Source organism: Pseudomonas sp. SR18, assembly GCF_023701505.1.
GTDB classification, from domain to species: Bacteria; Pseudomonadota; Gammaproteobacteria; order Pseudomonadales; family Pseudomonadaceae; genus Aquipseudomonas; species Aquipseudomonas cyclaminis.
Genome location: NZ_JAMQAU010000005.1, coordinates 228130 through 339811, shown reverse-complemented (window position 1 = coordinate 339811; position 111682 = coordinate 228130). Strand labels below are relative to the sequence as shown.

Here is a 111682-nt window from a genome sequence, read left to right as displayed (position 1 = left end):
ATTATTTGCCCTCCGCAGCTTTGACAACTTGTTGAGCAGCGTCGGTCAGGCTGGTAGCCGCGATGATGTTCAAACCGCTTTCTGCCAGTACTTTAGCGCCCAGTTCAGCGTTGTTACCTTCAAGGCGAACAACAACCGGGATTTTCACGCCGACTTCTTTCACTGCACCGATGATGCCTTCGGCAATCATGTCGCAACGAACGATGCCGCCGAAGATGTTGACCAGTACTGCAGCGACGTTGGAGTCGGACAGGATGATCTTGAACGCTTCGGTAACGCGTTCTTTGGTAGCACCGCCGCCTACGTCGAGGAAGTTGGCTGGTTTGCCGCCATGCAGGTTGACGATGTCCATGGTACCCATGGCCAGGCCAGCACCGTTGACCATGCAACCGATGTTACCTTCCAGGGCTACGTAGTTCAGTTCGAACTTGGCAGCGTGCGCTTCGCGCGGATCGTCTTGCGACGGATCGTGGAAAGTCTTCAGCTTAGGCTGACGGTACATGGCGTTGGCGTCGATGTTGATCTTGGCGTCGAGGCAGTGCAGATCGCCATCAGCCTTGATCACCAGCGGGTTCACTTCCAGCAGGGCCAGATCGTGATCCTGGAACAGTTTGGCCAGACCTACGAAGATCTTGGCGAACTGAGCAACTTGCTTGCCTTCCAGACCCAGCTGGAAAGCCAGCTCGCGACCCTGGAATGGCTGAGCGCCAACCAGTGGATCGATAGTGGCTTTCAGAATTTTTTCTGGGGTTTCTTCGGCGATCTTCTCAATGTCCACGCCACCTTCGGTGGAAGCCATGAACACGATGCGACGGCTCGAACGGTCAACGACAGCGCCCAGGTACAGCTCTTTAGCGATATCAGTGCACGATTCAACCAGGATCTTGGTGACTGGCTGGCCATTGGCATCAGTCTGGTAAGTCACCAGACGCTTGCCCAGCCACTGCTGTGCGAAGGCCTTGGCGTCTTCTTTGCTGCGAACCAGCTTAACGCCGCCCGCTTTACCGCGACCACCTGCGTGGACCTGGGCTTTGACAACCCACTCGGTACCACCGATTTTGTCGCAGGCTTCTGCTGCTGCTTCCGGGGTGTCTACTGCGTAGCCCTTGGAAACTGGCAGGCCGTATTCAGCGAACAGCTGCTTACCCTGATACTCGTGAAGATTCATGCTTTTTACCGTCTTCGTTAGGTACTGCGCATTCGGCGCTGCGCTCATTATGAGTGCCGCGCCACCTGTGACTGCTGCTTGCGCAACTTGCTGGGCTTATGGCCCGTAAAGCTGCGCAAGACTGCGTCCAGCGGATATTCCGCGGTGAGTCTTGCGCGCAAGGCTCACGACGGGCAACTCCGCCGTGGTTTCTTATTATCTCGCTTAGCGCTTCTTACGGTTGGCGATGTGGATGGCGCCGCCATTCACCGCCAACGCTGCTTCGTGCAACGCTTCGGACAGGGTCGGATGGGAGAAGACCATCATGCCCAAGTCCTCGGCACTGGTGCCGAATTCCATACCGATCGCGCCTTGCTGAACCAGTTCTGCAGCGCTCGGGCCAATCACGTGGACGCCCAATACGCGGTCAGTCTTGGCATCAGCGATGACTTTGACAAAACCACCGGTGTCGTTGGCTGCCATGGCACGGCCAGACGCAGCAAACGGGAAGGTGCCGACGTTAACTTCAACGCCTTCAGCTTTCAACTGCTGTTCGTTCTTGCCGACCCATGCAATTTCCGGGTGGGTGTAGATAACCGATGGGATCAGGTCGTAGTTCATCTGGGTTTTGTGGCCCTTGATGCGCTCGACAACCATGATGCCTTCTTCGGACGCCTTGTGCGCCAGCATCATGCCGCGAACCACGTCGCCGATGGCGTAGACGCCAGGAACGGTAGTCGCGCAGTGATCGTCAACGTGGATGAAACCGCGCTCGTCCATGTTCACGCCGCTGTCGGAAGCCAGCAGGTCGGTGGTCACCGGACGGCGACCCACGGCTACGATCAGCTTGTCGAACGTGATGGTCTGCTCGCCGTCTTTGTCGGTGTAGGTCACAACGACTTCTTCGCCGTTGACCTTGGAACCGGTAACGCGGGCGCCCAGCTTGATGTCCAGACCTTGTTTGGTCAGGGTTTTCAGCGCTTCCTTGGACACTGCGGTGTCGGCAGCCAGCAGGAACGTGTCCAGGGCTTCCAGCACAGTGACTTCGGAACCCAGACGGGACCAGACCGAACCCAGTTCCAGGCCGATTACGCCAGCGCCGATCACGCCCAGACGCTTAGGAACCGCTTGGAATTCCAGGGCGCCGGTCGAATCAACGATCACGTTCTGGTCAACTGGAGCCGGTGGAATGTCGATTGGGCGCGAACCTGGAGCCAGGATCACGTTCTCGGCTTCGATGACTTCTACGGAACCGTCAGGCTTGGTGATTTCAACTTTCTTGCCGGCCAGCAGTTTGCCGTGGCCTTGCAGGGAAGTGACGCCGTTGGCCTTGAACAAGGTCGCAACGCCGGAAGTCAGGCCTTTAACGATGTTGGCTTTACGGCCGACCATTGCTGGCACGTCCATGGTCACGCCAGCATGGTTGATACCGTGGATCGCGAAGCCGTCTTGGGCTTCGTGGAATTTCCAGGAGCTGTCCAACAGCGCCTTGGAAGGAATGCAACCAACGTTCAGGCAGGTACCGCCCAGTGCCAGTTTGCCTTCCTTGTCGGTGTATTTTTCGATGCAAGCAGTCGAGAGGCCCAGTTGTGCGGCCTTGATGGCGGCAACATAGCCGCCAGGACCTGCACCAATCACTACAACGTCAAATTTCTGCGACATGAAAATAGTTCCTCTATTTAGCAGCAAGCTTTCAAGCCACACGCCCCAGGTCAAGCCGCCCTATTCTGGCGGCCAGCCCGGAGCCTGCAGCTGCTTCTATCAGATATCCAGCAGCAGACGAGCCGGGTCTTCCAGCAGGTTCTTGATGGTCACCAGGAAAGTCACGGCTTCTTTACCATCGATCAGGCGGTGATCGTAAGACAGTGCCAGGTACATCATTGGGCGGATCACGACTTGGCCGTTGATGGCCATCGGACGCTGGATGATGTTGTGCATGCCCAGGATCGCGGCTTGCGGCGGGTTGACGATCGGGGTCGACATCATCGAACCGAAGGTACCACCGTTGGTGATGGTGAAGGTACCACCGGTCATCTCGTCGATGGTCAGCTTGCCGTCACGGGCTTTCTTGCCGAAGCCGGCGATGCCGCCTTCGATTTCAGCCAGGCTCATCAGCTCGGCGTTACGCAGAACCGGTACCACCAGGCCACGGTCGCTGGACACGGCAACGCCGACGTCTGCATAGCCATGGTAAACGATGTCGCCGCCGTCGATGGAAGCGTTGACTGCCGGGAAGCGCTTCAGCGCTTCAGTGGCCGCTTTCACGAAGAACGACATGAAGCCCAGGCGCACGCCGTTATGAGACTTCTCGAACAGATCCTTGTACTTCGAACGCAGGGCCATGACTTCGGTCATGTCGACTTCGTTGAAAGTGGTCAGCATCGCCATGTTCGACTGTGCTTCAACCAGGCGCTTGGCCACGGTTGCACGTACGCGGGTCATCGGCACGCGCTTCTCGGTGCGGTCGCCAGCAGCGAACACAGGAGCGGCGGCAGCTGGAGCAGCAGCCTTGGCAGGCGCGGCAGCCGGAGCGTTTTTCTTGGCTTCAACAGCAGCAACCACGTCTTCCTTGGTCACGCGGCCGTCTTTGCCGGTGCCTTTGATGGAAGCCAGGTTGACGCCATTTTCTTCAGCCAGCTGACGTGCAGCCGGTGCAGCGATTGGATCTTCGCCACCCGCAGCCGGAGCAGCCGCTGGAGCCGAAGCAGCAGCCGGTGCAGCGGCGGCAGGAGCAGCAGCGCTGCCCGCTTCGATCGAGCCCAGTACCTGGTTGGACAGGACGGTGGCGCCCTCTTCAGCAACGATTGCGCCCAGTACGCCGTCAGCCTCGGCCAACACTTCCAGAACGACTTTGTCGGTCTCGATGTCGACGATCAGGTCATCACGCTTTACAGCGTCGCCTGGTTTCTTGTGCCAAGTGGCAACGGTGCCATCGGCAACCGATTCCGGGAATGACGGGGCTTTGATTTCGATAGCCATTATCTGTGGGTCCTTAAAATTCGGTTTCAGTCAGCGCGAAGGCGTTAAACAGTGAAAGCATCTTGCAGCAGTTTTTCCTGCTGCTCGGCGTGCATCGACGCATAACCACAAGCAGGTGCAGCAGACGCATCACGACCGGCGTACTCCAGGCCCAGGGCCTTGTTGTGGTTGCCGATGCTGCGACGCAGGTGATGCTGGCTGCTGTACCACGCGCCCTGGTTCATCGGTTCTTCCTGACACCACACCACATTGGTGAGGTTGGTGTAAGGCGCGATGATCTCCATGAGGTCATCTTCCGGGAACGGGTAAAGCTGCTCGATACGCACGATGGCGATGTCTTCGCGGCCTTCGGCACGACGTTTTTCCAGCAGGTCGTAGTAGACCTTGCCGCTGCACAGGATCAGGCGAGTGACCTTGGCCGCATCCAGCGTGTCGATTTCTGGAATCACGGTCTGGAACGAACCTTCGGCCAGATCTTCCAGGGTCGAGATGGCCAATTTGTGACGCAGCAGCGATTTCGGAGTCAGCACTACCAGCGGCTTGCGCAGCGGGCGGATCACCTGACGACGCAGCAAGTGGTAGATCTGGGCCGGGGTAGTCGGCACGCACACCTGGATGTTGTGCTCGGCGCACAGCTGCAGGTAACGCTCCAGACGGGCCGAGGAGTGCTCCGGACCCTGACCTTCATAACCGTGCGGCAACAGCATGGTCAGACCGCACAGACGGCCCCACTTGTGCTCGCCGCTGGTGATGAACTGGTCGATAACCACTTGGGCACCGTTGGCGAAGTCGCCGAACTGGGCTTCCCAGATCACCAGCGCCTGCGGCGTGGTGGTCGAGTAACCGTATTCGAACGCCAGTACGGCTTCTTCGGACAGGAACGAATCGTACAGGTCGAAACGCGGCTGGCCTTCGTACAGGTTCTGCAACGGGATGTAGGTGCCCGCGTCTTTCTGGTTGTGCAGCACAGCATGACGGTGCGAGAACGTACCGCGGCCGATGTCCTGGCCGGTCATGCGGATCGGGTGACCTTCGAACGCCAGGGTCGCGTACGCCATGGTTTCGGCATAACCCCAGTTGATCGGCAGGCCGCCGGCTTGCATCTTCTGACGGTCTTCGTAGATCTTCGCAACCTGGCGCTGCACCACGAAGCCATCCGGAATTTCCAGCAGCTTGGCGGAGAGTTCCTGCAGGGTCTTCAGATCGAACGAGGTGTCGTGACGCGCCGTCCAGGTGTGACCCAGGTACGGACGCCAGTCAACGAACAGCTCTTTGTTCGGTTCCTTGACCAGGCTTTTTACTACATGCAGACCATTGTCCAGCGCGTTGCGGTATTCATCGATCTTCGCCTGAACACGCGCATCGTCAACAATACCGGCCTTGGTCAGGCTTTCGGCATACAGCTCACGGGTGGTGCGCTGCTTGGTGATCTGCTGGTACATCAACGGCTGGGTGCCGCTTGGTTCGTCAGCTTCGTTGTGACCACGGCGGCGGTAGCACACCAGGTCGATCACCACGTCACGCTTGAACTGCATGCGGTAGTCGACAGCCAGTTGGGTCACGAACAGCACGGCTTCCGGATCATCACCATTCACATGGAGGATCGGCGCCTGGATCATCTTGGCAACGTCGGTAGCGTACTCGGTGGAGCGCGCGTCCAGTGGGTTGCTGATGGTGAAGCCAACCTGGTTGTTGATGACGATGTGAACCGTACCGCCGGTCTTGAAGCCGCGAGTCTGCGACATCTGGAACGTTTCCAGGACCACGCCTTGACCGGCGAATGCCGCGTCACCGTGGATGGAAATCGGCAGGACCTTTTCACCAGTGGTGTCGTTACGACGATCCTGGCGCGCACGGACCGAACCCTCGACCACTGGAGAAACGATTTCCAGGTGGGATGGGTTGAAGGCCATGGCCAGGTGAACTTCACCGCCGGTGGTCATGACGTTGGAGGAGAAGCCCTGGTGATATTTAACGTCACCGGAACCCAGCTCGACCTTCTTCTTGCCTTCGAACTCGTCGAACAGCTCACGCGGGTTCTTGCCGAAGGTGTTGACCAACACGTTCAAGCGACCACGGTGGGCCATGCCGATCACGATTTCCTTGGTGCCGTAGGAACCGGAACGCTGGATCAGCTCGTCGAGCATCGGGATCAGGCTTTCGCCGCCTTCCAGGCCGAAACGCTTGGTACCCGGGTATTTGGTACCCAGGTATTTTTCCAGGCCTTCCGCTGCGGTCACGCGCTCAAGCAGGTGGCTGCGTACGTCGGCGGACAGCACCGGACGGCCACGCACGCCTTCCAGGCGATGCTGGAACCAGTGGCGTTGCTCGGAATCGGTGATGTGCGTGAACTCAGCGCCAATGGTGCGGCAATATGTCTGCTGCAACGCTTCGTGAATTTCGCGTAGGCTCGCTTCCTCTTTGCCGATGAACAGGTCGCCGGCACGGAAGGTCGTATCAAGATCGGCATTGGTCAAGCCGTAATGATTGATCGACAGGTCAGCAGGTGCAGGACGCTGCCAGAGCCCCAGCGGGTCAAGCTGGGCCGCCTGGTGGCCACGCATCCGGTAGGCCTGGATCAGTCGCAGTACTTCAACTTGCTTCTTCTCGTGCTCACTGCTCACGCTGCCGGCGGAAACCGGTTGGGCGCGGCGCTGGTTCTTTGCCAGCAGCACAAATTGATCGCGAATCGTTGCGTGCGATACATCGGTGGCAGCGTTGCCGTCTGAAGACAACGTCTGAAATTTGGTGCGCCATTCTTCTGGCACAGCGTTAGGGTCGTGCAGGTAGAGCTCATAAAGCTCTTCCACATAGGCAGCGTTACCACCTGAAAGATAGCCGCTGTTCCACATGCGCTGCATCACGCTTTCTTGCATGCTTGGTCACCCTCGATTTGGGGACACCACCGGCGAAAACACCGAGTTTGCTTGCAAAAGGCCAAGTGCAGCGACCAAAACAAGCCACTTAGGATCACGCTGATAGTTCGGGTACCAACCCGAATGCCCCTGCTTGTCTCATTTCTTCAAAATAAGAGCCGCGGCTTTGTAAGTCGCTGCTCAAGTTAAAACTACGGCGCCGGTTGAAGCCTGCGCCGCAGCATTTACGGGCACAACGGTCCTGCTTTGTTACAACGTCGGTTACACGCCGCTGTGCAGCAGCATGTTACGGATGTGACCAATGGCCTTAGTCGGGTTCAGGCCTTTGGGACATACGTTGACGCAGTTCATGATCCCGCGGCAGCGGAATACGCTGAACGGGTCATCCAGCGAAGCCAGACGCTCGGACGTCTTGGTATCACGGCTGTCTGCCAGGAAGCGGTACGCTTGCAGCAGGGCAGCTGGACCCAGGAACTTGTCCGGGTTCCACCAGAAGGACGGGCACGAGGTCGAGCAGCAGGCGCACAGGATGCACTCGTACAGACCGTCGAGCTTTTCACGCTCTTCAGGGGACTGCAGACGCTCGATGGCCGGAGCCGGCGTGTCGTTCTGCAGGAACGGCTTAACTTTTTCGTATTGCTTGTAGAAGATGCTCATATCGACGACCAGGTCACGGATAACCGGCAAACCTGGCAGAGGACGAACGATCAGCTTGTTGCCTTTCACCACGGCGGACAGCGGCGTGATGCACGCCAGGCCGTTTTTGCCGTTGATGTTCATGCCGTCGGAGCCGCAAACGCCCTCACGGCAAGAGCGACGGTAGGAGAAACCTTCATCCTGCTCTTTGATCAGTGCCAATACATCCAGCACCATCAGGTCTTTACCACCGGTATCGACCTGGAACTCCTGCATGAACGGCGCAGCGTCCTGATCAGGGTTGTAGCGATAAACACTGACTTTCAACATGGCAGCCACCCTTAGTAAGTCCGAATCTTCGGTTCAAACGTCGGAACCGTCTTCGGCGAGAAGTTCACGGCACGCTTGGTTACGCGCTTGTCACCCGGGAAGTACAGGGTGTGGCACAACCAGTTTTCGTCATCGCGGTCTTCAAAGTCTTCACGAGCGTGGGCGCCACGGGATTCTTTACGAACCTCGGCGGCGATCGCCGTCGCTTCAGCCACTTCCAGCAGGTTTTGCAGCTCAAGGGCTTCGATACGAGCGGTGTTGAACGCCTGGCTCTTATCGTTGATCTTGACGTTGGCGATGCGCGTACGCAGGTCAGCCAGCTGGGCAATACCCTTCTGCATGTATTCGCCGGTACGGAACACACCGAAGTAGTTCTGCATGCAGCTTTGCAGCTCGCGACGCAGGGTTGCCACGTCTTCGCCATCAGTGCGCTCGTTCAGGGCGTTCAGGCGGGCCAGGGCAGTTTCGATGTTGGCGTCGGTGGCGTCATCGTATTCGATGCCGTCAGTCAGCGCTTTTTCCAGGTGCAGGCCGGCCGCACGGCCGAATACCACCAGGTCGAGCAGCGAGTTGCCGCCCAGACGGTTGGCACCGTGTACCGATACGCAGGCGACTTCGCCTACTGCGAACAGGCCATGGATGATCTCATCCACACCTTCAGCGTTCTGGGTGATCGCCTGGCCATGAATGTTGGTCGGCACGCCGCCCATCATATAGTGGCAAGTTGGAACAACCGGAACCGGAGCCAGTACCGGGTCAACGTGAGCAAAGGTCTTGGACAGCTCACAGATACCTGGCAGGCGGCTGTGCAGCACTTCCTCGCCCAGGTGATCGAGCTTGAGCATCACGTGGTCGCCGTTCGGGCCACAGCCGTTACCGGCGATGATCTCTTTAACCATGGAACGGGCTACAACGTCACGACCTGCAAGGTCCTTGGCGTTCGGAGCATAACGCTCCATGAAACGCTCGCCGTGCTTGTTGATCAGGTAACCACCTTCACCACGGCAACCTTCAGTCACCAGTACACCAGCGCCGGCGATGCCGGTCGGGTGGAACTGCCACATTTCGATGTCTTGCACCGGCACGCCAGCACGCAGTGCCATGCCGACGCCGTCACCGGTGTTGATCAGGGCATTGGTGGTCGACGCGTAGATACGACCTGCACCGCCAGTCGCCAGAACAGTCGCCTTGGCGCGGATGTAGGTGGTTTCACCGGTTTCGATGCAGATGGCGATCACGCCGACGAACTCGCCCTTGCCGTTCTTCACCAGATCGACGGCGTAGTACTCGTTCAGGAACGTGGTACCGGCTTTCAGGTTGCCCTGATAAAGGGTGTGCAGCAGCGCGTGACCGGTACGGTCGGAAGCCGCGCAAGTACGGGCAGCCTGGCCGCCTTTACCGTAATCCTTCGACTGGCCGCCGAATGGACGCTGGTAGATACGACCTTGCTCGGTACGGGAGAACGGCAGACCCATGTGGTCCAGCTCGAACACCGCCGCAGGGCCTTCCTGACACATGTATTCGATAGCGTCCTGGTCACCGATGTAGTCGGAACCCTTGACGGTATCGTACATGTGCCAGCGCCAGTCATCGTTCGGGTCCGCAGACGCGATAGCGCAGGTGATGCCACCCTGGGCCGATACGGTGTGGGAACGGGTCGGGAACACCTTGGTGATCACGGCAGTCTTGTGACCACCCTGGGCCAGCTGCAGCGCTGCGCGCATGCCAGCACCGCCGCCGCCAATAATGATGGCGTCGAAGGAAATAGTTGGAATGTTAGCCATGAATCAGATACCCCAAAGAATCTGCACACCCCAGACGAAGTAAGCGAACATCGCAATGCCGCAGACTGCCTGGAAGAGAAAACGGACTGCAGTCGCGGACTTGCCCAGCGCCATCGGCGTCAGGTAGTCAGTCGCGATGGTCCACATGCCGACCCAGGCGTGAGCGCCCAGGGCTACAAGGGCCAGCAGACTGAAGATTCGCATCGCATTGTGGGCAAACAGGCCGTGCCATTGCTCATAGCCGATGCCCGGGTTTGCGACGAGGTATCCGATCAGGAAAATGAAATAAGCCGCGAGAACGACCGCAGACACACGTTGTGCCATCCAGTCATAGAGGCCCGAACGCGAAAGGTTCGTAACGCTGGTTACCATATCCAAACTCCTGCCAGAACGATCAGCACCACGGAAATGGCGATGATGATTTTCGAGCCCAGGCGGCCGCCTTCCAGCGTCTCACCGATACCCGCATCCATGATCAAGTGGCGCACACCGGCTACCAGGTGATACAGCAGAGCGGACAGGAGGCCCCATGCTACGAACTTGGCCAGCGGGCTGGTCAAGCATGCCTTCACCTCGGCGTAACCTTCCTCGGAACCCAGGGATTTGCTCAATGCATAAAGCATGATGCCCAAGCCCAGGAACAGGATGATGCCGGAAACACGGTGCAGGAACGACGTAACGCCGGTGATGGGGAGTTTGATGGTCCTTAGGTCTAGGTTTACAGGTCGTTGGCTATTCACGGCTTTTTTTCACACTGAAGAGCCCCTAACAATCAGGGCAAAGTTGTTGGGGAGTGCACTGGTCAGGTAAGCACCACCCAGGGAGTGCGACCCCCAATGAAAGCAAGCCCAAAAGCCCTTGGCGGTCGGTGGCCGAGTATAGACAGTTAGGTTACTAATGACAACGCGCGCACCTCACCCTAATAGCGGATTGCGCTGGCGGGATAAAAGGCGTAAATGGCAGCCAATTTCGAGGAAAAAGTACGGTTAAAGCCTTCTGGGGCAAGACTTTAGGCAAATTGACATCTGAATTTATCTCACTATAGTGGTGCGGGCCCTGCGTGGGGGGTCTGTCTGATGATTTGAAGCATAAATAGGAGGCCACATGGCTGACAAAAAAGCGCAGTTGATCATCGAGGGCGCAGCCCCCGTCGAGCTGCCCATTTTAACCGGCACCGTTGGTCCCGATGTTATCGACGTACGGGGCCTGACGGCCACGGGCCGTTTCACTTTCGACCCAGGCTTCATGTCGACCGCCTCTTGCGAGTCGAAGATCACCTATATCGACGGCGATAATGGCATCCTGCTACATCGGGGCTACCCGATCGAGCAACTGGCTGAAAAGTCGGACTACCTGGAAACCTGCTACCTGCTGCTAAATGGCGAACTGCCAACAGCCGAGCAAAAAGCCCAGTTCGTCAGCACCGTGAAGAACCACACCATGGTTCACGAGCAGTTGAAGACCTTCTTCAACGGCTTCCGTCGCGACGCCCACCCGATGGCCGTCATGTGCGGCGTGGTTGGCGCCCTGTCGGCCTTCTATCACGACTCCCTCGACATCAATAACCCGCAGCATCGCGAAATCTCCGCGATCCGCCTGGTTGCGAAGATGCCGACGCTGGCCGCAATGGTTTACAAGTACTCCATGGGTCAACCCATGATGTACCCGCGCAACGACCTGACGTACGCGGAAAACTTCCTGCACATGATGTTCAACACGCCGTGCGAGATCAAACCGATCAGCCCGGTGCTGGCCGCTGCGATGGACAAGATCTTCATCCTCCACGCCGACCACGAACAGAACGCCTCGACGTCCACCGTACGCCTGGCAGGCTCTTCGGGCGCCAACCCGTTCGCCTGTATCGCCGCCGGTATCGCCGCACTGTGGGGCCCTGCCCACGGCGGTGCGAACGAAGCCGTATTGACCATGCTCGATGAAATCGGCGATGTCTCGAACATCGACAAATTCATCGCCAAGGCCAAGGACAAGAACGATCCGTTCAAGCTGATGGGCTTCGGTCACCGGGTCTACAAGAACCGCGACCCGCGCGCCACCGTGATGAAGAAGACCTGCGACGAAGTGTTGAAGGAACTGGGCATCAAAAACGATCCGCAACTCGAACTGGCCATGCGCCTGGAAGAGATCGCCCTGACCGACCCGTACTTCATCGAACGCTCGCTGTACCCGAACGTCGACTTCTACTCGGGGATCATCCTCAAGGCGATCGGCATTCCTACCAGCATGTTCACCGTGATCTTCGCCCTGGCGCGGACCGTGGGCTGGATCTCCCACTGGAAAGAAATGCTCTCCAGCCCGTACAAGATTGGCCGCCCGCGCCAGCTGTACACCGGCTACGAGTCGCGTGATATCTCCAAGTTGGAAGATCGCAAGTAAGCAATCCGCTTAGTTGTACTGAAAACGGCCTCCCTTAGTGGAGGCCGTTTTTGTTGGTGTTGCCTGGTCTACCGCTATCGGGGGGCAAGCCCCCTCCCACATTGAGCTGCATTCCAAAAGATGGGCTCGGTTAACTGTGGGAGGGGGCTTGCCCCCGATGGCATTGGCACAAACACCACAAAACCCAAGGCAAAAAAATACCCCGGCCTTTCGACCGGGGTATTTCTTATCCAGCTAAATCTTAGTGATTAACCGCCCCGCTCGCCCCAAGGCCAGTCTGCGAACGCACAAACTGCGGGAAGTACAGCGCACGCTCTTTCTCTGCCGCCGCCGACTTGTCGGTGATGGAGAAGAACCAGATACCCACGAACGCGATGATCATTGAGAACAGCGCCGGGTATTCGTACGGGAAGATGGCTTTTTCATGGTGCAGGATCGAGACCCAAATGGTCGGGCCAAGGATCATCAGGCCAACGGCGCTGATCAAGCCCAGCCAGCCGCCGATCATGGCGCCACGGGTGGTGAGGTTTTTCCAGTACATGGAAAGCAGCAGTACCGGGAAGTTACAGCTCGCGGCAATGGAAAACGCCAGGCCAACCATGAACGCGATGTTCTGGCTTTCGAACAGGATACCCAGGCCGATTGCCAATACACCCAAGGCCACGGTGGTGATCTTCGACACGCGAATCTCATCCTTGTCGTTGGTTTTGCCTTTCTTGATCACGCTGGCGTACAGGTCGTGGGACACCGCCGAAGCGCCGGCCAGGGTCAAACCTGCAACCACGGCCAGGATGGTGGCGAAGGCCACGGCCGAGATGAAGCCCAGGAAGATACTGCCACCCACCGCGTTGGCCAGATGCACCGCTGCCATGTTGTTACCGCCCAGCAAGGCGCCAGCTGCATCCTTGAACGCCGGATTGGTGCTGACCAGCAGGATCGCGCCAAAGCCGATGATAAAGGTCAGGATATAGAAGTAGCCGATAAAGCCAGTGGCATACAGCACGCTCTTACGCGCTTCCTTGGCGTCGCTTACGGTGAAGAAGCGCATCAGGATGTGCGGCAGGCCGGCGGTACCAAACATCAAGGCCAGGCCCAGGGAGAATGCGGAGATCGGATCTTTCACCAGACCGCCGGGACTCATGATCGCCTCACCTTTAGGGTGAACCTTGATCGCCTCGGAGAACAGCATGTTGAAGTCGAAGTTGACGTGCTTCATCACCATCAGCGCCATGAACGAAGCACCCGACAGCAACAGCACCGCCTTGATGATCTGCACCCAGGTGGTCGCCAGCATGCCGCCGAAGAGCACATACATGCACATCAGGATGCCCACCAGGATCACTGCAACGTGGTAATCCAGGCCGAACAGCAGTTGGATCAATTTGCCCGCGCCCACCATCTGCGCGATCAAGTAGAACGCCACTACCACCAGCGACCCACACGCCGACAGGGTGCGGATCTGGGTTTGCCCCAAACGGTACGACGCCACGTCGGCAAACGTGTATTTGCCCAGGTTGCGCAGGCGCTCGGCGATCAGGAACAGAATGATCGGCCAGCCCACCAGAAAACCGATCGAGTAGATCAGGCCATCGTAGCCAGAGGTGTACACCAGCGCGGAAATACCCAGGAACGACGCCGCCGACATATAGTCGCCAGCAATCGCCAGGCCGTTCTGGAAACCCGTGATCTTGCCGCCAGCCGCATAGTAGTCGGCTGCGGACTTGTTACGCTTGGAAGCCCAGTAAGTGATGCACAAGGTGGCACCGACGAACGCGACGAACATCACGATGGCCGAGACGTTCAACGGTTGCTTTTGCACTGCACCGGTCAATGCGTCCGCCGCCCAAACGGCCGGAGCAAACAGTGAAGCGCCGAATATTGCCAATAGACGCCGAATCATTGCGCAGCCTCCTTGAGAATCGCATTGTTCAGGTCGTCAAACTCGCCGTTGGCCCGGCGCACATAGATGCCGGTCAGGATGAAGGCGGACACAATCAGCCCGACGCCCAGGGGAATGCCCCAGGTAATCGACGAACCGGGGCTGAGCTTGGCCCCCAGCACTTGTGGCCCGTAGGCGATCAACAGGATGAAAGCGGAGTAAAGCCCTAGCATGATTGCCGAGAGAATCCAGGCGAATCGTTCCCTTTTTCTCACCAGCTCCTTGAAACGCGGGCTGTTTTGAATCGAGAGGTAAATGCTGTCGTTCATTGTTTTTATCCTCGCAGCACAGCTTTTTTATTATTGGAACATAGCTACTGTATGCGGCTGCGGAACAGGTTCCAGACGACCTTAGTAGTAGATCGAGTGTAGCGAGGGTTTGTGAGAACACAGGAAGATTTGCGGGGGACAAATATTAATGTGGGAGGGGGCGTGCCCCCTCCCACAAAGGTGCATCGGGGAATTTACTTAGCGAGCCATTCGGCTACACGTTCAGGGTGCTTGGCGACCCAATCCTTGGCCGCTGCGTCAGGCTTGGCGCCTTCCTGGATAGCGAGCATGACTTCGCCGATTTCATCCTTGGAGGCCCACTGGAATTTCTTCAGGAAGGCCGCGACTTCCGGCGCTTTCTTCTCCAGGCCCTTGCTGCCGATGCTGTTGACGGTTTCAGCAGCACCGTAGATCCCTTTTGGATCGTCCAGGAAGCGCAGTTTCCACTTGGCGAACATCCAGTGTGGCACCCAACCGGTAACCGCAATGGATTCCTGCTTGTCTTCGGCACGGGTCAGTTCGGCGATCATGGCTGCGCCCGAACTGGCCTGCAGCTTGTAGTCCAGGCCGTAGGCCTTGATCGCTTCGTCGGTCTTGAGCATCACGCCTGAACCGGCGTCGATACCGACGATTTTGTTCTTGAAGGTGGTGTCGGTCTTGAGGTCCTCGATGGACTTTGCCTTGACGTACTCCGGCACGATCAGACCGATCTTCGCATCCTTGAAGTTGGGGCCGTAGTCGACCACCTTGTCCTTGTTCTTGGTCCAGTACTCACCGTGGGTCACGGGCAGCCAGGCGGACAGCATGGCGTCGAGTTTGCCGGTGGCCACGCCTTGCCACATGATCCCAGTGGCGACCGCTTGCAGTTTCACGTCATAACCGAGCTTTTGCTTGATCACTTCTGCCGCCACATGAGTGGTGGCAACGCTGTCCGACCAACCATCCACGTAGCCGATGCTCAGGGTTTTGCTGTCGGCGCTGGCCAGTGTGGAGCTCATCGCAACTACCAGAGTGGCAGCTGCGCCCAAGAGTCGTCGCATCTTCATCGTACTTCCCCGAAAGTGCTGCGCCCGACGGATGCCGAGCGACGTCAACCTGTTGTTATGTGGTGCACCGCGCCGCCTTCACGCGCATCGATCCGGTGGCTGCGACATCAGTGGAATGCTGACACCCTGATCATCAACCTGCCGACGCCGTCGACCTGCTCTGTCAGCGACCTTATGCAAGCAAGAAACGACATCACATCGCCAGCAGGACGTTTCCTGGAACATGGCGTCAATATTCCGCCCGAACTTTGCATGTCAAAATCATGCAGCCCCACTGGGAAGGGACAAATCCGGGTAAGATGCGCGCCTTTGCTCCCCCAGATAAGCCGACCATGCCCGCGACTGCCCGCTTCCCTGCCCTGCCCTATTGCTTCGCCCTGATCCTCGGCCTGCTGGCCCTGGTCGGCTATTGGTATGGCCTCGGCCGTCCAGTGGTGCTGCCGGATGTCGCCAGTGCCAGCCATAAACTGCAATGCGCGTCCTACACGCCGTTCGATAAAGACCAATCCCCCTTCGACCAGCCGTTCAAGCTGCGCCCCGAGCGCATGGACGCCGACCTGGCCCTGCTGGCCACCCGCTTCGAATGCATCCGCACCTACTCGATGACCGGCCTGGAAGCCCTGCCCGACATGGCGCGCAAACATGGCTTGAAGGTGATGGCCGGCGCGTGGGTCAGCAGTGATCCGGTGGCCACCGAAAAAGAGATCGATGAGCTGATCGCGGCGGCCAACGCCAACCCGGACGTCGTGACCTCGGTGATCGTCGGCAACGAAGCCCTGCTGCGCAAGGAAGTCACCGCCGCGCAACTGGTGAAGCTGATCCAGACCGTCAAAAGCCAGATCAAACAACCCGTCACCTACGCCGACGTCTGGGAGTTCTGGCTGCAACACCCGGAAATCGCCCCGGCGGTGGACTTCCTGACCATTCACCTGCTGCCCTACTGGGAAGATGATCCGTCGAGCATCGACCAGGCCCTCAAGCACGTGGGCGATGTGCGCCAGACCTTCGGCAACAAGTTCGCGCCCAAGGACGTGCTGATCGGCGAAACCGGCTGGCCCAGCGAAGGTCGCCAGCGTGAAACGGCCGTGCCGAGCCGGGTCAATGAAGCCAAGTTCATGCGCGGCTTTGTGGCCATGGCTGAAGCCAATGGCTGGCGCTATAACCTGATCGAAGCGTTCGACCAGCCGTGGAAGCGCGCCAGCGAAGGTGCGGTAGGCGGCTACTGGGGCCTGTTCGATGCTGATCGCCAGGAAAAGGGCATTCTCGCCGGGCCTGTGACCAATGTGCCGTACTGGCCGCTGTGGTTGGGGGTGGGTGGCCTCATCCTGCTGGGGACGCTGGCGCTCGGCGGCCGGGTTCGCAGGACACGTGCCGCGATCCTGCTGCCGTTGCTCGGCGCAGTGGCAGCCTGTTCCATCGGCTCCTGGGCCGAACTGACCCGTGTGACTGCACGCTTTACTGATGAGTGGGTGTGGGCCGGCTTACTCGTGGCGCTGAACCTGCTGGTGCTGGCTCACGCGGCCCTGGCCTTGAGTGCCCGTGAAGGCTGGCGCGAACGGGCGTTCATCTGGCTGGAACAACGTGCAGGCTGGCTGGTGGCAATCGCTGGGTTCGCGGGTGCGGTGATGATGCTCGCACTGGTGTTTGACCCACGCTACCGCAGCTTCCCGAGTGCGGCACTGCTGCTGCCGGCCCTGGTGTACATGGTTCGCCCGGTGACCGGGCCGCGTCGGGAAATCGCGCTGCTGACCTTCATTATCGGCGCCGGTATCGCGCCGCAGCTGTACCGAGAAGGCCTGTTGAACCAGCAGGCATGGGGTTGGGCGCTGGTCAGCGGGTTGATGGTGGTGGCTTTGTGGCGGTGCTTGCGGGTGCGCAGGGCCTAAGACCGCTATCGGGGGGGCAAGCCCCCTCCCACACGAGAACGTATTCCAAAGGTGGGAGGGAGTTTGCCCCCGATTGGCCCTATCAGGCGCCCCGAGGCTGCCTGACCAACCGCAACCCCGCAATCACCACCGCAAACACCGCAAATGTGGTGTTGTACAACGCCAGCGCCGGCAACCCGAACACCAGCCCCAACACCGCCAAACCCCAGCCTGCGCGGCCCGGCACGAAAAACGCCAGCACCGAGGTGATCAGCGCCGCCCAGCCCAGCACCTTGAAGTGAATCATCAACCCCAGGTTCCCACGCAGCTGGCATTCCCAGCGGCTGGCCTCGTCAGCGCAAATCCCCACCCAGCGGCCATCTTCCATAAAACCGTAGCGCGCACCATAACTGGCGGCCAGCCATAATGGCAGGGCAATAAGCAGCAAAATCAGCGGCAAACGACGGGACATGGGGCACTCCGATAGGCAAAAACGGCGCCCAGCTTAATCCCCCCGCAGCCGTTATCAAGGGACATACACACAATTAGTGTTCACCAATGCGTGGCAAAGTGTATCGTCTGGCTACTATTACCCCGATTCCGACGTTTATTTCCGACTTTTCGTGCCGAAGGCTGGCACTTCGGAGATAGCACGGTGGTCATAGCCTGCGAACTTCATTCAGCACGTTTCCTCTTAGGGATTTAGTCATGCTCCGTTCCTTGCGCTGTGCCGCCCTGTTGGGCAGCCTTTTTTTGAGTGCGTCAGCACTGGCGGTCGACATTGACCAAGCCAGCTATGGCTACCCTTTGACCAACCCGTTCGAAGCGACCATCGCCACCACCCCGCCTGACCTTCGGCCGACATTGCCCAGCGATGACGAGATCAATCAGTCCGACTACACCCTGAACATGCGCCCCGAGCGCGAGTTCAGCCTGCCGGACAACTTCTGGGCGGTGAAGAAACTCACCTACCGCATCGCCAAGCAGGACCGCGCCGCGCCGCTGATCTTCCTGATCGCGGGCACCGGCGCGCGGTTCGATAGCAGCATCAACGAATACCTGAAAAAACTGTATTACCAGGCCGGCTACCACGTGGTGCAACTGTCGTCGCCCACCAGCTTTGACTTCATCAGTGCCGCCTCCCGCTTCGCCACTCCGGGGATCACCCAGGAAGACGCCGAAGACATGTACCGCGTGATGCAGGCCGTACGTGCACAGAACGCTTCGCTGCCGGTGACTGATTTCTACCTCTCCGGCTACAGCCTTGGTGCCCTGGATGCGGCATTTGTTGCCAAGCTGGACGAGACCCGCCGCAGCTTCAACTTCAAGAAAGTGTTGCTGCTCAACCCGCCGGTCAACCTCTACACCTCGATTACCAACCTCGACAAGCTGGTACAGACCGAGGTCAAGGGCATCAACAACACCACCACCTTCTATGAACTGGTGCTGAACAAGCTGACCCGCTACTTCCAGCAAAAGGGCTATATCGACCTCAACGACGCCCTGCTCTACGACTTCCAGCAATCCAAGCAGCACCTGACCAACGAACAGATGGCCATGCTGATCGGCACCTCGTTCCGCTTTTCGGCGGCCGACATTGCCTTTACCTCGGACCTGATCAACCGTCGCGGCCTGATCATCCCACCGAAGTACCCGATCACCGAAGGCACCAGCCTTACGCCGTTCCTCAAGCGTGCGCTGCAATGCGATTTCGACTGCTACCTCACCGAACAAGTGATCCCGATGTGGCGCGCCCGTTCCGACGGCGGCAGCCTGTTGCAACTGGTTGACCAGGTCAGCCTGTACGCCCTCAAGGATTACCTGCACGCCAGCCCGAAAATCGCCGTCATGCACAACGCCGACGATGTGATCCTCGGCCCCGGCGACCTGGGTTTCCTGCGTAAAACCTTCGGCGATCGCTTGACCGTCTACCCACTGGGCGGCCACTGCGGCAACCTCAATTACCGCGTCAACGCCGACGCCATGCTGGAGTTCTTCCGTGGCTAAATACTTTCTGCTGCTCGCCGCCCTGATGTGTGCGGGCGTAGCCAATGCCGACAACAGCAAGGCTAACGCGCCGATCGTGGTGGATTCCGACGGTTTCAAAGAGCCGTTGAGCAAACTCAAATTCAACCCGGGCCTGGACCAGCGCGAATTCGAACGCTCATCTGTCAACGCGCTCAACGTGTATGACCCGCTCGAATCGTGGAACCGGCGCGTGTACCACTTCAACTACCGCTTCGACCAATGGGTGTTCCTGCCCGTGGTCGACGGCTACAAGTACGTGACCCCGAGTTTCCTGCGCACCGGCGTGAGCAACTTCTTCAACAACCTGGGCGACGTGCCCAACCTGTTGAACAGCCTGCTGCAGCTCAAAGGCCACCGCTCCCTGGAAACCACCGGGCGCCTGCTGCTCAACACCACCGTCGGCATCGCGGGCCTGTGGGACCCGGCCACCGCCATGGGCCTGCCGCGCCAGAGCGAAGACTTCGGCCAGACCCTGGGCTTCTACGGTGTTCCTGGCGGGGCCTATCTGGTGCTGCCGGTCTTCGGCCCATCGAACCTGCGCGATACCGGCGGCTTGCTGGTGGACTACACCGCAGAATCCCAGATCAACTTCCTCAACGTTTCCGAAGTCAGCTCCAACCACCCGGAAGTCTGGGCCCTGCGCGCGGTGGACAAGCGCTACCAGACCAGCTTCCGTTATGGTCAGATGAACTCGCCGTTTGAGTATGAGAAGGTGCGCTATATCTACACGGAATCGCGCAAGTTGCAGATTGCCGAGTAAATAGCACCGACAAAAGGCCATTCGAATGAATGGCCTTTTTTATGTCTGCGATTTAAGCCCTGATTGCTTTCCAGGCCTTGCCGACCACACTGACCAGCGCCAACACCACCGCCCCCGCAATAATCCCCGCCACCGCATTGAGCAACGTCGGCATCAACCACGCCACGGCACCCGCGCCCTGGCTCACCGATTCTATCCAGTGATGCACCACCGGCACGCCGTGGGTGAGGATGCCGCCACCGACCATGAACATCGCCGCCGTGCCGATCACCGACAGGCTTTTCATCATGTACGGCGCTGCACTCAGGATCGCGCCGCCGATGCTGCGCGCCACCTGCCCGGGCTTCTGGGTGAGCCACAGGCCCAGGTCGTCCAGCTTGACGATACCGGCCACCAGCCCGTAAACGCCCACGGTCATGACAATGGCGATGCCCGACAGCACGATGACCTGCTGGGTCAACTGCGCGTCGGCAACGATGCCCAGGGTGATGGCGATGATTTCCGCGGAGAGGATGAAGTCGGTGCGGATCGCGCCTTTGATCTTGTCCTTCTCGAACGCCACCAGATCGGTCGCCGGGTCCGCAACGGCGTCGGCCAATTGCGCGTGTTGGGCCTGGTCTTCGGCTTTGCTGTGGAGGAATTTGTGGGCGAGTTTCTCGAAGCCTTCGAAACACAGGTAGGCGCCGCCGAGCATCAACAGCGGCGTCACCGCCCAGGGCGCAAAAGCGCTGATCAGGAGTGCGGTGGGCACCAGGATCAGCTTATTGACGAACGAGCCCTTGGCCACCGCCCACACCACGGGAATTTCACGCTCGGCACGCACGCCGGAGACCTGTTGGGCGTTGAGCGCCAGGTCGTCGCCCAGCACGCCGGAGGTCTTCTTCGCGGCCATTTTTGTCATCAAGGCAACGTCATCGAGTACCGCGGCGATGTCGTCGATCAATACCAACAAGCTGCTTCCTGCCATGAATCGGACTTCCTTAGAGGGGGATGGCGCGAGCATAACGCGGCGCAGGGCTTTACGGGCACATTGTTGAGGCACGCGGATGGCCGGTGCTACCATGCGCAACCGCCGGTATTGGCAAGGAAACTCCTGGTTTATGAGCAGCATTCGCGAGCGCAACAAAGAAAAAATCCTGCGGGCGGCGAGCGAGGAGTTTGCCGACAAGGGCTTCGCCGCGACCAAAACCAGCGATATTGCCGCCAAGGCCGGGCTGCCCAAGCCCAACGTCTATTACTACTTCAAGTCCAAGGACAACCTCTACCGCGAGGTGCTCGAAAGCATTATCGAGCCGATCCTGGCGGCTTCCACGCCGTTCAATCCGGACGGCGAGCCTTCGGTGGTGCTGAGCAACTACATCCGCTCGAAAATCCGCATCTCCCGCGACCTGCCGTTTGCCTCCAAGGTGTTCGCCAGCGAAATCATGCACGGCGCGCCGCACCTGAGCGCCGAGCAGGTCGAACAGCTCAATGCCCAGGCCAAGCACAATATCCAATGCATCCAGAGCTGGGTGGACCGGGGCTTGATCGCGGCCATCGACCCCAATCACTTGATGTTCAGCATCTGGGCGGCGACCCAGACGTACGCGGACTTTGACTGGCAGATTTCGGCGGTGACCGGCAAGGCCAAGCTGGATGAAGCGGATTATGAAGCGGCGGCGCAGACGATTATTCGGTTGGTGCTCAAGGGCTGTGAGCCGGACTGATACACCGAGGAGCCTGTGCCAATCGGGGGCAAGCCCCCTCCCACAATTTATGTGGGAGGGGGCTTGCCCCCGATGAGGCCTTTTCAGTCAGCAAAAAATCAAGCTGACACCCCCGCATCCGCCAACAACCCCACCCCCTCAATCGCCGTAATCGCACACTGCTCGTCAATATCCGACGTATCCCCGCTGATCCCGATCGCCCCCAGCACCACACCGTCCTGATCCCGTATCAACACGCCACCCGGTGCCGGCACCACGCTGCCCTGCCCCAGGCTGTTCAACGCCGCGATAAACGCCGGTCGTTGCTGCGCATCCAGCGCCAGCAAGCGTGAGCCCTTGCCCAGGGCAATCGCGCCCCAGGCTTTGCCGATGGCGATTTGCGGGCGCAGCAGGCTGGCGCCGTCTTCGCGCTGCAGGGCGATCAAGTGACCACCGCTGTCGAGTACCGCGATGGTCAACGGTGCCGCAGCAATGGTGCGGCCTGCGGCAAGGGCCTGGCCGGCCAGTTGGGTGGCGAGTTTCAAGGTTAAAGCGCTCATGGTGCCGTCCTTCTTTTGTTATTGGGAAAGCGGTTTGGATCTGTTTGATCAGATGCACGATCAAACAAATAGAACACAATGGCATTTGTTTTTGTATACAATATTTTCGCACAAAGTCTCCATACGTCGAAAAAGTCCGCTGAAAATGCCTTCCGACGAACGCCAAGGCCCAGGGAGAAAATCCATTGACCTCTGACGCTCGCCGTGAATACACTTTGACCGGACACCACTTGTATACAATTACAAAACGCAAGAGGCACCAAAACATGAGCAAAATGAGAGCAATCGAAGCCGCCGTCCTCGTCATGCGCCGTGAAGGCGTGGACACCGCCTTCGGCATCCCAGGCGCGGCGATCAACCCGCTGTACTCAGCCTTGCAGAAGGTGGGTGGCATCGATCACGTCCTTGCTCGCCACGTTGAAGGCGCCTCGCACATGGCCGAGGGTTACACCCGCACCAAGGCCGGCAATATCGGCGTGTGCATCGGCACTTCGGGCCCGGCGGGCACAGACATGGTCACCGGCCTTTACAGTGCTTCGGCCGACTCGATCCCAATCCTGTGCATCACAGGCCAAGCCCCGCGCGCACGGATGCACAAGGAAGACTTCCAGGCCGTGGACATCACCAGCATCGTCAAGCCGGTGACCAAGTGGGCAACCACCGTTCTGGAACCCGGCCAGGTGCCCTACGCGTTCCAGAAAGCCTTTTATGAAATGCGCTCCGGTCGCCCAGGCCCAGTGTTGATCGACCTGCCGTTCGACGTGCAGATGGCCGAGATCGAATTCGACATCGACGCCTACCAGCCGCTGCCCCTGGCCAAGCCATTGGCGACACGCATCCAGGTCGAAAAAGCCCTGGCCCTGCTTGACGCCGCCGAACGCCCGCTGCTGGTCAGCGGCGGCGGCGTGATCAACGCCGACGCCAGTGAACTGCTGGTGGAATTCGCTGAACTCACCGGTATCCCGGTGATCCCGACCCTCATGGGCTGGGGCACCATCGCCGACGATCACCCGTTGATGGTGGGCATGGTTGGCCTGCAAACCTCCCACCGTTATGGCAACGCGACGATGCTCAAGTCGGACGTGGTGCTGGGCATCGGCAACCGTTGGGCCAACCGCCACACGGGTTCGGTGGAGGTCTACACCGAAGGCCGCAAGTTCATCCACGTGGACATCGAGCCGACCCAGATCGGCCGCGTGTTCACGCCGGACCTGGGCATCGTTTCCGACGCTGGTGCGGCACTGACGATGTTTATCGAAGTGGCCCGCGAGTGGAAAGCCGCCGGCAAGCTCAAGGACCGCAGCGCCTGGCTGCATGACTGCCAGCAGCGCAAAGCCACCCTGCACCGCAAGACTCACTTCGACAACGTGCCGGTCAAGCCACAGCGCGTGTACGAAGAGATGAACCAGGTGTTCGGCAAAGACACTTGCTACGTCAGCACCATCGGCCTGTCGCAGATTGCCGGTGCGCAGTTCCTGCATGTGTACAAGCCACGCCACTGGATCAACTGCGGCCAGGCCGGCCCGCTGGGCTGGACCATTCCGGCTGCACTGGGCGTGGTGAAGGCCGACCCGAGCCGCAAGGTGGTGGCGTTGTCCGGCGACTATGACTTCCAGTTCATGATAGAAGAACTGGCCGTGGGCGCGCAGTTCAAGCTGCCGTACATCCACGTGGTGGTGAACAATTCCTACCTGGGTTTGATCCGTCAGGCACAGCGCGGGTTTGAAATGGACTACTGCGTGCAGTTGTCTTTCGACAACCTCAACGCCCCGGAACTGAATGGCTATGGCGTCGACCACGTGGCCGTCGCCGAAGGCCTGGGTTGCAAGGCCCTGCGCGTATTCGAGCCAGGCCAGATCCAGCCCGCGCTGCGCAAGGCCCAGGAGATGATCGAAGAATTCAAGGTGCCGGTGATCGTCGAGATCATTCTGGAGCGCGTGACCAATATTTCCATGGGCACCGAGATCAACGCCGTCAACGAATTCGAAGACCTGGCCCTGGTCGGCAACGATGCGCCGACTGCCATTTCCCTGCTCGATTAAGGAGAACCCTATGCCGCGTTTTGCCGCCAACCTGTCCATGCTGTTTACCGAACAGGACTTTCTTGCCCGTTTCAAAGCGGCCGCCGAAGCCGGTTTCGAAGGAGTGGAATACCTGTTCCCGTATGAATTCAGCTCGGCTGAGATCAAGGCACACCTGGACGCCAACGGCCTGACCCAGGTGCTGTTCAACCTGCCGGCCGGTGACTGGGCCAAGGGCGAACGCGGCCTGGCGTGCCACCCGGACCGGGTCGAGGAGTTCCGCGCCGGGGTCAAGCTGGCCATCGCCTACGCCCAGGTGCTGGGCAATACCCAGATCAACTGCCTGGCAGGGATTCGTCCGACCGGCGTGGATGATGAAACCCTGGAAAAGACCTTCGTCGCCAACCTCAAGTACGCCGCCGACAAGCTGCAGGCAGCGGGCATCAAGCTGGTGATGGAGATGATCAACACCCGCGACATCCCCGGCTTCTACCTGAACAACACGGCGCAGGCCCTGTCGATTCGCGAGCAGGTGGGCAGTGCCAACCTGTTCCTGCAATACGACATCTACCACATGCAAATCATGGAAGGCGACCTGGCCCGGACCATGACCACGCACCTGGATGCGATCAACCACATCCAACTGGCGGACAACCCTGGGCGCAATGAGCCGGGCACGGGCGAGATCAACTATCGCTTTCTGTTCGAGCATTTGGACCGCATCGGTTACCAGGGTTGGGTCGGCTGTGAGTACAAGCCGTTGACCACCACCGAAGCGGGTTTGGGTTGGCTCAAAACTCACAACGCGATCTAACAAACACCACCGAGTCAATGTGGGAGGGGGCTTGCCCCCGATAGCGGTGGGTCTGTCAGTCCTGTTTTATCTGACGCACCGTCATCGGGGGCAAGCCCCCTCCCACATAGGACCTGCTGTGTAATAACAAGAGGATTTCATCATGGCTAAAATCGGATTTATCGGCACCGGCATCATGGGCCACCCCATGGCCGCGAACCTGCAGAAAGCCGGTCACCAACTGTTTCTTTCCGAACACCACGGCAAGGCACCGGCTGAACTGATCAGCGCCGGCGCCGTGGCCCTGGCCAACCCGCAGCAAGTCGCCCAGGAAGCCGAGTTCATCATCGTCATGGTGCCCGACACACCGCAGGTCGATGACGTGCTGTTCCGTGCCGACGGCGTGGCGGCTGGCCTCTCGCCGAACAAGGTGGTGATCGACATGAGTTCGATCTCGCCCACCGCCACCAAGGCATTCGCGGCGAAGATCAACGAGACCGGCGCGCAGTACCTCGACGCTCCGGTGTCCGGCGGTGAAGTCGGCGCCAAGGCCGGCACCCTGAGCATCATGGTCGGCGGCGAGTCGCAGACCTTCGAACGCGCCCTGCCGCTGTTCCAGAGCATGGGCAAGAACATCACGCTGGTCGGCGGCAATGGCGATGGCCAGACCGCCAAAGTGGCCAACCAGATCATCGTTGCGCTGAACATCCAGGCGGTGGCCGAAGCGCTGCTGTTCGCCTCGAAAAACGGCGCCGACCCGGCCAAGGTGCGTGAAGCGCTGATGGGCGGGTTTGCCTCCTCGAAGATCCTGGAAGTGCACGGCGAACGCATGATCAAGGGCACCTTCGATCCGGGTTTCCGCATCAACCTGCATCAGAAAGACCTGAACCTGGCCCTGGCCGGTGCCAAGGAGCTGGGGATCAACCTGCCGAACACCGCCGGCACCCAGCAGGTGTTCAGCACATGCACCGCGATTGGCGGCGGGAATTGGGACCACTCGGCGCTGATCAAGGGCCTGGAGCACATGGCGAATTTCTCGATTCGCGACAAGTAACTCCCCACAGATCTCACTCTGAAATGCAGTCAATGTGGAAGGGGGCCTGCCCCCTCCCACATTTGTTCCCATTCCAAGTCTGAAATTGCTGCATCTCTAAAAACAAGAATCCCCCCGGGAGCCCGCTTATGTCGGTCGATCCGCAACACCTGCTTCGCGAGCTATTTGCCACAGCCATCGACGCCGCCCATCCCCGGCTAGTCCTTGAACCTTATCTGCCCGCCGACCGCAGCGGCCGTGTGATCGTGATCGGCGCCGGCAAAGCCGCGGCGGCCATGGCGCTGGTCGTCGAACACTGTTGGCAGGGCGAAGTCAGCGGCCTGGTGGTCACCCGCTACGGCCATGGCGCACCGTGCCAGAAAATCGAAGTGGTCGAAGCCGCTCACCCGGTGCCCGACGCCGCCGGCCTGGCCGTGGCCGAGCGCGTGCTGGCATTGATCAGCAACCTCGGCGAAGACGACCGTGTGATCTTCCTGCTTTCCGGCGGCGGCTCTGCCTTGCTGGCCCTGCCCGCCGAAGGCATCACCCTGGCCGACAAACAAACCATCAACAAGGCCCTGCTCAAGTCCGGCGCGACCATTGGCGAGATGAACTGCGTGCGCAAGCACCTCTCGGCGATCAAGGGCGGTCGGTTGGCCAAGGCCGCGTGGCCGGCGACGGTGTACACCTACGCCATCTCCGATGTGCCGGGCGACCAGGCCACGGTAATTGCCTCCGGCCCGACCGTCGGCGACCCGAGCACCTCGCAACAAGCCCTGGCGATCCTCAAGCGTTACGGGATCGACGCCCCAGCGTCCGTGCGCAGTTGGCTGCAAAACCCGGCCTCCGAAACCGTCAAGCCCGGCGACCCGATCCTCGCCCGCAGCCACTTCCAATTAATCGCCCGCCCCCAGCAATCCCTGGAAGCCGTGGCCGTGAAAGTACGCCAGGCCGGCTTCAGCCCGCTGATCCTCGGCGACCTGGAAGGCGAAGCGCGGGACGTGGCCAAAGTGCACGCGGGCATTGCCCGCCAGATCGTGCAGCACGGCCAGCCGTTGGCGGCGCCCTGCGTGATCCTGTCCGGCGGTGAAACCACCGTCACCGTGCGCGGCAATGGCCGTGGCGGGCGTAACGCGGAGTTCCTGCTGAGCCTGACCGACAGCCTCAAAGGCCTGCCCGGCGTGTATGCCCTGGCGGGCGACACCGACGGCATCGACGGCTCGGAAGACAACGCCGGCGCAATCATGACGCCGTGCAGTTACCGCCGCGCCGAAGCCCTGGGCCTGAGTGCCAGTGATGAGTTGGATAACAACAACGGCTACGGCTATTTCGCGGCGCTCGACGACCTGATCGTCACCGAGCCGACGCGCACCAACGTCAACGACTTCCGCGCCATTCTGATTCTTGAGACTGCCAAACATGACGCCTGACAAAAAAGTCAAAATCCTCGCCACCCTGGGCCCGGCCACCGACGGGATCGATGACATCCGTGAGTTGGTGGAGGCGGGGGTGAATATCTTCCGCCTCAACTTCAGCCACGGTGAGCACGCCGATCACGCCCAGCGCTACCAATGGATTCGCCAGGTGGAGCGCCAGCTCAACTACCCGTTGGGCATCCTGATGGACCTGCAAGGGCCGAAGCTGCGGGTCGGGCGGTTTGCCGAGGGCAAGGTGCAACTGGTGCGCGGCCAGGCACTGCGCCTGGACTTGGATGAGACGCCGGGCGACCAACGCCGGGTCAACCTGCCCCACCCGGAAATCATCGCAGCCCTGGAACCGGGCATGGACTTGCTGCTGGATGACGGCAAGCTGCGCCTGCGGGTGATCACCAAGCATGCCGATGCCATCGACACCACCGTGCTCAATGGCGGTGAGTTGTCCGATCGCAAAGGTGTGAACGTGCCCCAAGCGTTGCTGGAGCTGAGCCCACTGACCGCCAAGGACCGGCGTGACCTGAGCTTCGGCCTGGAACTGGGCGTGGACTGGGTGGCGCTGTCGTTCGTGCAACGCCCGGAAGATATCCGCGAAGCCCGTGAGCTGATCGGCGACAAGGCCTTTCTGATGGCCAAGATCGAGAAGCCCTCCGCCGTGCAGCGGCTGCAGGAAATCGCCGAGCTGAGCGACGCCATCATGGTGGCCCGGGGCGACCTGGGTGTGGAAGTGCCCGCCGAAAGCGTGCCGCAGATCCAGAAGGACATCATCAGCACCTGCCGCCAAATGGGTAAACCGGTGGTGGTGGCCACGCAGATGCTTGAATCCATGCGCTTCTCACCGGCGCCGACCCGTGCCGAAGTCACCGACGTGGCCAACGCCGTGGCCGAAGGCGCGGATGCGGTGATGCTGTCAGCCGAAACTGCATCGGGCGAGTACCCGCTGGAAGCCGTGCAGATGATGAGCAAGATCATCCGCCAAGTGGAAAACGGCCCGGATTACCAGGCGCAGTTGGACGTCAGCCGGCCCAAAGCCGATGCCACCGTGTCGGACGCCATCAGCTGCGCGATCCGTCGTATCAGCAGCATCCTGCCGGTGGCGGTGCTGGTGAACTACAGCGAATCCGGCAGCTCCAGCCTGCGCGCGGCGCGGGAACGGCCAGTGGCGCCGATCCTCAACCTCACGCCGAACCTGTCCACGGCGCGACGGCTGAGCGTGGCGTGGGGCGTGCACTCGGTGGTCAACGATCGGCTGCGCCAGGTGGATGAGGTGTGTTCTACGGCGCTGGAGATTGCCCAGGCTCAGGGCATGGCGCAGCGTGGGGATACCTTGGTGATAACGGCGGGGGTGCCGTTTGGGCAGCCGGGGTCGACCAACTCGCTGCGTATCGAGATGTTGATCTAGCGCTTATGAAGGCCCCATCGGGGGCAAGCCCCCTCCCACATTGGACTGCATTCACACTTGTCGCTATGTGAACCCAATAAAGGAGGGGGCTTGCCCTCTCCCACATTGGACTGCATTCACACCTGTCGCTATGTGAACCCAATAAAGTGTGGGAGGGGGCTTGCCCCCGATGGGGACAACCCGGTCTCACTGAATACCCACCATGCACAACCAGACCTGCCCCGACTGGGCCGAAGCCCTGCTCAACGGCTTCAGCCAGATCTTCCTCCAACGCCAACCGCTGTGCGGCCTGCTGTGCCTGCTGGCCATCCTGATCGGCGCTCCGGCCTTGCTCGGCGGTGCGCTGCTGGGTGGCGTAGCCGGTTTGCTCACGGCCCAGCGCCGGGGTTATCCCAAGGCTGAACGCCAAGCCGGTTTGTATAGCTATAACGGCGTATTGCTGGGCCTGTTGATCAGCCAGCATTTCGCCTGGTCGGCCCTGTTGCCGCCGCTGATCCTGGCGTGTGGCGGCTTGAGTGCGATCCTCACGCGGCAATGGCTCAAGCGCGCGACGCAACCGGATGACTTGCCCGCCTACACCGCGCCGTTTGTGCTTTTGGGTTGGATGCTGCTGGGCACTGCGGCGCCAAACACTTTCGCCCTGGGCGAGCCCGATGCGCTGGCATTGCTCAGCGCCCCCTTCACTGGCCTGGCGCAAATCATGCTGCTGGACCAGCCCCTGGCCGGCGTGCTGATTGCCCTTGGCCTGTGGCTGGCCAACCGCCGCGCAGCCCTCTGGGCCTTGATCGGCGCCAGCGCCGGCGTGCTGATCGGCGTGCTGCTGGATGACAGCACCGGCGCCCTCCTCGGCCTGCACAGCTACAACCCGGCCCTCGCGGCCCTGGCCCTGAGCCAATTGCATCGCCAAGCCTGGCTGCCGCTGCTCGGCATCCTACTGGCCAGCCTGCTCACGCCGAGCTTTGCCGCCCTGCACCTGCCCGCGCTCACTGCGCCGTTTATCCTCGCCTGCTGGCTGGTGCGCGCCGGTTGCCGCCGGCTTCAGAAACCGCGCATGGACAGCCCCTTCGAATCCCCCTAGGCTTGCTCGATCTTCGATTCGGGCGGGATTTATGGACAGCAACAACGACTGGCGCCAGCGGCTCTACGTCATGATTTTCCAGAGTGACACCCTGGCCGGGCGGCGCTTTGACGGCATCCTGCTACTGATCATCCTCGCCAGCCTGGTGATCGTGATGCTCGACAGCATCGACCAGGTACACCAGAACTACGCCGATATGCTGGCGTATATCGAGTGGGGCTTCACCGTCATCTTCCTGATCGAGTACGGCTTGCGCCTGTATTGCTCGCCCAAGCCCTTGCGCTATGCCTTCAGCTTTTACGGGCTGGTGGATCTGCTCGCCATTGTGCCCGGCATCCTGGCGCTGTATTACAGCGACGCGCAGTACCTGCTGATCATCCGCATCATCCGCATGTTGCGGATCTTCCGGGTGCTCAAGCTCAGCCCGTACCTCAAGCAGGCCAACTACCTGATGGCGGCGCTGCGCGGCAGCAAGCAGAAGATCGTGGTGTTCCTGGTGAGCGTGTGCACGCTGGTGACGGTGTTCGGCACCTTGATGTACGTGATCGAAGGCCCGGAACACGGGTTTACCAGCATTCCCAAGGGCATCTATTGGGCCATCGTGACGCTGACCACCGTGGGCTTTGGCGACATCGTGCCGAAGACGCCACTGGGCCAGGTGATTTCGTCACTGGTGATGATCACCGGTTACTCGATCATCGCCGTGCCCACCGGGATTTTCACCGCCGAGCTGGCCAGTGCCATGCGCGGTGAACAGCTGCAAACCGACTGCCCGGTGTGCAAGAAAAACAGCCATGAGCCCAACGCCGCGTTCTGTTCGCGGTGCGGCAGTAATCTTTTCAAGAAAGTGGAATAAGCAAAGTTCTTTTTAATCTTTAAGCGACTATGGCGCCCCGGCTATAGTCGCTGGCAAATGGCCTTACCCCTTCTTTCGAACAACAAGGAATGAGCAGTGAAAAAACTCGTTAGCGCCTCTCTCCTGGCCGCCGGCCTTGCCCTGGCGGGCGCCGTGCATGCCGCACCGGTCACACTGCTCAACGTCTCCTACGACGTCATGCGCGATTTCTACAAGGACTACAACGCCGCCTTCCAGAAACATTGGGAAGCCGAGCACCCGAACGACAAATTGACCCTGCAAATGTCCTTCGGCGGTTCCAGCAAACAAGCCCGCTCGGTGATCGACGGCCTGCCGGCTGACGTGATCACCATGAACATGGCCACCGACATCAATGCCCTCGCCGACAACGGCAAACTGGTGCCGGACAACTGGGTCACGCGCCTGCCGAACAACAGCGCGCCGTTCACTTCCGCCACCGTGTTCATCGTGCGCAAAGGCAACCCCAAGGCCCTGAAAGATTGGCCGGATCTGCTCAAGGACGGCGTGCAAGTGATCGTGCCCAACCCGAAGACCTCGGGTAATGGCCGCTACACCTACCTGTCGGCCTGGGGTTATGTGCTCAAGAACGGCGGCGATGAAGAGAAAGCCAAGACCTTCGTCGGCAAGCTATTCAAGCAAGCGCCAGTGCTCGATACCGGTGGCCGCGCCGCCACCACCACGTTCATGACCAACCAGATTGGCGACGTGCTGGTGACCTTCGAGAACGAAGCTGAAATGATCGCCCGTGAATTTGGCCGTGATCAGTTCGAAGTCATCTACCCAAGCGTCTCCGCCGAAGCCGAGCCGCCAGTGTCGGTGGTTGACAAAGTGGTCGACAAGAAAGGCACCCGCGTGGCCGCCGAAGACTACTTGAAGTACCTGTGGTCGCCTGAAGGCCAGGAAATTGCTGCCAACAACTACCTACGCCCACGTGATCCGAAAGTGCTTGCCAAGTACACCGACCGCTTCCCGAAAGTCGACTTCCTGTCGGTGGAGAAGACCTTTGGCGACTGGCGCACGGTGCAGAAGACTCACTTCAATGATGGTGGGGTTTTTGACCAGATCTACTCCGGTCAGTAACTGAACAATGTGGGAGGGCCGGTGCGACGATTCGACTTGCCCCCTCCCACATTTGTTTCTAGATGTATCATCAGCCAGCATAAGTGATATCACCCCAAGCGCCCTACCCGCGCTGACGCCTTGCCTTTATTCTCGCTCGCCATCCTCCTTCGCTTTTATGAGACAACCATGAATGCCACCCCCCACGCTGCAAGCACCATGACCCGCGGGATGGTGATGCTGTTTGCGTTCTGCTGTGGCGCCATCGTCGCCAACATTTACTACGCACAACCGATCATCGAACTGATCGCCCCGGACATCGGCCTTACGCCAGCCATGGCCAGCCTGATCGTGTCGCTGACGCAGATCGGTTATGCCTTGGGGCTGTTCTTCCTGGTGCCGTTGGGCGACCTGCTGGAAAACCGCAAGCTGATGATCCTCACCACCGTGGTGGCCATCGCCAGCCTGCTGGGCGCAGCGTTCACCGAACAGCCGAACCTGTTCCTGCTGGTGTCGCTGCTGATCGGTTTCAGTTCGGTGTCGGTGCAGATCCTGATCCCGCTGGCCGCGCACCTGGCGCCCGCTGAGTCCCGTGGCCGCGTGGTCGGCAGCATCATGGGCGGTTTGCTGCTGGGTATCCTGCTGGCACGGCCGGTGTCCAGCGTCGTGGCGGACCACTTCGGCTGGCGTGCGATGTTCATGGCCGCGGCGGGGTTGATGGCGTTTATCAGCGTGGTGTTGATGCTCACGATCCCCAAGCGCCAACCCGATCACAGCGCCAGTTACGGCCAATTGCTGGGCTCGCTGGGCACTTTGTTGCGGCGCCAGCCGGTGCTGCGCCAACGCGCGTTTTATCAAGGCTGCATGTTCGCCGCCTTCAGTCTGTTCTGGACCGCCGTGCCCCTGGAACTCGCACGTAATCATGGCCTGAGCCAGAGCGAAATCGCGCTGTTCGCCCTGGTCGGCGCACTGGGCGCCGTCGCCGCGCCCATCGCCGGGCGCCTGGCGGATGCCGGTCACACTCACCGCGCTTCGTTGCTGGCGATGCTGCTCGCGGTGTTGAGCTTCCTGCCTGCGTTTGTGCATCCGCTGTACAGCGTGATCGGCCTGGCGGTAACCGGTGTGGTCCTGGACTTCTGCGTGCAGATGAACATGGTCCTCGGCCAACGCGCCGTCTACGCCCTCGACGCCCATAGCCGCAGCCGTTTGAACGCGCTGTACATGACCAGCATCTTCATCGGCGGCGCTTTCGGTTCGGCGATTGCCAGCAGCGTCTATGAGCACGGCGGTTGGCTGGGGGTGATGCTGGTGGGGAGTGCATTCCCGCTGGTGGCGTTATTGCGTTTCGTCAGTGCCTCGCGCCAGACGTCGGTGGCCACCGCCTGAGGGGACGGCACACCGGGCGCCGATCAAGAACGCACTAGTTTTTCCAACGCGGCATCCGCCAGAAATGACGAGCGACTTTTGACTTTGTGCTCCCGCACGTAACGGTCGATGCGTTGAATGACATAACCGGGCAAGGTCACATTGACCTTCTCGGTCTTGCCCAGGTAGGGCGAGATGTCCAACTCCAGCATCCCCCAGCCCATCCCCGCGTAGTCCTCATGGGCTTGATGGGTCGCGACTGACGTTGGCATCGGAATCGTCGCACCCTGCGCGGCGATCTCCTGCAGCAGGATGTGCGCCACTTCCACGGCAACGTTGTAAGCCTCTTCAAAACTGTTCCCGGCGGTGACAGCGCCTGGAATATCGGGGATCTGAATACCGGTGGCGGTAAAGTCATCGCCCCATTCGATACAGATTGGGTATTGCATGAATGCTCTCCTTAAAACTGAAACAACCCGGCGCGTTTTCTGATAAAAGCAACCCTAGAGTTATATTCACTCAAGCACAGAATGCGTCAGCCCGACTGACGGGTGTTTTACCGAATGTTGAGCGAGGGCCAGTAACCGAATGAGCCGGCGCCGGAACAGCGTCAGGCGCAGACCGAATGCCCAAGGTCCAGGCAACACAGCAAGCGGTCGACGGTATGCTCCAGGGGGCCGGAGTTATCCAGCACGAATAACCCCGAACCATTGCCGGCGATCAGCGCTTGGGTAAACCGCGCATTGCGCGCCAGGCGTTCCTCGATATCCGCCAGGGATTCACGGCCCCGCGCGATCAAGCGCTGGCGCAGCTCGGCTTGATCCACGGTCAACAGCAGCACCAGCAACTGCGGATAACGTGCGCGAGCCTGCGCCAAGTGCGCACGCGAGCCGTTGACCAGCACGTCCTCCCCCGACGCGAGCCAGGCGTCGATATCCTTGGGAATGCCGTAGGACAACCCATTGGCGTGCCAACTGAGGGCAAACGCGCCTTCGGCGTCCAGCGCGGCAAACTGCTCCGGGCTCACGCCCTGGGCCGCTTCGCCCACCGCTTCGGCCGAACGGGTGATGACCCTTCGCACAATGCGGCAGCCACGCTCGGTCAGGCGCGCACGGGCGGCATCCAGCAGGCTGTCTTTGCCTGAGCCCGATGGACCGATGAGATAGATCAACCTGCCCGCCATCAAAACACCTTCTTCGCCTGTTGCCAGATTTGTTGCAGTACCGGCTGGGCCGGATGGTAGCCACTGGAAAGTATATCCACTAATCCTTCCCATCAACGTGCCGCTTTCACCGGCTGCAAAGGTGAGAAACCGGACTTGGCCTACAGCAGCCGCACGGGCAGGTACTCATACTGCCGGCCGAGCGGCACGCAGCGGGGCTGCCCCGCCGGGTTTCCATCCCCCGGACGCCCCGTCTGCGTGCAGCTCGCCCTCTTGTATATCCGTAAAGCTCCCGCGTCACGGGCACAGTGTTCGCCCTTAGCATCAGGGCAAGCACCACTTCCACATTTGTTCGGTTGTGTTTGGAATAACGGATTTCAATTCAAAAAAAGGCGACCCCCACAGACTGTGTGAAAACCTAGCAATCTGCCGGCCGGTTAAACAAAATGCCCGTATCGCAAGATACGGGCATTTTGCTTATGCGCTATATCCAAGGTGATGGGCGCCCATCAGTTGATGGCATTGATGGGCTGAAAGGCCCTTTTTTCGTGCCGCCTGTTAGAAAAACCAATGCCCCGACAAGTCGGGGCATTGGTTTTTGACCTTGGCAGGCTGTGTTTTCACACAGTCTGCAACGCCTCCGGTATTCCTTTGAGGCCATCCGTGACGGCGATCAGAACATCTTCAACGCCACGAGTCTTGAGGTCGTTGAACACCTTCATCCACGCTCGACCAGGCGTGGGCGCGCGGCGTCCAGCAGGCTGTCCTTGCCCGAACCCGATGGCCCGATGAGATAGATCAACCTGCCCGCCATTCAAAACACCCTCTTCGCTTGTCTTCAGACCTGTAACGGCGCCTCGGTGTCAGTTCCCCACGCGTCGAGCGTCGTAGACGCTGGAAAGTATTTCCAGCCAAAAGACCCTTGCAGGCCGGCGCCGGCCACATTACCCGAGTGTGACCCACCGCGCACCACGCGCGGCACCTGCACCCAGGCTTTCCGGGCTTGTTCGAGTAAATATGTGAATTTGTAACAACGATACAACATGAAACAAATGCTCGATGGTCGCCCCTTCTCACAATCTATAAAAAGCTCAGCACGTTCCTACATGGGAATGTTTTTCATCCTACAGCTGACAGTTTAAACAAGGATCTAGAACATGGAGTTCGACGTAATTGTAGTAGGCGCAGGCGCCATTGGCGGTTCTATCGCGTATGAACTGAGTGCACGGGGCTTGAAGGTTTGCCGGGTCGGTGAAACCGCCCGCACCAACGCTGCATCCAAGGCAGCCGGTGCCATGAATGGCTGTTTTGGCGAAGTCACCAGCGGCCTGTTGGCCAGCGAGCATGGCCGCCTCAAACTCAATATGGATCGTCAGGCACAAGACCTCTGGCCCGCCTGGGCCGAACGCCTGGCCGCCGACTCCGGCATCAGCACCCCGCTGTTCAGTGCCAGCGGCACTCATGTGTTGCTCAACAGTGCCGGCATGGACGAAGTCGATACGGTCAACTACGAAGCCATCGAGCACACACTGCAAGCCTATGGGGAACAGTACGAAACCATTGATCCAAGAGCCATGGAATGGCTGGCACCGGATCATCTGGTACGTCCGCTGCGCGGGCTGTTTATCCCCAATGAACACGCCGTTGATTCGCACTTGCTACTGGAAAAGCTCGACGCCGCGCTGCTCGCCAACCATGGCACCTTGATCAATGAGAACGCCCGCCGGGTGATCGCCGAAGGCGCAATCGCCACAGGGGTGGAGCTGCTCAGCGGTGAGGTGCTGTGGGGGAAAAAGGTGGTAGTGGCTGCCGGTGTTCAGTCTCTGGACCTGCTCAGCGAGTTCGACACGCTCGTCAACAAAATCCCACCGTTGTTCAGCGGATATGGCGTGTCCATTCTGGTCAAGCTGCCTGAGGGCATGGCGTTACCCCAATCGGTGATCCGCACCCCCAATCGCGCGTTTGCCTGTGGCCTGCATTGCGTGCCACGTGGTGACGGCGTGCTGTACCTGGGCGCGACCAATATCCTGTCCGAGCGCCCCAAGCACCGTGCGCTGATTTCGGATGTACAGTTTTTGCTCGATTGCGCCGTCGACCAATTGAACCTTGACCTGCACAGTGCCGAAATTATTTCGATCCAAGTGGGCAACCGTCCCATTCCAGCCGACGGCTTCCCTCTGATCGGCGAATGCGGCATGCAAGGGCTGTGGCTGGCAACCGGGACATACCGTGATGGCCTGCACCAATCGCCGCTGCTGGCAGCCTACATCGCCGACTGTTTGACCGGCGTCAAGAGCACCGGCCTGGACTTGAGCACCTTCAATCCTGTGCGCGCCCCACTGACCGGGCTTGCTCGCGAGCTGACGGTTGGCGAAACCGTCAAGCAGATGTTTGCCACCGGTTATGAATATCGCTGGGACGTAAAACCTTACTGGCTGCCCATTCTCGATAAAGGACTGTCGAGCAATTACCAGCAACTGATCGATGAACTGCACCCCTCGTTCACTCCCCCTCCGGAGCTGGTCGCATTCTCCTACCTCTATGAGTCCATGCGCGTGAAGCTGGCGCAGTACTACAAGGAGTGGTCATGAGTCTGGGCAAACAGGAGCAGGAGGCGATCGCCCTGGCCCGCGTGCAGCTGGAAGCGGCCGGCGTGTGGGACCCGGACAATGACCTGGATAGCCTGGTCGATCGCTTTATCGTGCGTGCCGACAAACAGCGCGCACTGGATGAGTTCAGGCTGGCGGTCAGCGAGCGCTGCAATCGGATTCCGTTGGGGCATATTGTCGGCACGGTCGCGTTCGACGACCTGCCCCTGGTTGTGGGCAGCGGCGTATTTATCCCGCGCCCGCACAGCACGGTGATTCATAAGTGGCTGGACGATGCCCGACTGGCGACGGGAACCTGCGTGCTGGACCTTTGCGCCGGCAGCGGCGCCATTGGCCTGGCCATCGCCCGGCGCCGGCCAGACCTGCGGGTGACCTGCGTGGAGTTTGAAGACGTGGCTGTCCACTACCTCAAACGCAATATCGCCCGGTTGGCCACCCACGACGTGCATGTCAACGCGATGCAGGCGGATATCCGTGAAACCCCTGCATTCGCTGGCTTCAAGCACCAGGTCGGGCTGATTGTCGCCAACCCGCCGTACGTTCCTAGGCAAACGCAGTTACAGCCCGAATGGGGCAGCCATCATCCCTCGGCGGCCGTCTATTCAGGTGCCGATGGCCTGGACCTGACACGGCACATCATCGCCCTGGCGACCACTTTGCTGACACCTGAGGGATGGCTGGTGATCGAACACGGCGAGGATCAAGCATTCGCCGTTCGTGAATTGTTCCAACAGCACCACTTGCTTGACGTCAGCACTGTGATTGACCGTGAGTCATCAGACACCACAGGCACGTCCGTCATGACCGTGGGCCGCTTATCGAACGCTGTTCAAGCATAGGAGTTTTTGAGCCATGGATGCACACACCAAACCAGACTGGATGACCATTCGCCGTGACAACACCACCAGCGCCCTGGAGAGCGCCTATGCGGAGGGCCTCACGGGCCTCACCGTCGCGAGCCGTGAAGGCAAGCGTATCACCCTGGCGCAGGGCGGCACGTTCACCGAGTTCGTTTCCTGTTCTTATCTGGGCCTGGAAACCCATCCTGCACTGATCGACGCGGCGCACCAGGCACTGGGCACCTTTGGCCTGCACCTGTCCTCGTCACGCAGTGCCATGCGCCCGGTCTATTTGCCAGAACTGGAGTCGCTGCTCAGCCGCGTCTATAAAGGCTGCGGTGTCAGCGTGTTCACCTCCACCAGCAGCGTGCACCTTGGCGTACTGCCACTGTTGGGCAGCAATTCGCTCAAGGGCTATCCGATCAAAAAGCGCGCCCACTGGTTGATCGATAAAACCGCTCACGCCTCGATGCAGGTGCTGCGCGGCATTCTGCAGCAGTTTGGTGAAGTGACCCGTGTCGAGGCCACCGATCCGGAGTCGATGCGCGTGGCCTTGAAACACTGCGCTGATCGCCAGGAAACGCCGATTCTGTTGATCGACGGTATCGGCTCGATGAGCGGCCTGGTGCCCATCGCGCACCTCGCGCGCCAACTGGCGGACGCCGCAGGCTACCTGTATGTGGATGATGCCCACGGCATCTCGATCGCAGGGCGTCATGGTGCTGGCTACGCCCTGGCGGCGGTAGATAACCAGTTGCCGCACAACATGATCCTGGCCGGTTCTTTGTCCAAGGCCTTTGGCGGAGCGGGCGGGTTTGTGGTGGTGAGTGACCCGCGGGACATCCCGTCGATACACACACTGGCCAACCCCCTGGTGTTCGGTCACTCGATCATGGTGCCAATGCTGGCCGCCAACGTGGCGGCCGCGAAGATTCACCTGAGCGACGAGATAGACAGCCTGCAAGACCGCCTGTGGAGCAACGTGCGCCTGTTTGATTCGCTGACCCACAATCGCCTGCTCAACGCCGGGGTTCAATCCCCGGTCAGAGGCGCATTCTTCGAAACCGAAGAAGACGGCCTGCAAGCCTGCCGGATCCTGCGCGACCACGGCATCCTCATGTTCCCGGTGTTCTACCCGATCATCGCCAAGGGAAAAGCCATGCTGCGCTTCGCCTTTTCGGCCAGCCACGGCGATCACGATATCCGGCAACTGGCCCAAGCCTTGAACGAGCTCACCCGTGCAGGCTTATGGAACGCCACTGCGCTACCCGAGGCCACCGCCTGACCCTTCACACACCCGCACTACGTCGTACACATCAAAGGAATGAATATGACACGGCACCAGCAAATTTCACGTGCAACTCCGTCCACCATCCTGCAACCCATGCGGGATCAGTTGGACCGGATCAACACCCACTTGGTCGACCTGCTTGGCGAACGCATGAGCGTGTGCATGGAGATCGCCGAACTCAAGGCGGCCCATGACATCCCCATGATGCAGCCCAAACGTATCGTTCAAGTGATGGATCAGCTCGCAAGCCACGCCTCGAAAGTCGGCTTGAGGCCCGATTACGTTCAGTCGGTGTTCAAGCTGATCATCGAGGAAACCTGCAACCAGGAAGAGCGGTTGATTCAGCAGCGCCTGGGCCAGGGGCAGCGCTCATGAAAATATTGCTGATTGATAATTTTGACTCCTTCACTCAGAACATCGCCCAATACCTGTACGAGGTCACAGGTGTGTGCGTCGATATCGTCACCAACAGCGTGGCGTACGAACACCTGCACATTGAACAATACGATGCCGTAGTGCTTTCACCGGGCCCTGGGCACCCGGGCGAGTACCTGGATTTTGGCGTGTGCGGGCAGGTTATCCTGCGCTCCCCGGTACCCTTGCTCGGCATTTGCCTGGGGCACCAGGGTATCGCCCAATTCCTTGGCGGAACCGTCGGCCACGCGCCCAACCCGGTGCACGGTTACCGCAGTAAAATCCAGCACGCCGGCAGTGGTTTGTTCCGCGACCTGCCAGAGCAGTTTGAAGTGGTGCGCTACCACTCCCTGATGTGTACCCATCTGCCTGAGGAGCTGCGCTGCACGGCGTGGACGGAGGAAGGTGTGGTGATGGCGATCGAGCACCAAAGCCGTCCGATCTGGGGCGTCCAGTTCCATCCTGAGTCCATCGACTCGGAGTATGGGCATGCGCTGCTCAGTAACTTCATCCGCATGGCACTTGAGCACAATGGGCGCCAGCGCGTGCCGACGCGACAGAGCCCGGCCAGTGCTCAATCGGCCAAGGAGCACTACGTCGCGGTAGGCGGTTTGCTCAACCTACAATTGGCCTATCGAGTCCATTCGGCTGCGTGCGATCCATTGGCGCTGTTCACCACGCTTTATGCCAATGATCAGCATGCTTTCTGGCTCGACAGCGAAAAATCCGAACGGCCCAACGCGCGCTATTCAATCATGGGCAGCGGCCAGGCCCAGGGGGCTATTCGTCTAACCTATAACGTCAACAGCGAAACCCTCACACTCGAAGGCCCCAAAGGCAGCAGGCGTGTGGCAGGTGATTTCTTCACCCTGCTCGGCCAGCTCATCGAATCGGTCAACGTGGCAGTCCCGCAATACCTTCCGTTTGAATTCAAGGGTGGTTTTGTCGGGTACCTGGGGTATGAACTCAAGGCCCTGACCGGCGGGAACAAGGTCTATCGCTCCGGGCAACCGGATGCCGGCTTTATGTTGGCGCCGCATTTCTTCGTCTTCGACCACCATGACCAAAAGGTCTACGAATGCCTGTTAAGCGCGACGGGCCAGCCCCAGCAGTGGCCGACGTTGCTGACCTCAATGCCCCCACCTCAGAGCGCCACGAACACACGGCGTTTTGTCCCCGGTGCAGTGAATGAACTTGAGCTGTCACTCGAAGACAGCCCCGACAGTTACATCCGTAAGGTCAAGCAGTCGCTGCAATACATCACCGATGGTGAATCCTATGAAATATGCCTGACCAACCGCGCGCGGATGAGCTACGACGGCGCGCCCCTCGCAGCCTATCGGAGAATGCGCGAAGCAAGCCCAGTACCTTATGGGGCCTATCTTTGCTTCGACAGCTTCAGCGTGCTGAGCGCATCACCCGAGACCTTTTTGAGAATCGATGAAGGCGGCCTGATCGAATCCCGCCCCATCAAGGGCACCCGTGCACGCAGCAAAGACCCTGAGCAAGATCAGCGCCTGCGAGATGACTTGCACGCCTCGACCAAAGATCGCGCCGAGAACCTGATGATTGTCGATCTGGTACGCCATGATCTGAACCGCGTATGCCGTTCAGGGAGTGTGCATGTGCCGAATATTTTCGCCGTGGAGAGTTTTTCCTCGGTACACCAGCTCGTCTCTACGGTACGTGGACATCTACGCAGCGACATCTCGTCAATGGAGGCCATCAGAGCGTGCTTTCCGGGAGGCTCAATGACCGGTGCGCCGAAAAAGCGCACGATGGAAATCATCGATGGGCTGGAGACTTGTGCACGGGGTGTTTATTCCGGAGCGCTGGGCTGGATCTCCTTCAATGGCAGTGCGGAACTGAGCATCGTCATCCGCACAGCGGTATTGCATAAACAACAGGCTGAGTTCGGCATTGGTGGCGCCATCGTCGCCCACTCCGACCCGAAAGAAGAACTTGAAGAGACGCTGGTCAAGGCCAGCGTGCCGTATTACAGCTTTTGCGCAGGGAGCGACACATGAATACCCAAGCAGTAGTCGTATTAGGAGGCGCTGGCCTCATCGGCTCACTGATCAGCCGTATTCTCAAGCAATACGGATACATCGTGCGCGTCGTGGATCGCCGTCCGCCGGATTCCGACTGTGAGTTTCACGAAATGGACGTGACTCAACCGTTCAATCATTCAGGGGCTGTTTTTCGCGACGCCATCGCCGTGGTGTTCGCTCTGCCTGAAAGCGTCGCGGTCAGCGCGATTGCCTGGGTGACCCGGTGCTTGCCTTCAGACGCGGTAATGATCCCCACCTGCTCGGTGCAGGGCCCCTTTTTCAAAGCACTGAAAGCAGCGGCGCCGCAGCAAAGGTTTGTGGGCGTCAACCCCATGTTTTCGCCCAAGTTGTCCGTCCAGGGGCGCACGGTGGCGGTCTGCGTGGAAGACGTGCAAACCCCGCAATCCTTCATCGAACGGCATTTGATGGAGGCCGGGATGAAGGTCCGTCGAATGACGCCCGCCGCGCATGATGAGCTGATGGCCCTGTGTCAGGCCTTGCCCCATGCAGCCATTCTCGGATTCGGCATGGCCCTGGCCCAATCTTCGGTCGACCTGGACATCGTGGCAGAGGTCATGCCGCCGCCCATGCGTACCATGATGGCGCTGCTGTCGCGCATCCTGGTCAACCCGCCCGAGGTGTATTGGGACATACAACTGGAAAACGACCAGGCGACCGCTCAGCGTGAAGCGCTGGTGCAGGGCCTGGAGCGCCTGCAGGAAAACATCGTGGAGCAGGACTATGAGCGCTTCAGAAGCGATTTACAGAGTGTTTCAAAGGTCTTGGGCAAACGCTTGAATGCAGGCGCCGTGGACTGCCAGCATCTGTTTTCATTGCTGAACTGAACGATGACCTCGCCAGGGAATGGCGAGGTGTTTTTTCACAACTCGCCACTTTTCCAAGAAGGAGCCGGTGATGTCTTTAGCGGCTGATGAAGTAACACAACAACCACGCTCACGCCGGTGGTTGGCGCTCGCGATATTGATGCTGCCAGTCTTGCTGGTGACCGTGGATAACACCGTGCTGGGTTTTGCCCTGCCCAAAATCGCCGAGGCCCTGCACCCCAGTGCCAGCCAGCAATTGTGGATGATCGATGCCTACTCACTGGTGCTGGCAGGGTTGCTCATTTCCATGGGTAGCCTGGGTGATCGCAAAGGCCATCGCAAACTCCTGCTGATCGGCTCACTGGGGTTTACCCTGGTGTCGGTGATGACCGCTTATTCCAGCACCGCCACGCAGCTGGTCGCGGGACGGGCGTGCATGGGGATCTTCGGGGCAATGTTGATGCCGTCGACGTTGGCGTTGATTCGCTCAGTGTTCGACGACCGGGAAGAGCGTCGCCTGGCCGTGGCGATCTGGGCAACCACCTTGACCGTCGGTTCTGCGCTTGGGCCATTGGTCGGCGGCATACTGCTGGAGTTCTTCAACTGGGGGTCGATTTTTCTCCTGGCCGTGCCGGTACTGGTGCCTCTGTTGATCCTCGGCCCCTGGCTGCTGCCTGAGTCCGAGCCGGACGCCTCGGGGCCGATGGACGTCATCAGCATTGTGCTCTCGATGGTCGCCCTCAGTGCCCTGGTGTACAGCATCAAGCATGTCGCCAGCGAAGGACCGGATGCCTGGGCACTGGCGACACTGGCCGTCGCAATCGTGAGCGGCTGGCAATTCGTACGCCGTCAGTTGCGCCTCCCTACCCCCTTGATGGACCTGAGCCTGTTTCGCAACAAGACGTTCAGCGGCTCGGTGACCATTAACCTGATGAGCCTGGCCTTCCTGATCGGTTTCGTGTTCTTTGCCACGCAATTGCTGCAAATCGTCCTGGGCATGTCGCCCTTGAACGCCAGCCTGGCGCTGATACCGGGCCAGCTCATGGCGATTGTGGTGGGGATCCTGATAGTCCCGGTCGCCCAGCGCGTATCGGTCAATGTCCTGATTCCCATCCTGCTGGCCTTCACTGCCGGCGCGTTTTTGCTGGTCGCCAGCCTCGGCAGCAGTTTGACGGTGATCGTGGTTGCGTTTGCCTTGTTGAACATTGGCGTGGGTGCCATCGCCACGGTCTCTAACGACGTGATCCTGTCGGCCGCACCGGCCAACAAGGCAGGAGCCGCGTCAGCCATCAGCGAGACGGCCTATGAAGTCGGGGTAGTACTCGGCACCACCGTGCTCGGTGGCCTGGTGACGGCGTACTACCGCGGCACGCTGCACCTACCGGACTTCTTGACCCCGGTGCAAATGCACCTGGCAAGCGAAACCTTGGCAGGCGCCCACGCAATTTCGACCACCCTGGCTCACGACCAGGCCAGTGAAGTCATGGGCAACGCTATACAGGCATTTGTCGCAGGGACTCAACTGATGGCCTGGGCCACCTTCAGCTTGGCGGTGCTGGCCATTGTCATCGCCCGGCGCACATTGAAGGCACAGGAGGCAGCGTCGGTGTGACGTGGGTGCGGGCGGGCGAACCAAGTGCAACTTGAATTCGGGGGTAACCCGGCAGGACGCCTGGTTAGATCCAACATCCCGATCGACTGTCAGGCCGCCTTCGCGAGCAAGCCCGCTCCCACAGTTGATAGCCTTTCAAATCGAACATAAAAAAGGCGACCCGAACACGGTCGCCTTTTGTCATTGCGCGTACTGCTTGCTCAACCCCGGCGGCACGCCTTGCACGTTGGTTTCTTCCCATGGCCCGTTGGGGCTGATAGAGCGGCTCCAGCCGTTGCTCCAGCGGTAGTAGGTGCGCTGGCGGTAGAAGGTGTCGGGCTGGTCATCGAGCACGTAGACCTGCATCTTGCCGTCCCAGTGGCTGGCGGCGCCCGGTGGCGGGGCGAACGTCGGCGATTTGGTCGGCACAGGCTTTGGCGGCGGGGTAACCGGGCCGGAAGGCCTGGTGCTCGGCTGAGTCGAAGGGCCGGACGGCGGGATCGTCGGGCCGGTCGGGCCAGGAGGTGGCCGATGGACCGCACAGGCGCTCAGGCCCACTACCAGGCTGAGCAGGGTGATGCGTGCGAATGCGGTCGTCATGGGCGTTTCCTCAGGATTACTTGTCCGGACTGTCGATGGTCAGCTGTTGCAGTGCAGTAGTGCTGCTGGCCAGGGGTTGACTGCGGCCGATCCACTCGCCAGCGGTCGGAAGACCTGCCCGGGATATGCGCGCAACCAGTTGGACTTCGGCGAAGTTGGACAGTTTCAATTGCGGCATCATTGCGTCGGCGTCACCCAACTCGACGGTGACCGGCAGTTCGGCGACGGTAATGCGTTTGGCCGCCAACGGTGCCGGAGGGCCACTGACGGCGCGGGCGAAGATGAACACAGTGTCGTTCGGCAGCGCCTTGGCCTTCACATCGGCGGACACATCCACCCGCACCTTTATCACGGCTTTTTCGGCGACGGTGCCCCCGCTTTCCTTCAGGCTCTGCGCCGCCCGGTCGATGCCGCCTTGCAGCGCGGCACGGGAATTATCCTCCGGTGGCAGTTGGGCCAGCAGGCGTGTCCAGTAGTCGATGGCCTCTTGATAACGCTTGCCTTCAAACGCCGCGATACCCAACAGGCCGAGGCTGGTGACTTCCTTCGGATCCAGCTTCAGGGCTTCATCGGTCAACGCCTGAACCTTGGGCGACCACTGCTTATCGTCAGCGAAGTATTGCGCCTGGGCCCACTGGCCAAGCAGCTCCGGCTGGCGGCCAGCCAACGCCACGGCACGCTCGAAGACTCTGGCCGCATCGGCCGAACGATCCTGCGCCATATAGGCACGGCCGAGGAAGTACAAGCCTTCGGCTGAGTCCGGTTGGGCCACGGCCGCGCGCTCCAGGCGCTGGGTCATGTCTTCCATGGACACCGGCGGCTGGGAGAACTCGCGCGTCAGTTCGACTTTGTCGCTGGCGCCAAAGTGCAGGTACAGGCCCAAGCCAAGCACGGGCACGAGGACGGCGGCGAGCAACGGCAGCGGTTTGCCCAGACGGGACTCGCGGGGCTTTTCGACGCCTTCGGTATCAGCCAGCAGTTCGCGGGCCGCTTCGGCGCGACCGGTGTCGAGTTGCGCGGCGTTGAGCACGCCTTCGTCCTGCTGCACTTGCAGCTCGGCGACACGCTCTTGGTACAGCGCCACGTTCAGCGCGGTGCGATCCTCTTCGCGCTGGGCACGACGGCCACGCAACACAGGGATCAACAGGAAACTCAGGGCAATCAGAAGCAGCAAGCCGGCTGCGAGCCAGAAATCAATCATCAGTCTTGGTGTCCAGCAATTGGTCGAGGCGTTTACGCTCTTCGGGGGACAGCGCGTCGGAACCATCGGTTGGCGCGGCGCGGCGACGGCGCACGATCACCGCCATGACGACCACGCCCGCCAACAACAACCCGGCGGGGCCGAACCAGAGCAGCGCGGTCTTGCCGGTGAGGGCCGGTTTGTAGCGCACGAAATCACCGTAGCGGTCGACCATGAAGTCGATGATCTGCTGGTTGTCCTTGCCCTCACCCAGCATGCGGAAGATCTCCTTGCGCAGGTCGGCGGCGATGGGCGCGTTGGAGTCGGCGATGTCCTGGTTCTGGCACTTGGGGCAGCGCAGTTCCTTGGTCAGTTCGCGAAAACGCTCGCGATCACCGTCCTTGGCAAATTCGTAGGTGTCGATGGCCGCGTGGGCCACACCGACCAAGCCCAGCGCCAGCACGGCAGCGGCTAACAGACGTTTCATGGTTTGGCCTCATCGACCAGCGCCTGGTACTTGGCGGCCAGTTGCTCACGCCACACGACTTCGTCGATCACACCGACGTACTTGTCGCGGATCACGCCCTTGGCGTCGATAAAGAAGGTTTCCGGGGCGCCGTAGACGCCGAGGTTGAGGCCGAGATTGCCGTCTTCATCACGGATATCCAGCTGGTATGGGTTGTGAAACTCGGCCAGCCATTTCAAGGCTGCTGCGTTGTCGTCCTTGTAGTTGATGCCGTAGATCACCACACCCTTCTCGGCCAATTTGTTGAGCACCGGGTGTTCGACGCGGCAGGAGATACACCAGGTGCCCCACACGTTGACCAGCGCCGGTTTGCCCAGCAGGTCGGCACGGGTCAGCGTCTTGTCGCCTTGCACGTTCGACAGAGAGAACTCGGGGAACGGCTTGCCGATCATTGCCGAAGGCAGCTCGGCCGGGTCCAGGTACAGGCCGCGATACAGGAACACCGCCACCACCAGGAACAACGCCAGCGGCAACACCATCAACCAACGCTTCATACCGCCGCTCCTTGCAGACCGAGGGCTTCACGCACCCGGCTCTTGACCTTGACTCGATACCGCCGATCCAGCGCGGCCAGCAAACCACCAAAGCCGGTGAGCAAACCGCCAAACCAGATCCAGCGCACAAACGGCTTCACATGCACGCGCACGGCCCAGGCGCCCTCGCCCAACGGTTCGCCCAACGCCACATAGAGGTCACGGGTGAAACCGGCGTCGATACCGGCTTCGGTCATCATCGAGCTCTGCACGGTGTAGAGGCGTTTTTCCGGGTGCAGCACGCTGATTTCCTTACCGTCGCGCACTACCCGCACAGTGCCTTTGTCGGACGTAAAATTCGGCCCTTCAAAGTGCTTGGCGCCCTCAAAGATAAACTGATAACCGCCCAGGTCCATGGACTCGCCCGGCGCCAGGCGCAGGTCGCGTTCGGCGCTGTTCTGGCTGGACAGCACCACGCCCAGCGCACACACGGCGATGCCAATGTGGGCGATCTGCATGCCCCAGTAGCTGCGGGTCAGCGTCGGCAGGCCTTTGATCAAGCCTTTGTGGCGGGTCTTGTCGAAGAGGTCGCGCACACCGGCCAGCAGCACCCAGGCGGCGAGCATAAAGGTGGCCAGTACCGCCCAGTTGAAGTCGCCATAGGCAATGCCGGCGATCACGGCCAGCGCGACGCTGCCCAGCAGTACCGGCATCAGCATGCCGGCCAGCCATTTCACGGGTGTGTCTTTCCAGCGCACCAGTACGCCGACCGCCATCACCACCATCAGCAACCCCATCAACGGGATAAACAGCGCGTTGAAATACGGTGGGCCGACGGACAGCTTGGCGCCGCTCAGGGCATCCAGCACCAGCGGGTAAAGAGTGCCGAGCAGGATCATCGACGCAGCGACCACCAGCACCAGGTTGTTGCCCAGCAGCAGGGTTTCCCGCGACCACAGGTTGAAGCCAACGTGGCTCTTGACCACCGGCGCACGCAGGGCGAACAGGGTGAGTGAGCCGCCCACCACAAACAGCAGGAAGATCAGGATGAACACGCCGCGCTCCGGGTCGGACGCAAACGCATGCACCGAAGTCAGTACGCCCGAACGCACGAGGAACGTGCCGAGCAGGCTGAGGGAAAATGCGGCGATGGCGAGCAGCACCGTCCAGCTCTTGAACACGCCGCGCTTTTCAGTGACGGCCAGGGAGTGAATCAGCGCGGTGCCCACCAACCACGGCATGAACGAGGCGTTTTCCACCGGGTCCCAGAACCACCAGCCGCCCCAGCCGAGTTCGTAGTACGCCCACCAGGAGCCCAACGTGATGCCAATCCCCAGGAAGGCCCAGGCGACGATGGTCCACGGCCGCGACCAGCGCGCCCAGGCGGCATCCAGGCGCCCGCCCAACAAGGCGGCGATGGCGAAGGCGAAGGCCACGGAGAAACCGACGTAACCCATGTAAAGCATCGGCGGGTGAACGATCAGGCCGATGTCCTGCAGCAAGGGGTTGAGGTCATGCCCATTCGACGGGATCTGCGGCAGGATGCGGCTGAACGGGTTGGAGGTCATGATCAGGAACAGCAGAAAACCAATGCTGATCATGCCCATCACCGCCAGCACCCGCGCCAGCATCACTTGCGGCAGTTGGCGCGAGAACACCGACACGGCGAAGGTCCAGCCGCCGAGGATCAATGCCCACAGCAGCAACGAACCTTCGTGGGCGCCCCACACGGCGCTGAACTTGTAGTACCAAGGCAGCGCGGTGTTGGAGTTATTGGCGACGTAGGCGACGGAAAAATCGTCGGTCATAAACGCGTAGGTCAGGCAGCCAAACGCGAACAACAGGAAGGCGAACTGACCCCAGGCGGCCGGCTGCGCCAGGCTCATCCACAGGCGGTCACCACGCCAGGCGCCGAGCAACGGCACCACGGCCTGCACGATGGCGAAGCACAGGGCGAGGATCATCGCCAACTGGCCCAACTCGGGGATAAACAGTGCGGACGTCATCACTCAACCCTCCTTAACGGGTGTTGGCGCGGATTGGCCGCTTTCTTTCAAGGCCTTGGTGACTTCCGGCGGCATGTATTTCTCATCGTGCTTGGCCAGCACTTCATCGGCCACCACCACGCCGTCGGCGTTGAGTTTGCCCAGGGCGACGATGCCCTGGCCTTCGCGGAACAGGTCCGGGAGGATGCCGCGGTAGGTGATGGTCACGGCCTTGTTGAAGTCGGTGACCACGAAGGTCACGTCGAGGGAATCGCCGGAGCGTTTCAGCGAGCCCTTCTCCACCATGCCGCCGGCGCGGATGCGCGTATCGACAGGCGCTTCGCCATTGGCGATCTGGGTCGGGGTGTAGAACAGGTTGATGTTCTGTTGCAGGGCGCTCAGGGCCAGGGCCACGGCAATGCCGACGCCGGCCAGGATGGCAAGGATGATCAACAGACGCTTTCTACGCAGCGGATTCACTTTTCGGTCTCCCGGCGCAGACGACGCGCCTCTTGTTGCAGATAACGCTTGCGGGCCAGGATCGGCGCGGCGACGTTGAGGGCCAGCACCGCCAGGCAAATGCCATAGGCCGTCCAGACATACAGGCCGTGGTGGCCCATGGCGAGAAAATCACTGAAAGAAGCAAAGCTCATCCACGCGCTCCCAGGCAGGTTTGCACTTCGGCCTTGACCCAACTGGCGCGGGCTTCACGCTTGAGCACTTCAAGGCGCATGCGCATCAGCAGCACGGCGCCGAAGAAGCAGTAGAACCCCAGCACCATCAGCAGCAACGGCGCCCACATTTCCACGGGCATTGCCGGTTTTTCGGTGAGGGTGAAGGTGGCGCCCTGGTGCAGGGTGTTCCACCACTCCACCGAGTATTTGATGATCGGGATGTTGATCACACCGACAATCGCCAGTACCGCACAGGCCTTGGCGGCGCTGTCACGATTACTGATCGCGTTGCCCAGGGCAATCAGACCGAAGTACAGAAACAGCAGGATCAACATGGACGTTAGTCGCGCATCCCAGACCCACCATGATCCCCAGGTGGGTTTGCCCCAGATCGCACCGGTGACCAGCGCCACGGCGGTCATCCACGCGCCGATGGGCGCAGCACATTGCAGGGCCACGTCGGCCAGTTTCATCTTCCACACCAGGCCAACGGTGCCGCACACCGCCAGCATCACGTAGCAGGACTGGGCCAGCATCGCGGCGGGCACGTGGATATAGATGATGCGAAAGCTGTTGCCTTGCTGGTAGTCCGGCGGCGCGAAAGCCAGGCCCCAGACCAGGCCGATGCCGATCAGCAACACGGCGAAGAGGCTCAACCACGGCAGCAGTTTGCCACTGATGCCATAGAACCATTTGGGCGAGCCAAGCTTGTGAAACCAGGTCCAGTTCATTGCTGTTTCTCACGGTTGCTTCGCGTCATGGCGAGAAGCGTAGGGTCTTTACTGACTCAGCGTGTCACGCTGGGTCAGACCTCATTATTCACCGACGCTGATCTTCAGGCCGGCGGCTATGGCAAAGGGTGTCAGGGTTACCGCCAGGGCGGTCAGGCTACCAAGCCACAGGAGGTAACCGGTCGCCGGCATGCCCATGAGCGCGGCCTGCAAAGCGCCGCTGCCAAGGATCAGTACCGGGATGTACAACGGCAGAATCAACAGGGCCAATAACAGGCCACCGCGCTTCAAACCGACGGTCAACGCTGCGCCCACGGCCCCCAACAGGCTGAGCACTGGCGTGCCGAGTAACAAGGACAGAAGCAAAACCGGCAGGCATTCAACGGGCAAGCCCAGCATCATCGCCAACAGCGGCGAGAGCAAGACTAGCGCGAGGCCGGAAAAAGCCCAGTGTGCCAGCACCTTGGCCAGTACCAGAAGTGGCAAAGGGTGCGACGAAAGGACCCACTGCTCCAGGGAACCGTCTTCGAAATCACTGCGAAACAGCCCGTCCAGCGAGAGCAGAACGGATAAAAGCGCCGCCACCCACACCAGTCCCGGAGACAAGGTTTGCAACAGTTTAGTCTCGGGGCCGACCGCCAGCGGGAACAGCGCAATCACAATGGCAAAGAACACCAGCGGGTTGGCCAATTCAGCCGGGCGACGGCACAACAGCCGCGCTTCACGGGCGACCAGCAGGGCGAAGACACTCATGCCGACCACCGGCCCAGGTCGAGGTCGCGGTAACCGGCGGGCATGCGAGCCAGAGTGTGATGGGTGGTGAGCAACACGGTGCCGCCCTGCTCGCAGTGCCGCGCCAGGTGCTCTTCCAGTTGGGCGACACCTTGTTTATCCAGGGCAGTAAAGGGCTCGTCGAGAATCCACAACGGCGGGCCCGGCAGGTACAGGCGCGCCAGGGCCACGCGGCGCTGTTGGCCGGCGGACAGGGTATGACAAGGAATGTCTTCAAAGCCCTTGAGACCGACAGCGGCCAGGGCCTGCCAGATGGCGTCACGGGGAGCAGGATGATGCAGGGCGCTGAGCCAGCTGAGGTTTTCTTCGGCGGTGAGCACGTCCTTGATGCCGGCGGCGTGGCCGATCCAGATCAGGTTTCGCGCCAGTTCAGTGCGTTGTTCGCTGAGGGGTTTACCGTTGAGCCGCACTTCGCCCGCCGTCGGCTGCATCAGCCCGGCCAGCAGGCGCAGCAGACTGGTCTTGCCACTGCCGTTGGGGCCGCTGACCTGCACCATATCGCCACCCGCCACACGCAGGTCGAGGTGCTCGAACAGCAGGCGCAAGTCGCGTTCACAGGCAAGCGCTACGGCTTCAAGAAGAGGGCTGGTCAAGAGATCGCGGGCCTTTACGGTTCAAGTCGGCGGTGCAGCGGCCGTTAAAGAGAGATGCACAATAACGGCTTTGGCGACCGATTTTAGAGAGCTGGATCAAATAGTTGTGAGGTTTTTAGCGCTCTCTTTGCAGACGGGCGGCATTATACATGTGATGCCCTACGCTAAAGAGGGCAATTTCCCCAGAGACGATGCGCACGATGACCGGCGAGATCAACCTTCCTACGCTCCCTCCCACCCCGACAGCCGGGCAAAGCCCCGCGCCTGCGACGGGTGAATTGCTGAAACTGCTGGAGCCGCAGATCGGGCTGATCGACCCGGGAAAAACCGCGAACGCCGAAGTCATCGCGCTCAAGCAAGGCGGTGAAGCCTTTCAGCTTCTGCTCAAGCTGACCCTTGAAGGCGGCCGCCAGACCCTGGTGCAAGCCAGCAGCGCCCAGCCGTTGCCATTGGGCAGCAATGTGGCGGTGAGCCAGACGCCGGCGGGCAACCTGACCTTGAGCTTGCAACAGGCCTTGAATGCCAATGTGGCGGCCCTGACCCGCATCGACACTGATCAGATGCCCGTGGGCACGCTGTTGCAGGCCAAGGTGCTGACCACCCAGATGTTGCCCCAGGGCACCGCACAACCGGCGATCTACCGCTCGCTGGTGACGGTGCTCAACAACGCCCTGGCCGGTGCGACGCTGACGGTGGAAAGCCCTCAGCCCCTGCGCGTGGGCAGCCTGCTCAGCGCCGTGGTGCAGAACGCGCAGACCCTGAGCTTCGTACCGTTGAGCGGGCTCAAGGATCAATTGGCCGTCACTCAACAACTCTCGACCCAGCAAAGTCGGCAAGGCTCGCTGGATGCGGTGTTCACTGCACTGCAGAACCTGCCGCGCGGCGACAGCACCTCCGCCGACCTGCGCGCCGCCGCCGACCGCTTGCTCGCCGCCCTGCCGGACCTGGCCCAGGTAAGTAATCCCAAAGTGCTGGCCCAGGTGGTCCAGAACAGCGGCGCATTTCTTGAAGCCAAGCTGCTCGCCGGGCAAAACCCGCAAGTGCCGCCCCTGGATATGAAGGGCGCGCTGCTGCGCCTGGTCGCGGATCTGCTGCCTGCCCTGCCCACCAGCACCAACTTGAATGCGATCCTCGCCGCCAACACCCTGGCCCAGGTGATGCCGAATTTCGTGCGCAGCCCGCTGAATACGCTCGGCCAAGTCAGCGCGCGACAGGCACCGGTTGGCTTCCCACTGCCGGAGCGGCTGATGGCCAAACTGGAAGGCGAAGGCGACCTGGAGAACCTGCTGCGCCTGGCTGCCGGGGCCATCTCCCGCTTGCAGAGCCATCAGTTGTCGAGCCTGGAACAAACCGGCACCACCGCCGATGGCCGCCTGCAAACCACCTGGCAGTTGGAAATCCCCATGCGCAGCCTGCAAGACATCGTGCCCTTGCAGGTCAAGTTCCAGCGCGAGGAACCGGCGCAGGACAAGGACCAGCCCGAACGCAAGGACAGGAAAGACCCCAGGCAAATGCTCTGGCGCGTCGAGTTGGCGTTCGATATGGAGCCGCTGGGGCCATTGCAGGTCCAGGCGCAACTGACCCAGGGCAAACTGTCCAGCCAACTGTGGGCAACCCGCCCGTTCACCGCCAGCCTGATCGAAAGCCATTTGGGCAGCCTGCGCGAGCGGCTGGTGACCTCTGGCATCAACGTCGGCGACCTGGATTGCCACCTCGGCACGCCGCCACGTGGGCCGAAAACCGGACTTGAGCAACGCTGGGTGGATGAAACCGCATGAACAACGCAAACCCGCCACGCCAGGCGATTGCCCTCAAGTACGACGGCCAGCAGGCGCCCACGCTCACTGCCAAGGGCGACGATGCCCTGGCCGAAGCCATCCTGAAATTGGCGCGGGAAAATGAAGTGCCGATCTATGAAAACGCCGAGCTGGTGAAGCTGCTGGCACGCATGGAGCTGGGCGACAGCATTCCGGAAGAGCTGTACCGCACGATTGCCGAGATCATTGCGTTTGCCTGGACGCTGAAGGGCAAGTTCCCGGTGGGGTATGACCCGTACGCCGCGCCGGTAGAGCGCGACGTGACCGAACGCGGGGATGACTACTGAATCAGCCCGGCACCACGCTGGCCAATACGCGGGCCGCTACCGAGGTGGTAACCGGCTTGCGCTGAGCGTGCTGTTTCAACGCCTGCTCGAACGTCTGCCCCTCATACCGCCGCAATGCCGCACCAAACGCACTCGCCTGCGCAGGCGGAAGTGGCGCGGTGAAGGCCTCGATGAACGGCGCGTCAATCACGGTGTTGCGAACACTCTCTACCTCTGCCTGTACGGAACGGCTATCCCGGGCAGTGACCTTATCGAACAGGGCTTGATCCTTGATCACAAAATCCTTGGCACCGGGTGCGCGTTGAGCAACGAGCACATTCTGCTGACCGTTCCAGGCCGACAGTGAATATTCCTTAAGCCTGTCCTGACTGTTCTTGACCGACTCGATACTCGGGCCACGATGCTCCAGACCGGCACTGAAAAACTGGCTCAGGACATTGAAGTCCATCACCGCCTCATCGGTGCCGCGCTTGAGAATCCGACAGCACAAGGTCGCGAGGTCCACCTGGATATCGTGGAAATGCAACTTGGGTTCCTGGCTCAAGCGTGCGATATCGGCGATTTTCTGGTTGAAATCGTTTGGCCACAGGTACAACGCATCGCGCGTCAGTGGCTGCCCCAGGCGCTTTTCCATGGGGCTCATGAACTGCTGAACCAACGCCGCGCCCTGGTCATGCACCTGCAACATGCTCGTGCCGGGCATACGGTTTTGGATCATGTTCTTGACAACATCGGTGTTGAGCGCGAACTGGCCGGTGAGAAAGGTAGTTTTACCCGCTGATGGCGCACCCCGAACTATCGAGACATCCTGCGACAAGGCAGGTGCCGGGTCTTGAAGAATGGACTGGAATTGCGTCAGGTATTTTTCTGCCACCTGTGCAGTCAGGTTCTTCAGAATGTTGGCATTGAGGCTGTCCACCTCGGGCAGCCAGACATTTTTCTTGCCCAGGGCCTGCGCCAGTGTCGGCAAGGTTTTGTCAGCCGCAGCCGGGTCAGCCCACCGCAGCCGCTCATTGTCCTGCAATCGTTGCAACTGCCCAGGATCACGCGTCAGCGCCTGCCAGGAGGTAATGCTCGGATCGGCGATCATGCAGGCAAGCCGCTCCCGATAAGTATTCTCGGAAAGCGGCGTGCCGATCAGTTGATTCAAAACCCCACGTGCAGTGCTTGAATTGATCGACGCTGCAGTGGGCAAGCCGGGTTCGGCGAGAGCGGGTGCCGCCACGCCAGGAGCGGAAGTAGCAGGTTGGATAGTCATCGTCAGGCCTCCAGTAACCAAGACTCAGAAAATTAACCTGCCCGTTCTGGATGGCTCATAGGACTTATCTTGACTGTGCCCCCGCCACCGGTGAATTGTGTGTCAGCCAAATACCTCACTCAACGGAATGAAGTTGACCCGATCGCCGATAGCCAGCGTCGTGCCTTCCAACACCTCCACAAACCCTTCCGCCCACGCCGCACTGCGCAGCACACCGGAGCTCTGGTTGCGGTAGATGATCGCTTTGCCTTGCTCGACGCGACCGCGCAGGTATTCGCGGCGGTTGCCTGGCTTGGGCCACTCGAACCCTACCGGCACTTCAAAGCGCAGCGGCTCGACGTCTTGCACCCCTTGGCGGCGCAGCAGATAAGGGCGTGCCAGCAGTGCGAACGTGACCAGCGTCGACGCCGGGTTGCCGGGCAGGCCGATCACCGGCACGCCACGGAAGTGGCCAAAGGTCAGCGGCTTGCCCGGTTTGATCGCGAGTTTCCACAACGCCAGCTCACCCTCTTCACGCAGGGCGATCCCAAGGAAGTCCGCCTCGCCCACCGACACACCGCCCGTGGACAGGATCAAGTCGACACGGCCCAAACCGCCCAGGCGCGCGCGGGTTTGCTCCAGGTCGTCAGGCAGGATGCCAGCGTCAATCACTTCGCACCCCATGCGCGTAAGCCATGAGCACAGCACGCGTCGGTTACTGTTGTAGATCTGCCCCGGCCCGAGCGGTAAGCCGGGCTCGATCAATTCATCGCCGGTCGACAACACCGCCACGCGCGGGCGACGTATCACCGCCAAGCGATCATGGCCGAGGGACGCCGCCAGTCCCAGTTCAATCGGGCCCAGACGCGTGCCGGCCGACAATACCAACTCGCCTACGCTAGTTTCCTGGCCCTGGGGACGGATGTTCTGGTCGAGGTGCAGGGGCTCGGTGAAGCTCACGCGCTCATCGCCGTGGACCACGGCGTTCTCCTGCATTTCCACGCAGTCTGCCCCTTCCGGTACCGGGGCGCCGGTGAAGATGCGGGCGCAGGTGCCGGCGGCCAGGGGTTGTGGCGCCTGGCCTGCAAAAATGCGTTGGCTGACCACCAGCGGTTCGCCGGTCCAATCCGCCAGGCGCACGGCATAACCGTCCATGGCACTGTTTGGCCACGGCGGCAGGTCGAGGGTTGAGATCAAGTCTTGCGCCAGTACACGGCCGTCGCACTCCGCCAGCAGCAGGGCATCCTGCTCACGGATCGGCGCGGCGTCGGCCATGGCCAGCAGTTGGGCCAAAGCGTCCTCTACCGGCAGCAGCGCGCCGGTCTTGCCGGGCTTACCCACGGGATTCACAGGGTTCGGCCTGTTTCAGGTGCGGGACGAAGTTGCATGGGCGGTGACGGTTGTCCAGTTGCTCGGCGAGGATGCCGTCCCAGCCGGTACGCACCGCATTGGTAGAGCCCGGCAGGCAGCACACCAGGGTGCCATTGGCCAGACCGGCCAGGGCACGGGACTGCACAGTGGACGTGCCGATGTCGGCCACGGAAATCTGGCGGAACAGTTCGCCGAAACCGTCGACCTGCTTGTCCAGCAGGCAGCTCACCGCCTCGGGGGTGCTGTCACGGCCGGTGAAGCCGGTGCCGCCGGTGATCAGCACGACTTGCACCACGTCTTCGGCGATCCAGTGGGCGACCTGGGCGCGAATTTTGTAGAGGTCATCCTTGAGCAGCACGCGCTCGGCCAGGTTATGGCCGGCGGCTGTCAGTCGGTCAACGAAGACCTGGCCGGAGGTATCGGTTTCGAGGTTGCGGGTGTCGCTGACGGTCAATACAGCAATGTTCAGGGGTACGAAGGGCGCATCTGCCTTGGCTTTCATGGCACGGTCCGGTTGTCGAAGGAACAGCCCGGTGTTATATCACAGGCCCCTGTTTACCTGCCGTAGCGGAACCCCTATGTCGTTAGATTCTTCGCCCCTGCCCTGCTCGATTCTGCTGTTGTCAGGTGGACGCGGCCAGCGCATGGGCGGCCAGGACAAGGGCCTGCTGGCGTGGCGCGGCCAGCCCTTGATCGCCCATCTGCAAGGCCTGGTGCGGCCACTGACGGATGACCTGATCATCTCGTGCAACCGCAACCAGGACCGCTACGCGCCCTATGCCGATACGCTGGTGAGTGACGACAGCCCGGACTTCCCGGGCCCCCTCGCCGGTATCCGCGCCGGGCTCGCTGTAGCGCGCCATGAGCACCTGCTGATATTGCCGTGCGATGTGCCGAATATCGACACACGACTACTGGCCGACCTGCGCGAGACCGCGCGGCAAAACCCATTGGTGCCCGTGATGGTGCGTCACGGCGCATTCTGGGAACCCTTGATCTGCATCATCCCCACCCACCTCAAAACCGAGGTAGAACGGGCCTGGAACACGGGTGAGCGCAGCCCGCGCAAGATCTTCCTGCAGTTGGGCGGCGTGGGCCTGGCGTGCCCGGCAGATGACCCGCGCTTGGCAAACCTTAATACGCCCGAGCTGTTAAAGCCGAGCGCTGACGTGTCAGAATGAAATTTCGCACAAGGAACTTTGGCGACGTCTTACACGTCTCAAGGTCAGCAATCAAAAAGTATTCTCTCGGAGACAAACCCATGACTCAACGGACCATCGCCGCTCTCATGCTTGCACTGGGCCTCGCCACCCTCGCCGGTTGCGCTTCGCCAACAGTGATCACACTGAATGACGGTCGCGAAATCCAGGCCGTCGACACCCCGAAATACAACGAAGATTCGGGTTTCTACGAATTCGAACAACTTGACGGCAAGCGCACCCGCATCAATAAAGATCAGGTTCGCACCGTAAAAGACCTGTAAATCTTAGCGTTTGCCAACAAGGCCCGCCTCGCGCGGGCCTTGTCGTTTCTGGCGGTTACCAGTCGAGGGTGATCTGGCTGCGGAAACTGCGTTCTTCACCCGTAACCGGGTCGATGAACCGCACCCCCTGGGCGAGCAGTTTGAGGGGGTTGGCGTAGTCGTCTACCGCGTCCTTGATCACGTCGGGGTAGAACGGGTCGTTGCAAATACTCGCGCCGAGGGCGCTCATGTGCACACGCAACTGGTGTTTCTTGCCGGTCACCGGGAACAGGCCGTAGCGCCACAGATCGCCGTTTTTCTCGCGCACCTCCACCGCCGTTTCGGTGTTGGCGGTGCCAGGGCCTTCCTGCATGCGAAAGAACGGCTCGCCATCGACCAGTCGGCTTTTATGCACCCTGGGAAAGCTCAGGTCAGGCAACGCTGGTGCAATGGCTTCGTAGAACTTATCGATCTGGCGTGTGGGAAACAGCTGCTGATAGGCCGAGCGGCTGGCGGGGTTGGCCGAGAACAGTACCAGCCCCGCCGTGTGCCGGTCGATACGGTGCAAGGGCACCAGTGAGGGATTATCCAGGCAGCGAATCAGGCGGCGCAGCAGGGTTTGCTCGACGTACTCGCCGGCCGGGGTCACGGGCAGGAAGTGCGGTTTATCCGCCACCACCAGATGCTCGTCGGCATACAGGATGGTTTCCTGCGCCGGGATCACCTTTTCGTTCGGTACTTCACGGAAGTAGTAAATGCACAGACCTTCCTTGTAGGCCAGGTCCAGCTGGATGGGGCTGCCGTTGATATCCAACACCCGCCCACGGCCGATGCGGTCCAACCAGTGTTCACGGCTGATCGCCGGGAAGTGCCCGCACAGGCAATCGAGCACGGTCGCCCAAGGGCCAGGCGGCAGGTACAGGGTGCTGGCTTGATGTTGGGACGCGGAAAAACCGGAAGTGGACATGCCGATGCTCGAAGCCTTGAAAAACCGGCGGGCATTATCCCGCATGAAGCGGGACTCAGCCTAGGGCGGATCTCAGGCTTTGGCCAATTGCGCCCGCAGGACAGGCGACGCACTGGCCGCGTCGGTGAACTCCTTCAGCCAGCGCAGCACATCCACCGCGTCCCAGCGGCCCGGATCGTACAAGGCGTAAAGCAGCCCCTGATAACCCACCACGTCCAGTTGCTTGTGGTAACCGGCGCGCTGGAACAACGCTTCGATCTCCGCGAAGCAGGTATTGAAATGCACTTTGTTAAAGGGCGTCTTGCCTTCCGTGACCAGGCCATCGAGGCGCAGCTCGTTCACCGCGTCGCGCACGACGTCGGCGGACATGCGATTGACGCTGCTTTTCAGTTGTTCAACATTCACCACGGGCGTTCCCTCTATTCAATCGCTGTACAAACATACAGTAACGTAATAATTGGAAACCCGCCATCGCAGAAGCGTCAGCGCAAGAAGGCGACAACCTGCTCAGTGTCGAAAGGCCAATCCAGTTCGGCACCGGTGTCCACCCTTCTGAGCACCGGAATCCGCAGGCCGTAGGCTTCGGTGAGGTCAGCGGGATCGGTGATATCCACCAGTTCCACCAGCAACCCGTGTTCGACGAGCGGCATGATTTCGGCTTCGGCAATCTCACAAAGATGGCAACCCAGGGTGCCGAACAGCTGGCATTCAGGAAGCATGACGAAAGGACCTGATCAGAAAACAGATCAACATTCTAGGCCTGCTCAGTACCGGTGGCGAGCCGATAAACCCTGATCCAGATCAGCATGGCCTATAACTGATTCAGCGATTCTCGCGGCTTTTTGCCCGCCCCCCCTGCAACGGAGATGCTTGTGTTCGCCAACCTGCTGATCATTCTGGCCTCATCCCTGGTGGTGATTGCGCTGTTTCGCCGGCTGCAACTGCCGCCCGTGCTGGGCTACCTGTGCGTGGGCCTGGCGGTGGGGCCTACGGCGCTGGACTGGGTGAACGACAGCGAAGAGCTGCCCGATCTCGCCGAGCTTGGCGTGGTGTTCCTGCTGTTTTCCCTGGGCCTGGAGTTCTCCCTGACCAAGATGCTCGCCCTGCGCCGCGTGGTGTTTGGCCTGGGCAGTTTGCAGGTGCTGGGGTGCAGTGCGCTGCTGGGGGGCGTGTTGATGGGCTTTGGTGTGGCGCCCGGCATCGCCTTGCTGCTGGGGGCGGGGCTGGCGTTGTCCTCCACGGCGATCGTCAGTAAAGAGCTGGGCAGCCTTGGGGAAATCTTCAGCAGCCATGGGCAGAATGCGATTGGCGTACTGCTGTTCCAGGACGTGGTCGCCGTTTTGCTGCTGACCCTGGTGCCGGTGTTTGCCGGCAGCAGCGACCACGCCTGGTACTGGGCGCTGCCGTTGACCCTGGGCAAAACCGTGGTGCTGTTTGTTGGCCTGCTGCTGGCCAGTCGCTGGTTGTTGCCGCGCCTGTTCCGTGAGGTCGCCGCGTCCCATTCGGCAGAACTGTTTGTGCTGCTGGCGCTGGTGATCGTGTTGCTGACCGCCTGGCTCACCCACTTGCTTGGCCTGTCCCCGGCCCTCGGTGCGTTCCTGGCCGGTATGCTGCTGGGAGAGAGCCATTACCGTCACCAGATCGAAGCGGATATCCGCCCGTTTCGCGACATCCTGCTGGGGCTGTTTTTCGTCAGCATCGGCATGTTGATTGACCTGCAGTTGTTCATCAGCCACAGCCTGCTGATCCTTGGCCTGACGCTTACACTGATGCTGGTTAAAGGTTGCGTGGTGGCGGTGCTGGTCAAGCTGCGCGGCAGCGACAGCGAAACAGCCTGGCGCAGCGGCCTGGCCCTCGCCCAAGGCGGTGAGTTCTGTTTTGCACTGATGGCGCAAATGCAGCAAAGCCGTCTGATCCCGGATCAATTCAATGGCCTGCTGCTCGCCGCCACGTTTTGCTCAATGCTGCTGACGCCACTGCTGTTGCGTGCCGCACCGGCAATTGCCCTGCGCCTGCACCGCAAGCCCAACCAGCAAGTGCAACTGGAAGAAATCACCGCGCTCAATGCCGAGCTGCGCGACCACGCGGTGATCTGTGGCTACGGCCGCGTCGGGCAGTCCATCGGGCGTTTTCTGCGCCACGAACAACAAACGTTTATCGCCCTGGATGACGACCCGGAACGGGTACAGGAAACCGCCACCGAAGACAGCAGCGTGCATTACGGCGACTGCCGTCGCGGCGCCTTGCTCAGTGCAGTGGGGCTGGAACGCGCGCGGTTGGTGGTGATTGCCGTGGACAACAGCGATGTCGCCCTGGTGGTACTGAAGGAGGCGCGCCGCATCAACCCCGTCGTGCCGATCCTGGTGCGTACCCGCGATGACAGCCAGTGGGCCGAGTTGAAAGCTGCGGGCGCCAGCGAAGTGGTGCCCGAGCTATTGGAGTCGAGCCTGATGCTTGCCTCCCACGCCTTGATCCTGCTGGGCCTGCCGGACCAACAGGTGCAGGCGCGGGTCGATGAAGTGCGGCATAACCGCTATCGACTGCTCCACGGCTTTTACACGCCGCCGAACAGCGACGACGCGCCGATCAATCCTGACTGACCGCGCCGATCTTGTGGATCGACAGATCCGCGCCGTAGTACTCCTGCTCCTGGCTCAGGCGCAGGCCGCCGACGCGCTTGATCCCGCCGTACACCAACAGGCCGCCGCCAAATGCAACCGCCACGCCGAGGCCGGTGCCGATCAACTGGCTGATCAGGCTCACGCCGCCCAGGCCGCCCAACGCCGTCTGGCCAAAGATGCCGCAGGCAATCCCGCCCCACACACCGCACAGGCCATGCAGCGGCCACACACCCAGCACGTCGTCAATCTTCCAGCGATCCTGGGCGGCGATGAAGCACCACACAAACAGCCCACCGGCGACTACCCCAGTGACCAGCGCGCCCACCGGGTGCATCAAGTCGGACCCGGCGCAGATCGCCACCAGCCCGGCGAGCGGGCCGTTATGCAGGAAGCCTGGGTCGTTACGCCCGATCACCAACGCAGCCACTGTGCCACCGACCATCGCCATCAACGAGTTGACCGCCACCAGGCCGCTGACGCCGTTGAGGGTTTGCGCGCTCATCACGTTAAAGCCGAACCAGCCGACGATGAGAATCCACGACCCGAGCGCCAGGAACGGAATGCTCGACGGTGCAAATGCAACCAGGCGCCCTTCCCTGTAGCGCCCGTTACGCGGGCCGAGCAGCAACACCGCCGCCAACGCCAGCCAGCCGCCCATGGCGTGTACCACCACGGAACCGGCAAAGTCATGGAAGCTGGCACCAAAGGTCGCAAGCAACCAGGCTTGCAGGCCGAAATTGCCGTTCCAGACCATGCCTTCGAAAAACGGGTAGATAAACGCCACGATCAATGCGGTGGCGCACAACTGCGGAGCGAACTTTGCACGCTCGGCAATGCCGCCGGAGATGATGGCAGGGATTGCCGCCGCGAATGTCAGCAGGAAGAAGAACTTCACCAGGCCATAACCGTGGTCGGCGCTGATCACCGCCGCCGGTTGCATGAAGCTCACGCCGTAGGAGATCCAATAGCCTATAAAGAAATAGGCCAGGGTGGAGATGGCGAAGTCGCTGAGGATCTTCGACAGTGCATTGACCTGGTTTTTCTGGCGTACCGTGCCGACTTCCAGGAACGCGAAGCCGGCGTGCATGGCCAGCACCATGACCGCGCCGATCAGGATAAACAGGGTATTTGAGCTGTGGACCAGGGTGTCCACCGCACTTTGCAAATTTTCCATGGAGGTTGGCAGGCCTGCATTAAAGGCAAAAAGCACCAAAGCGGTTCAAGCCACGATTGCGCGCACTAAATTGGCACCGCCGGCTCCGCCCCTCTTGAGAGGGCGTGAACCGCTTTAGCGCAGCGATCAACACAACAGGCCGTTGCCGACAGGGTTTTTCCGCGAGTTTCAGTTATTTAGGGTAAGGTTTTTGATGGCTTGAGGCCTTACCGCCCAGATTCAGCGCAGGCACTCGTGCATGCGCACCATGGCAAAGCAAAAGCTGTACCACACAATTGCACTGAACCTTCACCGATGCGGGTGACTCGAAACCACACGTACCGATCAGCCAATCACGGAGATAACCATGGCCAGAAAAACAGCACAGACAGCCCAGGAAATACTGATGGCGGATTTTCAAACCCTGGTCAGTGACACCGAAAAACTGCTGGATGACACGGCGATCCTGGCCGGCGACCAGGCCGACGAGCTGCGCAGCAAGATTCATGAAAGCCTGCTCAAGGCCCGCGAAACCCTGCAACTGACCGAAGATTCCTTGCGCGAGCGCGGTCAGGCGGCGGTCACTGCTACGGAAGATTACGTACAAGCCAACCCTTGGCAGTCGGTGGGTATCGCGGCCGGCGTGGGCTTTTTGATCGGCCTGCTGGCTACAAGGCGCTAATCATGTCTATCGGCGAAAGCGGCTCGGCTACGGGCGCAAGTTCTACCTCACGACGCCTGGGCGCGGCCGTTCTAGGCTTGCTGCACAGCCACGTCGAACTGTTCGGCATCGAATTGCAGGAGCAGAAAGCACGCACCGTCAGCCTGCTGCTGTTTGCCGGCTTGGCCTTGGTGTTTGCCCTGTTATTGCTGGTGGGGTTGTCGACACTGGTGATGATCCTCGTCTGGGACACCGGCTACCGTCTGACCGGCATCATCTGCCTCTGCGTGTTCTACAGCCTGGCCGCCGCGTTCTGCGGGGTGCGCTTGAAAGCTGCGGTGTTCGATGAATCCACGCCGTTCCACGCCACGCTTGAAGAGCTGGCCAATGATCGGGAGCGCCTGCTGCCATGAGCCTGACTGAGATCCCGCACAACACTTCCCGTCGGGAAATGCGCAAGGCGCTGATCCGCCTGCGCATGGAAATGCACCGCCAGGAAATCCGTCACGAGTCCCAACAATTGATGGCACCGCTGCACAAAGTGCGCGACATGCGCCACAACTGGCAGGACAGCCTGGGTATCAAGCACGCGCCGCTGTGGGGCGTGGCGGCGGTGACGCTGATGGGTTTCTTTACCGGCAAGGGGGCCAAGGGCGGCAGTATCAGCAGCATCACCCGACTGGTGCGGCTGGGCGCCGGTTTGATCCCTCTGATCAAATTGGCGATGGCGGGGACTTCACGCAAAGGATAAGCCCTGCTGGCTGCATTCTTGCAAACAGAATCGGCCCGGCCTTCGTCATTGAAGGCCGGGCCTCTTTTTTTCGCTATCTCCCATAAGGAGGCCCTGTGATTGACGGGCAACCGCTCGCCTGCTTCCAGCCGTTTATCGACACTGCCACCGGACGCATTGCCGGCGTAGAGGCACTGGGACGCCTGCGCCAGGCCGACGGCAGCTTGCAGTCGGTGGGCCCGTTGTTCGCCGACCCACGTACGCCAGGCACGACCTTGCGCCGCCTCGACCGGCAGCTGCGCGACAATGCCTTGAGCCGCCTGCATGAAGCGCCCCAAGACTGGTTTCTGAGCCTCAACATCTCCCCGCGCTGGATCAACCGATTGCGTCCGGGCCAGGCCCTGCCGAGTCTGAAACAAATCCACGCCCACGGGGTTGACCCGCAGCGCATCGTGTTCGAGATCACTGAACTGGGCGGTGATATCCAGCGCCTGGCCGATGTGGTCGCGCGGTATCGCCAGGCCGGTGCGCGCATCGCGATTGATGACTTCGGCGCGGGCTACTCCCAGCTTGACCGGGTACTGGCGTTGCAGCCGGATATCCTCAAGCTGGACATGCGCCTGTTCCAGGAAGCCGCCAAGGGCGGGCCAAGCAGTGATGTGGTGCGGGCACTGGCTCAGATGGCGGAAAAAACCGGCTGCTGGATCATTGCCGAAGGCGTGGAAACCGAGGCACAACTGAGCTTTGCCCTGGAATGCGGCTCGCGCTATGTACAAGGCTATCTGTTTGCCCAGGCGCAGTTGGACTGGTTTGCCGCCGACGCTTTCGTACCGCGCTTTGCCCAACTGCGCACGACATACGTCCAGCAGAAACTGGCGGAGCGTGGGCGCATCATGCACCTGCGCCAGCAATTGACCGAGTTGATGAAAATCCTGCAAAGCTGGGCCCTGGGCCAGGCGCCGCTTGACCAGTTGCCGCAATTGCCGGATTTCCCCTGGCTGCTGCGTTTTTATCAGTGCGACCGGCATGGCACGCAGCTCACGCCCAACCTGGAATGGCGCCATGACGCCTGGCAAGCCGACAACCGTTACCTGGGCCACAACTGGTCGTGGCGCCCGTATTTCTACCACCTGCTGGCCGAAGGGTGGGACGAGCGGCGCCTGACGTTGTCCTCGACTTATCGCGACGCCACCACCAACCAGTATTGCCTCACCGCCGGACAATTCTTCGATAACGGTCAGCGCTTGCTGTTAATCGATATCGACGCGGCCGGGTTGTAGATTTTCGCTTGCCCCGCCAGGGCGGAACCGGGAAGCTGGGCGGGTCATTCACCGCACGGAGAGTACCCGCCTTGGATTGGCCTACCCTGCTTACCCGCGAACGGCTTGGAAAGCCCCTGCACAGCCCGGAAGAACTCGGCCGCAGCCCCTTTCACAAAGACCATGACCGCATTATTTTCTCCGGCGCGTTTCGCCGCCTGGGCCGCAAGACCCAAGTGCACCCGGTGTCCAGCAACGATCATATCCACACCCGCCTGACCCACTCCCTGGAAGTCAGTTGCGTGGGCCGCTCCCTCGGCATGCGCGTCGGAGAAACCCTGCGCAGCGCCCTGCCCGACTGGTGCGACCCGAGTGATCTGGGCATGGTGGTGCAATCGGCCTGTCTGGCCCACGACATCGGCAATCCGCCATTCGGGCATTCCGGGGAAGACGCTATCCGCCACTGGTTCCAACAGGCAGCCGGGCGCGGCTGGCTGGATGACATGAGTAGCGCCGAGCGCAATGACTTCCTCAATTTCGAAGGCAATGCCCAAGGTTTCCGGGTACTGACCCAGCTTGAATACCACCAGTTCGACGGCGGTACGCGGCTGACGTATGCCACCCTGGGCACTTACCTGAAATACCCCTGGACCGCTCGCCACGCCGACGCTCTGGGCTACAAGAAACACAAGTTCGGTTGCTACCAGAGCGAGCTGCCGATTCTCGAACAGATCGCCCACAAGCTCGGCCTGCCACAACTCGAAGAACAACGCTGGGCCCGTCACCCACTGGTCTATCTGATGGAAGCCGCGGATGACATCTGCTACGCCCTGATCGACCTGGAAGACGGCCTGGAAATGGAGCTGCTGGAATACGCCGAAGTCGAGTCGCTGCTGCTCGATTTGGTGGGCGACGACCTGCCGCAGACCTATCGGCAACTCGGCCCCCAGGACTCGCGCCGACGCAAGCTGGCGATCCTGCGCGGCAAGGCCATCGAGCATTTGACCAACGCGGCGGCCAGAGCCTTCGTCGAACAGCAGGATGCGTTGCTGGCCGGCACCCTGCCCGGCGACCTGGTGGAGCATATGCACGGCCCGGCCAAACGCTGCGTGCTGGATGCCAAAGACATGGCGCGCAAGAAGATCTTCCAGGACAAACGCAAGACTTTGCATGAAATTGGCGCCTACACCACGCTGGAAATACTGCTGAACGCCTTTTGTGGCGCGGCATTGGAGCAGCATGGCGGGCGTACGCCGTCCTTCAAGAACCGGCGCATTCTCGATCTGCTGGGCAACAATGCGCCGAATCCTGCTTGGCCACTGCACGCCTCGTTCCTGCGCATGATCGACTTTATCGCCGGCATGACCGACAGCTATGCCACTGAGATGGCGCGGGAAATGACCGGGCGTTCAAGCCCTCAGTAACGTCATGCATCAAGTTGCCTGTTCCCTGAAGAGAATCGCCCTACGACGGGAACAGAGCGGCCTGATCGAATTCGCACAAACACCCGAGGAATAATCGCGCACGCTCCGGGCGAATCTGGCGAACCGTTCTTGCGTGCCTCCCATCGACGCTTGACTCACCGTGTGCCTTCTATGCCCAAGTACCCCCTTCGGATCCTGTTGGTAGAGGATCACCCCTTTCAATTGCTCGCCACCCAATGCCTGCTCAAAAGCTTCGGCTTTGAGCATCTGACCCCGGCGGAAAACGCCGAACAGGCGATTCGCTTCATGACGCAGGCCGAGGCGCCCTTCGACATTATCCTGTGCGATCAGTGCCTGCCCGATCTGCCTGGGCTTGAACTGATTGAGATCGCCAGCCGCCGTGGCTTTATCAAGGCCGCCATCCTGCTCAGCGGGCTGCCCGTGACAGAACTTTCAACGCTGCAGGCCCTGGCGCTCAAACGGGGCCTGCCGTTGCTCGGCTACTTGCCGAAGCCATTAAACAAAGATGAACTTGCAGGTTTGACCCTGCCATTACTCACACTATAAATGTAGGACTTAAAACATATAAACCCGTCGAAAACTGCACGCATAACGTCCGCAAAATCCCTGGCACCACGATTCAGTTCGCCCCCCTGCGAAATATAGGCTTTTCGCCCTACAACGCCTTATCAGCCGGTAGGCCTTTACCTTTTTTGATGTAGGAATTTTCCTGTTTTATACCTACTCCCCTTCAAGTTCATGCTCCTGCCTTAGCTTCTGAGCTAATGTGCCCGCTTTATTTGCACACGCATGGAATACGATCATGAACACAGTTTTTATTATTGATGACCACCCGGTTATAAGGCTCGCCATACGAATGTTGTTGGAACATGAAGAGAATTTCAAAGTCGTCGGCGAAACGGATAACGGGTGCGACGCCATCCAAATGGTCCGCGAATGCATGCCGGACCTGATCATCCTCGACATCAGCATTCCGAAACTCGATGGACTGGAAGTGCTGTGCCGGTTCAACGCCATGAACACCTCGATGAAAACCCTGGTGCTGACGGCTCAATCGCCCACCCTGTTTGCCACACGCTGCATGCGTTCAGGTGCCGATGGCTATGTGTGCAAGGAAGGCGACCTGAGTGAACTGATGAGCGCCATCCGTGCCGTCTTGTCAGGTTACAACTACTTCCCCAGCCAGGCCTTGAACACCAATGACGAAAGCGGCAAGGAGCTTGAACTGTTCAAGGCCGTTAACGATCGCGAGTTAATGGTATTGCAACTTTTCGCACAAGGTCGCACCAACAAGGAAATCGCCAAAGGCATGTTTCTGAGCAACAAAACAGTAAGCACCTACAAAAAGAGGTTAATGCAAAAACTTCAAGCCAAGTCTTTGGTAGAACTTATCGAGATGGCAAAACGAAACGCGCTAGTGTGAGAAAGCGGATGCCCAGCCGTATAAAGGACTATTTGATTATATTGAGTGCCGGTTTGTGCTTCAGCACTGCCGTGCCTGCAACCCCTCCAGCGAGCCCGGAACATTTCGACCTATTGAGTCGCGCAAACTCCATGCAACTGGAAACCCACCTGAACAAGGCCCAGCGCCAATGGCTCCAAAACAAACGGGAATTGGTGCTGGGAACGGCATACCCGGACTATCCGCCGTTTGACCTGACCTCCAGCGGGCACGACTACGAGGGACTCACCGCGGACTACGCCGGCCTCCTGGCCACGGCATTGGCCTTACCGATAAAGGTATTGCGCTACCCCTCCCGAGAAGCCGCCATTCGAGCCCTTGAAGCTGGGGATATCGATTTACTGGGCTCCTCCAACAGTTTTGAAGCGGCAAACCCCAACCTGACCCTGTCTGAGCCCTATGCCGCAGACCGGCCGGTGCTGGTGACCCGCGAAGGCGAGACCCGCAGCCTGAGCGACGGACTGGCCGGGATGCGTCTGGCACTGGTCTACCACTACCTGCCGCTGGGCGAGGTGGAGAAGCTGTACCCCAAGGCGATCATCCGCGCCTACCCCTCTTATCAAAACGCCTTGAATGCGGTGGCTTTCGACCAGGCTGACGTTTTTCTCGGCGATACCATCTCCACGCACTACATGATCAACAAGGGCTACCTGAAAAACATCCGCATGGCGAACTTCGGCAAACATGAAGCCTATGGGTTCAGCTTTGCGATGCCCCAGGACCAGCAAACCCTGTTGAGCATCGTCGACGCAGCACTGAGGGCCGTGCCTACCACCGAAAGGGAAGCGATCGCCAAGCGCTGGAGTGCCGGCAGCGACATCCTGTTGACCGACCAGAAGCTGCAACTGACGCAGCGCGAGGAACGCTGGCTCAAAGACAATCCGGTGGTCAAGGTGATCGTGAACCCCACCTTTGCGCCGCTGACGTTCTTCGATGCCGATGGCAATTTCCACGGCGTCACCGCCGACCTGCTGGAACTGATTCGCCTGCGCACCGGGCTGCGCTTCGAGATCCAGCGCGGGCGGGATGTGAACGCGATGATCGAAGACGTCGAGACAGGCAAAGCGGACATCATCGGGGCGATCATCCCGAGCGTCGAACGCGAGGCTCAAATCAACTTCAGCCGCCCTTACCTGGAAAACTCCTACGTAATGCTGACGCGCAAGGACGGCCAGGCACCCACAGGTCTGGAGGAAATGGAGGGCAAACGCCTGGCGATCACTCAGGGCAGCCCGCTGAAAAAATTCCTGCGCGAGCAGTTCCCAAAGATTCAACTGGTAGAAGCCGGTGACACCTTCAAGTCAGCCGAGATGCTCGTACAAGGCCATGTGGAGGGCGCCGTGAATACCCTGGTGGTCGCCAATTACTTTCTGACCTCGCAGATGTTCCAGGACAAGGTTCAAATCAGCTTCAGCATTGGCACCATGCCCGCCACCTTTGGATTGGCGACGTCACGCAGCGCCACGGAACTCAGCTCGATCCTCGACAAAGCCCTGCTCAGCATCGCCCCGGATGAGCTGGGGGTGATCAACAGTCGTTGGCGCGGCTATACCGCCGCCTCAGACAGTTACTGGCGTGACTATCACCAACTCATTGCACGCATCATCATCGGCACCGGGTTGCTGCTGCTGATATCCCTGAGCTGGAACGCTTACATGCGCCGCCAGATCAGTCACCGGAAAATGGCCGAGCGCGCCCTCAATGATCAGTTCGAGTTCATGCGCGCACTGGTCAATGAAACCCCGCACCCGATCTATGTACGTGATAGCAGGGGGCTGCTGCAGACCTGCAATGACAGCTACCTGCAGGTGTTCGACGTCAAGCGCGAAGACGTGATAGGCAAAAGTGCGGTCCAGATCAGCACAGCCCTTGCAACGGAAGCGGCGCAATACCATGCCGACTATCAACGCGTGGTGGCCGAAGGCAAACCGATGATCCTGGACCGTCCCCTGCATATTCGCGGAAAAAAACTCACGATCTACCACTGGATCCTGCCGTACCGTGACTCGGTCGGTGAAGTTCAGGGCATCATCGGTGGCTGGATAGACATCAGTGAGCGACGCCAGCTGTTCGACGAACTTCGTACCGCCAAGGAACGAGCCGACGAAGCCAACCGGGCCAAGAGCACGTTCCTCGCGACCATGAGCCATGAAATCCGCACACCGATGAACGCGGTGATCGGCATGCTGGAACTGACCCTCAAGCGGGCGGACCAGGGCCACCTTGATCGCCCGGCCATCGAAGTGGCCTATAACTCAGCCAAGGATCTGCTGGAACTGATCGGCGACATCCTGGACATCGCGCGTATCGAATCCGGGCGTCTGAGCCTGGCACCGGAGCGCGTCAACCTGCGGGAAGTGATCGAGTCGGTGGTGCGTGTCTTCGACGGCCTGGCGCGTCAAAAGAGCCTCAGCCTGATGCTGGAGTTCACGCCAGACCTTGAAGACACTGAAGTCTTGATCGACCCACTGCGCTTCAAGCAGGTGCTGTCGAACCTGGTCAGCAATGCCATCAAGTTCACCGAGCGTGGCCAGGTAAAAATCAAGGTACAAGTCTTACCCACTGAGCTGGCGCAACAGGTCGAGATGAAGCTGGTGGTGGAAGACACCGGCATCGGTATCAGCCGGGACGACCAGAAGCGCCTGTTCGAACCCTTTGCCCAGGCCGACAATTCCGGGCAACTGGCCAGGAGCGGCGCAGGCCTGGGGCTGGTGATCTGTCGCAGCCTGTGCGCCATGATGGGCGGGCAACTGAGCCTGAGCAGCGTGCCCATGGTGGGTACCCAAGTGCATGTGAGCCTGAGGATGACACGCCTGCAACCGGTGACGACGGCGGACGAACTCAAATCCGAGGCGCCTGCAAGCGCGACCGTGCTCAATGTGCTGGTGGTGGACGATCACCCGGCGAACCGTTTGCTGATGTGTCAGCAACTCGGTTTCCTGGGCCACCAGTTCACTGCCGCCCAGAACGGGGCCACCGGTTTCCAGGCGTGGCGCCAGGAGCACTTCGATCTGGTGATCGCCGATTGCAACATGCCCATCATGAACGGCTACGAGTTGAGTCGCTCAATCCGCGAATATGAACAACGCGAACACCTGAAGCCCTGCGTCGTGCTGGGCTTCACCGCCAATGCACAGCCCGAGGAGAAGCATCGCTGCGCAGAAGCAGGCATGAACGACTGCCTGTTCAAACCCATTAGCCTCACGGCGCTGGAACGGCAACTGGCAAAGATCAGTCCGCAACCCACCCACATGATCCTGGACCTCGGCAATTTCGAGAACCTTACCGGTGGCGACCCGCACATGAGCCGTCGCTTGCTGGAAGAGCTACTGAAAAGCAGCCGTCAGGATCGCCAAGAGTTGGTCGCACTGATGGCTGCGCAGGCCCCGGCCCAGAACATCATCGAACAGGCTCACAAGATCAAGGGCGCTGCCCGCATCGTTCAAGCCAGTACGCTGGCCTCGCACTGCGAAGCCCTTGAACAGACCTGTGCCCACGGCGATGAACGACACCTGATCAATGCGGGTGTGAAATCCCTGGAAAAGCTGATGCTGGAGATGGAGAGGATGCTGCAGGTGCAGCTTGACGGGATGGAGGGTCAGTAAGGGGGCGTGCTGCGCCCCCCTGCTTGATCAGCAGTCGGTCAAGCGCAGGAAGATCGCCGCCAGATGTTCGATTCCCGCCTGGTCCTGAGGGGTAAAGCGGGCCAGCAAGGGGCTATCGAGGTCGAGGACGCCAATCAACTTGCCGTCCTTGACCAGTGGCACCACCAGTTCGCTGTTGGACGCGCTGTCACAAGCGATATGCCCGGGGAACGCGTGCACATCTTCCACCCGTTGGGTTTGCCGCGAGGCCGCAGCGGCACCGCAGACCCCTCGGCCAAACGGAATACGCACACACGCGATCTGCCCCTGGAATGGGCCGAGTACCAGCTCTTCATTGCGGTTGAGGTAAAAGCCGGCCCAGTTCAGGTCATCCAACTGGCTAAACAGGAAAGCGGAGAACTGCGCGCTGTTGGCGATGAAATCGCGTTCATCCGCCAGCAGCGACTCCAACTGGGCACACAGCAGGGCATAGCCACCGAGACCGGTGCCGGCTTGTTGTAAATCGATCATGGTTGACGCTCCAATAATTTGAGGCCCACCCAATAACGGGCGAATTGATACGCGCAACGGCCGTTGCGGTTGCCGCGCCCGGTCGCCCAGCGCACGGCCAGAATGTCGAGGGCTTCATCGCGCTGCCACTGCAAACCCGCCTTGTTCGCCAGCTCACCGATCCAGTGCTCGACCACATCCAGAAAATGCTCCTGGGTGAACGGGTAAAACGACAGCCACAAGCCAAAACGGTCGGACAGGGCAATCTTGTCTTCCACCGCCTCACTGGGGTGCAGTTCGCCATCCACGCGCTTCCAATTGTCGTTGTCGCTCTGGTTTTCCGGCACCAAGTGACGGCGGTTGGACGTGGCATACAACAGGACGTTTTCAGGCGCCTGTTCCAGGGAGCCATCCAGTACGCTCTTGAGTACCCGGTAGTCGCCCTCGCCGGCCTCGAACGACAGGTCGTCACAAAACAGGATGAAACGCTGCGGCAGCTTGAGCAGTTGCTCAACCACACGGGGCAAGTCGGCCAGGTGGTCACGCTCGATTTCGATCAGGCGCAAACCGGCCTCGGCATGCTGGGCGAGCAACGCGCGCACCATGGACGATTTACCGGTACCGCGCGAACCCCACAGCAACGCATGGTTGGCGGGCAGCCCATCCAGAAACTGCTGAGTGTTGCGCGCCAGTGTTTCACGTTGCTTGTCCACGCCAATCAGGTCGGACAGGCGCATGTCCAGGCTCACATCCAGGGGCAACAGGAAACCACTGCGGCCTTCACGCTGCCAACGGGCGGCCAGGCAATGGTTCCAGTCGATGGCTTGGCGTGGCGCGGGCAACAAGGGTTCCAGACGAGCGAGCACTGCATCGGCCCGCTCCAGAAAGGCATTCAATCGAGAGTCCACGATTATTCCTCTGGCAAGTTCTTGTAAAAGATGGCGTATTGGCAACCCTGCGACAGACCGCTTGGGGCTGCGTAAAAAACGATTTATGCCGGGCAAGCCTGAGCCTGTGGATGTTCAGCTATGCTTGCCGGGCGAAGGGAAACGTGAAGTGGTTCAACACTCGATGGATATCAAATTCGCCCACCGCTTGTCTTTTAAACAAGCCAGATTGACTGTGCTGGTCGGTTTCGTCTTGGGAACCTTGCTCAGCCTGATCCAAATCGGCATTGATTATGCCAGTGAAGACGCATCCATCAACCGTGAAATACGCTCGCTGATCGAAATCAGCCATAACCCGGCGTCACGTATTGCCTACAACATCGATGCGGAACTGGCCCAGGAGCTGACCCGCGGCCTGTTGCACTCCCCAGCCATCATTCGCGCGCAGTTGATCGACAACAACGGCGTGGTACTCGCCGATGTCGACCGGCCACGCAAGGAAAGCACTTACCGGCCTATCAGTGACTTCATGTTTGGCGCCAACCGCCAGTTCGAAGACCAACTGTTCCTGAGCCACATGCCTAACGAGTCACTGGGCGTACTACGTCTGGATGTCGACACCTACGCTTTTGGCAGCCGGTTCCTACGCCGCGCCGAGATCACCCTGCTCAACGGATTTGCCCGCAGCCTGCTGCTGACCGGGATTCTGCTGGGCCTGTTCTATGTGATGCTGACTCAACCGCTGGTGCGCATTATCCGTGAACTGAGCACCCGCAAGCAGGCCCGCCTGGATTGCCCGCCGGGGCATGAGCACGATGAAATCGGCGTGTTGGTGAATGTCGCCAACCAGCAATTCGAAAACATGGAAACCGAAATCCAGCAACGCCGTCACGCCGAAGACCGATTGACGGAATACCTGGGGCAACTGGAGGACATCGTCTCCGCTCGCACCCTCGAACTCAAGGCCAGCAACCAGCGCCTGACCCAGACCAACAATGAGCTCGAAGCGGCAAAGATGAATGCATTGGCCATGGCTCAGGCCCGGGCGGCTTTCCTCGCAAACATGAGCCACGAAATCCGCACCCCGCTCAACGGCCTGCTGGGCATGATCGCGCTGTCGCTGGACAGCCCGTTGAACGCCGAGCAACGCCAGCAACTGTCTATCGCCCATGACTCGGGCAAAGTGCTGGTGGAGTTGCTCAACGATATTCTCGACCTGTCCAAGTTTGATGCCGGGCAGTTGGAGCTGGAGCGCATCCCGTTCGACCTCGGCGCGCTGGTGGAAGACACCGCGAACCTCTTGTCACAGAACGCAGCGCCGAGCGTGGAACTGACGTGCCTGATCGACCCGCAGTTTCCGGCCCAGGTACTGGGCGACCCGACCCGTGTGCGGCAGATCGTCAGCAACTTACTGTCCAACGCCCTCAAGTTCACACGCTTCGGTCGCGTTGATGTGCGCCTGCACACCCACGACGGCGGCGTGCGTATTGAAGTCTGCGATACCGGCATCGGCATTGCGCAGGATGCCCAGGTGAAGATCTTCCAACCGTTCACCCAGGCCGGTGCCGGTATCACTCGCCAGTTTGGCGGGACGGGCCTGGGTCTGGCGCTGACCCACAACCTCTGTGAAGCCATGAAGGGACGGTTGAGTATCAGCTCGGAGGTGGGCTTTGGCAGCCAATTCTGCGCAGACCTGCCGCTGCCCACCCATTTGCCCGCCGTGCAGCCGCCGCCGCTGAGCGGCCAGGTCATCGCCATCACCAGCGCTGGCGGCGGCCTGACGGAGTTGCTCACCACACTGCTGCCCAGTTGGGGGCTGACACCGCGTTGTTTCACCATGGATGACGATTTGAGCGGGCAAACGCCTGACCTGCTGATTACCGATTGCCCGGAATGCCTGTTCCGCATACGGCCGGGCATTACCGCGCCCATTTTGCTGGTGACGGCCTATGGCAATTTCATGCCAAGCGAGGAAGTGGCAGCGCTGGTACCCCTGCACCAACAGGCGCGTCCTTTGAGCCGCACCGCGCTGTATCAGATCCTGCTGCGCAACATGCACAGAGGCACGCAGTTGATCCTTGATCCGATCCAGCTGGATGCCGCCCCCCTCGCACATCGCGCGCGCATCCTGCTGGTGGAGGACAACCCGGTCAATCAACTGGTGGCCAAGGGCATGCTCAGCAAACTGGGCTGCGAGGTGATTGTGGCGCCCCATGGCGGCGAAGCGCTCAAACTCCTCGAAGAGCAACCCTTCGACCTGGTGCTGATGGACTGCAACATGCCGGTGATGGATGGCTATGAAGCCAGCCGACAGATTCGCCGCAGCGGGCGCTGGCCGGACCTGCCGATTGTCGCGTTGACCGCCAACGCCCTGTCCGAGGAGCGCGAGCGGTGCCGTGCGGCGGGCATGAATGACTACCTGGCCAAACCGTTCCGCCGCGAAGAACTCAATGCCCTGCTGGACCTGTGGGTGCCTCGGACGACAACGCTCTGATCTGCGCCAGCAACTGATCCAGACCGTCACGCAAGGCGTCAGCCTGGTTCAGGTCAACCCCACTGGCGCACAGCAACCGGGTTTTCAGGGCGAGGGTCTGATCACGCAGCTGTACGCCGCTGTCACTCAGGCTCAGGTGAACCTCCCGCTCATCCTGGGCACTGCGCCGGCGCCGCACCAGCGCAAGTTGCTCCAGACGCTTGAGCAAGGGCGTCAACGTACCCGAGTCGAGCATCAGGCGTTCGCCCAGGGCTTTGACTGTTGGTTGCGACGTTGGCGTGTCGTGCCACTCCCACAACACCAGCATCACCACATATTGCGGATAGGTCAGGCCCAATTGGTCGAGCATCGGCTTATAGGCGCGTGTAACAGCCCTGGAAGCAGCGTAGAGCTTGAAACACAGCTGGTTGTCCAGGGCCAGGGACACGGCGGGCGGCTGGATCATTTGAGCAGGGCTTCGATCTCTTGGGTCAGGTCCTGCGGCTTGGTGGTGGGGCCAAAGCGCTTGACTACCTGGCCGTCGCGGCCGATGAGGAACTTGGTGAAGTTCCACTTGATGCCTTTGGAACCCAGCAGGCCCGGCGCCTGTTTTTTCAGTTGCACGAACAGTGGATGGGCATCGCTGCCATTCACGTCGATCTTCTTGAACAACGGGAAGCTGACACCGAAATTCAGCTCGCAGAATTCTGAGATCGCACCTTCGTCACCCGGCTCCTGCTTGCCGAACTGGTTGCAGGGAAAGCCCAGCACCACCAAGCCCTGATCCTTGTATTGCTGCCAAAGCTGTTCCAGCCCCTTGTACTGCGGGGTGAAACCGCACTTGCTGGCAGTGTTGACCACCAGCACGGCCTTGCCGGCGAAATCGGCCAAGGTCTTTTGCTCACCTTTGATGGTGGTGCAAGGGATGCTCAGCAGGTTGTCGCTCATGGCAGTGCCTCAAGAAAAAAAGGGAGAAGAAGGAGAAAGATAGTAGGCGATTCAATTGTGTGCAATTGAATTGATCGGAATGATAGTGCCTTATGGGCACGGGATGAGGGAGCAGGCTCCCTCACCGCGAGGACTCAGCGCGGGACCAGGTCCAGGCACACCGAGTTGATGCAATAACGCAGACCGGTCGGCGGCGGCCCATCCGGGAACACGTGGCCCAGATGCGCATCACACTTGGCGCAGGTGACTTCGGTGCGGATCATGCCGTGGCTGACGTCACGGATCTCGATCATCGCGCTGTCGGCAATCGGCGCGTAAAAGCTCGGCCAGCCGCAGCCGGAATCAAATTTGGTGGCGGAGTCGAACAGCGGCGCATTGCAGCAGATGCAGTGGTACACGCCGTCGGTCTTGGTGTCGTTGTACTTGCCGCTGAACGGGCGCTCGGTACCTTTGAGCCGGCACACGTTGTACTGCTCGGGATCGAGCATGGCTTTCCACTCTTCAACGGTTTTCTGCAACTTATCCATCGGTACACCTCGGCAACTGAAAAAGCCTGATCTGTGTCTTTTCCATGGATCAGGCGGCACGTATGATTGCGCCTCTTCAAAACGCCAGTCTGGCACCCGCGCTATCGGCATTCAAACGTATTTATGGGTGCGGGCCCCGCAGGTTTCACAGTACGGTAGTGTCCACACCGTCTGGATCGTTCATTTTCAGGATCACATCGCCATGCAGGTCAGCAAATCGAACAAGCTCGCCAACGTCTGCTATGACATTCGCGGCCCAGTGCTCAAGCACGCCAAGCGCCTGGAAGAGGAAGGCCATCGCATCCTCAAGCTGAACATTGGCAACCCGGCGCCCTTTGGTTTCGAAGCGCCGGACGAAATCCTCCAGGACGTGATCCGCAACCTGCCTACCGCACAGGGCTACAGCGACTCCAAGGGCCTGTTCAGCGCACGCAAGGCGGTGATGCAGTACTACCAGCAGAAGCAGGTTGAAGGTGTCGGCATCGAAGACATCTACCTGGGCAATGGCGTGTCCGAGCTGATCGTGATGTCCATGCAGGCGCTGCTGAACAACGGCGACGAAGTGCTGGTACCAGCACCGGACTATCCACTGTGGACCGCCGCCGTGACCCTGGCCGGTGGCCACCCGGTGCACTACCTGTGCGACGAGGGCGCCGATTGGTTCCCGGACCTGGCCGACATCAAGGCCAAGATCACCCCGAACACCAAGGCGCTGGTGATCATCAACCCGAACAACCCTACCGGCGCGGTTTACTCTAAAGAAGTGCTGCTGGGCATGCTCGAACTGGCCCGCCAGCACAACCTGGTGGTGTTCTCCGACGAGATCTACGACAAGATTCTCTACGACGATGCGGTCCATATCTGCACGGGCTCCCTGGCGCCGGACCTGCTGTGCCTGACCTTCAACGGCCTGTCCAAGTCCTACCGCGTGGCGGGCTTCCGCTCCGGCTGGATCGCCATCTCCGGTCCCAAGCACAACGCCCAGAGCTACATCGAAGGTATCGACATGCTGGCCAACATGCGCCTGTGTGCCAACGTGCCGAGCCAACACGCAATCCAGACCGCACTGGGCGGCTACCAGAGCATCAATGATCTGGTTCTGCCCCAGGGCCGCCTGCTGGAGCAGCGCAACCGCACGTGGGAACTGCTCAACGCGATCCCGGGCGTGAGCTGCGTGAAACCCATGGGTGCGTTGTACGCGTTCCCACGGATCGACCCGAAGGTGTGCCCGATCCTCAACGACGAGAAGTTCGTGCTCGACTTGCTGCTGTCGGAAAAACTGCTGGTGGTGCAGGGCACCGCGTTCAACTGGCCGTGGCCGGATCACTTCCGCGTGGTTACCTTACCGCGTGTGGATGACCTGGACATGGCGATTGGACGTATCGGCAATTTCCTCAAGTCCTATCGCCAGTAGGGGATATGACGCTGTACGACCGACATTCGGTCGTACAGCGATTATCTGGCAACACTTCTCTGTCTTTACCCCTCCCCTCATACCGCCCGTGCCGCTCTATGGCCTCAAGCCCCCTATAATTGTTGGGCCACAAGACCATGAACGGCTTGTAAGGGGTAGCATTCCCGGTCGGAAAATCCCTTCAAGACTCTACATTCGAGCTGTAGGACACAGTTTGAAATAGTCGCTCGGTTGAATCACCCCATGCCGCACCTTATATACCCCGCAGTAAGCGACATATTAAGCATGAGGAGAACTCTACAACCATGATGCGCATCCTGCTGTTCTTGGCCACCAACCTGGCGGTCGTGCTGATTGCCAGCATCACCCTGAGCCTTTTCGGCTTCAACGGGTTCATGGCGGCCAACGGGGTTGATCTGAACCTCAATCAGCTGCTGATTTTCTGTGCGGTCTTTGGTTTTGCCGGCTCGCTGTTCTCGCTGTTCATCTCCAAGTGGATGGCGAAGATGAGCACCAGCACCCAGGTCATCACCCAACCACGCACTCGCCATGAACAATGGCTGATGCAAACCGTGGAGCAGTTGTCCCAAGAGGCAGGTATCAAAATGCCCGAAGTCGGGATTTTCCCTGCTTATGAGGCCAACGCCTTTGCAACGGGCTGGAACAAGAACGACGCGCTCGTGGCCGTCAGCCAGGGCTTGCTCGAACGTTTCTCACCCGATGAAGTGAAGGCAGTACTCGCGCACGAGATTGGCCACGTTGCCAACGGCGACATGATCACCCTGGCACTGGTGCAAGGCGTGGTGAACACCTTCGTGATGTTCTTTGCGCGGATCATCGGCAATTTTGTCGACAAGGTGATCTTCAAGAACGAAGGCGGTCGCGGTATCGCCTACTTCGTGGCGACCATCTTTGCCGAAGTGGTACTGGGCTTCCTGGCCAGTGCGATCGTGATGTGGTTCTCGCGCAAACGCGAGTTCCGGGCAGACGAAGCCGGCGCACGCCTGGCGGGCACCAACGCAATGATCAGTGCGCTGCAACGCCTGCGCTCCGAACAGGGCCTGCCGGTGCACATGCCTGACAGCCTGACCGCCTTCGGCATCAACGGCGGCATCAAGCAGGGCCTGGCGCGCATGTTCATGAGCCACCCACCGCTGGAAGAGCGGATTGACGCGCTACGTCGTCGGGGCTGATACCCGGTAATGCAAAAAAGGGGCGATCGGATCGCCCCTTTTTTTGTGGGCGCCCCTTTATACCCGCGCCATTTTGCAGACGCGCTCGTCCAAGCCCGTGACGCCGTCCTGCACGAACTTCCAGCTCTCACCAAGAATGTCTTGCTCCTCGATCACCTGCAGGCTCCAGTGCGCTTCCAGCAGCACCTTCACCTCGTCATCCGTCACGGCAAACGGCGGGCCGGCCTTTTGCGTCTGGTCGTAGTCGAGGGTGATGAGCAATCCTTGGCAGCCTGGGCGCAAGCGGCTGTTCAGATGCTCGGCGTACTGCGCGCGCATCAGCGGTGGCAAGGCGATCAGGGCGGCGCGGTCGTAGAGCGCAGTGCAATCAGCCAGCACCTCAGCGTCCAGGGCGAAGAAATCACCGCACCACACTTCGATCAAATCCGCCTGGTACACCTTGAACGCGCCGCGCCGAGTGGTTCGCGGCGTCAGGTTCTGCTCACTGAAGAAGGCTTCAACCGCTTGCTCCGACAGTTCAACGCCGAGCACGCGATAGCCGTGGCTGGCCAGCCACATCAAGTCCAGGCTTTTGCCACACAAAGGCACCAGCACCTTGGCGCCCTCAGCCAACGCCAAAGAAGCCCAATGCCTTTGCAGGTAAGGGTTGACCTCGGGCAGATGGAAGCCGATCTGATTGCGCGCCCAGCGCTCCTGCCAAAACTTAGGTTCCATGGATCCCCCAGAAATCTCGATCAAAAGGCACTAAAACTTATATTAGATTTAGATCAATGATCTGATTGAAGATGGGCCCATGTTAACGCTCAGGACCCCACTTATGCTCCCTAGCCTGTTTATCTCACACGGTTCGCCCATGCTCGCCCTGCAACCTGGCGCCAGCGGCCCGGCGCTGCAACGCCTGGCGGCCGAGCTGCCCCGCCCGAAGGCAATCGTGGTGGTGTCGGCGCATTGGGAAAGCCAGGATTTGCTTGTCAGCGGCAGCGCCGCACCGGAAACCTGGCACGACTTCGGCGGCTTCCCCCGTGAACTGTTTGCCGTGCAATACCCGGCGCCGGGCGACCCGCAACTGGCCCGCGAGATTGTCCAACTGTTGCACGCCGATGGTCTGAATGCGCGCATTGACGACCAGCGCCCTTTCGACCACGGCACTTGGGTGCCGCTGTCGCTGATGTACCCCGCCGCGGATATCCCGGTGGTGCAGGTGTCCCTGCCCAGCCACATGGGCCCTGCCCTGCAGACACAAGTCGGCCATGCCTTGGCCAGCTTGCGCGAGCAAGGTGTTCTGCTGATCGGTTCCGGCAGTATCACTCACAACCTGGGCGAACTGGACTGGCACGCCGGGCCTGAAAGCATCGAGCCTTGGGCGAGGGGTTTCCGCGACTGGGTCGTGGAGAAGCTTGTTGCCAACGACGAAGCCGCACTGCACGACTATCGCCGCCAAGCGCCCTACGCAGTTCGCAGCCATCCAAGCGATGAACACCTGTTGCCGCTCTACTTTGCGCGTGGTGCGGGCGGGGGTTTCAGCATCGCGCACCAAGGTTTCACCATGGGCGCGCTGGGCATGGACATTTACCGCTTCGGCTAACTCGTAATGGTTAAAACAGCGACGCAAAAAAAATCCCCGAACCAGTCGGGGATTTTTTATGTGCGATCAATCAGCCCAAGGGCGGATCAATCTTCGCGGTAGCGACGCAGCTTCAGCTGCTTACCGGCAACGCGAGTGTCTTTCAGTTTGGTCAGCAGCTTTTCCAGACCGTCTTCCGGCAGCTCCACCAGGGAGAAGCTGTCACGGACCTGGATGCGACCGATGGCTTCACGTGCCAGGCCACCCTCGTTGAGGATAGCGCCCAGCAGGTTCTTGGCAGCGATACCGTCACGCGCGCCCAGCGCGGTACGGCAACGAGCACGACCTTCAGCCAATGGAACCGGAGCACGACGCTCACGATCACCACGGTCTGGACGGTCGCCAGTACGCTCTGGACGATCACCGCGTGGCGCGTTGTTCGGTACCAGTGGGCGTTCTTTCTCGATGGCTGCCAGGGTCAGGGCCTGACCGTTGGTTGCCTTGCGCAGCAGAGCTGCAGCCAGGGCACGTGGGGTGCAGCCGATATCGGCGGTCAGGCGGTCCAGCAGGTCGCCGTGGGTCGATTCAGCGTCAGCCACCAGTGGCGACAGGCTGTTGGTCAGTTTCTTGATGCGGGCATCGAGAACAGCCTGGGCATCCGGCAGGCGGACTTCGGCAACTTTCTGACCGGTTACACGCTCGATCACTTGCAGCATGCGGCGCTCACGTGGAGTCACCAGCAACAGTGCACGACCTTCGCGACCTGCACGGCCGGTACGGCCGATACGGTGAACGTAGGACTCTGGATCGTAAGGCATGTCAACGTTGAACACGTGGGTGATACGTGGAACGTCGAGACCACGAGCGGCTACGTCGGTCGCTACAACGATGTCCAGACGGCCATCCTTGAGGGAGTCGATCACGCGCTCGCGTTGGTTCTGGGCGATGTCACCGTTCAGCGCAGCGGCTTTGTAGCCTTTGGCTTCCAGGGCACTTGCCAGGTCCAGGGTCGCTTGCTTGGTACGCACGAACATGATCAGGGCATCGAAGTCTTCGACTTCCAGCAGGCTCAATACAGCCGAGGTCTTCTGGTCAGCGTGAACCAACAGGTGAGCCTGTTCGATCGCGGTAACGGTCTGAGTCTTGGTCTGGATCTTCACGTGTTGCGGATCGCGCAGGTGGCGTTCGGCAATGGCACGGATCGACTGTGGCAGAGTGGCCGAGAACAGTACGGTCTGACGGGTCGGTGGCAGCGCCTTGAAGATGACTTCCAGGTCATCCATGAAGCCCAGCTTCAACATTTCGTCAGCTTCGTCGAGAACCAGGTGGTTCACGGTCGACAGTACTTTTTCGTCGCGACGCAGGTGGTCGCACAGGCGGCCTGGGGTCGCCACAACGATCTGAGCGCCATTACGGATGGCTTTCAGTTGCGGGCCCATCGGCGCGCCGCCGTAAACGGCAACAACGGTAACGCCTGGCATTTGCTTGGCGTAGGTTTCAAAAGCGGTTGCTACTTGCAGCGCCAACTCACGGGTTGGCGCCAGGATCAGGGCTTGCGGCTCGCGCTTGGCAGGATCGATGCAGTGCAGGATAGGCAGGGCGAACGCGGCGGTTTTACCGGTACCGGTTTGCGCCTGGCCAATCATGTCCTGGCCGGCCATGATGATCGGGATCGATTGCTGCTGAATCGCCGAAGGTTCTTCGTAGCCGGTCGCAATGACGGCAGCAAGAATGTTCGGGTTAAGATTAAAAGCGGCGAAGCCGCCGGTTTCCTGGGTCATGGGTCTGCCTCTAAGTGCATCCGCAAAGACCCATGCTCCAAAGCTGCGCATGCCGTGTTGAGACTCAAGAGTCGCCCTGGCTGCTTTGTCGGCGGGGATTTGCGAAAACGAATGAATGAAAAAGATTCGTCAAGGGAGAGTCCGCTGTGCGGACGTGCAGCCGAAGCTGACTTCGGGGAATTGCGCTACCTAAACGCGGCCCGGTTAAAGGCCGGCGCGCACTATACCGGAAATACCTGAAAAAGGGAGCTTTTTTTATCGCAAAGCGCCGATAAACCGCGCTGCGTCACAGTCTTTGCAGATAAGCCGGCCAGGGTCTATTTTTCAAAGGCCCGGCCCTGTTGGTGATAACGCTTAAACGATTCACCCAATGTTCGAGACCTTTGGTCTGAAATCCTTCCCTGCGCCCGAGGGCACACCCGATGAATCAAGCCAGCAGCAGCCGCGTCAGCCGTGAACTCCAGGGCCATGTCCTGCTGTTGGGCCTGGACCGGGTGGCCAAGCGCAATGCCTTTGACCTGGATTTGCTCAATGAGCTGAGCCTGGCGTATGGCGAATTTGATCGAAACGACGCTGCGCGGGTCGCTGTCGTCTTTGCCCACGGCGACCACTTCACCGCCGGGCTGGACCTGGCCAATGTCAGCGCCGTGATGGCCGGCGGCTGGCAACCGCCGCTGGGGGGCTGCGATCCGTGGGGCGTGTTCGCCGGTCCGCGGATAAGCAAACCGGTGATCGTCGCCGCCCAAGGCTACTGCCTGACCATCGGTATCGAATTGATGCTGGCGGCGGATATCAACCTCTGTGCGAGCAACACGCGCTTTGCGCAGATGGAAGTACAGCGTGGGATCTTTCCGTTTGGCGGTGCGACATTGCGCTTCCATCAGATCGCCGGCTGGGGCAACGCCATGCGCTGGCTGCTCACTGGCGATGAGTTCGACGCCCATGAAGCCCTGCGCCTGGGTCTGGTGCAGGAAGTGATGGCCAGCGAAGACTTGCTGCCCCGCGCCATTGAACTGGCCAACCGCATTGCGCGCCAGGCTCCGCTGGGCGTGCAGGCTACCTTGATGTCGGCGCGACTGGCGCGCATGGAGGGTGAGACCGTGGCCGCCGCTGCCTTGCCGCCAATGGTCGACAAGCTGTTCAACAGTGCAGATGCCAAGGAAGGTGTACGAGCGATGATCGAGAAGCGGCCGGGGGTATTCAAAGGCATTTGAGTGGGCAACTCCGGCGCCATCAGGGCAAGCCCCCTCCCACAGGAGAATGCGCTCCAATGTGGGAGGGGGCTTGCCCCCGATGACGTCAGCACAGACAACTAAGTAGCCGTCCGAATCGCCTTGATCAACGGCTGCAACGAATACCCCAGACGCGGCGCCAACACTTCAGCCCGATTAGAAAGCGCAGCCAGATCCAGCACCTGATCCAACTCCGAAGGCACCAGCAAAATTACATTGCCCTCCTTCACCGGCAGCTCCCAGTAATGCCGGTGATACAGCCCACGCAACAACGCCGCGCCCAGTGGTTTACCGTCGTCAGTCGCCCACTGGTTGATCACCAGCCAACCACCGGGGTTGAGCTTTTTCTGGCAGTTTTCCAGGAAGGTCCAGGCCAGGTGCCCGACGCCTGGGCCGACATCGGTATAAAGGTCGACGAAAATCAGGTCGGCCGATTCGGCAGTCTCCAGCAATTCCAGGGCGTCGCCGATGCGGATGTACAGGCGCGGATCATCGTCCAACCCCAGGTACTCGATGGCCAGACGTGGCACGTCCGGGCGCAGCTCGATGGCTTCGACGTCTTCCAGGGGCAAGAACTTCAGGCACGCCTGGGTCAACGTGCCAGCGCCGAGACCGAGGAACAACGCGCTTTCCGGCTGTTCATGGCACAACGCGCCGATCAGCATCGCGCGGGTGTAGTCGTACTCCAGCCAGCTCGGATCGGCGGTGAACACGCAGCTCTGCTCGATGGCGTCGCCGAATTCGAGAAACCGGTAATCGGCCACTTCGAGCACACGGATCATGCCGAAGTCATCATGGACCTCGGCCAGCAGGCGCTCGACACGCTCCTCTGTCATCACTACTCCTAACGGGTTTGCTCTACGCCAAAGGCGCGATTGTCGGCCAACCGGCGGCAGCAGGTCACGCACTAATTGCTGATAACATTGGCGCCCGACCGTCAATCAGCCAATCGAGTTCATGATGAGCCAACCCTGGAGCCCCGACAGCTGGCGCGCCCTGCCGATCCAGCAACAACCCCAGTACCCGGACGCCGCACACCTGTTGCGGGTGGAGCAGAACCTGGCCAGCTACCCGCCGCTGGTGTTTGCCGGGGAAGCCCGTGAGTTGCGCCGCCAGTTTGCCGAAGTGACTCAGGGTCGCGCCTTCCTGTTGCAAGGCGGTGACTGCGCCGAAAGCTTCGTTGAGTTTTCTGCGGCGAAAATCCGCGACACCTTCAAGGTGTTGTTGCAGATGGCGATTGTGATGACCTTCGCCGCCGGCTGCCCGGTGGTAAAAGTCGGGCGCATGGCCGGCCAGTTCGCCAAGCCGCGCTCATCCAACGACGAGACCATCGACGGCATCACCCTGCCCGCCTACCGTGGCGATATCGTCAACGGCATTGGCTTTGACGAAAAAAGCCGCGTACCCGACCCGGACCGCCTGTTGCAGTCGTACCACCAGTCCACCGCCACCCTCAACCTGCTGCGCGCCTTCGCCCAGGGCGGTTTCGCCGACCTGCACCAGGTTCATCAGTGGAACCTGGACTTTATCGCCAACTCCGCGCTGGCCGAGAAGTACAGCCAACTGGCGGACCGCATCGACGAAACCCTGGCCTTCATGCGTGCCTGCGGCATGGACAGCTCGCCGCAACTGCGCGAAACCAGCTTCTTCACCGCCCACGAAGCGCTGCTGCTGAACTACGAACAAGCTTTCGTACGCCGTGACAGCCTGACCAACGACTACTACGACTGTTCGGCCCATATGCTGTGGATCGGCGACCGCACCCGCCAGTTGGATGGCGCCCACGTCGAGTTTCTGCGCGGCGTTAACAACCCGATCGGGGTCAAGGTCGGCCCGAGCATGAACCCCGACGACCTGATCCGCCTGATCGACATCCTCAACCCGGACAACGACCCAGGCCGCTTGAACCTGATCGCCCGCATGGGCGCAGGCAAGGTCGGCGACCACTTGCCCAACCTGATCCGCGCCGTACAGCGCGAGGGCAAGCAGGTGCTGTGGAGCTCGGACCCGATGCATGGCAACACCATCAAGGCCAGCAGCGGCTACAAGACCCGCGACTTTGCGCAGATCCTCGGCGAAGTGAAAGAATTCTTCCAGGTGCACCAGGCCGAGGGCAGCTACGCCGGCGGAATTCATATCGAGATGACCGGGCAGAACGTCACCGAGTGCATCGGCGGCGCGCGGCCAATCACCGAGGATGGCTTGTCGGACCGCTATCACACCCATTGCGACCCACGGATGAATGCCGATCAGTCGCTGGAGTTGGCGTTTCTGATTGCCGAGACCTTGAAACAGGTCAAGCGCTGAGATTTAGGCTGACAGGACTGAGGCCATCGGGGGCAAGCCCCCTCCCACATTTTGACCTGTGAACGCAGTCAAATTGTGGGAGGGGGCTTGCCCCCGATGGAGCCCTAGAGCCCAGCAAGCCGCAGCCGAGCGGCACTTGGCCGTTGGCAATTGAGCTGCACCTGCTCAAGCCCCAACCATTGCGCCATTTGCCGCAGATGCTGCGCCAGCGCCAGCATCCCCTCCTCATCCAGCCCCGGCTCTTCCTCGTGCACCGCATGCACCGCCAAGCGCCCATTGGCGCGTTCGGCCCGCAGGTCGACGCGGGCGGCGATCCGCTCGTTGTGCAAAAACGGCAGCACGTAATAGCCATACACCCGTTTGTCTTGCGGGGTGTAGATCTCCAGTCGGTAACGGAAATCGAACAGGCGCTCAGTGCGGGCGCGTTCCCAGATCAACGAGTCAAAGGGCGACAGCAAGGCGCTGGCCGGTACGTTGCGGGGCGTTTTTGGCTCCGGCAGGCAATATGCCGACCGCTTCCAGCCCTGAACCCGGCAGGTCAGCAATTGGCCGTTCTCCACCAGCTCAGCCAAGCGAGCGCGACTGTCGGCAGGGTCGAGGCGAAAGTAATCACGCAAATCTTTTTCAGTGCTGACCCCCAGGGCGGTGGCACTGTGCAGCAACAACCCGCGCTGGGCCTCGGCTTCAGCCAACGGGGCTTGCTGGAGAATGTCAGCGGGCATGACGCGCTCGGGCAAGTCGTAAAGGCGCTCGAAACCGCGTCGACCGGCCACGGTGACCAGCCCGGCAGCAAACAACCATTCCAGCGCGTGCTTTTCATTACTCCAGTCCCACCAGGGGCCGGCGCGCTCCTCACGGGTGGACAGGCTGCCGGCGCCGAGTGCGCCCTGTTGTTCAACGGTCTTGAGCACACGCTGAATGATGGCCTGCTGCTCGCGCCCAAAACGCGCCATCTGCGCATAAATGCCCTGGCCCTGCTGCGCCCGCACCATGCGCCACCGCATCAATGGGTACAACGCCATGGGCAATAGCGAGGCTTCATGCCCCCAGTATTCGAACAGCGAACGCCGCCGGCCCTGGCTCCAGGCAGCCTCCTCAAGCAGTAAAGGGGAATAGTGACCCAGGCGGGAAAACAGCGGCAGGTAATGAGAACGCACCACGGCGTTGACCGAATCAATCTGCAACACGCCCAAGCGGTCGATCAATCGGTTGAGGTGCGCGGCCTTGATCTGCGCAGGCGGCTGGCGCCCGGAAAAACCCTGAGCCGCCAGCGCCATGCGTCGAGCTTGCTTGAGTGAAAAGGACAGGTCGGCGGGCATGGAAAACTCCTTGAGGGCTCGCGACCTACCCTACTGCATCCCCGGTCATTTTCGCAGCGGGTCTTCCCAGAAATGCCGATGGGTTTCCTGTTCCACATCGGCGCGGCTGAGGCCGATGTCCTTGAGCGCATCATCGCTCATGCTCGCCAGCATCTGGCGTTCGTAGCGCAATGCCTGCCAGCGGGCAATCCTTTGAAACAACCCGGCAAACGGATGCTTCGCCATCAACACATAACCTTTCTGACCTTTCATCTTCTCGCCCTCCCTTGGGGATGACGCCAGTGTGTGCGGGGCACTATGATCAATCCAACGAATGTTTCTTATGCAATACATCTCGGAGATTGATCAATTGTCCGGCTACCCGAGCATCGACACTGAAGTGCTGCGCACCTTCGTTGCCATCGCTGACCAGGGCGGTTTTACCCGCGCTGGCGAGCTGGTCAACCGCACTCAATCAGCGGTAAGCATGCAGATGAAGCGTCTGGAAGAGGACGTGTTGCAGCGCAAGCTGTTCGAGCGCGATGGCCGGCAGGTGCGACTGACACCCGAGGGCCAGGTGCTGCTGGGTTATGCGCGGCGCATCCTGAAACTGCACAGCGAGGTGTTCAACACCCTGCGCGAGCCGCATATGGTGGGGCTGGTGCGGATCGGCACGCCGGACGACTACGTGATGCGCTTCCTGCCGGGGATCCTCAAGCAATTTTCCAAGGCGTACCCGCTGATCCAGATCGAGCTGCATTGCGAGTCGTCAACGGTGCTGATGCAGCGGCGGGACCTGGCGCTGACCGTGATCAGCCGGGAGCCCGGCAAAGAAATCGGCGAACTGTTGCGCACTGAGCGGATGGTCTGGGCAGCAGCGCCGTGCTTCTGCGTGGAGGAACACGACGCCGTGCCCCTGGCGGTTTCCGGCGACGACTGCCTGTATACGCAGTGGACCCGTGCCGCACTGGATGCCTGCGGCCGGGACTATCGCCTGGCGTACCACAGCACCAACGTCGCGGCGATCCAGGCGGTGGTGAGTGCCGGCCTCGCCGCGATGATCTGCATGGAAAGCCTGGTGACCGACGACTTGCGCATACTCGGCAGCGACGAGGGGTTCCCACCGCTGCCGTCGATGAATCTGCACTTGCTGCGCAACCCGCACATTACCTCGCCGATCACCGAATGCCTGGCCGAGTACATTCTGGAAGGCTTCAGAGTTTAAAGGTCAGCATCACCGCGCACACCACCAGGAAGCCGCAGAACAGGCCACGCAACAAACGCTCGGGCAAGGCATGGGCAACTTTCACGCCCCAACTGATACTGAGCAGGCCACCCACTGCCAGGGGTATGCCGATCATCCAATCCACTTCGTGGTGCCAGGCGTAGGTGACCAGGGTCACGCCGGTGCTGGGCAGGGCCAAGGCCAGGGACAAGCCTTGGGCGACCACTTGGGTAGTGCCGAACACGCTGGTCAGCACCGGCGTGGCCACCACGGCCCCGCCTACACCAAACAAGCCGCCCATGGAGCCGGACGCGGCGCCCAGCACGCCCAGCCAGGGCCAGGAATAACGCATCTGCGCGGTCGGCGGTGCGTTGCGGGTGAACATGCGCAACAGGTTGTAGGCCGACAACGCCACCAGAAACGCAATGAAGCCAATCCGCATCGCCCCTGCATCCAGGCCCACTGCCCAGATCGAGCCCAACCAGGCAAAGCTGAAACCCGTGATGCCCAGCGGCAGCGCGTGACGCAGTTCAATCCGGTTGCGCTGGTGATAACGCCACAGGGCGAGCATCACGTTTGGCACCACCATCACCAGCGCGGTGCCTTGGGCGATCTGTTGATCCAGGCCAAACAATACGCCGAGCACCGGGATCGCAATCAGCCCGCCGCCGATGCCAAACAGCCCGCCCACTGTGCCCAAGGCCGCGCCCAATACGAGGTACATCGCTAAATCCCACACCGCTCATTACTCCATAATCCCAGGCCTCGCATGCTACGCAGTCGGCCCTGGCGCGGAAACGCACAGCAACGCACAATGGCTGTGCCAATCTCGCATAAGCATTCATTCATGAACCCCAATACCCTTACCGACCAGTTGAGTCTGTTTCTCGATGTACTGGAAACCGGCAGCTTTTCCGCCGCCGCACGCCGTCATCCGTTGACGCCCTCCGCGGTAGCGCGGCGCATCGACAGCCTGGAAAGCTCCGTGGGCAGCCGCTTGTTCCAGCGCAGTACCCACGCGGTAGTGCCGACGCCGGCGGGCCTGGCGTTTGCAGAGCGGGCGCGGCGGATTGTCAGCGAGTTGCAACTGGCACGGGCTGAAGCGGTGTCTCTGAGCCATGCGCCGGAGGGCTTGATCCGCGTGGATGCGCCCGCGGCGTTTGGTCGACGGCACTTGGCGCCAGTCATCGCGGATTTCCTGAAGGTGTACCCCGGCCTGGATGTGCACCTGCATCTGATCGATAGTTTCGTGGATATGCAGGGCGCGCATCTTGGCAAGGTCGACCTGGTGCTGCGGGCCGGGCATATCGTCGATACCCGTCTGATCGCCACGCCCCTGGCCAGCATCGTGCGTATCGCCTGCGCCAGCCCGGCCTACCTCAAAAGCCGTGGCACGCCGGCCCATCCCCGGGAGTTGAGTGACCATGATGGCCTGGACTGGGATGGCCTGGCTCCGATGTTCGCGTGGCGCTTCGAACTGGACGGGCGCCGTGCGACCTATCGCCCACAGCGCATCCGCATGAGCGCCAACAACGCAGAAGCGCTGCTCTCAGGTGCCTTGGCCGGCTTGGGCATCGCCCACCTACCCACTTGGCTGGCCAGCGAATACCTGGTGCGTGGCGAATTGCTGCCGCTGTTTTGCGAAGATGGTCTGCCCAGCCCGGAAACTACCGGGATCTATGCGCTGCGCCTGGAACAACAGGCCAACGCACGCAGCCGCTTGCTGCTGGAATACCTCAAATCCCGTTTCAGCCCTGTTCCGCCATGGGATCTGGCGCTGCAGAGCGGCCTGGTCTGACCTTCTGGACAGAATTGTCTGGCGCATTAAAGATTTGCTCGCTAGATTCCAGCCCATACACGTATTTAAGGCACCGCCATGAGCAAAAATCCTGACCCGTGCGAACCCCTGATGCTGAATAACCAGCTGTGTTTCGCGTTGCACTCCACTTCATTGCTGATGACGAAGGTCTACAAGCCTCTGCTGCAAGCGCTCGGCCTGACGTACCCGCAGTACCTGGCCATGATGGTGCTGTGGGAAGAGGATGGTTTGACTGTCGGCGAAATCAGCAGCCGCCTGCTCACGGACCCTGGCTCCCTGACGCCACTGCTCAAACGCCTGGAAGCCGAAGGCCTGCTCAGCCGAACGCGCAGCCGTGAGGATGAACGCGTGGTGGTGGTGGAACTGACTACCGCCGGCCGTGCCTTGCAGGACAAGGCCATGGGTATTCCACAGTGCATCCTTGGGGCCAGCGGGTTGGAGTTGGAACAATTGCGCAAGCTGCAAGCGGATCTGATTGCATTGCGCAGCAACCTGCAAGGCGCCGTTTAATACGCCCAATGAAAATGCGGGATGAGGCGCTTCACGAAAAATACTTTTAAATTTATCTTGCGCGCTAAACATTAGCGCTATACATTCGCCTCACCAGCTACTTAGCGCGCAAACATTTAGCGCTATATACCAATGAGGACGACACCATGCAAACGCTCTATACCGCAGTAGCCACCGCCACCGGCGGCCGTGATGGTCGCGCTGTTTCCAGCGATAACATCCTCGACGTCAAGCTCTCCACGCCAAAAGAACTGGGCGGCGCCGGTGGTCAGGCGACCAACCCGGAACAACTGTTCGCTGCCGGCTACTCGGCCTGCTTCATCGGCGCCCTGAAATTCGTCGCCAGCCAGACCCAACGCAAAATCCCGGCTGACGCCTCGATCACTGCCCACGTCGGCATCGGCCAGATCCCCGGCGGTTTCGGCCTGGACATCGACCTGCATATCAGCCTGCCTGGCCTGGCGCAGGATGACGCGCAAAGTCTGGTCGACGCAGCTCACCAGGTCTGCCCGTACTCCAACGCCACCCGTGGCAACGTCGATGTGCGCCTGCATGTAACCGTCTAACCCACGCTGCAGCTCAAGGAGAAGAACATGAACACATTTGGTAAAGCGCTCACCGGCACCCTGCTCGCCTTGTCCATCAGCCACGCGTTCGCCGCCAATGGCGACGTTGAGCACAACACCCAGGCTTTCCTGGATGTATTGAACGCCGGCACCGGCAAGCCGATGGAACAATTGACGCCCAAGGAAGCGCGCGCGGTGCTGACCGGCGCCCAAGCCGGGGTGAAGCTGACGCTGCCCAAGGCTGATGTGAGCCAGAAGACCATCCAGGTCGATGGCAAGCCGCTGGACCTGACCATCGTGCGTCCGGCCGGGGTCAAAGGCACATTGCCAGTGTTCATGTTCTTCCACGGCGGCGGTTGGGTGCTGGGGGATTATCCGACCCACGAACGCCTGGTGCGTGATCTGGTCGTGGGTTCCGGGGCGGTGGCGGTGTTCGTCAACTACACGCCGTCACCCGAGGCACATTACCCAGTGGCGATCAACCAGGCGTACGGCGCAACGAAATGGGTGGCCGAACACGGTAAAGAGATCAATGTCGACGGCAAGCGCCTGGCGGTCGCGGGCAACAGCGTCGGCGGCAATATGGCGGCCGTGGTCAGCCTGATGGCCAAGGACAAGGGCACGCCGGCGATCAAATTCCAACTGCTGTTATGGCCGGTGACTGACGCCAATTTCGAGACCGCGTCCTACAACCAGTACGCCGAAGGGCACTTCCTCACCAAAAATATGATGAAGTGGTTCTGGGACAACTACACCACCGACGCCAACCAGCGAGCCGAGATCTATGCCTCGCCGCTGCGGGCCACCACGGACCAACTAAAGGGTTTGCCGCCCGCGCTGATTCAGACGGCCGGCGCCGATGTGCTGCGTGATGAAGGCGAAGCCTATGCCCGCAAACTGGATGCAGCCGGTGTGCCGGTGACCGCCGTACGTTACAACGGCATGATTCACGACTACGGTTTGCTCAATGTAGTCAGCCAGGTGCCGGCGGTGCGTTCGGCCCTGCTGCAGGCATCGGATGAGTTGAAGCAACACTTGAAGTAAAAACAGCGCCCATAAAAAACCCGACTCATGGTCGGGTTTTTTTATTTCGTACGGTAGGGCCAGAATTACTTCTTGGCGCGACCTTTGTACGAACCGCCTTCGCGGGTGTCGATCTCGATCAGGTCGTCGATTTCGATGAAGTCAGCGACCTGCAGCTCGGTACCGTTAGCCAGCTTGGCTGGCTTCATTACCTTGCCCGAAGTGTCGCCGCGAGCGGAACCTTCGGTGTAAGCAACTTTACGCACGATAGTGGTCGGCAGCTCTACGGAAACCAGGCGCTCTTCGAAGAAGATCGCTTCGCAGATGTCTTCCATGCCTTCTTCCACGAACGGCAGAACGGCTTCGATGTCTTCAGCGTTCAGCTCGTACATGGTGTAGTCGGTGGTGTCCATGAACGTGTAGGTGTCGCCGCTGATGAAGGACAGGGTCGCTTCTTTGCGGTCGAGGATTACGTCGTCCAGTTTGTCATCGGCGCTGTAGACGATCTCGGTCTTGTAACCGGTCAGCAGGTTCTTCAGCTTGGTCTTCATGATTGCGCTGTTACGACCAGACTTGGTGAACTCAGCTTTCTGAACCAGCCAAGGGTCGTTTTCGAGACGGATCACTGTACCGGGTTTCAGTTCTTTACCAGTTTTCATTGCATATATCCGAAATTTGGATGGGATTTACAAAAATCAAGGTGGCGTATCATATCCAACTTTCATAAAACTGTACCAGCGCCGTCGCAAGATCGGCCTGCAAGGCCTGCTCCAGACACCACGCTTCGGCGTTCTGGCTGACCTCTGGCCAGTGTTCCAGCAGCATTTTCCACGGCTGCGCCATGTCGCCCTCGGTGTTCCAGGCCTGCCAAAGCGCGACCAGTGCCGCCTTTGCAGCCGGTGACAAGGCGGCGGTGTACAGCTCCAGGAAGGCATCGAGCTTGTCGAGGTGGATGTCTTCGTCCTGGCGATAGATGTGCCACAGCAGCGGGCGCCCGGCCCACTGGGCGCGCACGAACGAGTCTTCACCGCGCACTGCGTTGAAGTCGCAGCACCACAGCAGGTGGTCATATTGCCCCTGACGCACGAACGGCAGTATCTGCACGGTCAGTGCATCACGCTGATGAACATCCCCGGCGGCGAGCTCTTCTACTCCAAGCCAGCGCTCTACATCACCGAGGATGCGCCCTTCCGGCACCAATAGATGAGTGGCACGCCCGTCCGTCGACAATACGTCCAGCCAACTGGCCAGCCCGGCATTTTCATACGCAAACAGTGAGAACAGACGCGCACCATCAGTTGGAAACACCCCCAGCGATTGCAGGAATTGTCGCTGCGCAGCGATATCCCGCTGAAAAGCCCTACGCTGTTCCAGCAACCCGGCCTCACGCAACAGACCGCCGGTACCGGGTCGGAAGCCGGGGAAAAAGAAATACTTTTGTACCCCCTTGAACTTCACCGACGGCAGGCGATGACAGCCCACTACCCAATCCTCGGCGCTGAGATAATCCAGGTTCATCCACAACGGCGTGCACTCACACTCGGCCATGGCTTCCATATAGTCAGGCGGTAACTGGCAAGCGAAAGCGGCTATCACCGCATCCGCGGCAGGGGTTGGTGACCAATCGGCTGGCCAGTGGCGCACGTCGACGCCCTCTTGCCATTGTTGCTCGCGCTGCACATCCACCTCGGGGCACATGCGTTCGAAGGCCCGCAGGTCATCGACCCACAAACGCACCTCGCAGCCATGCTCCGCCACCAATTGCCGGGCCAGGCGCCATGTCACGCCAATGTCGCCGAAGTTATCGACAACGCTGCAAAAAATATCCCAGCGGGCTTTCATTCCGGGCTCCAACACTCAAAGGCTCGATTGTCCGCATAAATGCGCCGATGCAGAAGGCTTGATCGCGATTATTCTGCATGGAGGCTGTGCGACAATCGCCGCCATTATCCCCGTAGCAAGGAGTTCCACATGCCCTCTAGCGCGCCTTTGTCGCTGCTCAAGCTGTGCATCGCTATCGCCTTGGGCGTATGGCTGGGGTTTATCGCCATCGCGCTGACCACTTGGCTGGCCTCGCGCTACCTGTTTCCGCAAAGCCTCGCGCCGGTGGCCCAGGCGGTCCAGCAATTGGGTAAACCGGCCGTTGTCGCGCCGGAGCCGCCCAACCGCATGTTCGAGCAGTACCAACAAAACCTGCAAAAGCAGGAACAGCAACAAACCCTGGACCAGGCGCGTAGCAACGCCCGTAACCTGTCCAACCCCAAATGCCAGTTCTGGCTGCAACAAGACCAGAATGCGCCCAATGAAAAAAGCCGGGCCAATGTCCTGCAATTCTGCGAATGATCAAGCACAGCCATGAATAAGCACGCCGTACTCCAGCTGATCCTGGAAAAGCTCACCGTCGACCTCGATATAGCCCAACGCGCCGCGCAGACTGCCTACGAAACCGCGACTCATGAAGAAAACATCGCGGAGAACAAGTACGACACCTTGGGGTTGGAAGCTTCTTATCTAGCGGCCGGGCAAGCCAAACGGGTCGAGGAAATCAAGCAGTCGCTGACGCTGTGCAAGAACCTGCAGTTGCGCGCCTACGATGATCAGCAAGGGATAGAAGTCGGTGCACTATTGGGTCTGGAGGACGAGAACGGTCGCCAGCAATGGCTGTTCCTGGCGCCTGATGCTGCGGGCTTGAAGGTGGATGTGGTCGGGCAACCGGTGACGGTCATCACCCCGCGCTCGCCTCTGGGCAAAAGCCTGCTGGGCAAGTTCGAAGGGGATGAAGTGGAGATTCTGGTGGCAGGCGCTCGGCAACTGTTTACGGTTACCGAGGCCCGATAAGCCACTCAGTGAACAGGCAGTTCAACGCCGTCGAACAGCTCTTCCAGCTCCTGCTTGTTGTGGCACTGGATCGCCTTGGCCATGACTTCGCGGGTCAAATGCGGCGCAAACTTCTCGATGAAGTCGCACATGAAGCCCCGCAGGAACGTGCCACGGCGGAAGCCGATCTTGGTCACACTGGATTCGAACAGCTCGCTGGCGTCGAGCACCACCAGGTCTTTGTCGAGGTTGGTATCGACCGCCATCTTGGCGACGATACCCACGCCCAGGCCCAGGCGCACGTAGGTCTTGATCACGTCGGCGTCGGCGGCGGTGAACACGACTTTCGGTGTGAGGCCGCGATGACTGAAGGCTTCGTCCAGCTTGGAACGGCCGGTGAAACCGAACACGTAGGTCACGATCGGGTATTCGGCCAGGGCTTCGAGGGTCAGCTTCGGCAACTTGGCCAATGGGTGACCCTGAGGCACCACCACGCAACGGTTCCAGCGGTAGCACGGCATCATCACCAAATCACCGAACAGCTCCAGGGCTTCAGTGGCGATGGCAAAATCGACGGTGCCGTCAGCGGCCATCTCGGCGATCTGCATCGGCGAACCCTGGTGCATGTGCAGGGCCACGTCCGGATATTGCTTGATGAAATCGCGAATCACCGGAGGCAATGCATACCGCGCCTGGGTGTGCGTGGTGGCGATCGACAGGGTGCCTTTCTTCTCGTTGGAGAACTCCTGGGCAATCTGCTTGATGCTTTCGACTTTACGCAGGATCTCGCCGGCGGTGGTGATGATGCGCTCACCGGCCGGGGTGACGCGGGTCAGGTGCTTGCCGCTGCGCGCGAACACTTCAACGCCCAGCTCGTCTTCGAGCAGGCGGATCTGCTTGCTGATACCGGGTTGCGAGGTGTACAGGCTTTGAGCGGTAGCGGAAACGTTGAGGTCGTGGTGCGCCACTTCCCAGATGTAGCGCAGTTGTTGAAGCTTCATAAGTGTCCCTCAAAGCAGATAGACGCCACGGGTATCAGCGACGGTATATAACTATATTAAAGGTTAGACAGATAAATCTAGAACTTTTTATCGTTTCCTACCGATCACATGTCATCACTGCGGCGACGTTGTAACGACGGCACCAGGTAAACCGGTACGCTGGACAGTTGCAGTACCCGTGCCGCGGTACGCCCCAGAGGCGTGGTCGCACCCGCTGCATGGCTGTGGCTGCCGACTATCAGCAGATCTACCGACAGTTTGCGCAGTTGGTCCAGAATCACCTCGCACGGATCTCCCTGGATCACGCGTACCGAACGGATCAACTTCAGGTCCTGCTCACCCTCCCCCAACTCCTCGCGGAAACTGTCGAGCACCCGCTGCTCGATAGTCGCCATCACCGTGTTCAGCCCCCGGCTCTGCCACTCGCTCAACGCGGCTTCATCAAGGTAGCTCTGCAACACCGATTCGGCGAACAGCCCGATCGGCTCGACCACGTGAATCACATACAGGTCAGCCTTGAACGTTCGCGCCAGCGCCAGCGCATGTTGCATCACATAGGGCGCGTAAAGACCGAGGTCCGTGGCGTACAGCATCGAACGAATCATAAAACCTCCTGGACTGCCAGGCTGGAGGAGATTGAATGAGCTTAGCAGCGCGCCTAACTCTCGGCCTGAATCCTCAATTCATTACTGATGCCATGGGGCACGTGCCCAGTGGCCACCACTTCCCTGGCTTTCTCGCAATGACCGGCCTGGTCATCGAAAAACACATCAGCGGCAAACGCCTCCAGAAACGCGGACTTCTCCAGGCCGCCAAGGAACAACGACTCGTCCAGGCGAATATCCCACTCACGCAACGTGCGAATCACCCGCTCGTGAGACGGCGCCGAACGGGCGGTGACCAATGCGGTGCGGATCGGGCAGGCCTCGTCAGGGAACTCTCGCTGCAATAAGTTCAGCGCCGCCAGGAACCCCTTGAACGGACCGCCAGGCAACGGCTGGCGTGCGGATTCGCGCTCACTGGCCTGGAACGCCGCCAACCCGTCGGCCTGGTACACGCGCTCCGACACATCGGAAAACAACACCGCGTCACCATCAAAGGCGATGTGCAGTTCCTCGCTGGAGGCACGACGCGGCCCGCCCGACAGAATCGTCGCTGCTGCAAAGCCCGCATCAAGGGCACTGCGCACATCTTCAGCATGGGTCGAAAGAAACAGATGGCAACCAAATGCAGCCAAATAAGGATAAGGACTACGCCCTCCTACGAAAGCAGCGCGGGAAATATCCAGGCCGTAGTGCTGAATCGAGTTGAATACACGCAGGCCTGTGTCAGCACTGTTGCGCGATACCAGCACCACTTCGACCCGAGCGCGCCCTAGGCTGGCATTGAGGCTCAGCAGCTTCTTGACGAGTGGGAAGGCGTCGCCGGGTTCGAGGATTTCTTCCTCGTGTTCGATCTGGTATTTGCGGTAAGCCTCAACCCCTTGGGCCAGATAGACCTTGTGGCTGTCGCCCAGGTCGAACAAGGCCCGTGACGAAATCGCCAACACCAGTTTGTCGCCCAATCCCTTCGCCATGCGTTTACCCCCGACTCAGCGGTTATGCCGATCAATAAAGCTCAAGGCCTGGTACAGCGCCTGCATTCGCGGCAACTCGCAACCGGCGGCCTTGGCCGCGGCCAGCGGGCGCGCGTAGATCGCTGCCAGTTCCAGCGGACGTTTGTGCACGTGGTCGTGATACATGCTCGGCAGGTAGTCGTCCATGGACTCAGTCATGGTGAACATCTGCCCCGCGTAACTGGCGGGAATCTCATGGCCGCAGGCGTGCGCGCCCTGCACCACTTCGGCCATCAGCGCCTGGATCAGTTCGCGGCTGGATTCGTCCGCCATCAACGCTGTGGTGCCGCTGCCCAGCAAGACAGAGAGGCCGTTGAAGGGCACGTTCCACACCAGCTTGTGCCAGCGCGCCTGATGCACATTGGCCATGGCCTGGGATTCGATGCCGGCCTGGTGAAACAAGGCGGCACCGGCCTCGACGATGGTCTTTTGAAGGGGTTCGTCGTTGGCCGCCGAACCGCTGTGATAGCCCAGGTTGACGCGCCCCAGCGCCTGATGCTCGACAATACCGGGGCCCGAGCGGTGCACACCGATGTAGCACAGCCCACCCAGCAAATGCAGTGACGGCGGCAGGTGTTCGCGCAGGCTGTCCTCGACGTCCAGGCCGTTCTGCAGCAACACCACCTTGGCATCCGGCGCGGCGACCTGGGCGAGCGTCGGCGCAAGCTCCACGTTACCCGTGGACTTGGTGCCCACCAGCAGCCAGTCGCAGGGCGGCATATCGGCAGCGCTTGCATACGCCTGCACCGGCTGCAAGTGCAGTTGGCCATGCACGTGGCTGTTGACACGTAGGCCATGCTGGCTGACCGCCGCGTACTCGCTGCGCAACAGGAAGTGCACATCGAATCCGGCACGCGCCAGCATCACACCGTAGAAACCACCAATGGCGCCGGTGCCGATAATACCGATGCGTGGCGATTGAGCTGTCATGGCAAGTCCTCAGGAATACGGGTAAGCGCTTGTTTTACAGCGCTGGCAAGGTCAGAACGTGTAAGACGTGTCTGTAATTGCCCGAGGAACTGACCCTCGCACACCACGAACAACGCGGGCAAATGAAAGATCTGGTAGCGTTCGACCGCACCACCGTTGTGCCCGGCATCTACCCAGCACACGCGGTCCACCGGCAACTGCCAACCGGGCAACTGCTGGCGCGCCCAACGGCAACTGGAGCATCCTACGCTGGTGAACACCACGAGCGAAACTCCTGGCAATCCCAGCAATTGCTGGTCAATATCCAGGTCGGTCAATTCCAGTTCCTTCACTATACTGCTGCCACCGCTGTCTACAGGATGGTGCTCGGAGTCCGTGTACATGGGTCGTTTTTTACCTCACCCTGATGATGTCGCTGTCGAGTTAATCCAACGCCCCTCTCCCGCCATACCGCGCCAACGCCTGCTCACTCACGGCCTTGGCGGCATTGCCTGCAACTGGCCGCGCGCCTGGCGCCAGGGCACGGCGGTTGACTTGCGCATCCCTTCCCTGGGCGCCACCGCCCGATACCCAGGCTACATAGCATGGTGTCGCAAAGTGGAAAACGGCTACCGCGTGGGTATCTCATTTACCGATGAACATGCATTGTTTGGCGCACGCATGGGCGAGCAAGCATGCCGGATAGAGCGCTACTGCCGCCAGCACGAAGATGCCGAACCGACGCCCGAGCAGATCGAAGCCCTGGCCCGGGAGTGGGTGTCGCGCCATGCAGGCGAGTTCTCCCATGAGGCGTTTGTGCAGCCAGCACTGGATTAAAGCGGGCTTTGCCCATTGTCGCGGGCCCGTGTTACGCGCTAAGGTTCCTCCCCCCTGCATCCAAATCATGCTGTGCTCCGCCGCACGGGGATGGCTGGCGGCCGGCACCCGTGACCCTGACGAGTAACACGATGGCTGATTTACCGATCAATGACCTAAACGTCGAATCCAACGAGACGCTGATCACGCCCGATCAGCTCAAGCGCGAAATCCCCCTGAGCGACGCTGCCCTGCAGACCGTCACCAAGGGCCGCGAAGTCATCCGTGAGATTCTCGACGGCACCGACCACCGCCTCTTTGTGGTGATTGGCCCATGCTCGATCCACGACCTCAAGGCCGCCCACGAATACGCTGAGCGCCTCAAAGTGCTGGCGGCAGAAGTGTCCGACACCTTGTACCTGGTCATGCGCGTCTATTTCGAGAAGCCGCGTACCACCGTCGGCTGGAAAGGCTTGATCAACGACCCGTACCTGGACGACTCGTTCAAGATCCAGGATGGCTTGCACATCGGTCGCCAGTTGCTGCTGGACCTGGCTGAAATGGGCCTGCCCACCGCTACCGAAGCACTGGACCCGATCTCCCCGCAGTACCTGCAGGACCTGATCAGTTGGTCGGCCATCGGCGCGCGTACCACCGAGTCCCAGACCCACCGCGAAATGGCGTCCGGCCTGTCCTCGGCCGTGGGCTTCAAGAACGGCACCGACGGCGGCCTGACCGTGGCGATCAACGCGCTGCAATCGGTCTCCAGCCCTCACCGGTTCCTGGGCATCAACCAGGAAGGCGGCGTTTCCATCGTGACCACCAAGGGCAATGCCTATGGTCACGTGGTGCTGCGCGGCGGCAACGGCAAGCCCAACTATGATTCGGTCAGCGTTGCGTTGTGCGAGCAAGCGCTGAACAAGGCCAAGATCAAGCCGAACATCATGGTCGATTGCAGCCACGCCAACTCCAACAAGGATCCGGCCCTGCAGCCGTTGGTGATGGAAAACGTTGCCAACCAGATCCTCGAAGGCAACCAGTCGATCATCGGCCTGATGGTCGAGAGCCATTTGAACTGGGGTTGCCAGGCCATTCCAAAAGACCTGGCCGACTTGCAGTACGGCGTGTCGATCACCGATGCCTGCATCGACTGGGCCGCCACCGAAAACACCCTGCGCAGCATGCACGCCAAGCTCAAGGACGTATTGCCAACACGCAAACGCACCTGAACCTCAATTGCGCACACAAAAACGCCGGGCTAAACCCGGCGTTTTTTATTGTCTGCTGATCGCTCAGAGCTTCGCGGCATGGCGCTGGTGGCGCTCCATGTAGCGTTCCACATAGGAGCAGGACGGGATCACCGTGTAGCCAGCGTCTTCGGCGAACTTCAGGGCCTCTTCGGTCAGCGCCGCCGCAATGCCACGGCCCCGCAGTGCGTTGGGCACGAAGGTCCGATAGATATCCAGGGTCTGCTTACCGAGGTCCATATAGGTCAGATAGGCACGATGACCGTCCACATTGGTCTCGAACTGATGACCAGCCTGGTCATGGTGGATGGACAACGCCTCGCTCATCACTACTCCTCGCGGGTCTTGAATTCTGACCCCTACCTTACCGATGTTTTTCCGGCGAAGGAACATCTACGCCACCCCGTGCCGGTTTCGACAACGAGAAAACCTTGAGCGCTCACAACCAGCACGTAGGGAATAGTAGGCACCAATCCTGCAATTGCTCAAGGCGCACTCGTCATTCCCTGCCGCTGGTGGATATAGAAAGGGCCTCGACCAAACACTGGTCGAAAGCCTGAACATTGCCGGCAGTTGAACCTTGAGACGAACAGGCGCTCTTAAAGTCACCTCTACATGCGTAAAAGATACCCGGCCAAGCAACGCCAAACGCAACGTAAGTGTCGGCGCGGATATATAAATCCCCACCTGTTTGCAAAGCTTAACGCATGCAGGCCGGCCCTTTCAGCCTGGATCCAATCTTCACCCAAATGAAAAAATCTGGACGGTTTTTATACAAACCTCCAAAAGATTAGCCAAAATAGATTCGGCGCGAGAATTTTTTTTGCTTCTTGCGCTACGTCAGTTTACTTACTACAAGTAATGGGTAGTATGTACGCCGGCTATTTGCTCACTCTGAGAAAGTAGCCATTTAATAGAAAGTCCTTGAAGGGGAACACGATGAACAACGTTCTGAAATTCTCTGCTCTGGCTCTGGCCGCAGTTCTGGCTACCGGTTGCAGCAGCGTCTCCAAAGAAACCGAAGCTCGTCTGACTGCAACTGAAGACGCAGCAGCTCGCTCCCAGGCCCGTGCAGACGAAGCCTACCGTAAAGCTGATGAAGCTCTGGCTGCTGCTCAAAAAGCACAACAGACTGCTGACGAAGCTAACGAGCGCGCTCTGCGCATGCTTGAAAAAGCTAGCCGCAAGTAATAATCCCTCGGGGTTGTTATCAAGCCGATCCATTTATGGGTCGGCTTTTTTATTGCCTGAATGTGGGAGGGGCTTGCTGCCGATGGCGGTGTCTCAGTAAACATATCCGTTACTGAACCACCACATCGGGAGCAAGCCCCCTCCCACACGTTTTACTGCTGAAGATCGATTGGCGCGCTGGAGGCCACCGGTGCGCCACCCGGCACACCGATCTCGGTCGGCAGGCCATCTTCCGCCGCGACCACGTCGCGTACCTGATCCCAGTTCACCCGCAACTGGTTGGCCAGGTCTTCACGCTTGAGCAAGGCGTTGATCACCGCCGTGTGCTTGTCGACCACCGATGGCGTTCCGTCATCGTTCAACGGCGTATGCGCTTCCAGATAAACCTTGCCGCCGCTGCTGCCGAACTTGTAGGCATCGTTGATGATGCGCACCGAAGTGCCCACCGGCACCATGCCAGCCATCTCCAGCACATTATTGTTGAACATGCGGAAGCAACCGTGACTGGTACGTGTGCCGATGCCGAACTTCATGTTTGAACCGTGGATCAGGTAACCCGGTGTGCCCAGGGTGAACTTGAACGGGCCCAACGGGTTATCCGGGCCGGCAGGCACCACGTTCGGCAATGGATCACCGTTGGCAGCGTGTTCGGCCTTGATCGAGGCCGGCGGCGTCCAGGTCGGGTTAGGCGTCTTGGCGATGATGCTGGTATGGGCAATCGGCGAGCCCCAGCCTTCACGGCCAATCCCTAACGGGAAGGTGTAGACCACGTTTTGGCCCTTGGGGAAATAGTAGAGCCGGTATTCCGCCAGGTTGATAACGATGCCCTCGCGAGGCCCCGGCGGCAGGATAAACCGTGTCGGCAGCACGATCTCGGTGCCCGCCCCCGGCAACCAGGCATCGATACCCGGGTTGGCCGCGACCATTTCCGAATAGCCCAGGTCGTACGTGGTGCCCAGGTCGGCGAAGGTGTCTTCGTACTTGGCCTTGATTACCTGGACCTGACCGACGATATCTTCACCCGGTGGTGGCAAGGGCAGCTGCAAAGCGGATGCAGAGCCCGCTGCACAGAGCGCAGCGAGAGACAGGCAGCAGGTGACGACGGAGAGGCGCGACAACATCCGGAAAATCCTTCGCAGAACGACGGGTAGGTAAAAATCGATTGTATACGTGATGTGAGCTTCTAGCTGCAAGCGTGTAGCGGCTCCTAGAGCTCGAAACGCAGCTCCGGCCAGATCGGCGGCGTGCCGCGCTTCTGAGACTCAAGAATGGCCCGGCACAAGGGGCACAGGCGCTGATCCTGGAAAATCGAGCGATCGACCAGCGACCAGCGAGGTTGCGCTGGCAGCAAGGTACCGCACAGCGTGCGATCGATGGAGCCGCCCAGTTCCAGCTGACGCGTCACCAGATGCACCCGCACTTCCTGGCAGGCGAACAGATCCAGCTGCTCGTCCGGCTCGATCAGTTGGTAGTTAAACAGGGACCAGGCAGGACGCGACATCGGGGGCTCCAGATCGGGGGGGCGCCACCTTAGCCGAAAGCCTGCCGGTAGAAAAGCGTCATAGCAGCGGTTTTAGCGTCGGCCAGACATTTTCCAGCAACTTGCCCTGGGCAGCGACCGCCGGGTGCAGCCCGTCCGCCTGCATCAACTCCGGATGGCCGCCGACGCCTTCAAGGAAAAACGGCACCAAAGGCACCTTTTTTTGCTCGGCGACATCGCCGAATACCTTCGCGAAGGCATCGACATAACGCTTCCCGTAGTTGGGCGGAATCTGCATGCCCAGCAACAGCACCTTGGCGCCGCTGTCCTGGGACTTCTGGATCATCGAAGCAAGATTTTGTTGCAATTGCGCAGGGGGCTGGCCACGAAGGCCGTCATTGCCACCCAATTCGATAACCACTACGTCAGGCTTATGCTCTGCAAGCGCCGCCGGCAGCCGCGCGAGGCCTCCAGCACTGGTATCGCCACTGATGGACGCGTTGACCACTTTATCGTCGAAACCTTCCTTCTTGAGCCGTTGCTCCAGCAAGGCAACCCACCCTTTGCGTGTATCCAGGCCGAAACCGGCACTGATACTATCGCCAACGATCAGGACTGTACCCGCCGCTGCGTTCTGGGCCATGCACATCAAGGCCAGGCCAGCACTCAAAAACCACATTCGCATCGGATTCTCCATGGGCGCAAGCATTCTCACCGCGCGGAACCTTAGCAAAGTGGTTCCCAGCGCGGAAGGTGAACTGACTATCCTGCACGAACTGAGCCTGGAACTGAACAAGGGCGATAGCCTCGCTATCGTCGGCAGTTCCGGCTCCGGCAAATCCACCCTCCTTGGCCTGCTGGCCGGCCTCGACCTGCCCAGCAGCGGCGAAGTTACCCTCGCCGGGCAAGCCCTCAGCACCCTCGACGAAGACCAGCGTGCGCGTATCCGCGCCGAACATGTGGGCTTTGTATTCCAGTCTTTCCAACTGCTCGACAGCCTCAATGCGCTGGAGAACGTCATGCTGCCGTTGGAGCTGGATGGCCGCAAAGATGCCCGCGAGCGCGCCAGACACCTGCTGGAGCGCGTGGGCCTCGGCCAACGCCTGACCCACTCGCCGCGACAACTCTCCGGTGGTGAGCAGCAACGGGTAGCCATTGCCCGTGCCTTTGCCGCCGAACCGGACGTGCTGTTTGCCGACGAACCCACCGGCAACCTCGACAGCCACACCGGCGAGCGCATCAGCGACCTGCTGTTCGAACTCAATAAAGAGAGCGGCACGACCCTGGTGCTGGTCACTCACGACGAGCGCCTGGCCCACCGTTGCCGACGCCTGATCCGCCTTGAAGCCGGCCTGATGGTCGCGCCACTGGAGCCTTGATGGCACGTTTGCCGCTGTTGCGCCTGTTCAGCCTGGCCATGCGCCAATTACTGCGCGATGCCCGCGCCGGCGAATTGCGCGTGTTGTTCTTCGCCCTGCTGGTGGCTGTGGCCGCCAGTACCGCTATCGGTTATTTCGGCGCCCGCCTCAACGGCGCCATGATGCTGCGTGCCACCGAGTTCCTTGGCGCCGACCTGGTGCTGGAAGGAAGCTCACCTGCCCGCACCGAGCAAATCCGCTCCGGGACCGAGCTGGGCCTGGATCACGCTCGCGTCGTGGAGTTCTCCAGTGTTATCGCCACCGATAACGGTATCCAGCTCTCCAGCATTAAGGCGGTCAACGAGCAATACCCGTTGCGAGGCGAACTGAAGAGCGCGGCCGCGCCCTTTGGCGATGAAACCCCAGGCGGCGGCCCCAAACCCGGTGAAGCCTGGGTCGAGGCGCGACTGCTGACGGCATTGGATCTCAAGGTCGGCGACAGCGTCGATGTCGGCATGAAAACCCTGCGCCTGGCCCGCGTGCTCACCTACGAACCGGATCGCGCCGGCAACTTCTACAGCCTCACGCCGAGGGTGATGATCAACCTGGCGGACCTGGATGCCACCGGCGTGGTCCAGCCCGGCAGCCGCGTCAGCTACCGTGAACTGTGGCGCGGGCCTCAGGGCAGCACAGCGCTGCAAACCTATCGTGACCTGCTCAAGCCGGGCCTGGCCGCCAACCAGCGCCTGCAGGACTCACGGGACGGGAACCAGCAGATTGGCGGCGCCCTGGGCAAGGCCGAGCGCTATCTGAACATGGCCAGCCTGGTCGCCGTGCTGCTGGCTGGCGTGGCCGTCGCCTTGTCGGCCAACCGCTTTGCCACCCGACGCTTCGACGCCAGTGCACTGCTGCGCTGCCTGGGATTGTCACGACGCGAAGCCATGTTGCTGTTCAGCCTGCAACTGACGGTGCTGGGTTTGCTGGCGAGCCTGGCCGGCGCCCTGCTTGGCTGGCTGGCGCAGTTTGGCCTGTTCTATTTCCTGCACGACTTGCTGCCGGCAGATGTGCCCCCCGGCGGACTGCTGCCGGCCGTTGCCGGGATCGGCACCGGGCTGGTCGCGCTCGCGGGTTTTGCCCTACCACCGCTGGCCGCACTCGGGCGCGTACCGCCGCTGCGCGTATTGCGGCGCGACCTGCTGCCCATCCCGTCCAGCACCTGGATGGTCTATGGCGCTGCGCTGTTTGCCCTCGGCCTGATCATGTGGCGCCTGAGCCTTGACCTGGTGCTGACCTTCGCCCTGCTGGGCGGCGGCGTGGTGGCGGCGCTGGTGCTTGGCGGCTTGCTTCTGCTGCTGTTGCAAAGCCTGCGGCGTCTTCTGGCTCGTGCCTCCCTGCCCTGGAGATTGGGCCTGGGCCAACTGCTGCGCCACCCATTGGCAGCTGCCGGCCAGTCACTGGCGTTTGGCTTGATACTATTGTCCATGGGCTTGATCGCCTTGCTGCGTGGCGAATTGCTCGATACCTGGCAAAACCAGTTGCCCAAGGATGCGCCCAACTATTTCGCGCTGAACATCCTGCCGGCCGACAAGGACGCCTTTGGCGCCCGCCTGCTGGAAGTGCAGGCCCAATCCGCGCCACTTTACCCTGTGGTGCCGGGGCGGCTGATCAGTATCAACGGCGAGCCGGTGCAGGACATTGTCAGCAAGGACTCCAGCGGCGACCGCGCAGTACAACGCGACCTGAGCCTGACCTGGGCCGCGGACCTGCCGCCTGGCAATGCCCTGACCTCAGGTTCGTGGTGGTCACAACAACCGACTGATGAGATACCGGGTGTGTCGGTAGAGGCCAAGGTCGCAGAAAGCCTCAAGCTCAAGCTGGACGATCACCTGGTGTTCACCATCGCCGGTGAAAATCGTGAAGCGCGGGTCACCAGCCTGCGAACCATCAACTGGGATAACTTCCAGCCGAACTTCTTCATGATTTTCCAGCCGGGGACCTTGAAGGACCTGCCTGCCACCTACCTGACCAGCTTCTACCTCGCGCCAGGGCATGACCAACAGATCGTCGATCTGTCGCGAGCCTTTCCGGCGGTGACGATCCTGCAGGTCGAGGCTCTGCTGGAGCAGTTGCGCAGCATCCTCGCCCAAGTGACCCTCGCGGTGGAATACGTGCTGTTGTTTGTGCTGGCTGCGGGAATGGCCGTGTTGTTCTCGGGCCTACAGGCCACTTTGGACGAGCGCATCCGCCAAGGCGCACTGCTGCGGGCGTTGGGCGCTGAGCGCAAGTTGCTGGTCAAGGCGCGGCGTATCGAGTTTGGCTTACTAGGCGCCGTCAGTGGCTTGCTGGCAGCACTGGGCACCGAACTGGTGACGTGGGTGCTGTACCGTTATGCCTTCGACCTGGCTTGGCACCCGCACCCGTGGCTGTTGCTACTCCCGGTAATCGGCGCCGTACTGATCGGTGCCGCCGGTGTATTCGGCACACGCCGCGCGTTGAATGCCAGCCCGCTGACGGTATTGCGCGAAGGCTGAAACGCCGATGGCCCGCACTCTTTAACGAATCCGGGCCATCATTGCCTACTTCACATATTCAATTGCAGTGATCCACCAACACACTTCACCACCTGGCGTCTGCACGATGGCCTCATCGTCGACTTCCTTGCGCAACAAGGCACGAGCCATCGGTGAGTCAATGGATATGTAATCCATCCGATCGTAAATCTCGTCATAGCCAACGATGCGAAAACGCTTGGTCTCGCCCTGCTCGTTTTCAATATCCACCCACGCGCCAAAAAAGACCTTCCCTTCCTGCTCGGGCATGTACTCCACCACGCGCATGTCTTCCAGGCGCTTGCGCAAGTAGCGCACACGTCGGTCGATTTCGCGCAGCAGCTTCTTGTTGTACTGGTAGTCGGCATTCTCGCTGCGATCCCCCAGAGAGGCGGCCCACGTCACCTTGCGCGTGGTATCCGGGCGCTTCTCGCGCCATAGATAATCCAGCTCTTTCTTCAGCGCTTCATGACCTTCTTTGGTAATCAGCTTGGTACTCAAACGCTTGCATCCCCAGGCAATGTCCACAGGTGCCGATAGACCAGGCAATCACACCCGGCTTCGGTTGGCTGGCACTGATAATAAATGAACCCGGGAAAGTAGCCAGGCCAGTCTAACCATCCATGGCCTGATCCAGTTCAAGCAGCATACCGCGCAAACTCTGGCGCAAGCCTGACACTTGCGAGGTCATCGCCTTCAGGGCTTCGGTCCGCTGGCTGACAGCCAACGACTGGTCATGCAGTTGTGTGATGCGCTGTTCCAATTCCCGGCCCCTTTCATCCAGTTGACGTTGCTCTTGCTGCAATCGGGCCTGCCATTGATCAAGCGCCGTTTCCCGTTCAATGGCAGCAAGTTTTTGTTGGGTCAGTTCCTGAGCGACGCGAGCAAGGTTGGTCAGCGTACTGTCCACTTCGAACAAGGTACTCTGGGACAGTGGAGCCAGATGCTTCGGCTGCTCCGGGACGTCTGGCACATTCGGGACAACAGGCTCTGCCGGCACCATGGTCATGGGCATCTCGACGGGGGCCTGTCGCGGCTCCTCTACCGTAGGCTCATGAATCGGCAGCCGGGAGGGCTCAACCGGATTTACATCCCTGGTAGGCGCGCTCATTTTCGATGAGAAGCGGATGGAGGGCACGATTAATGAAGCGCTTTCGATTGCCGGCATCACCGGAGTAGACATACCCAGAGTAATGACTTTCATCACCAACGCCTTCTTGATGATCACCGAGTGATGTTCCTCGGGCCTGGCGGGTGGCAGCTTGCAGCCTTTCAAATCGACAAAATGGTAAGGCACCTGGGTTTCGGTAACAGCACCCGCCTTGGCCCCCGATGCCGCTGATATGAGAATCTGCTTGAACACATGCATTGCCACTTGCAGGTCTTCCTTGGATTCAACACCACCCAAAAAATACCGATCAAGTTTTTTGCGCAAGGCCGCGATATACACCCTGGAACTCGCCGGTTCCACCTCTTCATCCAGGCTATAAACAAGGAAGTTGGAGGCAATCTGACCTACAGCAAACCCACAGAGCAATGCACCGTTGACCGGAGCATCCTGACCGTCGCGTTCAAGAACAAGGGTACGTAGAAGCATCATGGTAATCAGGCCTCATTACAAAATTCGGAAAGTCTCTATAACCTTCAGATAAACCCTCGACAATCAAAGGCTCAAAAAGCACAAAACAATTGTTCCAGCGATTTACTCGGCACGCACGTAGGACTTTCCTTATTAAGGCTGATCGACGTTCCCAAAAACAGCTATTACTCGTACCCTTTTTCAACCCCACTTATAAGTCGCATTAAAATAAATGATAGAAATAATCAACCTGACAAAACATTCAAACAAGAAAAAAATAATCAGCGATTTCTCATTTAGCGCAAACAAACAGGAATGCCTGGGACTGTTCGGGAAAGATCCTACAGTTAAAACCGCACTACTCGATTTGATTTCGGGTTCGAGCGCACCGTCCAGCGGACATATACTTATTCAAAACCTCAACACTAAAGCCCATCCACTTAAAACAAAAAAAATCATTGGTTACCAACGTCAGAGGTGCCTCAGTCATCCTACGATGTCGATTAAAGAGTTCCTCGACTACATGGCCACCCTTCGCGGACTCCGTGGCAATGAAAAACGCGCACGGGTAGAACAAGTCGCTACACAACTGGAATTATTGCCAGTACTCAACGCCTCCCTTGATGTTCTTTCTACCGGTTTAAAGCGCAAAGTCGCGATTGCCCAGGCCATCCTGCATGCACCGGCTTTGCTATTGCTGGATGAACCTACCGAGGGATTAACGCCTGACCAGAAACAAAAATTCAGGGTGCTCATACAGTCATTGACGCAAGACATGACGGTGATCGTTGCGTCCCGCCATTGCGATGAATTGTCCGAGTTCTGTACGCGCGCGCTGGTTATCGCAGGCGATCGCTTGGTAACCGATACCCCCATGCCGGATTTACAAAGCGACTCCCGCCATTTCCAAGCCGTGACCCTGGCTTCAGACATGCCCTTGGACTTGCTCGCCCTCGCTGTGCTGCCTGGGGTCGCGGGCATCGAGGAGCATCGGCATGCCCCTGGCACGGTGACCGTCCTGGCCATGCCAGGACATACCATCTACCCGCACATCAACACGCTCATTGCCAATCGCCGCTGGAAAATCAACTCACTGAATCTAGAGCCTGGTCGCATAAGCGATGTGGTTCACCATCTGAGCCGAGAGGCCTCTCTTTGAAACTGCTGTCCGCCATTTTCAAGCGTCAGTTCGCTCACTACGCCAGCACACCCGGCACCTACGTGAGTGTCGCCATCTTTTCAGTAACGTCCGTGACATTGGGGTTGCACATGAGCCCGTGGCCGGCACAAGACAACAGCCACTTGCAGATTTTCTTCCAGTTACACCCCTGGCTCTATTTGTTATTGATCCCCCTACTGGCGGCGCAACTCTGGTCGGACGAGTCCAACTCAGGATTTCTCGACCTGATGAAAACATTGCCGATCACACCATTTGAATGGGTCGTCGGAAAGTTCCTGGCCGCCTGGGTCGTGGTAGGCATAGCCCTGATGTTGACATTCCCCCTCGTCATCATTGCCAACTACTTGGGCAAGGCAGACAACAGCGTTATTGCCTCACAATTTGTGTCGAGCTGGCTGTTGGCAGGGAGTTATTTATCGGTCGGTTGTTTCATGTTCACACTAGTACGTCAGCGCACCGCCCTGTTCATACTGACAGTGGCCTTGCTGCTCGTCGTCAGCGGCCTTTCTTATTTACTCGATGCACTTGAGCATCAGGCTCCGATCTGGGCGGTAGACAGCCTGGTCTCGCTCAACCCTTTTTCAAGGTACAGCGCGATCGACAATGGAAAACTCGCGCTTCGCGACACGCTTTACTTCATCAGCACAATCCTGACCTTTCTAGCAGCGACGACAGTAACCCTCAACTACAAGCACAGCTGAGAAGGAAAGCCCTCCATGCGACCTACTCTGCGCACCGGCATGACTCTTATCGTCATTTTGTTATTATTTTTGGCGTTCAACTTAGTGTGGGTCGCAAAGCTTCCTGATATCCGCTGGGATTTATCACGAGAGAAAACCCACACCCTGTCTCCTCAAGCCCAACAATTACTCGCGTCATTGGAAAATCCCCTGGACGTGTATTACTTCAATGC

113 protein-coding genes and 2 pseudogenes (2 of these 115 running past the window's edge) are annotated in these 111682 nt (G+C 60.2%); 55 read left to right on the top strand and 60 right to left on the bottom strand.

The features are described from left to right. The 9 genes from sucD to sdhC form a co-directional block, all read right to left on the bottom strand. Positions 1 to 2: a 2-nt sliver of a succinate--CoA ligase subunit alpha gene (gene sucD / locus NDJ82_RS11015; RefSeq protein ID WP_010166265.1), read on the bottom strand. The gene continues 880 nt to the left of window position 1, outside the view; only 2 of the gene's 882 nt are visible here; only part of the start codon is in view: it crosses the left edge, with 2 bases visible at positions 1 to 2; its stop codon lies beyond the left edge, outside the window. Beyond that, positions 2 to 1168 (bottom strand): ADP-forming succinate--CoA ligase subunit beta, encoded by a 1167-nt coding sequence (sucC, locus tag NDJ82_RS11010; protein WP_003210567.1) that lies wholly within the window; start codon positions 1166 to 1168, stop codon positions 2 to 4. Before sucC ends, sucD begins: the two co-directional genes overlap by 1 nt. A gap of 204 nt (positions 1169 to 1372) precedes the next feature. Beyond that, positions 1373 to 2809: a dihydrolipoyl dehydrogenase gene (gene lpdA, locus NDJ82_RS11005; RefSeq protein ID WP_099586741.1), complete on the bottom strand. Its 1437-nt coding sequence runs from the start codon at positions 2807 to 2809 to the stop codon at positions 1373 to 1375. A 99-nt stretch (positions 2810 to 2908) separates the two neighbouring features. Next, positions 2909 to 4126, bottom strand: coding sequence for a 2-oxoglutarate dehydrogenase complex dihydrolipoyllysine-residue succinyltransferase (odhB, locus tag NDJ82_RS11000; RefSeq protein WP_250925438.1), 1218 nt, complete (start codon positions 4124 to 4126; stop codon positions 2909 to 2911). A gap of 44 nt (positions 4127 to 4170) precedes the next feature. Next, positions 4171 to 7002 (bottom strand): 2-oxoglutarate dehydrogenase E1 component, encoded by a 2832-nt coding sequence (locus tag NDJ82_RS10995; protein WP_099586743.1) that lies wholly within the window; start codon positions 7000 to 7002, stop codon positions 4171 to 4173. 261 nt (positions 7003 to 7263) lie between these two features. After that, on the bottom strand, positions 7264 to 7968 hold the full coding sequence (locus tag NDJ82_RS10990; RefSeq protein WP_005786573.1) for a succinate dehydrogenase iron-sulfur subunit: 705 nt from the start codon (positions 7966 to 7968) through the stop codon (positions 7264 to 7266). An 11-nt stretch (positions 7969 to 7979) separates the two neighbouring features. Next, positions 7980 to 9752 carry a succinate dehydrogenase flavoprotein subunit gene (gene sdhA / locus NDJ82_RS10985; RefSeq protein ID WP_099586744.1) on the bottom strand — a complete coding sequence of 591 codons (1773 nt, stop codon included), beginning with the start codon at positions 9750 to 9752 and terminating at the stop codon, positions 7980 to 7982. Between the two features lie 3 nt (positions 9753 to 9755). Continuing rightward, positions 9756 to 10124, bottom strand: a complete 369-nt coding sequence (gene sdhD / locus NDJ82_RS10980) for a succinate dehydrogenase, hydrophobic membrane anchor protein (protein WP_003233245.1) — start codon at positions 10122 to 10124, stop codon at positions 9756 to 9758. After that, complete coding sequence (gene sdhC, locus NDJ82_RS10975; protein WP_016979564.1) at positions 10118 to 10492, bottom strand: succinate dehydrogenase, cytochrome b556 subunit; 375 nt, start codon at positions 10490 to 10492, stop codon at positions 10118 to 10120. The genes sdhD and sdhC overlap by 7 nt, the downstream gene beginning before the upstream one ends. A 364-nt stretch (positions 10493 to 10856) precedes the next feature. Here sdhC and gltA point away from each other — a divergent pair, with 364 nt between their 5' ends. Further along, positions 10857 to 12146, top strand: a complete 1290-nt coding sequence (gene gltA, locus NDJ82_RS10970) for a citrate synthase (protein ID WP_099586745.1) — start codon at positions 10857 to 10859, stop codon at positions 12144 to 12146. A gap of 241 nt (positions 12147 to 12387) precedes the next feature. Here the strand turns inward: gltA and NDJ82_RS10965 are convergent, their stop codons facing one another. From NDJ82_RS10965 to NDJ82_RS10955, 3 genes are all read right to left on the bottom strand, one after another. Next, positions 12388 to 14046 carry a cation acetate symporter gene (locus NDJ82_RS10965; RefSeq protein ID WP_099586746.1) on the bottom strand — a complete coding sequence of 553 codons (1659 nt, stop codon included), beginning with the start codon at positions 14044 to 14046 and terminating at the stop codon, positions 12388 to 12390. Beyond that, positions 14043 to 14354, bottom strand: a complete 312-nt coding sequence (locus NDJ82_RS10960; RefSeq protein WP_016972153.1) for a DUF485 domain-containing protein — start codon at positions 14352 to 14354, stop codon at positions 14043 to 14045. The genes NDJ82_RS10965 and NDJ82_RS10960 overlap by 4 nt, the downstream gene beginning before the upstream one ends. 194 nt (positions 14355 to 14548) lie before the next feature. Next, the gene (locus NDJ82_RS10955; RefSeq protein WP_099586747.1) at positions 14549 to 15400 is read right to left on the bottom strand and encodes a glycine betaine ABC transporter substrate-binding protein; all 852 of its coding nucleotides are present in this window, start codon (positions 15398 to 15400) and stop codon (positions 14549 to 14551) included. Positions 15401 to 15732: 332 nt separating this feature from the next. On the opposite strand from NDJ82_RS10955, the gene NDJ82_RS10950 reads away from it, so the two are divergent. Further along, positions 15733 to 17286 carry a glycoside hydrolase family 17 protein gene (locus NDJ82_RS10950; RefSeq protein WP_191959943.1) on the top strand — a complete coding sequence of 518 codons (1554 nt, stop codon included), beginning with the start codon at positions 15733 to 15735 and terminating at the stop codon, positions 17284 to 17286. 82 nt (positions 17287 to 17368) lie between these two features. Here the strand turns inward: NDJ82_RS10950 and NDJ82_RS10945 are convergent, their stop codons facing one another. Continuing rightward, positions 17369 to 17737 carry a hypothetical protein gene (locus tag NDJ82_RS10945; protein WP_112194315.1) on the bottom strand — a complete coding sequence of 123 codons (369 nt, stop codon included), beginning with the start codon at positions 17735 to 17737 and terminating at the stop codon, positions 17369 to 17371. A gap of 236 nt (positions 17738 to 17973) precedes the next feature. Between NDJ82_RS10945 and mlaY the strand changes: the two genes are divergently transcribed. Continuing rightward, positions 17974 to 19272, top strand: coding sequence for a lipid asymmetry maintenance lipase MlaY (gene mlaY / locus NDJ82_RS10940; protein WP_099586750.1), 1299 nt, complete (start codon positions 17974 to 17976; stop codon positions 19270 to 19272). Beyond that, the gene (locus NDJ82_RS10935; protein ID WP_099586751.1) at positions 19265 to 20053 is read left to right on the top strand and encodes an MlaA family lipoprotein; all 789 of its coding nucleotides are present in this window, start codon (positions 19265 to 19267) and stop codon (positions 20051 to 20053) included. Before mlaY ends, NDJ82_RS10935 begins: the two co-directional genes overlap by 8 nt. 52 nt (positions 20054 to 20105) lie before the next feature. On the opposite strand, the gene NDJ82_RS10930 is transcribed toward NDJ82_RS10935, so the two are convergent. Beyond that, positions 20106 to 21020 (bottom strand): DUF808 domain-containing protein, encoded by a 915-nt coding sequence (locus NDJ82_RS10930; RefSeq protein WP_191947399.1) that lies wholly within the window; start codon positions 21018 to 21020, stop codon positions 20106 to 20108. 133 nt (positions 21021 to 21153) lie between these two features. Here NDJ82_RS10930 and NDJ82_RS10925 point away from each other — a divergent pair, with 133 nt between their 5' ends. Continuing rightward, positions 21154 to 21759 carry a TetR/AcrR family transcriptional regulator gene (locus NDJ82_RS10925; RefSeq protein WP_099586753.1) on the top strand — a complete coding sequence of 202 codons (606 nt, stop codon included), beginning with the start codon at positions 21154 to 21156 and terminating at the stop codon, positions 21757 to 21759. 98 nt (positions 21760 to 21857) lie between these two features. On the opposite strand, the gene NDJ82_RS10920 is transcribed toward NDJ82_RS10925, so the two are convergent. After that, positions 21858 to 22298 carry a GlcG/HbpS family heme-binding protein gene (locus tag NDJ82_RS10920; protein ID WP_112194311.1) on the bottom strand — a complete coding sequence of 147 codons (441 nt, stop codon included), beginning with the start codon at positions 22296 to 22298 and terminating at the stop codon, positions 21858 to 21860. A 266-nt stretch (positions 22299 to 22564) separates the two neighbouring features. Here NDJ82_RS10920 and gcl point away from each other — a divergent pair, with 266 nt between their 5' ends. From gcl to NDJ82_RS10875, 9 genes are all read left to right on the top strand, one after another. After that, positions 22565 to 24340 carry a glyoxylate carboligase gene (gcl, locus tag NDJ82_RS10915; RefSeq protein ID WP_032889133.1) on the top strand — a complete coding sequence of 592 codons (1776 nt, stop codon included), beginning with the start codon at positions 22565 to 22567 and terminating at the stop codon, positions 24338 to 24340. A gap of 10 nt (positions 24341 to 24350) precedes the next feature. Then, on the top strand, positions 24351 to 25133 hold the full coding sequence (hyi, locus tag NDJ82_RS10910) for a hydroxypyruvate isomerase (protein ID WP_158877326.1): 783 nt from the start codon (positions 24351 to 24353) through the stop codon (positions 25131 to 25133). Between the two features lie 142 nt (positions 25134 to 25275). Beyond that, positions 25276 to 26166 carry a 2-hydroxy-3-oxopropionate reductase gene (locus NDJ82_RS10905; RefSeq protein ID WP_250925437.1) on the top strand — a complete coding sequence of 297 codons (891 nt, stop codon included), beginning with the start codon at positions 25276 to 25278 and terminating at the stop codon, positions 26164 to 26166. 128 nt (positions 26167 to 26294) lie between these two features. Further along, positions 26295 to 27575, top strand: coding sequence for a glycerate kinase type-2 family protein (locus NDJ82_RS10900; protein WP_158877324.1), 1281 nt, complete (start codon positions 26295 to 26297; stop codon positions 27573 to 27575). Beyond that, positions 27565 to 28980, top strand: a complete 1416-nt coding sequence (gene pyk / locus NDJ82_RS10895) for a pyruvate kinase (protein WP_250925436.1) — start codon at positions 27565 to 27567, stop codon at positions 28978 to 28980. Before NDJ82_RS10900 ends, pyk begins: the two co-directional genes overlap by 11 nt. 202 nt (positions 28981 to 29182) lie before the next feature. Next, positions 29183 to 30058 carry an urea transporter gene (locus tag NDJ82_RS10890; protein WP_250925435.1) on the top strand — a complete coding sequence of 292 codons (876 nt, stop codon included), beginning with the start codon at positions 29183 to 29185 and terminating at the stop codon, positions 30056 to 30058. Positions 30059 to 30089: 31 nt separating this feature from the next. Continuing rightward, a complete protein-coding gene (locus NDJ82_RS10885) occupies positions 30090 to 30914 on the top strand; it encodes an ion transporter (RefSeq protein ID WP_099586761.1) in 825 nt (274 codons plus the stop codon). Between the two features lie 96 nt (positions 30915 to 31010). Further along, the gene (locus NDJ82_RS10880; RefSeq protein ID WP_191959949.1) at positions 31011 to 32015 is read left to right on the top strand and encodes a sulfate ABC transporter substrate-binding protein; all 1005 of its coding nucleotides are present in this window, start codon (positions 31011 to 31013) and stop codon (positions 32013 to 32015) included. Between the two features lie 168 nt (positions 32016 to 32183). Beyond that, the gene (locus NDJ82_RS10875) at positions 32184 to 33380 is read left to right on the top strand and encodes an MFS transporter (RefSeq protein WP_191959950.1); all 1197 of its coding nucleotides are present in this window, start codon (positions 32184 to 32186) and stop codon (positions 33378 to 33380) included. A 23-nt stretch (positions 33381 to 33403) separates the two neighbouring features. Here NDJ82_RS10875 and NDJ82_RS10870 read toward each other — a convergent pair whose 3' ends face one another. The 4 genes and pseudogenes from NDJ82_RS10870 to NDJ82_RS10855 all read right to left on the bottom strand — a co-directional run. Continuing rightward, entirely contained in the window at positions 33404 to 33808 is a 405-nt protein-coding gene (locus NDJ82_RS10870; RefSeq protein ID WP_250925434.1) for a type II toxin-antitoxin system HicB family antitoxin, read from the bottom strand. Positions 33809 to 33969: 161 nt separating this feature from the next. Continuing rightward, positions 33970 to 34542 (bottom strand): phosphonate metabolism protein/1,5-bisphosphokinase (PRPP-forming) PhnN, encoded by a 573-nt coding sequence (phnN, locus tag NDJ82_RS10865; protein WP_191947405.1) that lies wholly within the window; start codon positions 34540 to 34542, stop codon positions 33970 to 33972. Positions 34543 to 35144: 602 nt separating this feature from the next. Next, positions 35145 to 35246: pseudogene (locus NDJ82_RS10860) on the bottom strand (transposase); the annotation flags it as partial. After that, a pseudogene (locus NDJ82_RS10855) lies at positions 35243 to 35335 on the bottom strand (phosphonate metabolism protein/1,5-bisphosphokinase (PRPP-forming) PhnN); the annotation flags it as partial. The pseudogenes NDJ82_RS10860 and NDJ82_RS10855, both read right to left, overlap by 4 nt. 343 nt (positions 35336 to 35678) lie before the next feature. Here NDJ82_RS10855 and NDJ82_RS10850 point away from each other — a divergent pair. The 7 genes from NDJ82_RS10850 to NDJ82_RS10820 all read left to right on the top strand — a co-directional run bounded on the left by NDJ82_RS10850 (position 35679) and on the right by NDJ82_RS10820 (position 44161). Continuing rightward, entirely contained in the window at positions 35679 to 37112 is a 1434-nt protein-coding gene (locus NDJ82_RS10850) for an NAD(P)/FAD-dependent oxidoreductase (RefSeq protein WP_158879340.1), read from the top strand. Continuing rightward, positions 37109 to 37969, top strand: a complete 861-nt coding sequence (locus NDJ82_RS10845) for a HemK/PrmC family methyltransferase (protein ID WP_044273103.1) — start codon at positions 37109 to 37111, stop codon at positions 37967 to 37969. Before NDJ82_RS10850 ends, NDJ82_RS10845 begins: the two co-directional genes overlap by 4 nt. A 13-nt stretch (positions 37970 to 37982) precedes the next feature. Next, complete coding sequence (locus NDJ82_RS10840) at positions 37983 to 39254, top strand: aminotransferase class I/II-fold pyridoxal phosphate-dependent enzyme (RefSeq protein WP_158879339.1); 1272 nt, start codon at positions 37983 to 37985, stop codon at positions 39252 to 39254. A gap of 45 nt (positions 39255 to 39299) precedes the next feature. Next, entirely contained in the window at positions 39300 to 39635 is a 336-nt protein-coding gene (locus NDJ82_RS10835; RefSeq protein WP_228391213.1) for a chorismate mutase, read from the top strand. Continuing rightward, positions 39632 to 41701, top strand: coding sequence for an aminodeoxychorismate synthase component I (pabB, locus tag NDJ82_RS10830; RefSeq protein WP_250925433.1), 2070 nt, complete (start codon positions 39632 to 39634; stop codon positions 41699 to 41701). Before NDJ82_RS10835 ends, pabB begins: the two co-directional genes overlap by 4 nt. Then, complete coding sequence (locus NDJ82_RS10825) at positions 41698 to 42570, top strand: prephenate dehydrogenase dimerization domain-containing protein (protein WP_099586770.1); 873 nt, start codon at positions 41698 to 41700, stop codon at positions 42568 to 42570. Before pabB ends, NDJ82_RS10825 begins: the two co-directional genes overlap by 4 nt. 70 nt (positions 42571 to 42640) lie before the next feature. Next, a complete protein-coding gene (locus tag NDJ82_RS10820) occupies positions 42641 to 44161 on the top strand; it encodes an MFS transporter (RefSeq protein ID WP_112194291.1) in 1521 nt (506 codons plus the stop codon). A 180-nt stretch (positions 44162 to 44341) separates the two neighbouring features. Here NDJ82_RS10820 and NDJ82_RS10815 read toward each other — a convergent pair whose 3' ends face one another. The 10 genes from NDJ82_RS10815 to ccmA form a co-directional block, all read right to left on the bottom strand. Continuing rightward, positions 44342 to 44740, bottom strand: coding sequence for a hypothetical protein (locus tag NDJ82_RS10815; protein ID WP_099586772.1), 399 nt, complete (start codon positions 44738 to 44740; stop codon positions 44342 to 44344). Between the two features lie 16 nt (positions 44741 to 44756). Then, positions 44757 to 45941 (bottom strand): c-type cytochrome biogenesis protein CcmI, encoded by a 1185-nt coding sequence (ccmI, locus tag NDJ82_RS10810; RefSeq protein WP_099586773.1) that lies wholly within the window; start codon positions 45939 to 45941, stop codon positions 44757 to 44759. Beyond that, positions 45934 to 46407, bottom strand: a complete 474-nt coding sequence (locus NDJ82_RS10805; RefSeq protein WP_012723038.1) for a cytochrome c-type biogenesis protein — start codon at positions 46405 to 46407, stop codon at positions 45934 to 45936. The genes ccmI and NDJ82_RS10805 overlap by 8 nt, the downstream gene beginning before the upstream one ends. Further along, a complete protein-coding gene (locus tag NDJ82_RS10800) occupies positions 46404 to 46940 on the bottom strand; it encodes a DsbE family thiol:disulfide interchange protein (protein ID WP_032889103.1) in 537 nt (178 codons plus the stop codon). The genes NDJ82_RS10805 and NDJ82_RS10800 overlap by 4 nt, the downstream gene beginning before the upstream one ends. Next, the gene (locus tag NDJ82_RS10795) at positions 46937 to 48925 is read right to left on the bottom strand and encodes a heme lyase CcmF/NrfE family subunit (protein ID WP_158878799.1); all 1989 of its coding nucleotides are present in this window, start codon (positions 48923 to 48925) and stop codon (positions 46937 to 46939) included. Before NDJ82_RS10795 ends, NDJ82_RS10800 begins: the two co-directional genes overlap by 4 nt. Positions 48926 to 48928: 3 nt before the next feature. After that, positions 48929 to 49384, bottom strand: a complete 456-nt coding sequence (gene ccmE / locus NDJ82_RS10790) for a cytochrome c maturation protein CcmE (RefSeq protein ID WP_112194281.1) — start codon at positions 49382 to 49384, stop codon at positions 48929 to 48931. Further along, a complete protein-coding gene (ccmD, locus tag NDJ82_RS10785; RefSeq protein WP_003172771.1) occupies positions 49381 to 49557 on the bottom strand; it encodes a heme exporter protein CcmD in 177 nt (58 codons plus the stop codon). The genes ccmE and ccmD overlap by 4 nt, the downstream gene beginning before the upstream one ends. Beyond that, positions 49554 to 50309: a heme ABC transporter permease gene (locus tag NDJ82_RS10780; RefSeq protein WP_250925432.1), complete on the bottom strand. Its 756-nt coding sequence runs from the start codon at positions 50307 to 50309 to the stop codon at positions 49554 to 49556. The genes ccmD and NDJ82_RS10780 overlap by 4 nt, the downstream gene beginning before the upstream one ends. Before the next feature lie 84 nt (positions 50310 to 50393). Continuing rightward, the gene (ccmB, locus tag NDJ82_RS10775; RefSeq protein ID WP_003189951.1) at positions 50394 to 51062 is read right to left on the bottom strand and encodes a heme exporter protein CcmB; all 669 of its coding nucleotides are present in this window, start codon (positions 51060 to 51062) and stop codon (positions 50394 to 50396) included. Further along, a complete protein-coding gene (gene ccmA / locus NDJ82_RS10770) occupies positions 51059 to 51694 on the bottom strand; it encodes a cytochrome c biogenesis heme-transporting ATPase CcmA (protein WP_250925431.1) in 636 nt (211 codons plus the stop codon). The genes ccmB and ccmA overlap by 4 nt, the downstream gene beginning before the upstream one ends. A gap of 200 nt (positions 51695 to 51894) precedes the next feature. Here ccmA and fliK point away from each other — a divergent pair, with 200 nt between their 5' ends. Further along, complete coding sequence (gene fliK / locus NDJ82_RS10765; RefSeq protein WP_250925430.1) at positions 51895 to 53472, top strand: flagellar hook-length control protein FliK; 1578 nt, start codon at positions 51895 to 51897, stop codon at positions 53470 to 53472. Next, positions 53469 to 53798, top strand: coding sequence for an EscU/YscU/HrcU family type III secretion system export apparatus switch protein (locus tag NDJ82_RS10760; protein ID WP_099586778.1), 330 nt, complete (start codon positions 53469 to 53471; stop codon positions 53796 to 53798). The genes fliK and NDJ82_RS10760 overlap by 4 nt, the downstream gene beginning before the upstream one ends. Before the next feature lies 1 nt (position 53799). Here the strand turns inward: NDJ82_RS10760 and NDJ82_RS10755 are convergent, their stop codons facing one another. The 3 genes from NDJ82_RS10755 to moaB form a co-directional block, all read right to left on the bottom strand. Next, a complete protein-coding gene (locus NDJ82_RS10755) occupies positions 53800 to 55056 on the bottom strand; it encodes a hypothetical protein (protein ID WP_191959958.1) in 1257 nt (418 codons plus the stop codon). A 102-nt stretch (positions 55057 to 55158) separates the two neighbouring features. Continuing rightward, positions 55159 to 56385 carry a molybdopterin-binding protein gene (locus NDJ82_RS10750; RefSeq protein WP_191959959.1) on the bottom strand — a complete coding sequence of 409 codons (1227 nt, stop codon included), beginning with the start codon at positions 56383 to 56385 and terminating at the stop codon, positions 55159 to 55161. Further along, positions 56369 to 56908: a molybdenum cofactor biosynthesis protein B gene (moaB, locus tag NDJ82_RS10745; protein ID WP_099586781.1), complete on the bottom strand. Its 540-nt coding sequence runs from the start codon at positions 56906 to 56908 to the stop codon at positions 56369 to 56371. Before moaB ends, NDJ82_RS10750 begins: the two co-directional genes overlap by 17 nt. A 76-nt stretch (positions 56909 to 56984) precedes the next feature. On the opposite strand from moaB, the gene mobA reads away from it, so the two are divergent. Both mobA and NDJ82_RS10735 read left to right on the top strand, forming a co-directional pair. Then, positions 56985 to 57587, top strand: coding sequence for a molybdenum cofactor guanylyltransferase MobA (mobA, locus tag NDJ82_RS10740; protein WP_099586782.1), 603 nt, complete (start codon positions 56985 to 56987; stop codon positions 57585 to 57587). A gap of 80 nt (positions 57588 to 57667) precedes the next feature. After that, positions 57668 to 57889 (top strand): YgdI/YgdR family lipoprotein, encoded by a 222-nt coding sequence (locus NDJ82_RS10735; RefSeq protein WP_010211805.1) that lies wholly within the window; start codon positions 57668 to 57670, stop codon positions 57887 to 57889. Positions 57890 to 57944: 55 nt separating this feature from the next. Here the strand turns inward: NDJ82_RS10735 and NDJ82_RS10730 are convergent, their stop codons facing one another. From NDJ82_RS10730 to NDJ82_RS10720, 3 genes are all read right to left on the bottom strand, one after another. Beyond that, on the bottom strand, positions 57945 to 58835 hold the full coding sequence (locus NDJ82_RS10730; RefSeq protein WP_099586836.1) for a pseudouridine synthase: 891 nt from the start codon (positions 58833 to 58835) through the stop codon (positions 57945 to 57947). A 72-nt stretch (positions 58836 to 58907) separates the two neighbouring features. Next, on the bottom strand, positions 58908 to 59243 hold the full coding sequence (locus NDJ82_RS10725; protein ID WP_099586783.1) for a transcriptional regulator: 336 nt from the start codon (positions 59241 to 59243) through the stop codon (positions 58908 to 58910). 74 nt (positions 59244 to 59317) lie between these two features. Beyond that, the gene (locus NDJ82_RS10720; RefSeq protein ID WP_099586784.1) at positions 59318 to 59554 is read right to left on the bottom strand and encodes a glutaredoxin family protein; all 237 of its coding nucleotides are present in this window, start codon (positions 59552 to 59554) and stop codon (positions 59318 to 59320) included. Between the two features lie 147 nt (positions 59555 to 59701). On the opposite strand from NDJ82_RS10720, the gene NDJ82_RS10715 reads away from it, so the two are divergent. Beyond that, positions 59702 to 61435: a cation:proton antiporter gene (locus NDJ82_RS10715; RefSeq protein WP_250925429.1), complete on the top strand. Its 1734-nt coding sequence runs from the start codon at positions 59702 to 59704 to the stop codon at positions 61433 to 61435. On the opposite strand, the gene NDJ82_RS10710 is transcribed toward NDJ82_RS10715, so the two are convergent. Continuing rightward, a complete protein-coding gene (locus tag NDJ82_RS10710; RefSeq protein WP_112194271.1) occupies positions 61422 to 62630 on the bottom strand; it encodes an ammonium transporter in 1209 nt (402 codons plus the stop codon). The genes NDJ82_RS10715 and NDJ82_RS10710 overlap by 14 nt on opposite strands. A gap of 346 nt (positions 62631 to 62976) precedes the next feature. Between NDJ82_RS10710 and NDJ82_RS10705 the strand changes: the two genes are divergently transcribed. From NDJ82_RS10705 to NDJ82_RS10670, 8 genes are all read left to right on the top strand, one after another. Continuing rightward, positions 62977 to 63291, top strand: coding sequence for an ElaB/YgaM/YqjD family protein (locus NDJ82_RS10705; RefSeq protein WP_032889079.1), 315 nt, complete (start codon positions 62977 to 62979; stop codon positions 63289 to 63291). Positions 63292 to 63293: 2 nt separating this feature from the next. Further along, positions 63294 to 63683: a phage holin family protein gene (locus NDJ82_RS10700; protein WP_099586785.1), complete on the top strand. Its 390-nt coding sequence runs from the start codon at positions 63294 to 63296 to the stop codon at positions 63681 to 63683. Beyond that, positions 63680 to 64021, top strand: coding sequence for a hypothetical protein (locus tag NDJ82_RS10695; RefSeq protein WP_099586786.1), 342 nt, complete (start codon positions 63680 to 63682; stop codon positions 64019 to 64021). Before NDJ82_RS10700 ends, NDJ82_RS10695 begins: the two co-directional genes overlap by 4 nt. 95 nt (positions 64022 to 64116) lie before the next feature. Then, a complete protein-coding gene (locus NDJ82_RS10690) occupies positions 64117 to 65280 on the top strand; it encodes an EAL domain-containing protein (RefSeq protein ID WP_099586787.1) in 1164 nt (387 codons plus the stop codon). Between the two features lie 71 nt (positions 65281 to 65351). Beyond that, positions 65352 to 66683 carry a deoxyguanosinetriphosphate triphosphohydrolase gene (locus tag NDJ82_RS10685; protein ID WP_191959961.1) on the top strand — a complete coding sequence of 444 codons (1332 nt, stop codon included), beginning with the start codon at positions 65352 to 65354 and terminating at the stop codon, positions 66681 to 66683. A 171-nt stretch (positions 66684 to 66854) separates the two neighbouring features. Beyond that, a complete protein-coding gene (locus tag NDJ82_RS10680; RefSeq protein WP_099586789.1) occupies positions 66855 to 67250 on the top strand; it encodes a response regulator in 396 nt (131 codons plus the stop codon). A 256-nt stretch (positions 67251 to 67506) separates the two neighbouring features. Continuing rightward, complete coding sequence (locus tag NDJ82_RS10675; RefSeq protein ID WP_099586790.1) at positions 67507 to 68127, top strand: response regulator transcription factor; 621 nt, start codon at positions 67507 to 67509, stop codon at positions 68125 to 68127. Between the two features lie 8 nt (positions 68128 to 68135). Further along, positions 68136 to 71771 (top strand): transporter substrate-binding domain-containing protein, encoded by a 3636-nt coding sequence (locus NDJ82_RS10670; protein ID WP_250925428.1) that lies wholly within the window; start codon positions 68136 to 68138, stop codon positions 71769 to 71771. 27 nt (positions 71772 to 71798) lie between these two features. Here the strand turns inward: NDJ82_RS10670 and msrC are convergent, their stop codons facing one another. Continuing rightward, entirely contained in the window at positions 71799 to 72281 is a 483-nt protein-coding gene (gene msrC, locus NDJ82_RS10665) for a free L-methionine (R)-S-oxide reductase MsrC (RefSeq protein WP_112194267.1), read from the bottom strand. Further along, positions 72278 to 73168 carry an ATP-binding protein gene (locus NDJ82_RS10660; protein WP_099586793.1) on the bottom strand — a complete coding sequence of 297 codons (891 nt, stop codon included), beginning with the start codon at positions 73166 to 73168 and terminating at the stop codon, positions 72278 to 72280. The genes msrC and NDJ82_RS10660 overlap by 4 nt, the downstream gene beginning before the upstream one ends. 163 nt (positions 73169 to 73331) lie before the next feature. Between NDJ82_RS10660 and NDJ82_RS10655 the strand changes: the two genes are divergently transcribed. Further along, complete coding sequence (locus NDJ82_RS10655; protein WP_112194263.1) at positions 73332 to 75641, top strand: hybrid sensor histidine kinase/response regulator; 2310 nt, start codon at positions 73332 to 73334, stop codon at positions 75639 to 75641. On the opposite strand, the gene NDJ82_RS10650 is transcribed toward NDJ82_RS10655, so the two are convergent. The 3 genes from NDJ82_RS10650 to msrB form a co-directional block, all read right to left on the bottom strand. Next, positions 75595 to 76086 carry a MarR family winged helix-turn-helix transcriptional regulator gene (locus tag NDJ82_RS10650; RefSeq protein ID WP_158878807.1) on the bottom strand — a complete coding sequence of 164 codons (492 nt, stop codon included), beginning with the start codon at positions 76084 to 76086 and terminating at the stop codon, positions 75595 to 75597. The two genes, NDJ82_RS10655 and NDJ82_RS10650, sit on opposite strands and share 47 nt — an antisense overlap. Then, positions 76083 to 76568, bottom strand: a complete 486-nt coding sequence (locus NDJ82_RS10645) for a glutathione peroxidase (RefSeq protein ID WP_099586796.1) — start codon at positions 76566 to 76568, stop codon at positions 76083 to 76085. Before NDJ82_RS10645 ends, NDJ82_RS10650 begins: the two co-directional genes overlap by 4 nt. A 134-nt stretch (positions 76569 to 76702) precedes the next feature. Further along, complete coding sequence (gene msrB / locus NDJ82_RS10640) at positions 76703 to 77095, bottom strand: peptide-methionine (R)-S-oxide reductase MsrB (RefSeq protein ID WP_112194259.1); 393 nt, start codon at positions 77093 to 77095, stop codon at positions 76703 to 76705. Positions 77096 to 77297: 202 nt separating this feature from the next. Here msrB and NDJ82_RS10635 point away from each other — a divergent pair, with 202 nt between their 5' ends. Together NDJ82_RS10635 and htpX are read left to right on the top strand one after the other, a co-directional pair. After that, positions 77298 to 78509: a pyridoxal phosphate-dependent aminotransferase gene (locus NDJ82_RS10635; protein WP_017136168.1), complete on the top strand. Its 1212-nt coding sequence runs from the start codon at positions 77298 to 77300 to the stop codon at positions 78507 to 78509. Between the two features lie 305 nt (positions 78510 to 78814). After that, entirely contained in the window at positions 78815 to 79702 is an 888-nt protein-coding gene (htpX, locus tag NDJ82_RS10630; RefSeq protein ID WP_032889053.1) for a protease HtpX, read from the top strand. Between the two features lie 57 nt (positions 79703 to 79759). Here the strand turns inward: htpX and NDJ82_RS10625 are convergent, their stop codons facing one another. After that, complete coding sequence (locus NDJ82_RS10625; RefSeq protein ID WP_250925427.1) at positions 79760 to 80416, bottom strand: thiopurine S-methyltransferase; 657 nt, start codon at positions 80414 to 80416, stop codon at positions 79760 to 79762. Positions 80417 to 80519: 103 nt separating this feature from the next. On the opposite strand from NDJ82_RS10625, the gene NDJ82_RS10620 reads away from it, so the two are divergent. Further along, entirely contained in the window at positions 80520 to 81287 is a 768-nt protein-coding gene (locus NDJ82_RS10620; RefSeq protein ID WP_250925426.1) for a DODA-type extradiol aromatic ring-opening family dioxygenase, read from the top strand. Positions 81288 to 81373: 86 nt separating this feature from the next. Here the strand turns inward: NDJ82_RS10620 and NDJ82_RS10615 are convergent, their stop codons facing one another. After that, a complete protein-coding gene (locus NDJ82_RS10615) occupies positions 81374 to 83047 on the bottom strand; it encodes a DEAD/DEAH box helicase (RefSeq protein WP_027606997.1) in 1674 nt (557 codons plus the stop codon). Positions 83048 to 83469: 422 nt separating this feature from the next. Between NDJ82_RS10615 and NDJ82_RS10610 the strand changes: the two genes are divergently transcribed. Next, entirely contained in the window at positions 83470 to 84261 is a 792-nt protein-coding gene (locus NDJ82_RS10610; RefSeq protein ID WP_250925425.1) for a crotonase/enoyl-CoA hydratase family protein, read from the top strand. Positions 84262 to 84359: 98 nt separating this feature from the next. Here the strand turns inward: NDJ82_RS10610 and NDJ82_RS10605 are convergent, their stop codons facing one another. Further along, complete coding sequence (locus tag NDJ82_RS10605; protein ID WP_250925424.1) at positions 84360 to 85115, bottom strand: spermidine synthase; 756 nt, start codon at positions 85113 to 85115, stop codon at positions 84360 to 84362. A gap of 124 nt (positions 85116 to 85239) precedes the next feature. Here NDJ82_RS10605 and NDJ82_RS10600 point away from each other — a divergent pair, with 124 nt between their 5' ends. Next, positions 85240 to 86586, top strand: coding sequence for a class II 3-deoxy-7-phosphoheptulonate synthase (locus NDJ82_RS10600; RefSeq protein ID WP_112194251.1), 1347 nt, complete (start codon positions 85240 to 85242; stop codon positions 86584 to 86586). A gap of 104 nt (positions 86587 to 86690) precedes the next feature. On the opposite strand, the gene NDJ82_RS10595 is transcribed toward NDJ82_RS10600, so the two are convergent. Both NDJ82_RS10595 and NDJ82_RS10590 read right to left on the bottom strand, forming a co-directional pair. Continuing rightward, positions 86691 to 87905 (bottom strand): winged helix-turn-helix domain-containing protein, encoded by a 1215-nt coding sequence (locus NDJ82_RS10595; protein ID WP_250925423.1) that lies wholly within the window; start codon positions 87903 to 87905, stop codon positions 86691 to 86693. 45 nt (positions 87906 to 87950) lie between these two features. Continuing rightward, positions 87951 to 88157, bottom strand: coding sequence for a DUF1127 domain-containing protein (locus tag NDJ82_RS10590; RefSeq protein ID WP_244653888.1), 207 nt, complete (start codon positions 88155 to 88157; stop codon positions 87951 to 87953). Between the two features lie 70 nt (positions 88158 to 88227). On the opposite strand from NDJ82_RS10590, the gene NDJ82_RS10585 reads away from it, so the two are divergent. Next, positions 88228 to 89109 (top strand): LysR family transcriptional regulator, encoded by an 882-nt coding sequence (locus NDJ82_RS10585; protein WP_099586806.1) that lies wholly within the window; start codon positions 88228 to 88230, stop codon positions 89107 to 89109. Here the strand turns inward: NDJ82_RS10585 and NDJ82_RS10580 are convergent. Next, a complete protein-coding gene (locus tag NDJ82_RS10580) occupies positions 89099 to 89848 on the bottom strand; it encodes a sulfite exporter TauE/SafE family protein (protein WP_099586807.1) in 750 nt (249 codons plus the stop codon). The genes NDJ82_RS10585 and NDJ82_RS10580 overlap by 11 nt on opposite strands. Positions 89849 to 89956: 108 nt before the next feature. On the opposite strand from NDJ82_RS10580, the gene NDJ82_RS10575 reads away from it, so the two are divergent. The 4 genes from NDJ82_RS10575 (at position 89957) to NDJ82_RS10560 (ending at position 93048) form a co-directional block, all read left to right on the top strand. After that, on the top strand, positions 89957 to 90907 hold the full coding sequence (locus tag NDJ82_RS10575; protein ID WP_099586808.1) for a LysR family transcriptional regulator: 951 nt from the start codon (positions 89957 to 89959) through the stop codon (positions 90905 to 90907). A 78-nt stretch (positions 90908 to 90985) separates the two neighbouring features. Beyond that, positions 90986 to 91438 (top strand): MarR family winged helix-turn-helix transcriptional regulator, encoded by a 453-nt coding sequence (locus tag NDJ82_RS10570; protein WP_099586809.1) that lies wholly within the window; start codon positions 90986 to 90988, stop codon positions 91436 to 91438. Between the two features lie 146 nt (positions 91439 to 91584). Then, positions 91585 to 92004 carry an organic hydroperoxide resistance protein gene (locus NDJ82_RS10565; protein ID WP_099586810.1) on the top strand — a complete coding sequence of 140 codons (420 nt, stop codon included), beginning with the start codon at positions 91585 to 91587 and terminating at the stop codon, positions 92002 to 92004. Between the two features lie 27 nt (positions 92005 to 92031). Beyond that, the gene (locus NDJ82_RS10560; protein ID WP_250925422.1) at positions 92032 to 93048 is read left to right on the top strand and encodes an alpha/beta hydrolase; all 1017 of its coding nucleotides are present in this window, start codon (positions 92032 to 92034) and stop codon (positions 93046 to 93048) included. Between the two features lie 65 nt (positions 93049 to 93113). Here NDJ82_RS10560 and NDJ82_RS10555 read toward each other — a convergent pair whose 3' ends face one another. Both NDJ82_RS10555 and earP read right to left on the bottom strand, forming a co-directional pair. Continuing rightward, positions 93114 to 93686, bottom strand: coding sequence for an elongation factor P (locus NDJ82_RS10555; RefSeq protein WP_032889016.1), 573 nt, complete (start codon positions 93684 to 93686; stop codon positions 93114 to 93116). A 49-nt stretch (positions 93687 to 93735) separates the two neighbouring features. Then, positions 93736 to 94869, bottom strand: a complete 1134-nt coding sequence (gene earP / locus NDJ82_RS10550) for an elongation factor P maturation arginine rhamnosyltransferase EarP (protein ID WP_250925421.1) — start codon at positions 94867 to 94869, stop codon at positions 93736 to 93738. A gap of 129 nt (positions 94870 to 94998) precedes the next feature. On the opposite strand from earP, the gene NDJ82_RS10545 reads away from it, so the two are divergent. After that, positions 94999 to 95370, top strand: coding sequence for a hypothetical protein (locus tag NDJ82_RS10545; protein ID WP_099586813.1), 372 nt, complete (start codon positions 94999 to 95001; stop codon positions 95368 to 95370). Positions 95371 to 95382: 12 nt separating this feature from the next. Then, a complete protein-coding gene (locus NDJ82_RS10540) occupies positions 95383 to 95865 on the top strand; it encodes a GreA/GreB family elongation factor (RefSeq protein WP_250925420.1) in 483 nt (160 codons plus the stop codon). 5 nt (positions 95866 to 95870) lie between these two features. Here NDJ82_RS10540 and cysB read toward each other — a convergent pair whose 3' ends face one another. The 5 genes from cysB to NDJ82_RS10515 all read right to left on the bottom strand — a co-directional run bounded on the left by cysB (position 95871) and on the right by NDJ82_RS10515 (position 99773). Further along, the gene (gene cysB / locus NDJ82_RS10535) at positions 95871 to 96845 is read right to left on the bottom strand and encodes an HTH-type transcriptional regulator CysB (RefSeq protein WP_003189876.1); all 975 of its coding nucleotides are present in this window, start codon (positions 96843 to 96845) and stop codon (positions 95871 to 95873) included. A 104-nt stretch (positions 96846 to 96949) separates the two neighbouring features. Continuing rightward, complete coding sequence (locus NDJ82_RS10530) at positions 96950 to 97450, bottom strand: universal stress protein (protein ID WP_191947430.1); 501 nt, start codon at positions 97448 to 97450, stop codon at positions 96950 to 96952. Positions 97451 to 97503: 53 nt separating this feature from the next. Beyond that, the gene (locus NDJ82_RS10525; protein WP_099586816.1) at positions 97504 to 98421 is read right to left on the bottom strand and encodes a 5'-nucleotidase; all 918 of its coding nucleotides are present in this window, start codon (positions 98419 to 98421) and stop codon (positions 97504 to 97506) included. 15 nt (positions 98422 to 98436) lie between these two features. Continuing rightward, positions 98437 to 99390, bottom strand: a complete 954-nt coding sequence (locus tag NDJ82_RS10520; protein ID WP_250925419.1) for a putative 2-dehydropantoate 2-reductase — start codon at positions 99388 to 99390, stop codon at positions 98437 to 98439. After that, the gene (locus NDJ82_RS10515; RefSeq protein ID WP_250925418.1) at positions 99387 to 99773 is read right to left on the bottom strand and encodes a YbbN family protein; all 387 of its coding nucleotides are present in this window, start codon (positions 99771 to 99773) and stop codon (positions 99387 to 99389) included. The genes NDJ82_RS10520 and NDJ82_RS10515 overlap by 4 nt, the downstream gene beginning before the upstream one ends. Between NDJ82_RS10515 and NDJ82_RS10510 the strand changes: the two genes are divergently transcribed. Further along, a complete protein-coding gene (locus tag NDJ82_RS10510) occupies positions 99772 to 100206 on the top strand; it encodes a pilus assembly protein PilZ (protein WP_099586819.1) in 435 nt (144 codons plus the stop codon). The genes NDJ82_RS10515 and NDJ82_RS10510 overlap by 2 nt on opposite strands. A 131-nt stretch (positions 100207 to 100337) precedes the next feature. After that, entirely contained in the window at positions 100338 to 101414 is a 1077-nt protein-coding gene (locus NDJ82_RS10505) for a 3-deoxy-7-phosphoheptulonate synthase (protein ID WP_032888996.1), read from the top strand. Between the two features lie 63 nt (positions 101415 to 101477). Here NDJ82_RS10505 and NDJ82_RS10500 read toward each other — a convergent pair whose 3' ends face one another. Beyond that, entirely contained in the window at positions 101478 to 101759 is a 282-nt protein-coding gene (locus NDJ82_RS10500) for a GNAT family N-acetyltransferase (protein ID WP_064451529.1), read from the bottom strand. A gap of 612 nt (positions 101760 to 102371) precedes the next feature. On the opposite strand from NDJ82_RS10500, the gene oprI reads away from it, so the two are divergent. Continuing rightward, positions 102372 to 102623, top strand: a complete 252-nt coding sequence (oprI, locus tag NDJ82_RS10495; RefSeq protein WP_003172710.1) for an outer membrane lipoprotei OprI — start codon at positions 102372 to 102374, stop codon at positions 102621 to 102623. A 152-nt stretch (positions 102624 to 102775) separates the two neighbouring features. Here oprI and NDJ82_RS10490 read toward each other — a convergent pair whose 3' ends face one another. The 3 genes from NDJ82_RS10490 to NDJ82_RS10480 form a co-directional block, all read right to left on the bottom strand. Next, positions 102776 to 103744 (bottom strand): L,D-transpeptidase family protein, encoded by a 969-nt coding sequence (locus NDJ82_RS10490; RefSeq protein WP_191947432.1) that lies wholly within the window; start codon positions 103742 to 103744, stop codon positions 102776 to 102778. A gap of 86 nt (positions 103745 to 103830) precedes the next feature. After that, positions 103831 to 104124, bottom strand: a complete 294-nt coding sequence (locus NDJ82_RS10485) for a hypothetical protein (RefSeq protein WP_003172705.1) — start codon at positions 104122 to 104124, stop codon at positions 103831 to 103833. A 58-nt stretch (positions 104125 to 104182) separates the two neighbouring features. Continuing rightward, positions 104183 to 104788 carry an arylesterase gene (locus NDJ82_RS10480; RefSeq protein ID WP_160385058.1) on the bottom strand — a complete coding sequence of 202 codons (606 nt, stop codon included), beginning with the start codon at positions 104786 to 104788 and terminating at the stop codon, positions 104183 to 104185. Positions 104789 to 104798: 10 nt separating this feature from the next. Here NDJ82_RS10480 and NDJ82_RS10475 point away from each other — a divergent pair, with 10 nt between their 5' ends. Both NDJ82_RS10475 and NDJ82_RS10470 read left to right on the top strand, forming a co-directional pair. Further along, positions 104799 to 105482, top strand: coding sequence for an ABC transporter ATP-binding protein (locus NDJ82_RS10475; protein WP_005786391.1), 684 nt, complete (start codon positions 104799 to 104801; stop codon positions 105480 to 105482). Then, positions 105482 to 107992 carry an ABC transporter permease gene (locus NDJ82_RS10470; RefSeq protein ID WP_191947433.1) on the top strand — a complete coding sequence of 837 codons (2511 nt, stop codon included), beginning with the start codon at positions 105482 to 105484 and terminating at the stop codon, positions 107990 to 107992. Before NDJ82_RS10475 ends, NDJ82_RS10470 begins: the two co-directional genes overlap by 1 nt. Before the next feature lie 45 nt (positions 107993 to 108037). Here the strand turns inward: NDJ82_RS10470 and greB are convergent, their stop codons facing one another. Next, positions 108038 to 108511, bottom strand: coding sequence for a transcription elongation factor GreB (greB, locus tag NDJ82_RS10465; RefSeq protein WP_053130756.1), 474 nt, complete (start codon positions 108509 to 108511; stop codon positions 108038 to 108040). Between the two features lie 112 nt (positions 108512 to 108623). Next, positions 108624 to 109610, bottom strand: a complete 987-nt coding sequence (locus tag NDJ82_RS10460) for a hypothetical protein (protein ID WP_250925417.1) — start codon at positions 109608 to 109610, stop codon at positions 108624 to 108626. Positions 109611 to 109821: 211 nt separating this feature from the next. On the opposite strand from NDJ82_RS10460, the gene NDJ82_RS10455 reads away from it, so the two are divergent. The 3 genes in view from NDJ82_RS10455 to NDJ82_RS10445 are tightly spaced (at most 15 nt apart) and all read left to right on the top strand, a layout consistent with a single transcriptional unit that may run on beyond the window. After that, the gene (locus NDJ82_RS10455) at positions 109822 to 110748 is read left to right on the top strand and encodes an ATP-binding cassette domain-containing protein (RefSeq protein ID WP_250925416.1); all 927 of its coding nucleotides are present in this window, start codon (positions 109822 to 109824) and stop codon (positions 110746 to 110748) included. After that, positions 110745 to 111470, top strand: coding sequence for a heme exporter protein CcmB (locus tag NDJ82_RS10450; protein ID WP_112194227.1), 726 nt, complete (start codon positions 110745 to 110747; stop codon positions 111468 to 111470). The genes NDJ82_RS10455 and NDJ82_RS10450 overlap by 4 nt, the downstream gene beginning before the upstream one ends. A gap of 15 nt (positions 111471 to 111485) precedes the next feature. Beyond that, positions 111486 to 111682 carry the start of a GldG family protein gene (locus NDJ82_RS10445; protein WP_250925415.1) on the top strand. The gene runs 1549 nt beyond the window's last position, so only the first 197 of its 1746 coding nucleotides appear in the window; it begins with the start codon at positions 111486 to 111488; its stop codon lies beyond the right edge, outside the window.

What these genes read in the sequence shown, in the direction of transcription:
- sucC (WP_003210567.1), bottom strand. Translation starts at nt 1,168, where the DNA reads ATGAATCTTCACGAGTATCAGGGTAAGCAGCTGTTCGCTGAATACGGC.
- lpdA (WP_099586741.1), bottom strand. Translation starts at nt 2,809, where the DNA reads ATGTCGCAGAAATTTGACGTTGTAGTGATTGGTGCAGGTCCTGGCGGC.
- odhB (WP_250925438.1), bottom strand. Translation starts at nt 4,126, where the DNA reads ATGGCTATCGAAATCAAAGCCCCGTCATTCCCGGAATCGGTTGCCGAT.
- NDJ82_RS10995 (WP_099586743.1), bottom strand. Translation starts at nt 7,002, where the DNA reads ATGCAAGAAAGCGTGATGCAGCGCATGTGGAACAGCGGCTATCTTTCA.
- NDJ82_RS10990 (WP_005786573.1), bottom strand. Translation starts at nt 7,968, where the DNA reads ATGTTGAAAGTCAGTGTTTATCGCTACAACCCTGATCAGGACGCTGCG.
- sdhA (WP_099586744.1), bottom strand. Translation starts at nt 9,752, where the DNA reads ATGGCTAACATTCCAACTATTTCCTTCGACGCCATCATTATTGGCGGC.
- sdhD (WP_003233245.1), bottom strand. Translation starts at nt 10,124, where the DNA reads ATGGTAACCAGCGTTACGAACCTTTCGCGTTCGGGCCTCTATGACTGG.
- gltA (WP_099586745.1), top strand. Translation starts at nt 10,857, where the DNA reads ATGGCTGACAAAAAAGCGCAGTTGATCATCGAGGGCGCAGCCCCCGTC.
- NDJ82_RS10965 (WP_099586746.1), bottom strand. Translation starts at nt 14,046, where the DNA reads ATGATTCGGCGTCTATTGGCAATATTCGGCGCTTCACTGTTTGCTCCG.
- NDJ82_RS10960 (WP_016972153.1), bottom strand. Translation starts at nt 14,354, where the DNA reads ATGAACGACAGCATTTACCTCTCGATTCAAAACAGCCCGCGTTTCAAG.
- NDJ82_RS10955 (WP_099586747.1), bottom strand. Translation starts at nt 15,400, where the DNA reads ATGAAGATGCGACGACTCTTGGGCGCAGCTGCCACTCTGGTAGTTGCG.
- NDJ82_RS10950 (WP_191959943.1), top strand. Translation starts at nt 15,733, where the DNA reads ATGCCCGCGACTGCCCGCTTCCCTGCCCTGCCCTATTGCTTCGCCCTG.
- NDJ82_RS10945 (WP_112194315.1), bottom strand. Translation starts at nt 17,737, where the DNA reads ATGTCCCGTCGTTTGCCGCTGATTTTGCTGCTTATTGCCCTGCCATTA.
- mlaY (WP_099586750.1), top strand. Translation starts at nt 17,974, where the DNA reads ATGCTCCGTTCCTTGCGCTGTGCCGCCCTGTTGGGCAGCCTTTTTTTG.
- NDJ82_RS10930 (WP_191947399.1), bottom strand. Translation starts at nt 21,020, where the DNA reads ATGGCAGGAAGCAGCTTGTTGGTATTGATCGACGACATCGCCGCGGTA.
- NDJ82_RS10925 (WP_099586753.1), top strand. Translation starts at nt 21,154, where the DNA reads ATGAGCAGCATTCGCGAGCGCAACAAAGAAAAAATCCTGCGGGCGGCG.
- NDJ82_RS10920 (WP_112194311.1), bottom strand. Translation starts at nt 22,298, where the DNA reads ATGAGCGCTTTAACCTTGAAACTCGCCACCCAACTGGCCGGCCAGGCC.
- gcl (WP_032889133.1), top strand. Translation starts at nt 22,565, where the DNA reads ATGAGCAAAATGAGAGCAATCGAAGCCGCCGTCCTCGTCATGCGCCGT.
- hyi (WP_158877326.1), top strand. Translation starts at nt 24,351, where the DNA reads ATGCCGCGTTTTGCCGCCAACCTGTCCATGCTGTTTACCGAACAGGAC.
- NDJ82_RS10905 (WP_250925437.1), top strand. Translation starts at nt 25,276, where the DNA reads ATGGCTAAAATCGGATTTATCGGCACCGGCATCATGGGCCACCCCATG.
- NDJ82_RS10900 (WP_158877324.1), top strand. Translation starts at nt 26,295, where the DNA reads ATGTCGGTCGATCCGCAACACCTGCTTCGCGAGCTATTTGCCACAGCC.
- pyk (WP_250925436.1), top strand. Translation starts at nt 27,565, where the DNA reads ATGACGCCTGACAAAAAAGTCAAAATCCTCGCCACCCTGGGCCCGGCC.
- NDJ82_RS10890 (WP_250925435.1), top strand. Translation starts at nt 29,183, where the DNA reads ATGCACAACCAGACCTGCCCCGACTGGGCCGAAGCCCTGCTCAACGGC.
- NDJ82_RS10885 (WP_099586761.1), top strand. Translation starts at nt 30,090, where the DNA reads ATGGACAGCAACAACGACTGGCGCCAGCGGCTCTACGTCATGATTTTC.
- NDJ82_RS10875 (WP_191959950.1), top strand. Translation starts at nt 32,184, where the DNA reads ATGAATGCCACCCCCCACGCTGCAAGCACCATGACCCGCGGGATGGTG.
- NDJ82_RS10870 (WP_250925434.1), bottom strand. Translation starts at nt 33,808, where the DNA reads ATGCAATACCCAATCTGTATCGAATGGGGCGATGACTTTACCGCCACC.
- phnN (WP_191947405.1), bottom strand. Translation starts at nt 34,542, where the DNA reads ATGGCGGGCAGGTTGATCTATCTCATCGGTCCATCGGGCTCAGGCAAA.
- NDJ82_RS10850 (WP_158879340.1), top strand. Translation starts at nt 35,679, where the DNA reads ATGGAGTTCGACGTAATTGTAGTAGGCGCAGGCGCCATTGGCGGTTCT.
- NDJ82_RS10845 (WP_044273103.1), top strand. Translation starts at nt 37,109, where the DNA reads ATGAGTCTGGGCAAACAGGAGCAGGAGGCGATCGCCCTGGCCCGCGTG.
- NDJ82_RS10840 (WP_158879339.1), top strand. Translation starts at nt 37,983, where the DNA reads ATGGATGCACACACCAAACCAGACTGGATGACCATTCGCCGTGACAAC.
- NDJ82_RS10835 (WP_228391213.1), top strand. Translation starts at nt 39,300, where the DNA reads ATGACACGGCACCAGCAAATTTCACGTGCAACTCCGTCCACCATCCTG.
- pabB (WP_250925433.1), top strand. Translation starts at nt 39,632, where the DNA reads ATGAAAATATTGCTGATTGATAATTTTGACTCCTTCACTCAGAACATC.
- NDJ82_RS10825 (WP_099586770.1), top strand. Translation starts at nt 41,698, where the DNA reads ATGAATACCCAAGCAGTAGTCGTATTAGGAGGCGCTGGCCTCATCGGC.
- NDJ82_RS10820 (WP_112194291.1), top strand. Translation starts at nt 42,641, where the DNA reads ATGTCTTTAGCGGCTGATGAAGTAACACAACAACCACGCTCACGCCGG.
- NDJ82_RS10815 (WP_099586772.1), bottom strand. Translation starts at nt 44,740, where the DNA reads ATGACGACCGCATTCGCACGCATCACCCTGCTCAGCCTGGTAGTGGGC.
- ccmI (WP_099586773.1), bottom strand. Translation starts at nt 45,941, where the DNA reads ATGATTGATTTCTGGCTCGCAGCCGGCTTGCTGCTTCTGATTGCCCTG.
- NDJ82_RS10805 (WP_012723038.1), bottom strand. Translation starts at nt 46,407, where the DNA reads ATGAAACGTCTGTTAGCCGCTGCCGTGCTGGCGCTGGGCTTGGTCGGT.
- NDJ82_RS10800 (WP_032889103.1), bottom strand. Translation starts at nt 46,940, where the DNA reads ATGAAGCGTTGGTTGATGGTGTTGCCGCTGGCGTTGTTCCTGGTGGTG.
- NDJ82_RS10795 (WP_158878799.1), bottom strand. Translation starts at nt 48,925, where the DNA reads ATGACGTCCGCACTGTTTATCCCCGAGTTGGGCCAGTTGGCGATGATC.
- ccmD (WP_003172771.1), bottom strand. Translation starts at nt 49,557, where the DNA reads ATGAGCTTTGCTTCTTTCAGTGATTTTCTCGCCATGGGCCACCACGGC.
- NDJ82_RS10780 (WP_250925432.1), bottom strand. Translation starts at nt 50,309, where the DNA reads ATGAACTGGACCTGGTTTCACAAGCTTGGCTCGCCCAAATGGTTCTAT.
- ccmB (WP_003189951.1), bottom strand. Translation starts at nt 51,062, where the DNA reads ATGAGTGTCTTCGCCCTGCTGGTCGCCCGTGAAGCGCGGCTGTTGTGC.
- fliK (WP_250925430.1), top strand. Translation starts at nt 51,895, where the DNA reads ATGACCGGCGAGATCAACCTTCCTACGCTCCCTCCCACCCCGACAGCC.
- NDJ82_RS10760 (WP_099586778.1), top strand. Translation starts at nt 53,469, where the DNA reads ATGAACAACGCAAACCCGCCACGCCAGGCGATTGCCCTCAAGTACGAC.
- NDJ82_RS10755 (WP_191959958.1), bottom strand. Translation starts at nt 55,056, where the DNA reads ATGACTATCCAACCTGCTACTTCCGCTCCTGGCGTGGCGGCACCCGCT.
- moaB (WP_099586781.1), bottom strand. Translation starts at nt 56,908, where the DNA reads ATGAAAGCCAAGGCAGATGCGCCCTTCGTACCCCTGAACATTGCTGTA.
- mobA (WP_099586782.1), top strand. Translation starts at nt 56,985, where the DNA reads ATGTCGTTAGATTCTTCGCCCCTGCCCTGCTCGATTCTGCTGTTGTCA.
- NDJ82_RS10735 (WP_010211805.1), top strand. Translation starts at nt 57,668, where the DNA reads ATGACTCAACGGACCATCGCCGCTCTCATGCTTGCACTGGGCCTCGCC.
- NDJ82_RS10730 (WP_099586836.1), bottom strand. Translation starts at nt 58,835, where the DNA reads ATGTCCACTTCCGGTTTTTCCGCGTCCCAACATCAAGCCAGCACCCTG.
- NDJ82_RS10720 (WP_099586784.1), bottom strand. Translation starts at nt 59,554, where the DNA reads ATGCTTCCTGAATGCCAGCTGTTCGGCACCCTGGGTTGCCATCTTTGT.
- NDJ82_RS10715 (WP_250925429.1), top strand. Translation starts at nt 59,702, where the DNA reads ATGCTTGTGTTCGCCAACCTGCTGATCATTCTGGCCTCATCCCTGGTG.
- NDJ82_RS10710 (WP_112194271.1), bottom strand. Translation starts at nt 62,630, where the DNA reads ATGGAAAATTTGCAAAGTGCGGTGGACACCCTGGTCCACAGCTCAAAT.
- NDJ82_RS10705 (WP_032889079.1), top strand. Translation starts at nt 62,977, where the DNA reads ATGGCCAGAAAAACAGCACAGACAGCCCAGGAAATACTGATGGCGGAT.
- NDJ82_RS10700 (WP_099586785.1), top strand. Translation starts at nt 63,294, where the DNA reads ATGTCTATCGGCGAAAGCGGCTCGGCTACGGGCGCAAGTTCTACCTCA.
- NDJ82_RS10695 (WP_099586786.1), top strand. Translation starts at nt 63,680, where the DNA reads ATGAGCCTGACTGAGATCCCGCACAACACTTCCCGTCGGGAAATGCGC.
- NDJ82_RS10680 (WP_099586789.1), top strand. Translation starts at nt 66,855, where the DNA reads ATGCCCAAGTACCCCCTTCGGATCCTGTTGGTAGAGGATCACCCCTTT.
- NDJ82_RS10675 (WP_099586790.1), top strand. Translation starts at nt 67,507, where the DNA reads ATGAACACAGTTTTTATTATTGATGACCACCCGGTTATAAGGCTCGCC.
- NDJ82_RS10670 (WP_250925428.1), top strand. Translation starts at nt 68,136, where the DNA reads ATGCCCAGCCGTATAAAGGACTATTTGATTATATTGAGTGCCGGTTTG.
- msrC (WP_112194267.1), bottom strand. Translation starts at nt 72,281, where the DNA reads ATGATCGATTTACAACAAGCCGGCACCGGTCTCGGTGGCTATGCCCTG.
- NDJ82_RS10655 (WP_112194263.1), top strand. Translation starts at nt 73,332, where the DNA reads ATGGATATCAAATTCGCCCACCGCTTGTCTTTTAAACAAGCCAGATTG.
- NDJ82_RS10650 (WP_158878807.1), bottom strand. Translation starts at nt 76,086, where the DNA reads ATGATCCAGCCGCCCGCCGTGTCCCTGGCCCTGGACAACCAGCTGTGT.
- NDJ82_RS10645 (WP_099586796.1), bottom strand. Translation starts at nt 76,568, where the DNA reads ATGAGCGACAACCTGCTGAGCATCCCTTGCACCACCATCAAAGGTGAG.
- msrB (WP_112194259.1), bottom strand. Translation starts at nt 77,095, where the DNA reads ATGGATAAGTTGCAGAAAACCGTTGAAGAGTGGAAAGCCATGCTCGAT.
- NDJ82_RS10635 (WP_017136168.1), top strand. Translation starts at nt 77,298, where the DNA reads ATGCAGGTCAGCAAATCGAACAAGCTCGCCAACGTCTGCTATGACATT.
- htpX (WP_032889053.1), top strand. Translation starts at nt 78,815, where the DNA reads ATGATGCGCATCCTGCTGTTCTTGGCCACCAACCTGGCGGTCGTGCTG.
- NDJ82_RS10625 (WP_250925427.1), bottom strand. Translation starts at nt 80,416, where the DNA reads ATGGAACCTAAGTTTTGGCAGGAGCGCTGGGCGCGCAATCAGATCGGC.
- NDJ82_RS10620 (WP_250925426.1), top strand. Translation starts at nt 80,520, where the DNA reads ATGCTCCCTAGCCTGTTTATCTCACACGGTTCGCCCATGCTCGCCCTG.
- NDJ82_RS10615 (WP_027606997.1), bottom strand. Translation starts at nt 83,047, where the DNA reads ATGACCCAGGAAACCGGCGGCTTCGCCGCTTTTAATCTTAACCCGAAC.
- NDJ82_RS10610 (WP_250925425.1), top strand. Translation starts at nt 83,470, where the DNA reads ATGAATCAAGCCAGCAGCAGCCGCGTCAGCCGTGAACTCCAGGGCCAT.
- NDJ82_RS10605 (WP_250925424.1), bottom strand. Translation starts at nt 85,115, where the DNA reads ATGACAGAGGAGCGTGTCGAGCGCCTGCTGGCCGAGGTCCATGATGAC.
- NDJ82_RS10600 (WP_112194251.1), top strand. Translation starts at nt 85,240, where the DNA reads ATGAGCCAACCCTGGAGCCCCGACAGCTGGCGCGCCCTGCCGATCCAG.
- NDJ82_RS10595 (WP_250925423.1), bottom strand. Translation starts at nt 87,905, where the DNA reads ATGCCCGCCGACCTGTCCTTTTCACTCAAGCAAGCTCGACGCATGGCG.
- NDJ82_RS10590 (WP_244653888.1), bottom strand. Translation starts at nt 88,157, where the DNA reads ATGAAAGGTCAGAAAGGTTATGTGTTGATGGCGAAGCATCCGTTTGCC.
- NDJ82_RS10585 (WP_099586806.1), top strand. Translation starts at nt 88,228, where the DNA reads ATGCAATACATCTCGGAGATTGATCAATTGTCCGGCTACCCGAGCATC.
- NDJ82_RS10575 (WP_099586808.1), top strand. Translation starts at nt 89,957, where the DNA reads ATGAACCCCAATACCCTTACCGACCAGTTGAGTCTGTTTCTCGATGTA.
- NDJ82_RS10570 (WP_099586809.1), top strand. Translation starts at nt 90,986, where the DNA reads ATGAGCAAAAATCCTGACCCGTGCGAACCCCTGATGCTGAATAACCAG.
- NDJ82_RS10565 (WP_099586810.1), top strand. Translation starts at nt 91,585, where the DNA reads ATGCAAACGCTCTATACCGCAGTAGCCACCGCCACCGGCGGCCGTGAT.
- NDJ82_RS10560 (WP_250925422.1), top strand. Translation starts at nt 92,032, where the DNA reads ATGAACACATTTGGTAAAGCGCTCACCGGCACCCTGCTCGCCTTGTCC.
- NDJ82_RS10555 (WP_032889016.1), bottom strand. Translation starts at nt 93,686, where the DNA reads ATGAAAACTGGTAAAGAACTGAAACCCGGTACAGTGATCCGTCTCGAA.
- earP (WP_250925421.1), bottom strand. Translation starts at nt 94,869, where the DNA reads ATGAAAGCCCGCTGGGATATTTTTTGCAGCGTTGTCGATAACTTCGGC.
- NDJ82_RS10545 (WP_099586813.1), top strand. Translation starts at nt 94,999, where the DNA reads ATGCCCTCTAGCGCGCCTTTGTCGCTGCTCAAGCTGTGCATCGCTATC.
- NDJ82_RS10540 (WP_250925420.1), top strand. Translation starts at nt 95,383, where the DNA reads ATGAATAAGCACGCCGTACTCCAGCTGATCCTGGAAAAGCTCACCGTC.
- cysB (WP_003189876.1), bottom strand. Translation starts at nt 96,845, where the DNA reads ATGAAGCTTCAACAACTGCGCTACATCTGGGAAGTGGCGCACCACGAC.
- NDJ82_RS10530 (WP_191947430.1), bottom strand. Translation starts at nt 97,450, where the DNA reads ATGATTCGTTCGATGCTGTACGCCACGGACCTCGGTCTTTACGCGCCC.
- NDJ82_RS10525 (WP_099586816.1), bottom strand. Translation starts at nt 98,421, where the DNA reads ATGGCGAAGGGATTGGGCGACAAACTGGTGTTGGCGATTTCGTCACGG.
- NDJ82_RS10520 (WP_250925419.1), bottom strand. Translation starts at nt 99,390, where the DNA reads ATGACAGCTCAATCGCCACGCATCGGTATTATCGGCACCGGCGCCATT.
- NDJ82_RS10510 (WP_099586819.1), top strand. Translation starts at nt 99,772, where the DNA reads ATGGGTCGTTTTTTACCTCACCCTGATGATGTCGCTGTCGAGTTAATC.
- NDJ82_RS10515 (WP_250925418.1), bottom strand. Translation starts at nt 99,773, where the DNA reads ATGTACACGGACTCCGAGCACCATCCTGTAGACAGCGGTGGCAGCAGT.
- NDJ82_RS10505 (WP_032888996.1), top strand. Translation starts at nt 100,338, where the DNA reads ATGGCTGATTTACCGATCAATGACCTAAACGTCGAATCCAACGAGACG.
- NDJ82_RS10500 (WP_064451529.1), bottom strand. Translation starts at nt 101,759, where the DNA reads ATGAGCGAGGCGTTGTCCATCCACCATGACCAGGCTGGTCATCAGTTC.
- oprI (WP_003172710.1), top strand. Translation starts at nt 102,372, where the DNA reads ATGAACAACGTTCTGAAATTCTCTGCTCTGGCTCTGGCCGCAGTTCTG.
- NDJ82_RS10490 (WP_191947432.1), bottom strand. Translation starts at nt 103,744, where the DNA reads ATGTTGTCGCGCCTCTCCGTCGTCACCTGCTGCCTGTCTCTCGCTGCG.
- NDJ82_RS10485 (WP_003172705.1), bottom strand. Translation starts at nt 104,124, where the DNA reads ATGTCGCGTCCTGCCTGGTCCCTGTTTAACTACCAACTGATCGAGCCG.
- NDJ82_RS10480 (WP_160385058.1), bottom strand. Translation starts at nt 104,788, where the DNA reads ATGCGAATGTGGTTTTTGAGTGCTGGCCTGGCCTTGATGTGCATGGCC.
- NDJ82_RS10475 (WP_005786391.1), top strand. Translation starts at nt 104,799, where the DNA reads ATGGGCGCAAGCATTCTCACCGCGCGGAACCTTAGCAAAGTGGTTCCC.
- NDJ82_RS10470 (WP_191947433.1), top strand. Translation starts at nt 105,482, where the DNA reads ATGGCACGTTTGCCGCTGTTGCGCCTGTTCAGCCTGGCCATGCGCCAA.
- NDJ82_RS10460 (WP_250925417.1), bottom strand. Translation starts at nt 109,610, where the DNA reads ATGATGCTTCTACGTACCCTTGTTCTTGAACGCGACGGTCAGGATGCT.
- NDJ82_RS10455 (WP_250925416.1), top strand. Translation starts at nt 109,822, where the DNA reads ATGATAGAAATAATCAACCTGACAAAACATTCAAACAAGAAAAAAATA.